At 35.2% G+C, this 115,343-nt stretch carries 93 protein-coding genes and 4 pseudogenes (1 of these 97 only partly in view); 87 read left to right on the plus strand and 10 right to left on the minus strand.

Features of this window, described 5'->3' with window-relative positions; translation table 11 throughout:
* Nucleotides 1–286: 286 nt before the first annotated feature.
* Both FA727_RS12935 and FA727_RS12940 read right to left on the minus strand, forming a co-directional pair.
* Nucleotides 287–3,091, minus strand: a complete 2,805-nt coding sequence (locus FA727_RS12935) for a DEAD/DEAH box helicase (protein WP_136831403.1) — start codon at nucleotides 3,089–3,091, stop codon at nucleotides 287–289.
* On the minus strand, nucleotides 3,084–4,700 hold the full coding sequence (locus FA727_RS12940; protein ID WP_136831405.1) for an SWIM zinc finger family protein: 1,617 nt from the start codon (nucleotides 4,698–4,700) through the stop codon (nucleotides 3,084–3,086). The genes FA727_RS12935 and FA727_RS12940 overlap by 8 nt, the downstream gene beginning before the upstream one ends.
* Before the next feature lie 623 nt (nucleotides 4,701–5,323).
* On the opposite strand from FA727_RS12940, the gene FA727_RS12945 reads away from it, so the two are divergent.
* From FA727_RS12945 to FA727_RS24955, 10 genes and pseudogenes are all read left to right on the plus strand, one after another.
* The gene (locus FA727_RS12945; RefSeq protein ID WP_136831407.1) at nucleotides 5,324–7,609 is read left to right on the plus strand and encodes a YhgE/Pip domain-containing protein; all 2,286 of its coding nucleotides are present in this window, start codon (nucleotides 5,324–5,326) and stop codon (nucleotides 7,607–7,609) included.
* A 447-nt stretch (nucleotides 7,610–8,056) separates the two neighbouring features.
* Nucleotides 8,057–8,503, plus strand: a complete 447-nt coding sequence (locus FA727_RS12950; protein WP_136831409.1) for an AbrB/MazE/SpoVT family DNA-binding domain-containing protein — start codon at nucleotides 8,057–8,059, stop codon at nucleotides 8,501–8,503.
* A gap of 614 nt (nucleotides 8,504–9,117) precedes the next feature.
* Nucleotides 9,118–9,780, plus strand: coding sequence for a hypothetical protein (locus tag FA727_RS12960; RefSeq protein WP_136831411.1), 663 nt, complete (start codon nucleotides 9,118–9,120; stop codon nucleotides 9,778–9,780).
* Between the two features lie 14 nt (nucleotides 9,781–9,794).
* Nucleotides 9,795–11,012, plus strand: coding sequence for an efflux RND transporter periplasmic adaptor subunit (locus FA727_RS12965; RefSeq protein WP_136831413.1), 1,218 nt, complete (start codon nucleotides 9,795–9,797; stop codon nucleotides 11,010–11,012).
* A gap of 112 nt (nucleotides 11,013–11,124) precedes the next feature.
* Nucleotides 11,125–11,682: a hypothetical protein gene (locus FA727_RS12970; RefSeq protein ID WP_136831415.1), complete on the plus strand. Its 558-nt coding sequence runs from the start codon at nucleotides 11,125–11,127 to the stop codon at nucleotides 11,680–11,682.
* A 479-nt stretch (nucleotides 11,683–12,161) separates the two neighbouring features.
* Nucleotides 12,162–12,227: pseudogene (locus tag FA727_RS25085) on the plus strand (zinc-ribbon domain-containing protein); the annotation flags it as partial.
* A 33-nt stretch (nucleotides 12,228–12,260) separates the two neighbouring features.
* Nucleotides 12,261–12,983, plus strand: a complete 723-nt coding sequence (locus tag FA727_RS12975) for a hypothetical protein (RefSeq protein WP_246041863.1) — start codon at nucleotides 12,261–12,263, stop codon at nucleotides 12,981–12,983.
* 64 nt (nucleotides 12,984–13,047) lie between these two features.
* Nucleotides 13,048–14,463 (plus strand): zinc ribbon domain-containing protein, encoded by a 1,416-nt coding sequence (locus tag FA727_RS12980; RefSeq protein WP_136831417.1) that lies wholly within the window; start codon nucleotides 13,048–13,050, stop codon nucleotides 14,461–14,463.
* A gap of 214 nt (nucleotides 14,464–14,677) precedes the next feature.
* A pseudogene (locus FA727_RS25090) lies at nucleotides 14,678–15,000 on the plus strand (N-acetylmuramoyl-L-alanine amidase family protein).
* On the plus strand, nucleotides 14,936–15,256 hold the full coding sequence (locus FA727_RS24955; RefSeq protein WP_158318854.1) for an N-acetylmuramoyl-L-alanine amidase: 321 nt from the start codon (nucleotides 14,936–14,938) through the stop codon (nucleotides 15,254–15,256). Before FA727_RS25090 ends, FA727_RS24955 begins: the two are co-directional and overlap by 65 nt.
* Nucleotides 15,257–15,470: 214 nt before the next feature.
* On the opposite strand, the gene FA727_RS13000 is transcribed toward FA727_RS24955, so the two are convergent.
* Nucleotides 15,471–18,485, minus strand: a complete 3,015-nt coding sequence (locus tag FA727_RS13000) for an Ig-like domain-containing protein (RefSeq protein WP_136831426.1) — start codon at nucleotides 18,483–18,485, stop codon at nucleotides 15,471–15,473.
* Nucleotides 18,486–18,742: 257 nt separating this feature from the next.
* Between FA727_RS13000 and FA727_RS13005 the strand changes: the two genes are divergently transcribed.
* The 4 genes from FA727_RS13005 (at nucleotide 18,743) to FA727_RS13020 (ending at nucleotide 25,273) form a co-directional block, all read left to right on the plus strand.
* The gene (locus tag FA727_RS13005) at nucleotides 18,743–20,734 is read left to right on the plus strand and encodes a penicillin-binding transpeptidase domain-containing protein (RefSeq protein WP_136831428.1); all 1,992 of its coding nucleotides are present in this window, start codon (nucleotides 18,743–18,745) and stop codon (nucleotides 20,732–20,734) included.
* Nucleotides 20,735–21,046: 312 nt separating this feature from the next.
* Nucleotides 21,047–21,442, plus strand: coding sequence for a GtrA family protein (locus FA727_RS13010; protein WP_246041866.1), 396 nt, complete (start codon nucleotides 21,047–21,049; stop codon nucleotides 21,440–21,442).
* Nucleotides 21,443–21,640: 198 nt separating this feature from the next.
* Nucleotides 21,641–22,588 carry a glycosyltransferase family 2 protein gene (locus FA727_RS13015; RefSeq protein ID WP_136831430.1) on the plus strand — a complete coding sequence of 316 codons (948 nt, stop codon included), beginning with the start codon at nucleotides 21,641–21,643 and terminating at the stop codon, nucleotides 22,586–22,588.
* A 42-nt stretch (nucleotides 22,589–22,630) separates the two neighbouring features.
* Nucleotides 22,631–25,273: a YfhO family protein gene (locus FA727_RS13020; protein WP_136831433.1), complete on the plus strand. Its 2,643-nt coding sequence runs from the start codon at nucleotides 22,631–22,633 to the stop codon at nucleotides 25,271–25,273.
* Nucleotides 25,274–25,421: 148 nt separating this feature from the next.
* On the opposite strand, the gene FA727_RS13025 is transcribed toward FA727_RS13020, so the two are convergent.
* Nucleotides 25,422–26,747 (minus strand): cell wall-binding repeat-containing protein, encoded by a 1,326-nt coding sequence (locus tag FA727_RS13025; protein ID WP_136831435.1) that lies wholly within the window; start codon nucleotides 26,745–26,747, stop codon nucleotides 25,422–25,424.
* Between the two features lie 216 nt (nucleotides 26,748–26,963).
* On the opposite strand from FA727_RS13025, the gene FA727_RS25095 reads away from it, so the two are divergent.
* From FA727_RS25095 to FA727_RS13120, 21 genes and pseudogenes are all read left to right on the plus strand, one after another.
* Nucleotides 26,964–27,086, plus strand: a complete 123-nt coding sequence (locus FA727_RS25095; protein ID WP_368732006.1) for an NAD-dependent epimerase/dehydratase family protein — start codon at nucleotides 26,964–26,966, stop codon at nucleotides 27,084–27,086.
* Between the two features lie 51 nt (nucleotides 27,087–27,137).
* Nucleotides 27,138–27,281 carry a hypothetical protein gene (locus FA727_RS25445; RefSeq protein ID WP_438646627.1) on the plus strand — a complete coding sequence of 48 codons (144 nt, stop codon included), beginning with the start codon at nucleotides 27,138–27,140 and terminating at the stop codon, nucleotides 27,279–27,281.
* Nucleotides 27,282–27,343: 62 nt separating this feature from the next.
* Nucleotides 27,344–27,910 (plus strand): annotated as a pseudogene (locus FA727_RS25100) (NAD-dependent epimerase/dehydratase family protein).
* 185 nt (nucleotides 27,911–28,095) lie between these two features.
* Nucleotides 28,096–28,965 carry a UTP--glucose-1-phosphate uridylyltransferase GalU gene (gene galU / locus FA727_RS13035; RefSeq protein WP_136831437.1) on the plus strand — a complete coding sequence of 290 codons (870 nt, stop codon included), beginning with the start codon at nucleotides 28,096–28,098 and terminating at the stop codon, nucleotides 28,963–28,965.
* A 536-nt stretch (nucleotides 28,966–29,501) separates the two neighbouring features.
* The gene (galE, locus tag FA727_RS13040) at nucleotides 29,502–30,512 is read left to right on the plus strand and encodes a UDP-glucose 4-epimerase GalE (protein ID WP_136831744.1); all 1,011 of its coding nucleotides are present in this window, start codon (nucleotides 29,502–29,504) and stop codon (nucleotides 30,510–30,512) included.
* Nucleotides 30,513–30,591: 79 nt separating this feature from the next.
* Nucleotides 30,592–31,407 (plus strand): glycosyltransferase family 2 protein, encoded by an 816-nt coding sequence (locus FA727_RS13045; RefSeq protein ID WP_281280891.1) that lies wholly within the window; start codon nucleotides 30,592–30,594, stop codon nucleotides 31,405–31,407.
* A 124-nt stretch (nucleotides 31,408–31,531) separates the two neighbouring features.
* Nucleotides 31,532–32,473 (plus strand): glycosyltransferase, encoded by a 942-nt coding sequence (locus FA727_RS13050; protein WP_136831441.1) that lies wholly within the window; start codon nucleotides 31,532–31,534, stop codon nucleotides 32,471–32,473.
* A gap of 179 nt (nucleotides 32,474–32,652) precedes the next feature.
* Entirely contained in the window at nucleotides 32,653–33,720 is a 1,068-nt protein-coding gene (locus FA727_RS13055) for a glycosyltransferase family 2 protein (protein WP_158318855.1), read from the plus strand.
* 43 nt (nucleotides 33,721–33,763) lie between these two features.
* Nucleotides 33,764–35,170 (plus strand): O-unit flippase-like protein, encoded by a 1,407-nt coding sequence (gene wzx, locus FA727_RS13060; protein ID WP_136831445.1) that lies wholly within the window; start codon nucleotides 33,764–33,766, stop codon nucleotides 35,168–35,170.
* A 176-nt stretch (nucleotides 35,171–35,346) separates the two neighbouring features.
* Nucleotides 35,347–36,150, plus strand: a complete 804-nt coding sequence (rfbF, locus tag FA727_RS13065; protein ID WP_136831447.1) for a glucose-1-phosphate cytidylyltransferase — start codon at nucleotides 35,347–35,349, stop codon at nucleotides 36,148–36,150.
* Nucleotides 36,147–37,226, plus strand: a complete 1,080-nt coding sequence (rfbG, locus tag FA727_RS13070) for a CDP-glucose 4,6-dehydratase (protein ID WP_136831449.1) — start codon at nucleotides 36,147–36,149, stop codon at nucleotides 37,224–37,226. Before rfbF (FA727_RS13065) ends, rfbG begins: the two co-directional genes overlap by 4 nt.
* Nucleotide 37,227: 1 nt before the next feature.
* Complete coding sequence (gene rfbC, locus FA727_RS13075) at nucleotides 37,228–37,773, plus strand: dTDP-4-dehydrorhamnose 3,5-epimerase (protein WP_194138530.1); 546 nt, start codon at nucleotides 37,228–37,230, stop codon at nucleotides 37,771–37,773.
* Nucleotides 37,736–38,686, plus strand: coding sequence for an NAD-dependent epimerase/dehydratase family protein (locus tag FA727_RS13080; protein WP_136831452.1), 951 nt, complete (start codon nucleotides 37,736–37,738; stop codon nucleotides 38,684–38,686). Before rfbC ends, FA727_RS13080 begins: the two co-directional genes overlap by 38 nt.
* Before the next feature lie 5 nt (nucleotides 38,687–38,691).
* The gene (rfbH, locus tag FA727_RS13085; protein ID WP_246041881.1) at nucleotides 38,692–40,203 is read left to right on the plus strand and encodes a lipopolysaccharide biosynthesis protein RfbH; all 1,512 of its coding nucleotides are present in this window, start codon (nucleotides 38,692–38,694) and stop codon (nucleotides 40,201–40,203) included.
* Between the two features lie 283 nt (nucleotides 40,204–40,486).
* Nucleotides 40,487–41,614 (plus strand): hypothetical protein, encoded by a 1,128-nt coding sequence (locus tag FA727_RS13090; protein WP_158318857.1) that lies wholly within the window; start codon nucleotides 40,487–40,489, stop codon nucleotides 41,612–41,614.
* Nucleotides 41,615–41,941: 327 nt separating this feature from the next.
* Nucleotides 41,942–42,826 (plus strand): UTP--glucose-1-phosphate uridylyltransferase GalU, encoded by an 885-nt coding sequence (gene galU / locus FA727_RS13095; protein ID WP_136831456.1) that lies wholly within the window; start codon nucleotides 41,942–41,944, stop codon nucleotides 42,824–42,826.
* Between the two features lie 44 nt (nucleotides 42,827–42,870).
* The gene (locus tag FA727_RS13100; RefSeq protein ID WP_438646628.1) at nucleotides 42,871–43,539 is read left to right on the plus strand and encodes a sugar transferase; all 669 of its coding nucleotides are present in this window, start codon (nucleotides 42,871–42,873) and stop codon (nucleotides 43,537–43,539) included.
* Between the two features lie 385 nt (nucleotides 43,540–43,924).
* Nucleotides 43,925–45,088 (plus strand): glycosyltransferase family 4 protein, encoded by a 1,164-nt coding sequence (locus tag FA727_RS13105; protein ID WP_136831458.1) that lies wholly within the window; start codon nucleotides 43,925–43,927, stop codon nucleotides 45,086–45,088.
* The gene (locus tag FA727_RS13110) at nucleotides 45,085–46,218 is read left to right on the plus strand and encodes a glycosyltransferase family 4 protein (protein WP_136831460.1); all 1,134 of its coding nucleotides are present in this window, start codon (nucleotides 45,085–45,087) and stop codon (nucleotides 46,216–46,218) included. The genes FA727_RS13105 and FA727_RS13110 overlap by 4 nt, the downstream gene beginning before the upstream one ends.
* Before the next feature lies 1 nt (nucleotide 46,219).
* Nucleotides 46,220–47,602, plus strand: a complete 1,383-nt coding sequence (locus FA727_RS13115) for a sugar phosphate nucleotidyltransferase (protein ID WP_136831462.1) — start codon at nucleotides 46,220–46,222, stop codon at nucleotides 47,600–47,602.
* Between the two features lie 49 nt (nucleotides 47,603–47,651).
* Nucleotides 47,652–49,397 carry a phospho-sugar mutase gene (locus FA727_RS13120; RefSeq protein WP_281280892.1) on the plus strand — a complete coding sequence of 582 codons (1,746 nt, stop codon included), beginning with the start codon at nucleotides 47,652–47,654 and terminating at the stop codon, nucleotides 49,395–49,397.
* A gap of 51 nt (nucleotides 49,398–49,448) precedes the next feature.
* Here the strand turns inward: FA727_RS13120 and tagU are convergent, their stop codons facing one another.
* Nucleotides 49,449–50,393, minus strand: a complete 945-nt coding sequence (tagU, locus tag FA727_RS13125) for a polyisoprenyl-teichoic acid--peptidoglycan teichoic acid transferase TagU (protein WP_136831466.1) — start codon at nucleotides 50,391–50,393, stop codon at nucleotides 49,449–49,451.
* A gap of 226 nt (nucleotides 50,394–50,619) precedes the next feature.
* Between tagU and FA727_RS13130 the strand changes: the two genes are divergently transcribed.
* The 12 genes from FA727_RS13130 to FA727_RS13185 all read left to right on the plus strand — a co-directional run bounded on the left by FA727_RS13130 (nucleotide 50,620) and on the right by FA727_RS13185 (nucleotide 68,193).
* Nucleotides 50,620–50,991, plus strand: coding sequence for a hypothetical protein (locus FA727_RS13130; protein WP_306461673.1), 372 nt, complete (start codon nucleotides 50,620–50,622; stop codon nucleotides 50,989–50,991).
* A 200-nt stretch (nucleotides 50,992–51,191) separates the two neighbouring features.
* Nucleotides 51,192–53,669, plus strand: a complete 2,478-nt coding sequence (locus FA727_RS13135) for a S8 family serine peptidase (RefSeq protein WP_158318859.1) — start codon at nucleotides 51,192–51,194, stop codon at nucleotides 53,667–53,669.
* A gap of 124 nt (nucleotides 53,670–53,793) precedes the next feature.
* Complete coding sequence (locus FA727_RS13140; RefSeq protein WP_136831471.1) at nucleotides 53,794–55,404, plus strand: cell wall-binding repeat-containing protein; 1,611 nt, start codon at nucleotides 53,794–53,796, stop codon at nucleotides 55,402–55,404.
* Between the two features lie 95 nt (nucleotides 55,405–55,499).
* Entirely contained in the window at nucleotides 55,500–57,596 is a 2,097-nt protein-coding gene (locus FA727_RS13145) for a cell wall-binding repeat-containing protein (protein WP_136831473.1), read from the plus strand.
* Between the two features lie 57 nt (nucleotides 57,597–57,653).
* Nucleotides 57,654–58,328: a hypothetical protein gene (locus tag FA727_RS13150; protein WP_158318861.1), complete on the plus strand. Its 675-nt coding sequence runs from the start codon at nucleotides 57,654–57,656 to the stop codon at nucleotides 58,326–58,328.
* Nucleotides 58,329–58,457: 129 nt separating this feature from the next.
* Nucleotides 58,458–60,719: a SpoIID/LytB domain-containing protein gene (locus FA727_RS13155; protein ID WP_136831477.1), complete on the plus strand. Its 2,262-nt coding sequence runs from the start codon at nucleotides 58,458–58,460 to the stop codon at nucleotides 60,717–60,719.
* 187 nt (nucleotides 60,720–60,906) lie between these two features.
* On the plus strand, nucleotides 60,907–62,181 hold the full coding sequence (locus FA727_RS13160; RefSeq protein WP_136831479.1) for a nucleotide sugar dehydrogenase: 1,275 nt from the start codon (nucleotides 60,907–60,909) through the stop codon (nucleotides 62,179–62,181).
* Between the two features lie 73 nt (nucleotides 62,182–62,254).
* Complete coding sequence (murJ, locus tag FA727_RS13165; RefSeq protein WP_136831482.1) at nucleotides 62,255–63,781, plus strand: murein biosynthesis integral membrane protein MurJ; 1,527 nt, start codon at nucleotides 62,255–62,257, stop codon at nucleotides 63,779–63,781.
* Between the two features lie 206 nt (nucleotides 63,782–63,987).
* Nucleotides 63,988–65,085 carry a glycosyltransferase family 4 protein gene (locus FA727_RS13170; RefSeq protein ID WP_136831484.1) on the plus strand — a complete coding sequence of 366 codons (1,098 nt, stop codon included), beginning with the start codon at nucleotides 63,988–63,990 and terminating at the stop codon, nucleotides 65,083–65,085.
* On the plus strand, nucleotides 65,048–65,797 hold the full coding sequence (locus FA727_RS13175; RefSeq protein WP_246041871.1) for a WecB/TagA/CpsF family glycosyltransferase: 750 nt from the start codon (nucleotides 65,048–65,050) through the stop codon (nucleotides 65,795–65,797). The genes FA727_RS13170 and FA727_RS13175 overlap by 38 nt, the downstream gene beginning before the upstream one ends.
* A gap of 40 nt (nucleotides 65,798–65,837) precedes the next feature.
* A complete protein-coding gene (locus FA727_RS13180) occupies nucleotides 65,838–66,935 on the plus strand; it encodes a glycosyltransferase family 4 protein (RefSeq protein WP_136831488.1) in 1,098 nt (365 codons plus the stop codon).
* 10 nt (nucleotides 66,936–66,945) lie between these two features.
* The gene (locus FA727_RS13185; protein WP_136831490.1) at nucleotides 66,946–68,193 is read left to right on the plus strand and encodes an oligosaccharide repeat unit polymerase; all 1,248 of its coding nucleotides are present in this window, start codon (nucleotides 66,946–66,948) and stop codon (nucleotides 68,191–68,193) included.
* Between the two features lie 73 nt (nucleotides 68,194–68,266).
* Here the strand turns inward: FA727_RS13185 and FA727_RS13190 are convergent, their stop codons facing one another.
* The gene (locus tag FA727_RS13190; RefSeq protein WP_136831493.1) at nucleotides 68,267–70,336 is read right to left on the minus strand and encodes a cell wall-binding repeat-containing protein; all 2,070 of its coding nucleotides are present in this window, start codon (nucleotides 70,334–70,336) and stop codon (nucleotides 68,267–68,269) included.
* 207 nt (nucleotides 70,337–70,543) lie between these two features.
* On the opposite strand from FA727_RS13190, the gene FA727_RS13195 reads away from it, so the two are divergent.
* The 6 genes from FA727_RS13195 (at nucleotide 70,544) to FA727_RS13220 (ending at nucleotide 78,468) form a co-directional block, all read left to right on the plus strand.
* Nucleotides 70,544–71,854: a hypothetical protein gene (locus tag FA727_RS13195; protein WP_136831495.1), complete on the plus strand. Its 1,311-nt coding sequence runs from the start codon at nucleotides 70,544–70,546 to the stop codon at nucleotides 71,852–71,854.
* Between the two features lie 15 nt (nucleotides 71,855–71,869).
* A complete protein-coding gene (locus FA727_RS13200) occupies nucleotides 71,870–72,196 on the plus strand; it encodes a hypothetical protein (RefSeq protein WP_136831497.1) in 327 nt (108 codons plus the stop codon).
* A 409-nt stretch (nucleotides 72,197–72,605) separates the two neighbouring features.
* Nucleotides 72,606–73,472, plus strand: coding sequence for an aldose epimerase family protein (locus FA727_RS13205; protein ID WP_136831499.1), 867 nt, complete (start codon nucleotides 72,606–72,608; stop codon nucleotides 73,470–73,472).
* A gap of 588 nt (nucleotides 73,473–74,060) precedes the next feature.
* Nucleotides 74,061–75,005: a mannose-6-phosphate isomerase, class I gene (manA, locus tag FA727_RS13210; RefSeq protein WP_136831501.1), complete on the plus strand. Its 945-nt coding sequence runs from the start codon at nucleotides 74,061–74,063 to the stop codon at nucleotides 75,003–75,005.
* A 931-nt stretch (nucleotides 75,006–75,936) separates the two neighbouring features.
* Nucleotides 75,937–77,415 (plus strand): MBOAT family O-acyltransferase, encoded by a 1,479-nt coding sequence (locus FA727_RS13215; protein WP_136831503.1) that lies wholly within the window; start codon nucleotides 75,937–75,939, stop codon nucleotides 77,413–77,415.
* Nucleotides 77,416–77,430: 15 nt separating this feature from the next.
* Nucleotides 77,431–78,468 (plus strand): hypothetical protein, encoded by a 1,038-nt coding sequence (locus tag FA727_RS13220; protein ID WP_136831505.1) that lies wholly within the window; start codon nucleotides 77,431–77,433, stop codon nucleotides 78,466–78,468.
* Between the two features lie 675 nt (nucleotides 78,469–79,143).
* On the opposite strand, the gene FA727_RS13225 is transcribed toward FA727_RS13220, so the two are convergent.
* The 3 genes from FA727_RS13225 to FA727_RS13235 form a co-directional block, all read right to left on the minus strand.
* Nucleotides 79,144–79,632, minus strand: a complete 489-nt coding sequence (locus FA727_RS13225) for a sigma-70 family RNA polymerase sigma factor (protein WP_136831507.1) — start codon at nucleotides 79,630–79,632, stop codon at nucleotides 79,144–79,146.
* A 274-nt stretch (nucleotides 79,633–79,906) separates the two neighbouring features.
* Nucleotides 79,907–80,947: an LCP family protein gene (locus FA727_RS13230; protein WP_136831509.1), complete on the minus strand. Its 1,041-nt coding sequence runs from the start codon at nucleotides 80,945–80,947 to the stop codon at nucleotides 79,907–79,909.
* A gap of 109 nt (nucleotides 80,948–81,056) precedes the next feature.
* Complete coding sequence (locus FA727_RS13235) at nucleotides 81,057–81,692, minus strand: YigZ family protein (protein ID WP_136831511.1); 636 nt, start codon at nucleotides 81,690–81,692, stop codon at nucleotides 81,057–81,059.
* 382 nt (nucleotides 81,693–82,074) lie between these two features.
* Here FA727_RS13235 and FA727_RS13240 point away from each other — a divergent pair, with 382 nt between their 5' ends.
* Both FA727_RS13240 and FA727_RS13245 read left to right on the plus strand, forming a co-directional pair.
* Entirely contained in the window at nucleotides 82,075–83,217 is a 1,143-nt protein-coding gene (locus tag FA727_RS13240) for a sensor histidine kinase (RefSeq protein ID WP_136831513.1), read from the plus strand.
* A 35-nt stretch (nucleotides 83,218–83,252) separates the two neighbouring features.
* Nucleotides 83,253–83,939, plus strand: coding sequence for a response regulator (locus tag FA727_RS13245; RefSeq protein WP_136831515.1), 687 nt, complete (start codon nucleotides 83,253–83,255; stop codon nucleotides 83,937–83,939).
* 63 nt (nucleotides 83,940–84,002) lie between these two features.
* Here FA727_RS13245 and FA727_RS13250 read toward each other — a convergent pair whose 3' ends face one another.
* Complete coding sequence (locus FA727_RS13250; protein WP_136831517.1) at nucleotides 84,003–85,142, minus strand: acyltransferase family protein; 1,140 nt, start codon at nucleotides 85,140–85,142, stop codon at nucleotides 84,003–84,005.
* A gap of 192 nt (nucleotides 85,143–85,334) precedes the next feature.
* On the opposite strand from FA727_RS13250, the gene sda reads away from it, so the two are divergent.
* From sda to FA727_RS13415, 32 genes and pseudogenes are all read left to right on the plus strand, one after another.
* A complete protein-coding gene (gene sda, locus FA727_RS13255) occupies nucleotides 85,335–85,469 on the plus strand; it encodes a sporulation histidine kinase inhibitor Sda (RefSeq protein ID WP_136831519.1) in 135 nt (44 codons plus the stop codon).
* 43 nt (nucleotides 85,470–85,512) lie between these two features.
* Entirely contained in the window at nucleotides 85,513–85,785 is a 273-nt protein-coding gene (locus FA727_RS13260) for a nuclease-related domain-containing protein (RefSeq protein WP_158318862.1), read from the plus strand.
* 486 nt (nucleotides 85,786–86,271) lie between these two features.
* Complete coding sequence (locus FA727_RS13270) at nucleotides 86,272–87,111, plus strand: DegV family protein (protein ID WP_136831523.1); 840 nt, start codon at nucleotides 86,272–86,274, stop codon at nucleotides 87,109–87,111.
* 173 nt (nucleotides 87,112–87,284) lie between these two features.
* Entirely contained in the window at nucleotides 87,285–88,781 is a 1,497-nt protein-coding gene (locus FA727_RS13275; protein WP_136831525.1) for an ATP-dependent helicase ComFA, read from the plus strand.
* Complete coding sequence (locus FA727_RS13280) at nucleotides 88,768–89,475, plus strand: ComFC family protein (RefSeq protein ID WP_246041875.1); 708 nt, start codon at nucleotides 88,768–88,770, stop codon at nucleotides 89,473–89,475. The genes FA727_RS13275 and FA727_RS13280 overlap by 14 nt, the downstream gene beginning before the upstream one ends.
* Nucleotides 89,476–89,883: 408 nt before the next feature.
* The gene (locus tag FA727_RS13285) at nucleotides 89,884–90,300 is read left to right on the plus strand and encodes a TIGR03826 family flagellar region protein (RefSeq protein ID WP_136831528.1); all 417 of its coding nucleotides are present in this window, start codon (nucleotides 89,884–89,886) and stop codon (nucleotides 90,298–90,300) included.
* A gap of 119 nt (nucleotides 90,301–90,419) precedes the next feature.
* Nucleotides 90,420–90,686 carry a flagellar biosynthesis anti-sigma factor FlgM gene (gene flgM / locus FA727_RS13290; RefSeq protein WP_136831530.1) on the plus strand — a complete coding sequence of 89 codons (267 nt, stop codon included), beginning with the start codon at nucleotides 90,420–90,422 and terminating at the stop codon, nucleotides 90,684–90,686.
* Between the two features lie 64 nt (nucleotides 90,687–90,750).
* Nucleotides 90,751–93,033, plus strand: a complete 2,283-nt coding sequence (locus tag FA727_RS13295) for a hypothetical protein (RefSeq protein WP_136831532.1) — start codon at nucleotides 90,751–90,753, stop codon at nucleotides 93,031–93,033.
* The gene (locus FA727_RS13300; protein WP_136831534.1) at nucleotides 93,030–93,326 is read left to right on the plus strand and encodes an EscU/YscU/HrcU family type III secretion system export apparatus switch protein; all 297 of its coding nucleotides are present in this window, start codon (nucleotides 93,030–93,032) and stop codon (nucleotides 93,324–93,326) included. Before FA727_RS13295 ends, FA727_RS13300 begins: the two co-directional genes overlap by 4 nt.
* A gap of 57 nt (nucleotides 93,327–93,383) precedes the next feature.
* On the plus strand, nucleotides 93,384–93,836 hold the full coding sequence (locus FA727_RS13305) for a flagellar export chaperone FliS (RefSeq protein ID WP_136831536.1): 453 nt from the start codon (nucleotides 93,384–93,386) through the stop codon (nucleotides 93,834–93,836).
* A 3-nt stretch (nucleotides 93,837–93,839) separates the two neighbouring features.
* Nucleotides 93,840–94,715 (plus strand): flagellin Hag, encoded by an 876-nt coding sequence (hag, locus tag FA727_RS13310; RefSeq protein ID WP_136831538.1) that lies wholly within the window; start codon nucleotides 93,840–93,842, stop codon nucleotides 94,713–94,715.
* 112 nt (nucleotides 94,716–94,827) lie between these two features.
* Nucleotides 94,828–95,265 (plus strand): YaaR family protein, encoded by a 438-nt coding sequence (locus tag FA727_RS13315; protein WP_136831540.1) that lies wholly within the window; start codon nucleotides 94,828–94,830, stop codon nucleotides 95,263–95,265.
* Nucleotides 95,266–95,359: 94 nt separating this feature from the next.
* Nucleotides 95,360–95,827, plus strand: coding sequence for a flagellar protein FlgN (locus FA727_RS13320; RefSeq protein ID WP_136831542.1), 468 nt, complete (start codon nucleotides 95,360–95,362; stop codon nucleotides 95,825–95,827).
* A gap of 20 nt (nucleotides 95,828–95,847) precedes the next feature.
* The gene (gene flgK, locus FA727_RS13325) at nucleotides 95,848–97,482 is read left to right on the plus strand and encodes a flagellar hook-associated protein FlgK (RefSeq protein WP_136831545.1); all 1,635 of its coding nucleotides are present in this window, start codon (nucleotides 95,848–95,850) and stop codon (nucleotides 97,480–97,482) included.
* 15 nt (nucleotides 97,483–97,497) lie between these two features.
* On the plus strand, nucleotides 97,498–98,382 hold the full coding sequence (gene flgL / locus FA727_RS13330) for a flagellar hook-associated protein FlgL (RefSeq protein ID WP_136831547.1): 885 nt from the start codon (nucleotides 97,498–97,500) through the stop codon (nucleotides 98,380–98,382).
* A 54-nt stretch (nucleotides 98,383–98,436) separates the two neighbouring features.
* On the plus strand, nucleotides 98,437–99,000 hold the full coding sequence (locus FA727_RS13335; protein WP_136831549.1) for a DUF6470 family protein: 564 nt from the start codon (nucleotides 98,437–98,439) through the stop codon (nucleotides 98,998–99,000).
* A gap of 38 nt (nucleotides 99,001–99,038) precedes the next feature.
* Nucleotides 99,039–99,479, plus strand: coding sequence for a flagellar assembly protein FliW (gene fliW / locus FA727_RS13340; protein ID WP_136831551.1), 441 nt, complete (start codon nucleotides 99,039–99,041; stop codon nucleotides 99,477–99,479).
* A gap of 4 nt (nucleotides 99,480–99,483) precedes the next feature.
* On the plus strand, nucleotides 99,484–99,708 hold the full coding sequence (gene csrA, locus FA727_RS13345) for a carbon storage regulator CsrA (protein WP_136831553.1): 225 nt from the start codon (nucleotides 99,484–99,486) through the stop codon (nucleotides 99,706–99,708).
* Between the two features lie 214 nt (nucleotides 99,709–99,922).
* Entirely contained in the window at nucleotides 99,923–100,738 is an 816-nt protein-coding gene (hag, locus tag FA727_RS13350; RefSeq protein WP_136831555.1) for a flagellin Hag, read from the plus strand.
* A gap of 88 nt (nucleotides 100,739–100,826) precedes the next feature.
* Complete coding sequence (locus FA727_RS13355; protein ID WP_136831557.1) at nucleotides 100,827–102,755, plus strand: glycosyltransferase; 1,929 nt, start codon at nucleotides 100,827–100,829, stop codon at nucleotides 102,753–102,755.
* Between the two features lie 82 nt (nucleotides 102,756–102,837).
* Complete coding sequence (locus tag FA727_RS13360; protein ID WP_281280897.1) at nucleotides 102,838–103,881, plus strand: glycosyltransferase; 1,044 nt, start codon at nucleotides 102,838–102,840, stop codon at nucleotides 103,879–103,881.
* A gap of 48 nt (nucleotides 103,882–103,929) precedes the next feature.
* On the plus strand, nucleotides 103,930–105,957 hold the full coding sequence (locus FA727_RS13365; RefSeq protein ID WP_136831560.1) for a tetratricopeptide repeat protein: 2,028 nt from the start codon (nucleotides 103,930–103,932) through the stop codon (nucleotides 105,955–105,957).
* 13 nt (nucleotides 105,958–105,970) lie between these two features.
* On the plus strand, nucleotides 105,971–107,533 hold the full coding sequence (locus FA727_RS13370; RefSeq protein WP_136831562.1) for a glycosyltransferase family 2 protein: 1,563 nt from the start codon (nucleotides 105,971–105,973) through the stop codon (nucleotides 107,531–107,533).
* A 57-nt stretch (nucleotides 107,534–107,590) separates the two neighbouring features.
* A pseudogene (gene rfbF / locus FA727_RS13375) lies at nucleotides 107,591–108,344 on the plus strand (glucose-1-phosphate cytidylyltransferase).
* 836 nt (nucleotides 108,345–109,180) lie between these two features.
* Nucleotides 109,181–109,528, plus strand: a complete 348-nt coding sequence (gene flaG / locus FA727_RS13380) for a flagellar protein FlaG (protein WP_136831565.1) — start codon at nucleotides 109,181–109,183, stop codon at nucleotides 109,526–109,528.
* A 12-nt stretch (nucleotides 109,529–109,540) separates the two neighbouring features.
* Complete coding sequence (locus FA727_RS13385) at nucleotides 109,541–111,022, plus strand: flagellar hook-associated protein 2 (RefSeq protein WP_136831567.1); 1,482 nt, start codon at nucleotides 109,541–109,543, stop codon at nucleotides 111,020–111,022.
* Nucleotides 111,023–111,045: 23 nt separating this feature from the next.
* On the plus strand, nucleotides 111,046–111,450 hold the full coding sequence (fliS, locus tag FA727_RS13390) for a flagellar export chaperone FliS (RefSeq protein WP_136831569.1): 405 nt from the start codon (nucleotides 111,046–111,048) through the stop codon (nucleotides 111,448–111,450).
* On the plus strand, nucleotides 111,450–111,797 hold the full coding sequence (gene fliT / locus FA727_RS13395) for a flagellar protein FliT (RefSeq protein ID WP_136831571.1): 348 nt from the start codon (nucleotides 111,450–111,452) through the stop codon (nucleotides 111,795–111,797). Before fliS ends, fliT begins: the two co-directional genes overlap by 1 nt.
* A 23-nt stretch (nucleotides 111,798–111,820) precedes the next feature.
* Nucleotides 111,821–112,021 (plus strand): putative motility protein, encoded by a 201-nt coding sequence (locus FA727_RS13400; protein WP_136831573.1) that lies wholly within the window; start codon nucleotides 111,821–111,823, stop codon nucleotides 112,019–112,021.
* Between the two features lie 278 nt (nucleotides 112,022–112,299).
* Nucleotides 112,300–112,851 carry a ribosome hibernation-promoting factor, HPF/YfiA family gene (gene hpf / locus FA727_RS13405; RefSeq protein ID WP_136831575.1) on the plus strand — a complete coding sequence of 184 codons (552 nt, stop codon included), beginning with the start codon at nucleotides 112,300–112,302 and terminating at the stop codon, nucleotides 112,849–112,851.
* A 284-nt stretch (nucleotides 112,852–113,135) separates the two neighbouring features.
* Nucleotides 113,136–114,746, plus strand: coding sequence for a gamma-glutamyltransferase family protein (locus tag FA727_RS13410; RefSeq protein ID WP_136831577.1), 1,611 nt, complete (start codon nucleotides 113,136–113,138; stop codon nucleotides 114,744–114,746).
* Between the two features lie 72 nt (nucleotides 114,747–114,818).
* Nucleotides 114,819–115,343 carry the 5' portion of a chromate transporter gene (locus FA727_RS13415; protein WP_136831579.1) on the plus strand. Its footprint extends 42 nt past the window's final position, so only the first 525 of its 567 coding nucleotides appear in the window; the start codon lies at nucleotides 114,819–114,821; the stop codon falls past the right edge of the window.

The following is a 115,343-nucleotide window of genomic DNA, read 5'->3' on the forward strand; positions in this document are numbered from 1 at the left end:
AGAGATCTTACTGGAGCGACTCATTATGATGGTTGGCAAGTCTAACGAGCGCGCGGAACACCTTCATGAACGCGTCCTTCAACTCGAACGAATTCTCTTAGAGGAAGCCACGAAAGACACCCCAGAGAAAAAGACCTTCATCATATGATTCCCAATTCGAACACTTTCCCCACATTTCTCCGTAAGGCCCACAATAGAAAAAATCAATCAAATCCACAAATCCCACACTTATACGGCGGTAGCTTCCGCCGTATTTTTCATCTGTTTTAAAAAAACTCCGCAAAACTCACCCTAGATGGATGAGTTCGCGGAGTTCGTCTGTAGAAAGCTCAGTAATCCAACTATCACTTTGAATGATTTGATCATTCAGTGACTGCTTCTTCTCGAGCATCGCATCTATTTTTTCCTCTAAAGTACCAGTACTAATAAACTTATGGACATGCACAAAACGTTTCTGACCAATTCGATATGCACGGTCGGTTGCTTGATTTTCAACAGCCGGATTCCACCAGCGATCGTAGTGAATCACGTGGTTGGCAGCCGTTAAGTTCAAGCCGGTTCCGCCAGCTTTCAACGACAGAATAAACACAGGGAATTCTCGTTCCTGGAATCGAGCAATCATTTCATCCCGTTTTCCTTTGGCCACACTTCCGTTTAAGAATGGAGCATCAACACCGAACTTCTTCTTCAACACCGCTCGAATCATTTCACCCATTTCAATATACTGGGTAAAAATGAGACAGCTTTCCTCTTGTGCAAGCACGGCTTCAACCAGTTCGCTCAGCTTCTCCATCTTCACAGAGCGGTCCAAAACATCGCGTGGCGCAGCTTCCTTCAAATAAAGGGCAGGGTGATTGCAAAGTTGCTTCAAACGACCTAGCAACTGCAAAATCAAACCTTTCCGCTCAAAGCCAGTTAACGTTTCTAGCTGTTCGAATGTATCACGAACCAATTGTTCGTATAAGGAAGCTTGCTCAGCCGTCAACGGACAGTATTCCTTCTGCTCTTGTTTATCAGGCAAGTTCAACGCGACCTCTTCATCCTTCTTCGTTCTACGCAGCAAGAACGGGCGAATCAATGCCTGCAACTCTTGAACCTTTTCCTTTTGATCCTCTTTTTCGATCGGAAGAACGTAATTTTTCTGGAATTGTCCCAAGCTTCCTAAGAATCCATGATTTGTAAAATCAAAAATGGACCATAACTCGGACAAGCGATTCTCCATCGGTGTTCCCGTCAAAGCAATATGATGCTTTCCTCGTAGCTTACGAACTGCTCGGGACTGCTTCGTATTGGCATTCTTGATATTCTGCGCTTCATCAATAGCTATAGTACTCCACTCAACACGCTCAAATTCAGGCAAATCTAAATGGGACAATCCGTAAGAAGTGAGCACGACGTCCGCATCACTAACCGCATTCACAAACGCATCTTCCTTTAATCGATTCCCGCCATAATGCAAATAGACATTCATCGAAGGCGCAAAACGCTCAATCTCTTTCTGCCAGTTCCCAAGAACAGACGTCGGGCAAATAATCAAAGCTGGACCACCCGATTCACTCGCCTTTACTGACAACAAATAAGAAATCAGCTGAATTGTTTTTCCGAGACCCATATCATCAGCCAAACATGCGCCAAACCCGTATTTTCGTAAAAATAACAGCCAGCTCATCCCGAGAACCTGATAGGGGCGTAATTCTCCCTGGAAGCTCTCCGGGACTGTCTCAAGTGGAATCGACTTAATATCCCGCAAATGCTTAATCATTTGCTTCCATTGGCGATTCAGCTCGATTTGCACGCGCGCAATCGCATGAGCATCTTCATCTGCATCCTCACTAGCATCGCCACCAAGCAGTTCCTGCTCAATTAAGTCACGAACATGAATACCTTCTTTTTCCGCTCGCTTCATTAAATCCTGGATTTGATGAATGAAGCCTGGGTCAAGTTTAATCCAACGTCCACGAATATAAACGAGACGTCTTTTTTCCTCAACCAATTGATTGAATTCATCTTCAGAAAGCTCAACACCATTCATAGAAAAACGCCAATTGTAGTCGAGCATCGCATCTAAGCCAACAAAAGAAGGACGATGGTTCGCCGTCGAGCCTTTTAGCTTCGCCTTCACCTTCAGATTGGCATTTTTCATTGCTTGCCACCAAGACGGTAACAGAATCTCAACGCCAAGTGCCAGCAACGTTTCACTCGCATCGGTTAAAAACATCCATGCCTCGTCCTCAGTCAACTGATTCGAAATGCCACGACGACCTTCTAACCATGGAAAAAGATTAACCCAACGAGTCTCTTCGCGGCTCACCCCTTCGAGATGGACCAACCAGTCAGAAGGCATATTCGTTTCATCCCCAACATCGACAATTAAATCTGGATTCGCCTTCCCTCGTAAAAAGACCTCTAAATCCCAGGCTCCATCGATTTCGGCGGGCTCTTCTAACCGAAGGCCAATCGTAAACGGCAGACTATTTTCCTTTAACCCAATCCATTCGCTCCACGTTTCTTCGTCAAAATAGGCAGCCAAAGCCTGCGGAGAAACCGATTGATTCTGCAATGCTTCAAGCTTCGTTCCAACCTTTTCCTTCCACTCTCTATTTTTTTCGAAAAAAGTGTGCAAGGACGCGCTGAACCAATTTTCAACAAACTCGCGAACAGGAATAGCGCTGGCCACAGTCTGCTCCCAAAAACCAGGACCAAACTCATCTCTAACCTTTTCCGGTAGCTTCCATCTAAATTCACTATGCTCAAGAGCTGAGAAATCTGGAATCCAATCCTTTTCCTGAATCGAATCGTAAATCGGTTGGGCAGCGGCTAAACAAATCTCACCTGTCTCATCCCAATCCCACTCAATCAAATGATTGAATTGCTCTTTCGCGAGTAGGGTGACCAATTGCCAGCTATCGGCGATGACGCCGTGAGCTTGCTCCTCGATCAGCATCCCATAATAGCTCTCCTCATGCCGATTAAAAAGGAGATTCTTCCACTCAGATGGTGGCACAAAGTAATCATCGCTTGTGACGGCGATAAAAAATTGCTCTTTTTCAATCGGCCTGATCAAAATCGTTAATGTGTTCAACTCAAGCATGGGTCAACTTACCCCTTTCGCACTCCTGGTGAAAGGCCCGGAGCCGTTTCGTACGATCCAATAGGATGTCTAAAAATTGTTGAAAATCATCAGAGCGCTTCAACTTTTTATATAAGGTTCGCAATTTCTTTAACTGCTTAACTGCCTCACGATAATTTCCGCGATTCTTCATCTCAATATGCTGCTGAATCGATTGATGATAAAGTGGCAGCAAAATATCCGGACGTTCTTTTTGTAATATTTGTAGCTTATCCTTCGGAATATAGCTAATATCATAGCCAATATAAGCTTGAAGATCGCTCCATTTTTCATACCAGCCTTGATCAAAAAGAAACTCATCATAGCTGCGATAGCTATAAGGAAGAGTTTGAATTAAGATTTTTTCATACAATTCAAGCTTCTTGTTTTCGAACGCATATTTGCTCACGGTACGAATGGCCGTGCGTGCAAAGTCAATTTTGGCATAATGATCAGAAAGCGTGCGGATATATTTTTTCGCCATCGAAGAGAAAGTATCCACATAAGGTCCCATCCGACGCCATTCTTTGCCTGCTGTCATTTTTTCGAGCCAAAACAGCATAAAAGGTGTGGCGTGTTCGTCTAATATATGTAAAATTCGTAGCGCTTTTTCATCCTCTTTTAACATGACATGCTGATGGATAGTCGCAATGATCATCGGGAGCGTCTGCTGCTCTGCTTGCAGGATCCTCGTTAATTCTTCTTCGTGCCACACGCGCTTCTTAAACAATTTAGTCCACAGAATGATATACAAATAAGTTGGTTCGAAATTAAGGACATATTCTTGCGAAATAAGTCGAGTCGAGTCATCTTTTAGCTTCTTGATAAATTCATCAAAAGCGAAAGGAAGGGCATGAACATTTAGCTTCTCGACAAGATTTTCAACATCGTCCGTCGCATCATAAAAAAGCTCCCGATAATATCGGCTAATTTCTTCTTCACGAAAGCCCTGATCGGTACTAAGCTTAAGCAAATTGTGAAAAGAATGAACGGTCGCAATCAAGAAATAGAGCTGACGCCATTCTTGCTCGACTGGAGCACTCGCCTTAATTTTTCGCGAATACACTTGAAAAAGCTCTGAAAGAAGATAAGGCTTCAAATTTTTGTGGCTGCGAATCATCGAATCGAAGCTCACTTGGAAGCTTTCTACCCAGGCATCGTAATCTGGCTTCATCACGCCAGAAGCCTTAAGCAAATCCTTCGCGCGCTGAAGTCCAAAGTCTTTGGCATTTTTTCGATCATGAATCGGCTGTCTCCAGTTCTCGACCCACTCCATCACACTGGCAATTTTTCCGTATGCATAGAAAAAGGCGGCTAATTGATGCCGACAGATCCCCTCAGCTGGACAGGTACAAGTACTTGTTTGGAAAAAGTTCAGGTTCAACTCTACCTGAACAGGTGTGACATCCTGAACTGTGGCCGTGACGTTGTCCTCTTCTAATCGGACTTTTGTTACAAGACCCTGCCGATAGAGCATGAGCCCTTTTTGGACGAGCTTGGCGTCCTCCTCCTGCTCAGACCATAGAAGTGTGCGTAATTCTTCTGCTGCCCCTTGCAGCAGTTCTCTATATTTATCTGGGATCGATGACATGTTCGACACCTCGAATCATAAAAATAACGTATTTCTCTATTATAACAAATTTTGTTAGGGATGAGGGAGAGTGGAAGTTTCCTTTTATAATTTTGCAATGTACATCTGGTGAAATAGACTTACATAACTTTGGTATAATATACAATTAATGGAATTTAATTTGACGAAAATATTCCTATATTTATATTCTGAAACAAGAATGCATGAAAAACGGAGAATTCTATGGATATTGTCGAAAAAACGGCTGAAATTGACGAAATCATGTATTTAAAATATGTGTTTTAATAGTACTAACGAAACGCATTCGAATATCTCTATATTTGGATTGCGCCCATTGTTCAATTTCTTCAAATGAACAAAACCAATCTCCATTTCTACACCCCGGGATCTTATCTCGGGGTGCTTTTTTTATTTTTATCAAGAAAAAAATCAAGACTAAAGAAGGATTTTGTATAAATATTTAGAATATTAAGATGATACGAATGGAGGTGGATAAGGAAAAAGACAAATGGCGTTGTGCCAACAATTGAATAAGACGCATGGGAATGCACAACAAAAGGCTTTTTACTTAGCCTAACTCCATCTTTATATAGATTGAAAGATGAACCTAAGGGGGAAATCAGATGGAGGCATTAAAATGGTTTAGGGCTGAGATGGCAAAGCTTACGAAAAACAAAGGGGTGCTAATTTCAATCATCGCTGTGTTACTAATTCCTATTGTGTACGCAGCTGTGCTGTTATCAGCAACATGGAGTCCGTATGACAACCTATCCAATCTTCCGGTAGCTGTTGTCAATAAGGATGTAGGAGCCATGTCGGGAGATGAAGAAATCAATGTGGGAAGGGACTTAATTGAGGACTTCAAGAAAGGTAGAGATTTAGGCTGGAAATTTGTAAGTGAGGCAGAAGCAGAAAAAGGACTCGAAGACCTAGACTATTATATGGTTATTGAGATTCCAGAAGACTTTTCAAAAAATGTCACGACTGTATTAGAACCTGAACCACAGCAACTGGAGCTTCGCTATATTCAAAATGAGGGGCTCAATTTCATGGCTGCGCAGGTAACAAATAGCGCGACAGAACGAATCCGTGAACAATTGGGAAACAAGATTACGGAGACGTATGTGAGGAATTTATTCTCTCAACTTGGTGTGCTGTCTGATGGTGTTCAATCAGCCGCGGATGGATCAGAACAAATTTATACGGGATCATCTGAACTTAAGGATGGAACAGGTCAATTATTGACAGCGCTTACATCTAAGCAAAGCGATATCTCAAAGCTAGCCAATGGGGCGAAAGATTTGAAGAACGGAACCGGGGAACTCTTATCTAGCCTAAAAGGAAAATCCAGGGACATCACCGCACTGGCCGCAGGTGCTAAGGAGTTGAATGGAGGAACAGGGTTACTTTTACAAACATTAAAGGAAAAGGCCCCAGGCGTGAAGGAATTAGATGATGGTGCTGCAGGCTTAGATGATGGTGTGGCACGATTCCAAACAGAGGCCATGGGACCACTGGTTGCGGGGCTTGAAAAGACACAATTTGAATTAGGGGAAAAACTGAAAGCATTTGGACCGGAAATAGCAAGATTGGCAGGGGCAAGTAACGAATTGTACGCACTTTCTCCTAAAATTTCAACAGCTGCATCGACATTGAATAGTCAATTAATAGAGTATTTCACTGCCAATGGCACAATTAATAATGTTGATGTTCAAAAACTTTTGGTTTTGAGTCAGACAGTATCAGCAGGAAATGCGGGAATCAAATCCTATGCAGATGGCATTAAAGGTGGAGTGGATACTGCGGTTGGAGCAATCAATGGACTCTCGACAGGAGACAATTCCCTTGTAGCAGGTATCGGTCAATTGGTCGATGGAGCAAAATTTGCTAATAGCAAAGTAACCGAATTAAAGGCAGGCTCAGCACGCCTAGCAGCGGGTTCTGATGAAATTAATACAGGATGGAACTCACTGATCACAAATGTATCGAAACTTAATCAAGGGGCGACTCGTATTTCAACAGGGAATGCAACTGTTGAGACTGGTTGGAAAACGATGACTGCAGGAGTCACACAACTTAACTCAGGAATGAAGCAAGTAAGTGACGGAACTTCTACCGTACAAACGGGTTGGGGCTCTTTAACAGATGGAGTTACACAAGTAGATGAAGGACTGGTTAAACTGAATGCAGGTAGCGAAGAGCTTGCAACAGGTCTGAAGAGCGGTGCTGAGGAAGCAAGTGCACTTGACGTGACCGATGATAATATTGCCATGTTCTCCTCACCAGTTGAACTTGCTCCAGAAAAAGTGAATAGATACCAATACTACCGTGATTCAACAGCACCATATATTTTATCATTAGGAATATTTGTCGGAATTTTACTTATGTCCTTCGTGGTTGATTTCCGAAAACCAGCAGAGGTGACTTCCGGAATTTCATGGTTTATTGGGAAATTCCTAAACCTAGCTGTATTAGCAATTATTCAGGCAGTAGTTGTATCACTTTTTGTATTATTGGTCTTAAATCTTGAAGTTGGAAATAGCTTAGCGTTTATATTGTTTGCTTGTTTCGTCAGCTTAACCTTCTTAACGATTATCTTCTTCTTAGTAGCTGCAGCAGGAAATATTGGTCGTTTCATTGCATTTATCTTCATTGTTCTTCAGCTATCAACAACAGGTTCCAACTTGCCAATTGAGATGCTACCAGAAGGGTTACGTTCATTAAGTAATTTCCTACCATTGACGTATACCAATGCTGGATTCAAAGCAATTATCTCACTGGATAACGCAGGTTCGGCATGGGGGAACACAGGTATTTTGTTCGGTGTACTTATCGCGTTCCTCATTTTGGCGTTTGTGGTTGTTTATTTCAAAAAAGGCCGCGAAACAACAGTTGATGTAGCAAAGTAAAATATAAGCAAAAATGAATGGGTGTTCATTCATTTTTGGACCGTCTAGAGAATGTCTAGGCGGTTTTTTAGTGTGCCGTGCATGTTCACTAGCTAAGCGGTGAAAGTCCGCTATGGGCGTTGGGATATGCAACCTTTAGCCGAAAGCTCGATTAGCATCTTTTTTGAAATTTCCTTACTAAGTAAGGTTGAAATTTTCAGAAAAAGGAGTATGATAATAAATATCCTTACTTAGTAAGGAAAAGTGTGTGAGCAAATATTCCCACCAGTTAGCAAAAAAAAATAAAAAATAGAAAATGTATAACAAACATAGTCCAGAATAGAGAATAAAAGTCGAACATAAAAACATTAAAATCAAAAAGAATAACATAAAAATTTTAGAGAGAAGTTGTTCGAAGACGATAAAAGAAAATAAAAGACGTTAAGAAACTAAAGGATGATAAATAGTATGAAATTACAAATTGAAAATGGAGCTAGCGAATTCGGGAATATTCGTGAGTATAGAGATATAAAAATTACATCGAAACGGCAACTTACGATACCAAAGGCCTTTTTTGATTATTTAGGGATAGAGGAAACGGTCCAGGCTTATCTACTAGACGATTGTATACTAATCAAACCAGAACAAAAAAAGTCCGTCCAAGAGCAGGATATTGAAGCTATTTTAAGAAAGGTAATGGATGAAGGGTATTCTGGTAATGAATTACTCGACGAATTTACACGTCGAGTGAAAGAATACAACAGCTTTTTGGATGACCGTATTGATGGATTTCTAAATGACATTACAAGTGATGCGGTGTCGGAGGATGATGAAGGAGAAGATTTTAATGGACTCGACATATTCTTCGACGAAGAAACTGGAAAGAATCTTGAAAAAGACGGAGAAGAGCAATAGTAAGCTCTTTGAAGAATTCAGTAAGCATCAACGTAGCATCCTGAAAGAACCCTTAATCGGTTCCCCGTTAAAGGGAGATTTAAAAGATTTTAGATTAAGTACCAACAAGTTTCATTGCGAATCTGTTATCAATATTACGAAACGGATAACCATATAAAATTTGTTTATTTTGGAACAAGAGAGAATTTCTATAAGGATGTAAAACGTTACTTATTTTAAAAATAACTAAAGCCTCCTATGAAAAAATCGGGAGGCTTTAGTTATGGCTGAGAAAAGTTTCTAGTAGCAATCTTATAAACAATTTCAAGTAGTTGATCATCCCATGCTCTTTGACTTTTGATTCGAGTATTTTCAAAGCGATCGCGCGCTTTTGTGAATGGTATGCGTAAGTTTTGCTACTTTATTGCACATAAACCGGAGCTGATCGCGCATTTATCTAATTTTTCGATTCACCATATGAACATATACCTGAAATTCCGATACCTACATTTACCCCCTCTTCTCCTAGTATAAATATACCACTTTCAACAATATTCTGACTAATACGTGCCTACTTTCAAAAATTGTTGTAAAATGGAAATAACAGATTATGACAAATCGTTGGAGGTTTCTACATGTTCTTTCAGATTCGACTATGGAAAGGCCTCACCACCCCTTATGTAACTGCACACCAACTACACAAAGCAGAAAGCTATACGGGCATTTGGAAACGAACCACCATCCTGCTCATCATTGCCCTCATTCTCTCGAGTATCTCGGCTTATTTTGGCATCGGCAATGAACAAATGTCCAAGCTAATCTATCAATCTAGCACATCAGAATTCGAATCACTCAAAGGATTATTCGCGATTGGGCAGGTGATCCAATATGTAATTGTCACCGGGATTCTCATTTTTTTACCAGCTCTTATATTTTGGATTTTTACAGATATCGAATATCGAAAATTAGTCGTAATTCAGTTATATGTCGTCACTATTTTTCTTTTTGAAAAAATGATCGCGATACCCATGCAGCTATACTTTGGATTGGACTATGCATCCTCTCCATTTTCACTAGGGGTAATCGGCCAATATGTATCCGAACACGAGTTAGTACATAATTTCTTTGGGGAAATCTCTCTGTTTGCAATTTGGGCGATCCTTATCCAATTCACCTATTTAAAAGTTGTCACAGAAAAAAGTAAGCGAATTTTACTAGTATTAATCCTATCTATCAATCTACTCATTTGGATTTTTACAGCACTATTTTCATTCATAAAATTTGAGGTTCTTTTCTAAAGGGGGCAGCAAGTGTGAACTGGAAAAAATGGACGGTTGTTACTGTAATTGTGCTCTTTGTTGCTGTGAATTTTTATCTCATTTTTAAAAAGGACAGTGAAATCGCGCGGGCAGCATACATAGATGAGTGGCGTAAGATCAAAGAGCAGAATCTCGTTTTATCAAAAGAGAAGCCGGGGGTTATCGCACCAGTTGAGGAAGAACACGTTTATTTTCAAAATGGAGCGGGAGATTTCGAGCAATTCCTCGTGAAGGAAGGGGAAGAAGTACAAACTGGTACAGCCCTTTTCGAGTATTCACCGAAAAACTTGGAAGAAACGATCGACCAATTAGAAGCGGAAATCACGAGGCTGGAAAGCGAGGAAGATGCCCTCGAAGATAACATTGATAATTTGGAAGACATTGTCCTTGACTTAGCGACAAGCGAGGATGAAGAAAGCCCTTCAAATGAAGCTATGATCGCTTCGATTGATGCGGAAATCTACGAAAAAGAGCTGCAATTAAGTCGAATAGAAGCCGAAATCGACAAATATGAGGATTTGGTTTCAATTTCAGATGATGGACTCAGTAGCCTGACAGTAGATAGCCCGATTTCAGGAATTGTAAAAAGTATTTCTCATAATCTCCAAAATCCAGTCGTCACGATAACGTCCAATGACCAGCAAGTAATTGGTTTACTGGATGAAGATGACATGCTGGAAATTAAAGAGGGCATGTCGGCAACCCTTTACGGTTCATTTGGAAAAAGAGAAGGAACGATCGAAAAAATCGGAGTCAATCCGGAGCATGATCCTCAGGTTGGGGTGAAAAGTGAGTATCAATTTGTGGTGGAGTTCGGGGAAGAGGGTACGAATGTGGAATCTGAGGATGATGCTGAAACTGCGGCAGTCTATACTGGTTCCCATGTGGATATCAAAATTACGACATCAGAAGTAGAGGACGCACTTACTCTGCCGAGCAAGGCGATACGTGCTGGCCATATCTATATTTTTAAAGATGACGGTACCATTGAAAAGCGCAAAGTCAAAACAGGCATCGAAATAAACAACATTCACGAAATTACAAGCAAAGCTGAAGCTGACGAGCTGGTTGTCTTAGAGCCAGGCAATCTCAAAAACAAGACAGTATTCTTTACGCCGATCGACATTTCGAAAATGAAGAAAAAGGACTTTAAAGATATGGGTAAAAAAGAAATCTTCCGTTATCTTGGAAGAGGGTTATTAACGAGATAAAAACCGTGTCGTTTAGATGACGCGGTCTACTTTTAAAGTGCAACTTCCATTTTTCTACAATTTTCTACTGATTTACTCTGTTACAATGTTGCTGGTCAAAGGGGGACGCAGGATGGGTTGGAAGAAGTGGTTATTGATTATACCAGGGATGTTCATTCTCTTTGGTGGAAGTGTGTTGCTGGGGTGGAGCATACTTCAAATCTCAAATCAATCAGATACTGTTGCAGCGGATGCGGGCTCTTCCGTGACGCAAGAAAAAGAAGAGTTTTCAAAAGAGGTTATCAATACGCCTGTTTCTGAAGAGATCATGGTCTTAGACAGTGGAGAAAAGGGACATGACTTTATTAGTGAAGTACACGCTTTTTATGATGAAACACTAACATGGGGAAGAATTGATACGGCTAACTACGAAGAACAAAAAGAGAAGGCTGAGTCAATTATCGAAACTCTTACACATATTAAAGAAGTGAAAAATGAAGAACTGAACACTGATTTTAAGAATATACAAACTTTGGCGGAAACGGTCGTTAAATCGGATGACCGTGAAGCGATGAGAAAGCTACATCGCTATTTTCATGATTTAGATATTATTTTACACGGTTATAACTACGACGATACCTTCCAGATTACGAAGTTTAGAGGGGAAAATAAAACGAATTCATCCGAATAACAAGAGTTGGAGTCAGTCCTAAATGGATTGGCTTCTTTTTTATTTTCGGAATCTTTCTGAGACATATCGAGCAAGTTACCTATGGCTGCAATGGAGGCTCGTCGGTTTAGGAATGCATAAAACCAAGAAGATTGCTTCTTTCTATTTTACTATTAATTAACACATAAGGAAAAAGTAATGTAAAATGGAAAAAACCTATCAAAAACGACAGTTATTTCAATTTTCTAGTACCATCTTTAGGTATTTAATATTATAATAAAAAAATACTATTTTCTATATATAGGAAAATAATTTTAATTCAATAGCTCGTTAAAGGCTGTGTTAAATAGTCGGATGGATATTTTCATCAAAGTGAGGCAATTATTTTTAACCAATCTATTATGTTATTTTAAAAAAATAACAGAGTTTTGGTAAAGGTATAAAAGCCCGCTATCGCTATTCATTAATAGAGCCATATTTTGAAAAAGGAGAGATATATATTGTTCTGTGTTAACTGTGGTAGAAAAAACGAAACAAGCGCGAAGTTTTGTGAGGGTTGTGGCACTAAATTACCTGAAACTACAGGGAGTTCACCTGAAGTGCAAACCTCACAGGGGGAATCATCTCAATCTTATCAACAAGTTCCACCATCTTACCAAAATTCTCAAACAGTACCAGGAAACGGCCAGCAATACTTAGAAAAGGGAAAAACAATTTCAAAATTATACTTTTCATACTTCCTTTCAGTATTAAAGAGTCCTGTACCAACTGCAGAGAGGATAGGGAAAAAGGAATTAACAAACGGGATAATTACTATCGTATTATTTGCGTTGATGATTCCATTAATGACTTTCTTTGGGTTAAAGGGTTTGCTTGAGGATAGTTTTTATTCTCCGGATGTTAGTTTTTCTGCAGTAGTCTTAAAGCCATTTTTCACATTAGTTGTTATTTTAGCATTAATTGCTGTTATCATTTTTGGAGTTATCAAATTAGGTAAGTCACCTGCAAGTCTACTAGATGTTATTTCTAGATTAGGTGCTTTCTTAGTAGTACCAACTGCATTGTTGTTTATTGCACTTATTATTTCATTAATTGGTTCTGTCTTCTTTGCAGTTTTCTTGATTCTAGGGCTAGTAGGGGCATCATTAATCATTCCTCTAATTGTTTATAGTTTTAAACGTGAAATTAACAAAGGCTTAGATACGTTTTATTGCACTTTCTTAGTATATATTGGTATTGCTATTTTGTTTGTTGTTTTAGGAGAGCAAGCTTTCTATGAAATAGAGAATATGATTAATAACTTTGATCCATTTGGGTTTTAGTAAGAAAGAGGTCTGGATTTATCAGACCTCTTATTCATAGACGAAAATAAAGGAGACAAAACGAATGAAGTTTTGTACAAATTGTGGGCAAGAGCGTAAAGGAAATCAAGACTTTTGTACATCTTGTGGGAAAAAGTTTGATGGGGGTACTACACAAATAAACGACCATCATAGTGCGCCAACGTCTAATTTTGATACGCAAGTTCCACAAGAACCTAAGAAGCCAATGACCATAAAGACCAAAATTATGATAGGAGCTTTAGTGGTAATTGTTGCTGCAGGATTTGGGGGCCACAAATTTTTAGAGTCTACATATTCTCCAGAGAAAACGGTAGCGAAACTCGAAGAGGCGATAAAGGAAGAAGATGTAAAGAAAGCTAAAAAGGTGATGGACTTCTCAGGTTTTAATAATGAATTTAGTGATAAGGAGATAAAAAATTACCTGTCATTTTTGAAAGAAGATAGAGCGCAATTAATCAAAAATTTGAATGAATCTATTTCATATTATGATGAGGATGGATTACCATCTGCTTCATACTATGATCAAAATAATAATGAATTGGTGAAATTGGTACTAGGCAAAAAGAAGTTTGGAATTTATCAGGAATATCAAATAGAAGCAGTTCCATATGTTGTTAATGTTGAAGTAAATCATGAAGATGTGGTAATAGAGTTTAATGGTAAAAAAGAAACTTCTGAAGAAGGTAGTTTAACATTTGAGGGGATCCTACCAGGTGTTAACCAGTTAACAGGGGAATATAAGGGTGAGTACACTGATTTAAAAAAATCAGTGAGGCTAGACTTTAATGAGGCTGAGGAGAATGCGTTGACTGTTTTTCTTGATTTAGAAGGTAAGTATGTGGATGTTTATTCTAATGAAGAGAATAGTACACTTTTTGTCAACGGCAAAAGCACAGGTTCGAAAATAATGGATTTTTATGAATTTGGTCCACTTCCAACGGACGGTTCGATTGTTTTACATGCAGAGTATGAAACGGAGAAGGGTGTTATTAAATCAAATGAAATTAAGGTTTTGGATGACACTGAGGAAGTATACTTAGAATTTGATGAAAATAAGTTATATCCAGAACTTATGTCATATGAGGATACATATGTTGAAGATTTTATGGAGGAATATATCTACACTAGTGTAGACGCGATGAATAATGGTGATTTCTCATTAGTTGAAAATTTCCACCATCCAGATGGAAAATCGTATAATGAATCAAAAGATTATATTGATTATATTGTGTCCAAAGGTATTAAAGAAGATCTAATTAACGTCGAAATAGTTGATTATGAAGAACTTGAAGAAAGCGAAGAAGGCAATTGGTATCTAGTGCATACTACTGAAGAGTATGATATTCACTATTCAGATGGTACAACGACTAGAAAGAAGTTTAACTCAACGTATCGCGTGAATAATTCCGATTTTAATGGGTACAAGGTTTGGGCTCTTGAAAGTACGGAAGAGATTTAATCATCAGTCCGTTGCTTCGCTTTATTGATATCCATATATTATCGTAGCAATCTCATAGATAATTAATTGTATTGGATTAATAGATGCTTAATTAAAAGTGTTATGGAGGAACGGTGTTTAATAATACAGTTCCTCTTTTCATTTCATAAAATTGGAAATATAATCTATTTAACGAAGAGATCAATATACATATAAGGAAAGAGGTGAAATGGAGATGGTTAAACTATTTATCGACCCTGGACATGGTGGAACGTATTCTGGAGCGGTTGGAAATGACTTACGAGAAAAGGATTCAACCCTTATGATTGCCTACGAATTCGGGAAATATTAGTAGGTTATGAAAATATAGACGTGATGTTAGCTAGAGATAATGATAGTACACTTTTGCTTTTACAAAGAACCGATATGGCCAATAACTGGGGAGCAAATTACTTTGTTTCCGTCCATATAAACGCGGGTGGAGGAATTGGTTTTGAGAGTTATATATCCGTCTGCAAGTCAAGATTCAGTAAACTATCAAAATACCCTATATCCTGAAATTGTAAATCAGACGGGTTTCATTGATAGAGGTAAAAAGAGAGCGGATTTTCATGTAGTAAGGGAAACCACTATGCCTGCGATCCTTACTGAAAATGGATTTGTTGATAATACAGTGGAAGCGGAAAAACTAAAACAATCATCCTTTCTGGATCAGATTGCTCAAGGACATGTGAATGGATTGGTGGAAATATTTGGGTTGAAGAAGATTCTAAAGAAGATCTATTTTTATACAGGTGGATATTCAGGAGAATAATTGGTGGTATGAACCTTCAAGGAAGGAAGATAACGGAAGTTTAACGTTTAAAATAGGCCAATTTATTGAGGGAACGGAAAGTGCTTATAAGATGGAGAATTTCTTAAAAGAAAATAATTACTGGTATCAGATTCAATAAGGTATGGAACTATTATGCTAGAAGGCATGTGGACTCGCATCAAATTTACAAAAAAAATAGAGGCAAAAAATGCCTCTATTTTACATAGAACTGTCGTCCTTTACTAGCATTACCTTTACTATCCTTCGCTGTAATTGTTAAGAGACTTTTGCGTTTTTGTTTCTTAATAGAAACAGAATAACTTCCTTTGGAATTAGTCTTGGCCGTACCGAGTGTCACACTTCCTCTTTTAACTGTCACAATCGAATAAGGTTCTGCTTTTCCGGTTACTTTAGTGTGATAATTCCGAATTGTGTTCACTGATGGAATAGCCGGTGCAATTTTATCTAGAACAGTCTTTTTCACAGCAGCACTAACATTCCCGGCTTTATCTGTTGCTGTTACATAGAGAATAGTTCCATCCTTCTGAAGAGGAATATTCAACGAGAACTTTCCGTCTACTTTTACAGTTGCACTTCCAATGACTGTAGTGCCTCTTTTTACTCTAATTGTAGCGTATTTTTCTGCTGTTCCAATTATTGTCTTAGTATTATTAGCAATGTCGATTACCTTAGGTGTAGCTGGTGCAAGCTTATCAATAACTGTGGTATTTCTGGCGGAACTAATATTTCCTGCCTTGTCTGTTACTTTTGAAACTAAAACTGTGCCTTCCGTCTGTTTAGGAATCTTTACAGAGAATTTTCCATTAGAAGGAATGGTTGCAGTTCCTAATAGACTTGAACCTTTATAGACACTAATTTTTGAACCAGCTTCTCCTGTTCCAGTTACAACAGTTGATGTATTGGCTACTGTATTTACGACAGGAATCGTAGGTGCTGTACGATCGTAAACAACGACACTTGTAGGTAGACTAGTATTTTCGAAAGCATCTTTGGCTGTGACTGTTAGGAGCGTTCCTGCCACTTGCTTTGGAATGGAAACAGTAAAATATCCATTCTTGTCGGATATGCCACTACCAATCAAAGCTCCATTCTTTTTTACAATTACCGTTGAACCAGCCTTAGCCATACCTTTTACAGTTGAATGGTCTGCCACTTCATAAACGTTTGGAGCGGAAGGAGGAATATTTACATAAACCTTTCTATCGATTGTCGTTCGGTTACCAGAGGTATCAAGTGCTTCAAGTCGGATGGTATATAGGCCAGATGGTAATCCCTTAGTATTCCAAACTCCAAGTATATCTTGCTGTGAAGTTCCAGTAGCAATTTTCGTCCAACTAGTTGGGGAATTTCCTTCCCCATAAAAAACGTTGTAACTATCTAGACTATAATCTTTTATGGTTCCCGTTATAGGCACGTTACCCGATACAGAATCGTATGATATAGGTGATGTTAACATAACTTCTGGTTCTGTCATGTCAACAAATCTTAATGTCCTCTCGACGTAATCACCAATGGGTCCTACATCCCTCTGATAGATCTGCCATTTTACTTCTTTATCGCCAACAGGCCACCCCCCGGGGAGATAGAATTCAAATGCTTTTTCTTCCCCAGATTTAATCACTTCGCCAATTTTAAAAGGTTCAACAAAGTCAATTCCTTCTGCTCTTAATTCGTAACCATTTTCATTTGACCATTCTTCCGCACCTTCATTTCGAAAAGTAAAACGAAGGAATGTTGTAGAATCATAGTTTAGTTGTCCACTAGGACTAGAATAATTAAGAATCCTAGAATCTCTTTTTAAACGTGCCTGCGTTTTAATCACAGAGGCAGCAGAATAATTTCCGTCTTGCGAGTAGTAATTATCTGTGGCTCTTACGGTAATGGTATATGGAGTATACAATGATAGTAGATCTTTAGGTATTTTTATCGAATTTGTATTGGTGAACATCGGATAGTATTGACCATTGCTAGTTGTGAGTGTCACATTATATCCTTTAACTCCTGAGCCAAGATCAATAGATTCATCCCACGCGATCGTGAAACTCTCAATGTCTTCATCTAGCATTCTTAAATTAGCCGGCATGCTCGGTGCTGTCTGGTCTGGAATTGACACAGCAATTTCCTCAGTAACTACTTCATCGTAATCGTTGTGGGCCAAAATCTTATAATAGTATGATTTTCGGTTCATACTATTCCCATCAGCATTTTCATAGACCTTAACTGCTTGATCGTCCAAATCCTCTCCCGAACCATCAAGACGGAGTTGGTAAACGCCACTTTTTATTTGCTCAGTAGTTGGCCATACATTTTTATTACGGCTAGACCATGAACGGGAATCACCAACATCAATTTCTTCATAGTCCTTCCCATTGAACATTAAGACCTTATACCCTTTTGCTCCTTGTACAGGAAACCAACTCAATTCAATAACGCCTTTTCCAGAATTGAGACCTAATCCATAAGATGATACCTGAACTGTTGGTGGGTATTCATAAGTAATTTGTAGTACTGGGATAAGATTTAAGTTGCTGTTAGTTTTATAAAAGCTATTTATGGATGACAGAATCGATGGTTCGGAGCTTTTTAAAACTACACCATGATTTCCAGTTGGTTCTTCGTACCATTCCTTTACTAATTCAGTTATAGACCAAGACTGTGTGGAACCCGCTGATACATTTGTTTCTGTTGGAAGAGGAGAAAATTCAGGCTGATTATTCCATGTAAGTTCTGTTGCTTTCCATTCGTTTAGAACCTTATGAAGGGAAAAAGAACCGTTTGAAAGGGCAATTCCATCTAAGCTATAAAGTTTTAAGGTGGCGTCTACTAATAGTTTACCCTCTAAGTTTGGAAGCTCCTGACCAAAGTTAATATACGTTCGGTATTCCCCTTGTTCATCGGTTCCTATTAAAACCTGATTATCACTAATAAAATTGCTGTCACCCTCAGATTGAGATACATAGCCAATATTTTTTACCTCAGAGCCTACATCTGTTGGTTGATATTTACCTAATTCATTTTTAGTGAAAATAGGAAAAGGGAATACATCGATTGTTTCTGTCAGATTTGAATTTCTAAAAGTTCTGGTGTTTTCAGTTCTGTAGTTTGTGACTTCTATTATTCTTTCTGCAGCATCTATATGAGGTACATATGGAATAGAAGCTATAAGTAAAACAAACAATAAAACTATGGATATCCACTTGGATTTCAAAAGAAGTTCACCTCAAGAAAATATATTATAAGAGGATCTTAATCTAAATCTATAATTGTGGTAAACACAAATATCTATTAGAAAATCAAATAATTTTCTTGATACCAACACAAAATATGGAAGATTTATTTTCCTATAATAAAAAGCTATTAACGATGGTATGTAGTTTGTTTACAACTAGGAATTCATCATAATCTTTATTCCTTTTTTTAGAAAAACTTCCATGTTAAACTAATGTATAGGGAGGTTGGAAAAAAATGAAAAAGGCTTTGATAGCAACTTTAGTTCTTTTTCTTTCGATTGTCATTGCTGGATGCAATAAGGAACCGAAGCCAGAGGAGCGATTCTCAGAGTATGTAAAGCTTTGGAATGAACAGCAATTTGACAAAATGTATGCGCTTCTATCAACAGATTCGAAAGAGAAGATCTCACAAGAGGATTTTAAAGAACGATATTCCAAAATATATGGAGACTTAGAGATTGAGAATTTGAAAGTTAAATATAACCCACCAAAAGAAGAAACAGACACCAAAGAAGAGCAAATAAGTTTTCCATTTTCGGTAGAAATGGATAGTTTGGCAGGAAAGATTTCGTTTGAACATGAGGCTACCCTCACAAAGGAAGAGCGGGACGAAGAGAAGAGCTGGTATGTGGAATGGGATACAACCTTTATTTTTCCACAGTTACAAGACGAAGATAAAATTGGAATAAAAACAAATCCTGCAAAACGTGGAAATATCCTTGATCGAAATGGTGATACACTTGCGACAACAGGAACCGTTTATGAAATAGGAATTGTACCGGAAAAAATGGCAGGTAAGGAGACCGAAGTCATTGGGCAAGTCTCTGAGTTATTAGGGATTAGTAAAGAACAAATAGAGAAGACTCTGAATGCTTCCTGGGTGAAGCCAGACTATTTTGTACCCATTAAAAAGGTTTCTCCAGATGAAACAGAGCTTATAGAAAAGCTCTTTGCCATTCCATCTGTGTTAAAGCAAGATGCTGAAGCAAGAGTGTATCCATTTGGGGAATCAACGGGCCACCTAATTGGCTATGTTGGTCCAATAACAGCTGAGGAGTTAGAGAAAAATCCGGGTTATGGCAGTACGGATGTGATTGGAAAAAGAGGATTAGAACAGGTGTTAGAAAAACGCTTGATTGGTGAAAATGGCGTTACGATTTACATAAAAAAAGAAGATGGGTCTGAGGAAGTTCTTGCCCAAAAAGAGGTTAAGGATGGAGAGAATGTTCAATTAACTATCGATGGAACGATGCAAGCTAAAGCCTATTCTGAATTTAAAGGGGAACCTGGGATGGCTACTGCAATCAATCCTCTTACAGGAGAAACGCTGGCACTAGTAAGCAGCCCTAGCTTCAATCCGAACATTTTAGTGCTAGGAGCAACAGCAGAACAATGGAAACAACTAGAAGAAGATGAAAAAAATCCGTTGCTTAATCGCTTTAAATCGACCTATGCGCCAGGGTCAGTCATGAAGCCAATCACGGCTTCAATAGGGTTAGAAAATGGTGCTATTGATTGGGAAGAAACAATGACAGTAGATGGATTGAAGTGGCAAAAGGATTCATCATGGGGGAGTTATCAGGTAACGCGAGTTAAGGATCCCAAAGGTCCGGTTAATCTAGAAAAAGCACTTTTATATTCAGATAACATTTATTTTGCTCATGCAGCTTTAAAAATAGGTAAAGAGAATTTCATTAAAGGGTTAAAGAAGTTTGGCTTCGATGAAGAATTTCCATATTCTTATCCGATTGAAACTTCGAAAGCGGGCGCAATGGATAAGGAGGTAACTTTGGCTGACTCAGGTTATGGCCAAGGGCAGGTGGAAATGAGTGTGATCCACTTAGCGAGTGCGTATACTCCTCTATTGAATCGAGGAAACTTGATCAAACCTGTGTTGTTTGCGGAGGAAGAGAAGGGGCAGATCTGGAAGGGAAGTGTTATAGCTGTAGAGCAGGTTGAAAAATTGAATGCTGCACTGACAAAGGTCATACAGGATCCAACAGGAACTGCGTATTCTGGAAGAGTCGAAGGATATCCAATGGCTGGAAAGACGGGTACGGCTGAATTAAAAGAGGCACAAGGGGAGAAAGGGAAAGAAAATGGTTGGTTTGTGGCTTACAATACCGAAAATCCCGAACTGTTAATTGCATTAATGGTTGAGGGTGTTGAAAACAGCGGGGGATCGAAAGCTGCCGTACAAAAGGTGAAGGCAATTTTAGAAAAATAAAGGTTGGATAACGAGTTCTCTGATGTAGAGAACTCGTTTCGTTTTTTTAACAAGAAAAATTGATGGGGGCCAATCAAACTTAATAAGTTTAAATATGATTATTTACACAATATTGAACGTGGAATTGCTAAGAAACAATCAATAAATGAATATTTATAATATTTTTGATGAAAAAATCTATTTATAGATACTTGACTCAGACGTTAGAATAATCCATTCTTATTTAGGGTGTAGAAGGGTATTTATAGAAGTTAGGAGAATTCTTGTAATAAATAGCCTTAAATTTATAAAAAGTTATGAAGGTGAAATAAATTGAAAGATAATAATTTTCTTGGACAGGGAGTAAGGTTTGTAATCATTGGTTTTATTAATACCGGTAATTATTATTTATTGTATTTACTCTTTTTTGTACTCCTTAATTTTCATTATATGATTGCTCATATTTTATCATTTTTAATAAGTATGGTAGGCTCTTTTTTCCTCAATTCATATTACACTTATAAAACTAAGCCTACATTAAAGAAGTTTTTGCAATTTCCATTAACATATATCGTGAACGTTATAGTAACAACAACCGCTATTTATATTTTGACTGAGATAGTGAAACTTGATGGAAAGATAACTCCTTTATTGGCCTCGGGAATTGCTATTCCGTTTACATTCCTAATATCCAAAAAAATATTAGCAGATAAGTCAATTTCGGAATAAATAAGCTTAGCATATTATGACAAACTTTTCCGAGATATGTATGTGCAAATTACCTTGTAAAAAAAGTGTATAGTCGTATTTAATCTGAACCTTCCTTTGTTGCAGAGATATGAAAATACAGAAGTAAGGCAATAATAACCATATATGAGAAAGAAAAATTAAATAAATCAATTTGTGTGGATATGAAAGGGATTTTCTATGAAATTGTCAATTGTTATTCCTTGTTACAATGAAGCTGAAAATATACGTGATTTTCATGAGGAAATTGAAAAAATAATAAAGGATCTAAAAATAGAGACAGAGTTGATATTTGTAAATGATGGAAGTAAGGACCAGACTCTTTTAATGCTAAAAGAATTATCTAACGAAAACTCAAGTGTTTCATATGTGTCTTTTAGTAGGAATTTTGGAAAAGAAGCAGCCATGTTAGCGGGACTAGAATATGCAACTGGAGATGCGATAGTAATTATGGATGCAGATTTACAACACCCGCCGCACCTAATTCCATCCCTTGTTGAGAAGTATGATGATGGATACGATCAAGTAGTTGCTAAAAGAACACGAAGGGGAGAGACCAAATCAAGAACATTGGTTTCTAAGCTTTACTACAAATTGATGAATCACTTTATAGAGGTTGATTTGGTTGATGGCGTGGGAGATTTCCGTTTACTAAGTAGGAAAGCATTAAATGCCCTACTCTCTCTGAAAGAATATAATCGTTTCTCAAAAGGTCTCTTCTCGTGGATTGGATTTAAAGAATATGTAATCGAATATGAAAATGTTGTTAGAGAAGCAGGGCAAAGTAAGTGGACTTTTTCTAAATTGTTGAACTATGGAATTGATGGAATTCTTTCTTTCAATAACAAACCCTTGCGAATATCAATTTACATAGGCATGGGTATAACTATATTATCAACTATTTATATATTGGTTATGCTATTTCAGACCATTTTCTATGGAATTAATGTTCCAGGATACTTTACTACCATATCAGCTGTACTTGTTCTAGGGGGTATACAGCTAGTGTTCCTTGGTGTCATTGGAGAATACATTGGTCGTATTTATTATGAAGCGAAAAATAGGCCTATATATATAGTAGATGAGGAAAATATCCATCAAAGAAACGAAATTAGTAAGAAATATTAGTTGAATAACAACTTCCATGTTATATTTGGGGAGGAATCCTAATTGTTAAAAAGGTACCTAAAAGGTGTCTATGTCCTATTAATACTCGCTATTGGTGCGCTAGTAATGCACTATTACATTTATGAATCTGGTAGTCAACTAACTACAAGAGGGACCGATACAACAAAACAACTTTTGTTTTTCAAATATTTCCTGTATGAATTGTTTCGAGATGGAAGCTTTTTTTGGTCATGGTCGTATGGACTTGGTGGAGATATTTTTGGCCAATTTAATTATTACTACTCGATGTCTCCGTTTTTTTGGCTAACATTGTTATTTGATATAGATAATTTAATTGATATTGCTGGTTGGAATTATAAACTTTCGCTAATAAAGCATTTTATAGCTATGCTTTCTATGTATGTTCTTCTAAGATATTTAAAGTGTTCTTCTACAAGTTCATTAGTAAGTGCTTTAATATATGGAGGTAATTTCTTATTTGCTTTCAACTCGCTTCAATTTGATTTTATGATGGAACCGTTTATTTGGTTACCTCTATTAGTGCTTTCATTTGAAATCTTTGTTGAAAAAGGTAAGTGGTGGCCATTTATATTGATGGTTGCATTAATAGTAGCAAGTAACTTTTACTATGGTTTTATTTCTAGTGTATATATTATCTCGTATGCTATTTATAAATACTTTGATAAAGAGGGAAGTCGTTCAGTAAAAGACTTCCTGAAATATGGGTTTAAATGTGCTTATGTATATTTACTAGGACTTGGAATCGCATCTTTTGCATTCTTGCCCGCTATTTATCAATTTTTAAAAACAGACCGACTTCAAAAAGAATATATTGTACCGCTTGTGTTTGAGTGGGAACATTATAGGGATTCTCTCTTTTATTTGTTTTTTCCTTATCGAAGTGTGGTAAAAGCAACCTATAGTGTAGGTCTTTCTTTGTTGGTCTTCATTTTGATATTAATCGGGATATCATTGAGAAAGAAAAATTTAATTCCAAAGAAGATTTTTCTCGGTACATATCTCGTCTTCTTTTTTGTGCCATTTATTTATTCTTTTTTTAATGGACTGTCTGCTATGCAGCCAAGATGGTTATATCTTTTAAGTTTTACAGTGTGTTTTGTATCTCCTTTCTTTTTCGATGAAGCTGTTAAAAGGGAAAACAAAAAGTTAGGATTAATTATTATAGGTTCCTCCTTTCTGGTTGTGTATACCTGGTGGTTGGGCCGAGAGAAGATTAAGGAATTGATGGTAAATGATTATGTCAATCTAGGATTAGGGATTCTATCCATCCTCCTTTTTATTTTCTATATTAGAACAAGAAAATGGATTTGGTCTGTTTTGTTAGTAATATCAATCATGATTACAGGTGCTGTTCAACACTATATTTATTATGATTTAGCACTTGGTGATGCCAAGATACAAAAGGATGCAAATCGCACATATTTGTCGAATATTAGTTTTGATAATGAAGAAGCGAAAAATATTATTCAAGAAATTCAAAAAAGGGATGCAGGGTTTTACAGAGTTATATGGGACCACCCTAATGTAGAATTTAACACTCCAATGTATTATCAATTTAATGGGAATAGTGCTTATCAAAGTCTTATCTCTTCAAATGTTCATCAGTTTTTCAAAGAAAAATACAATATTTTACAGTTTGACTCAATGAGTTTATTTAAAGAATATGACAATAGAATTTATTTAGAGACTGCAACTGCAAATAAATACTATATTACCAAGAAGGCGCCGGAACATATTCCCTATGGATATGAAAAACTTTGGGAAACTAAGAATTGGGAAGTCTATCTGAACAAAAACTATTTACCAATAGGATTTGTGTATGATAAATGGGTTACGATTGAAGATTTCCAAAAACTTAATACGGCTGAGAAAGATCAATTACTCCTTCAAGCAGCAGTCATTAAGGATCAAGATGTTGAAATAGGTGAAAGAGCTGAAACGACTCAATTGAACACACAATTATTATTTCAGGGACTTAAAGATGTTAAGCTTAAACACATAAACCGAAATGAGAATAACATCATTCGTGTCCTGGATAGTGAATTATCTGAAATTCAAATTCCGATTGACACACCAGAAGACTTTGGGGAACTATTAGTTGAAATAGCAATTGAAAATACCGAAGGAAACAATTTTAATTTAACCCTAAATGATAAGACTCTGAATAAAAGACCGAATAGTCTCCCTTGGTCTTATCCTAAATCGAACTTTATCATAAATACAGGATGGGAAAATAAGGAAAACCTACTTCGAATTGGGCTAACTGAGGGTGAGTATCGTTTAAAGGATATCAAGGTGTATTTTAATTCGTATCAAGCGCTCGAGGAAAAAGTGGACACACTAAAGAGTAAGAGTATTAAGGGTATTGAGTATGATAACCAATCTTTGAGTGGGCATATTGAAGTCGAAAAAGAGGGAATTTTCTTCTTGTCTGTTCCTTATAGCTCTGGATGGAAAATTAAATTGAACGGTGAAGAAGTCAAGTTTTATGAGGTGAACCATGCTTTTATCGGTTTTCCGCTTGAACAAGGTGAGTATATGTTAGAAATGGAATATAGATCCCCTTATTTTAAAGAAGGTCTAATCATAACCATCTTTACAATTACCCTTGCGTTCATTAGTAGCTACTATTTGAAAAGACGTAGATTAGGATTAGATGAATAGATAAAATATTCGAATATTAAAAAGGTTGTACCATTTGCTTAGGTTCAACCTTTTTGTATTATTATATATGGCATTCATAAGTTAACTGAAAAGATTAATAATAATAGAAATACAAATAAAAAGGAACTACAAATTGTAGCTCCTTAGTTTAGAACCCAGCATATGTACGTTGGTTTATAACACTTTTTGACCCTAAGTATCGAGTTTTATAATACGTGTCTGCTAAATTACTAATCGTTACACCTTTTGAAGTACTTGCATGGATAAATTGATTATTTCCAATATATATACCTGCATGTGAAGGGCCAGTTTTATAAGTTTCAAAAAAAACGACATCCCCAGCTTGTGGGGTAATAATACTTGTTCCTGTAAACCAAATATTTTCTGTAGTCCTTGGTAGTTGCACACCGTGTTTAGAATACACATAATTCAAGAATCCGCTACAATCAAAACCACTTGGTGTAGTACCGCCCCATGCGTATGGAGCACCAATTAGTGTTTTGGCGGTGCTAATCATTGAATAGACATCTGTTTCGAGATAGCTTTTCACTTTTTGACTAACAGCTGTGGTCCCCCCAAGGATATAGAAGGTTTTCATTTCTTGCTTTTGCATCAATAAATTTGATATTGCTGCAGGTATTTCATTGTTTTGGACTAATAGGATGGGTGAATTCATCTTAGCTGCCAGCACAGAACCTGTTAGTGCATCAGCAAAATTTGTTCCAGTAGCAATAACAGCTTGTCCATTAGTAGTTTGATATAAGGAAGAAACAATATTACTTGAAGTATGATATCTGTTATCTCCTGAAATTCTAGTTGGGTTTGGTAACTCTGCAAATACGTTATTAGAAATAGCAAGCTCACCACCAATTACGATAGTTCGCTTAACTTTCTTAATAGCTTCTTTTGTCACATCAGGTAAATAAGAAGTATCCGTTAGAAAAATTGGAATTCCATTTTCGGCAGCATAGGATGCAACAGAGAGACTATCAGGAAAATTCTTACCGTAAGTTATGATAGCAGTATCTGAATTCGGAGCATACTCTTTTGAAATTTCAACTGCAGTTTCATAACGATTATTCCCAGCTAATCTTTCTGTGGTTAATCCCAAATCTCCTAGTTGTTTTACTACTGATTCACTTATTACAAGTGGCCCGCCTAGTATATACACCTTAGTTGCTTTTAATCTCTTAATCTCATTAATTGTAGTTACTGGAATAGTAGAACTTTGAGTTAGTAATATGGGGGCATTCAAAGCATTTGCTAACGGTGCACCCGTCAATGCATCAGGAAAGTTGTCTCCAATAGCTAAAACAACATTGTTAGCTCCATTTGGCCAACCTTTTTGTGAGACAGCAACGGAGGTATCATATCTACTAGTTCCACTTATTCTTTCGACAGTGTTTGCTGCTAAGGAAGTAGAAGGTAATAATAAAGTAAATATTAAGAGGAATAAAAACAATGGATATTTCATTAAAATATAACCTCCTACTTTAAAGTTTTATTGAAATTATTATAACATCTATTATTTCGACATTATGTTACAATTAGTTTTCATATTTCCTGAATAATGACTTTATTTGCTTTGATAATCCAATTTAATGATGGGTAATTTGACGTAGGAATAATAGAAGGCTACCATAAATAAAAAATTTAGGGTTGTATTTAGAAAAAAAGGAGAAAAAGAAAAATGATTTTGGTTGTCGGTGGTGCCGGTTATATTGGGAGTCATTTGATTAAAGAACTAGTTAACAGTGAAAAAGTAATTGTTCTTGATAACCTTTCAATGGGTCATGATGAATCGGTTGATTAAAAAGCGGAGTTTGTAGAAGGAGACCTTGGAGATCACAAAACCTTAGAGATTATTTTTGGAAAATATCCAATAAAAGCGGTTAAGCATTTTACAGTAAACAGTTTAGTGGGAGAGTCTGTTACAGATCCGATCAAATTTTATGAAAATAAACGTCGGCTCCATATTAACTTTAATAAGGGTTATGCTAAAGCATAATGTGAAAAAACTTTATATTCTCTTCAACGGTAGCTACATATGGAATTCCAGAAGTCGATATCATTTCAGAAGACGCAAGAACGAATCCGATCAACCCTAAGGGAAGATCGAAGTGGATGATTGAACAAATCCTTGCAGTTTATGCAAATACATATGACCTAAACTAAGGTGGTTTTAAGATATGTTATCACTGCTGGCGTTTATCAGACAGCAGAAATAGGAGAAAGTCATGATCCAGAAACACATTTAGTTCCTATTATATTGCAGCATTTAGTAGGTCAAAGAGAAAATGTATTGTATTTGGAACTGATTATGAAACGCCAGACGGCACTTGTATACGTGATTATATCCATGTAACCGATCTGGCAAAGGCGCATATTGTTGCACTTAACTCATTATTAAATGGGAAAAACAAGACAGCGACATATAATTTAGGCAACGGACTTGGTTATTCTGTTAAAGAAGTAATCAAAACATGTGAAAAGGTTACTGGAAAAGAGGCTAATGTCATTCTTGGTGAGCGATGTGCAGGAGACCCAGCTCGTTTAGTCGCATCATCTGAGATGATTTTCAATGACTTAGGTTGGAAAGCGGAGAGAAATTTAGAACAAATCCTTGCAAGAGTATAAAAATGGTATAAAAATCTAAAAATCTAACAAAGAGAATATTTGAGCGAAAGGTGTCTTAAGAGTAACTGCTCTGAGGCATCTTTTTTTGCAAAAAATAAATAAATACAAGAGGCTGGGGAAATTTAAGGTTACAACTAAATTATGTACTTCATTATTACAAGAACAAGCAGAGGAGCGATAATTCAATGAAAAAAGTGAGAAAAGCGATAATCCCTGCTGCGGGGCTTGGAACAAGATTTTTACCAGCGACGAAGGTTATGCCTAAAGAAATGCTCCCAATTATTGATAAGCCCACCATTCAATACATAATTGAAGAAGCGGTCGATTCAGGCATTGAGGACATAATTATTGTAACTGGAAAAGGAAAAAGAGCGATAGAAGACCATTTCGATCACGCGTATGAATTGGAAAATAATTTATATCAGAAGAAGAAATTTGAGTTGTTAGAAAGCATTATCAGTCCATCTAATTTAGAAATTCATTATATAAGACAGAAGACTCCCAAAGGGTTAGGTCATGCAGTTTGGTGTGCAAGAAACTTTATTGGAGACGCGCCGTTTGCGGTATTACTAGGGGATGACATTGTGGAAGCTGGTGTCCCATGTATAAGACAGTTAATAGAACAATATGAAAAGGTTGGTTCATCTGTGATTGGAGTTAAAGAAGTACCCACTGAAGAAACTAGGAGATATGGGATTATTAATCCCAATGCTATAGATGGTGATTTGATCGAGGTGAAGAGTTTTGTAGAAAAACCAGAAACGTCTCCGCCATCCAATTTAGCAATAATGGGTAGGTATGTCTTAACACCGGATATATTTGCATATTTAGATGAGCAAGAAATAGGAGCTGGAGGAGAGATTCAATTAACAGATGCCATCAATAAATTAAATATAGAAAGAAGAATATATGCATATATATTCCAAGGAGAGCGTTATGATGTTGGAGATAAGATTGGGTTTATAAAGACTACGATTGATTTTGCTTTAAAGAGAGAGGATTTAAAAGATGAGGTACTTGAATATATTAAACACAAAATAGGAACAACTCCGTAAATTCGTTAATTTTATTTTGTAAATTATATTCATTTTTGTATTATAATTGTGTTTATTAGCCAGGTATCCCACTTGGTGAATCTGCTTAGAGATAAGTTAGTAATCATATCCTGTATCATAATTTTAAAACATAGGGTTGAAAGTGTAGTATTCATGAATCCTATATGTGCTACCTTTCCATCATTCAGATTACCCGAAAAAAAGAGCGAATGAAGCATGTATTAATCGTTGATCCAGCAACTTAGATAACCTTTACCTAGGAGAGGTGTATTTCTAAAATATTCCCCTTTATAAACTTCTTTTCCCTCTGATTGGGGATTTTGAGGAAACTCTGTACAAAAATCAAATTTAGAAACGTTCAACTTTTCAGAAGAACTTTTTGAAATTGATTCATAGAGTTAGAAATAATCTGTTATAAGTAAAGGGATTTAGAAATTCTACATTTACTATAGAAAATAAACTGTGTATAATATAAAATTTACATTTGTAGGATAAAACTCTTTTTGAATAAAATTATTTATTTCGGAGGTTATTTGATGGCGATATTGGTAACGGGTGGTGCAGGGTATATAGGAAGTCACACGTGTGTCGAATTACTTAATAATGGGTTGGAAATTGTAGTTGTTGATAACCTCATTAATAGTAAAGAGGAATCCCTCGAACGTGTGAAGAAAATAACAGGGAAAGATTTTAAATTTTATAAAATTGATTTAATTGATAAGAAAGCTCTTACAAAAGTCTTTTTAGAAAATAAAATTGATGCAGTAATTCACTTTGCTGGTCTAAAGGCGGTGGGAGAATCTGTCTTACAACCACTTCGATATTATCATAATAATATCACTGGAACATTGGTTCTATGTGAATTAATGTCTGAATATGGCATAAAGAAAATAGTTTTTAGTTCATCCGCAACCGTATATGGGAATCCAATGTCAGTCCCCATCTTTGAGGATTATCCATTGGGCGCAACTAATCCATACGGCCGTACCAAACTTATGCAAGAAGAAATTTTTAGCGATATTTTTAGTTCTGACCAAAGTTGGAGTATCGCACTTCTTCGTTATTTCAATCCGGTTGGAGCACATGAAAGTGGATTAATTGGAGAAGATCCAAATGGTATACCTAATAATTTGATGCCTTACATTACACAGGTTGCAATTGGAAAACTTGAAAAATTAAGAGTATTTGGAGGAGATTACCCTACTCCTGATGGAACTGGTGTTAGAGATTATATACATGTAGTTGACTTGGCAAAAGGTCATATCAAAGCAGTTGAGAAAATAATGCGAACTGATGGTGTATTTTCGTATAACCTTGGAACAGGAAAAGGGTATTCAGTACTAGATATGGTTAATTCGTTTAGTGAGGCATCAGGAAAAGAGATTCCCTATGAAATCGTTGAAAGAAGACCAGGAGATATAGCTCAATGTTACGCAAGTCCAAATAAAGCTAAAGAAGAGTTAGGTTGGGTAGCTGAAAGGGATGTTTATGATATGTGTAAAGATTCATGGAACTGGCAAATACATAATATAAACGGGTATGAATGAATAACTAACTAGCTATGGGTCCAAAACTATTAGTTGAGTCTCTGAAAAGGAATTGAAGATAATGAAGTTTTCTTTAATAATGGCTACGATAAATCGGATGGATGTTATAGAAAAATTTATGAATTCCTTATTAGCGCAGGAATATAAAGTTTTCGAATTAATTATTGTTGATCAAAACGATGATAATCGTTTAGAGAATCTTATTGAAAAATATTCAAATCAAATGCAAATTATTTATATAAAGTCTGTTAGAGGTCTATCTAGGGCAAGGAATGTTGGACTATCTCATGCAACTGGGGACATAATCGCTTTTCCGGATGATGACTGTTGGTATCCCAAAGAATTATTAAAACGTGTTAAGAATATTTTAGTCTCTAACAATAGTATTGCTGGTCTAACGGGAAAATCTGTAGATGAAGACTTTAATATTTCTGCAGGAGTTTTTGATGAAGAAGAAGGGGAAGTTAATAAAAAAAATGTATGGAGAAGAGGTATTTCAATAACAATTTTTCTGAGAAAAGAAGTCATAAATAAGGTAGGAACTTTTGATGAAATGCTCGGCGTTGGATCAGGTACGAAATTTGGTTCGGGTGAGGAAACAGACTTTCTTTTAAGGGTAATTGATAATGGGTATAAAGTCGTCTATTTCCCTTCTATAATAGTACATCATCCCAATCTTACTCATTTATCTTTAACATATAAAAGAGGTTATCTGTATGGTTGCGGTTTAGGGATTCTTCTAAATAGGCATAATTATCCGATGACATATAAGATCAGAACATTAGTAAGGCCTCTTGGAGGCATTTTATTAAGTTTGTTAACTTTGAAGTGGAGACATGCACCGTTTTATTTTGGAACATTGAAAGGAAGAGTTTTCGGAATGCTTTATAAGTAAATAGCAATCATATGTAACTAATAAATGTCCTTATTCAGTGATATCCCTTTTTTCAGGGGGATCTGAACGGATATATGTTTATAGTAAAGTATATGTCTATACCTTTAATTATGGGAGTTAGTTTATGAGCGAATTAATATCAGTAATTATGAGTACATATAATGAAGAATTAGAATGGGTAAGAAAAAGTATAAATTCTATTTTGAACCAAACATATGATAAATTAGAATTTATTATCATATTAGATAATCCAGACAATAAAAGTATGAAAGAATTACTGCTTTCTCTTCAAGATAAAGATCCGAGGATAAAAATTGTTATTAATGAAAAAAATCTAGGATTGGTTAAAAGTCTTAATAAAGCGTTAAAGTATTGTGAAGGCAAATATATAGCGCGTATGGATGCAGATGATATTTCAGAAAAAAAAAGATTATATATTCAAAAAAAAGTATTAGAAAAGGAAAAATTAGACTTTGTTTTTACAAGTATGATTATCATCGATGAAGAAGGAAAAGAGATTAATGAAACCGATAAAACGGAACTTACTTATAAAGAAGTAATGGAACTTTTGGAAAAGAGGAATATATCCAATCATCCTACATGGCTCGTAAGAAAAGAGGTGTATGAAAACCTAAATGGATACAGAGAGATACCTTATTGTGAAGATTATGATTTTTCTCTAAGAGCTTTGCTAAATGGATATAAGATAGGAAAAGTGAATCAAAGTCTATTAAGGTATAGGATAAGAAATAATGGAATTTCTAAGACGTACAGTTTAGAACAATTTCTCAATTCTAGAGGGATCTCCAAGCTATATAAGACACAACAACTATTGGATGAAATCTTAGTCTCTGATCTTATGAATAGAACGCTAATATTGGCTACATTAAAAGAAAAAGAGAGATTCTTGGTAGCAGACAAAGTATATATGGAGGGAATAAAAGCTTTAAGAAAAAGAAAAGCTTTTGAAGGCACTATGAAGATAATTTGTTCTTTTTTAACTGGTAAATACTATCGTATTAAGAATTACGATTTTATTTTATATTGGCTAAAACGAAAGTTCTAGACTTCTTAAATTAAGTGTCGCTAAGTATATCTAAATGTGAATTTCAACACAAAATGGAGTTTAGTCTAATCTAAAATAAGATAGCTATTGCATTCAAAGAGTATTTAGATAATATTAATAAATGATTAGGATTAATAAGAATCTGGATTTTTGATAAAGTACTAAAAAGGATGGATACAATGAGAGTTATTCAAAAGTCCGATGATAATTTCATAAAATTTAATGACGTTGAATCTGTGTTAATACACGGGGATAAGAGTAAAATTAAACAACCATTTATTACAATAGCAATTCCTACATATCGCAGACATATTTTATTGAAAGAGGCTATAGATAGTGCTTTGAATCAATTAAACCCTAATTGTGAATATGAAGTCATTATTGTTGATAATGAAGTAAGTTATGGTGTTGTGACTGAAACAGAGAAACTAATAAAGGGGTATTCTAATAATAAATTACTATATTATAGAAATAGTGATAATATTGGAATGGCTGGTAATTGGAATAGATGTTTTGAATTAGCAAGGGGTAAATGGGTTGCCTTCCTACATGATGATGACCTTCTTGTGAATGATTATTTATTTAAGGTTTCAAAACTGCTAGACAAAAAAAAAAAAATTGGAGCATTGGTATCAAGTTTTGAAATTATTGGGGAAAATAATAGAACAAAAAAAGATAGTAAGTTGGAGAGGGTAACTAAAAAGTTATTTGTGAGATTTGGGAAGAATAAATTAATGAGAATTCGACCACTAGATACAAAAATATGGAATAGTAATATATATGGTCCTCCTACTTGCGGAGCATTATTCTATAAAGACTATGCTTTAAAACAGGGGGGATTTGATGAGGATAATTTTCCTTCATTGGATTGGTTTTTCTTGTTCAATTTTAATAAGAAATATAAGGTGTATAAACCACTTGATAAACTAGGTTTTTACAGAGTTATTGATAATGAGTCCTTAAACCCTAAAACATTAAGGGCGTTTGTTAAAGATGCTGCAGACTTTAGAGAAATAAATAGAAAAAGTTATCTAATTGGAAAGCTGATGTTCAAGTTTTTTAAGTATGAACAACATGCGGTGATAATTGATTGGGTGATGGATTTAGGGAAGTCTTCAGAATTAAAAGCTGAAGAATTTAACAATCTCTGCAAATATAAAATAAGACCAATCTTGCTATCTCTTTATAAAAGGGCCTTTAGGATATATTGGATTATCAAGAGAATAATGGCAATGATTTTTGGATAAGAACTGGTCTCTTATTTGTAAAATAGTAAAAGGAAGAATTTTAATGGCTATAAATATTACAAAGAAAGATATCATATGGAATTACGCAGGGAACATTCTCAATATTGGGATGAATATTTTTTTATTACCTGTAATTCTACTAATGCTTAATTCTCAAGAAATTGGACTTTGGTATGTGTTCTCTAGTATATCAGCATTAGCTATGCTGATTGATTTTGGGTTTTCACCAACCATTATGAGAAACGTTTCATATTCATGGAGTGGAGCAAAAGAATTATTAACTGAGGGAACTATGCTGTCAGAGCTTAATGAAAAACCAAATTATTATTTATTGAGAGCAATCATAGTATCAAGTAAAAAAATATACGCCGTTTTATCGACAGTTTCAGGATTACTACTTTTTAGTTTAGGAACAATATATATATACAGTTTATTACCAGATGATAAAACAAATTCTCTCATAGCGTGGTTTATATATATTTTAGCAACAATAATCAATCTGTATTATAGTTACTGGAACCCTCTTCTTAAAGGAATAGGAGCAATAAAAGAAGATAATCAGGCTTTGGTTATTTCCAGGCTGACCTACGTCGTTTTTTCTATTATAGGGTTACTTCTAGGAGGAGGCCTCATATGGCTATCGCTAATGTATTTAATATCGGGTGTGATATTGAGGGTACTTGCAAAAAAATATTTTTCGAAAAAAGTTAGACATGAAGATATTAATGCTGATCCTGGGAACGGGTATAGTTTTAAAACAGTATTTTCAATAATATGGCCGAATGCTAAAAAGCTAGGTGTTGTAACAATTGGAGCGTGGCTAATTACTAGATCTACTACCTTGATATGTGCAACTTACCTTGGATTAGATGTTACTGCACAATATGGTTTGAGTATGCAAGTCCTTGGGATTATAGGGAGTTTTTCATCTATACTGTTTAATAGTTATATCCCTGAGTTAGCATCCTTGAAAATGAGTATAAATAGTAACACTAGATACCTTCTAATATTTTCTAGAGCAATTACTACACAATGGATTTTGGGGATAGTTGGAATATTAGGGGTAGTATTAGTTGGACCATTTGCTTTAAATATAATTGGTTCGAATTCAACATTACTACCAAACAATATTTTAATTGTATTAGGATTAGTATTATTTTTAGAATGGAATCATTCAACATTTGCTACACTAATAACTATGTCAAACACGGTACCATTCGTACAAGCTTCTGTTTTTTCAGGTGTTGGAATTGTCGTAATTTCTTTAATCCTGCTTGAATACACAAATATGGGGATATTAGGTGTAATTCTTTCACAAGGGATAATACAGGCGAGTTACAATAACTGGAAATGGCCACTATGGGTATTAAGAGAGAATAATATTACTGTTCTTAGAATATTGAAATTATCATTTAGGAAAATAAAGGAAGTTGTTTTAAAACAAAGGTAGGTCGTACAATTGAAACTATAGAGAATTTTTGAAACGTGGTTTATTCTTTTATTATATGGAGTCGTTACTAAAAGTTTATATGAATGATCTGATTCATAACAATAACATCTACACGTATATATGATAAAATATTGATCTTGTGAAATAATTAACCAAAAAATTCTAGAGGTGATTTTATGAAGGTTGTTTTACTAGCTGGGGGATTTGGAACACGTATAAGTGAGGAGTCCCATCTTAAACCAAAACCAATGATAGAAATAGGTGGAAAGCCTATATTGTGGCATATTATGAAAATCTATTCTGAGTATGGTTTTAATGATTTTGTAATATGTCTTGGTTATAAATCTTTCTATATCAAAGAATATTTTGCACACTATTTTTTGCACGAGTCAGATGTTACCTTCGATTTTAGAAACGGAAACAAGCAAATTATACATAATGTTAATGCTGAGCCTTGGAAAGTAACACTTGTTGATACTGGTTTAGAAACAATGACAGGTGGTCGTTTAAAAAGAGTGAAACAATATCTTGATAATGAAACCTTTATGCTTACATATGGTGATGGTGTTTCAGATGTTAATATAAAAGAATTGGTTGAATTCCACAAAACTCATGGAAAGTTAGCTACAGTAACTACGACTCAACCGAGTGGAAGGTTTGGTGCGTTAGCATTAGGTGACAACAATGAAGTTACCGCTTTTCAAGAAAAGCCTCAAGGAGACGGCGGATGGGTAAATGCAGGTTACTTTGTTATGGAACCTGAAGTAATTGATTATATAGATGGGGACGATACGATTCTCGAAAAAGCACCCTTAGAGAATTTAGCTTTAGATGGACAACTTAGTGCTTTTAAGCATACTGGTTATTGGCAACCCATGGATACTCTTAGGGATAAAAATCACTTGGAATCACTTTGGGTGAAAAATGAAGCTCCATGGAAACTGTGGAGAAATAATAATGGCGTGGTGAATAACTATTGATTACAAGTTCATTTTGGAAAGATAAAAGAGTGTTTTTAACAGGTCATACAGGATTTAAAGGTTCGTGGCTATCTATTTGGTTACATCAAATGGGAGCTTTAGTAACAGGTTATTCTTTAAATCCCCCTACCGATCCTTCTTTATTTAAAGCGGCAGAGGTAGAAGGGATAGTAAATTCAATAATCGGTGATGTGAGAGATGCAAATTCACTTGAAAAAGCGATGATAAATGCTAATCCGGAAATTGTAATTCACATGGCAGCTCAACCACTTGTTAGGGAGTCATATAAGAATCCTGTAGAAACTTATTCTACCAATGTTATGGGTACTGTAAACCTCTTCGAGAGCATTAGAAAATGTTCATCAGTAAGAGTCGTCATTAATGTTACAACGGATAAGTGTTATGAGAATAAAGAATGGGTATGGGGTTACCGTGAAAATGAACCAATGGGGGGATATGACCCATATTCAAATAGTAAGGCATGCTCAGAACTTGTGACATCATCCTATCGAAGTTCATTTTTTAATCAGGAGAATTATAGTATTCATGGTGTTGCGGTGGCCACAGCACGAGCAGGTAATGTAATTGGTGGTGGAGATTGGGCAGTAGATCGGCTTATCCCAGATTGTGTGAATTCTTTAATTAATAGTGCTCCGATTATTATCCGAAATCCAGATTCAATTCGACCTTGGCAACATGTTCTTGAACCTTTGAGTGGCTACTTACTCCTAGCTGAAAAATTATATAAAAATGGTCCTGAATATGCAGAGGCATGGAATTTTGGACCAAATGACGATGATGCAAGACCGGTCGAATGGATAGTTAGTAAAATGATAGAAAATTGGAATGGTCAAGCTACATATCAATTGGATACAGATAACCAACCTCATGAAGCAGGTTATTTGAAATTAGATTGCTCAAAAGCGAAGTTAAAATTAGGATGGAAACCACGTTGGACTTTAGAAACTACTATAGAAAAAATAGTTGAATGGGTAATGGCTTATCAAAATGGTGATAATGTAAGAAATATCTGCCAAAAACAATTAAAAGAATATCTTGTATGTAAGGTGAAATAAATTGATAAAAACATTGAGAAAGACAAAAATACCTGGAGTATATGAATTGATTAACAATCAATTTAATGATCAAAGAGGTAGTTTCGTTAAAAAGTTTCACGAGAATGATTTTGAAGAAAATGGGCTACAATCTGATTTTAAAGAGCAGTATTTTTCAGTATCCAAAAAAGGAGTTTTTCGGGGATTTCACTTTCAAACTCCACCAGAGGATCATGTTAAACTCGTTTACTGTGTTCAAGGTGAGGTATTGGATATCGTTGTAGATTTACGTAAGAGTTCTCCTACTTTTGGACTATATGTAACTTTTGATTTAAGTGCTGAAGAAGGAAATAGTATATATATTCCTAAGGGATGTGCACATGGTTTTTTCGTTAAAAGCGAGCAGGCTATATTAGTTTATAACGTTACTACAGTATATTCTCCTATACATGATACTGGAATACATTGGAGTTCCGTTAAGGTACCAGAATTAAATTCTGAAATGATTATTTCTGAAAGAGATAATCATTTTGATTCTTTGGAAAATTATAAAAGCCCATTTAATTAAAGGAAAGAATGTGAAGTATATGTCGTTTACAGTTTTAATTACTGGGGGTACTGGATTTATAGGTTCTAATCTAGTACGGGAATATTTAAAGCGAAATGCCGAAGTACATCTGATTATTAGAGAAGAATCAAACTTAACACAGATCGCAGATGTAAAATCAAAACTACATCTTCATATATACGATGGACGATTTGACTCCTTGGATATCGCAATTCAAAAAATTAAGCCAAATGTTGTATTTCATTTAGCTTCCTTATATATTACTGAACATCAGCCTGGAGATATAACGACTTTGATACAAAGTAATATAACATTTGGAACACATCTAGTGGAGGCGATGGTTAAAAATGGCGTTAAACATCTGATTAATACCGGGACATCTTGGCAACATTATCATAATGAATCTTATAATCCTGTTAATTTATACGCAGCTACAAAAGAAGCATTTGAAAAAATTATTAAATATTATGTAGAATCTTATGAATTAAAATATACCACATTAAAATTATTTGATACATATGGGCCCAATGATCCTAGAAAAAAATTATTTTATTTATTAAAGCAGCGTAGCAATACTAGTCAACCATTAGACATGTCTCCAGGTGAACAGCAAATTGATATTGTATATGTGGATGATGTAGTAAAAGCTTTCATTATTGCGGCTGATAGCTTGAATAAAGGGTTAATAAATCAAAAGTATTTTGCAATATCATCTGGTAACCCAATTAGGCTAAGAGATTTGATTGATCTATATAAAGAGATCATGGATGTTGAGCTTCCTATAAATTGGGGAGGTAGAGCATATAGAAAACGTGAAGTTATGGAGACATGGAATCAGGGAGAAAGGTTGCCTGGGTGGGAACCGAAGGTTTCATTAACAGAAGGAATTTTAGCTCTTAATAACAAAAATTGAGTGGAGTGTTGAAGTTGATTGGTGAAGTAATAAAGTATGAAGGACGAATGATAGCGATCGTTGATAAGGGTACAAAAATTATTACTGGATTTGAATGTGAGTTTCTTGGAGACTCTTACAATTTGAATTTTGATAATAAAGAGGAATTTACAGTTTCAGAATTAATGAATGCTGAACAGGTCGGCAATCTAAACCAAAAATTGCTTGAGCAAGCAAAAAGAAAAATTATTTTCAACCAAGTAGAAGAATTTCATAAATTATTTCACCAACGTGAAGATTTTGTACCGGGTGAATCCAATTTAAGTTATGCAGGGAAGATATATGATAAGGATGAAATGATAGCTCTAACAGACGCATCTCTGGATTTTTGGTTAACTGCAGGTCGCTTTTACAAGGAGTTTGAAAAAAGCTTTGCGAAGTATTTAGGTGTACGATATGCGCTGTTAACTACGTCTGGATCCTCAGCGAATTTATTGGCTGTATCTAGTTTGACTTCCCCGAAGCTTGGTGATAAAAGGTTGAAGCGTGGGGATGAGGTCATTACCGTAGCAGCTGGTTTTCCAACAACAGTAACACCAATTGTTCAAAATGGATTGATTCCTGTATTTGTAGATGTTGACTTGGCTACGTATAATATATCTGCTGATCAAATAGAACAAGCAGTTTCTGATAAGACAAAGGCTATTGTAATAGCACATACGATGGGGAATCCCTTTAACCTAGATGAAGTAATGCGAGTAGCTGGAAAATATAATCTCTGGGTAATTGAAGATAATTGTGATGCGTTAGGTGCCAAATATAATGGGAAATTGACAGGTACAATTGGTCACATTGGAACATCAAGTTTTTATCCACCGCATCACATGACAATGGGAGAAGGTGGTGCTGTTTACACAAATGATCCAAAACTAAAAATGATTATTGAATCATTTAGAGATTGGGGTCGTGACTGTTGGTGTCCATCTGGTTGTGATAACACTTGTAAAAAACGCTTTGATTGGCAACTTGGTCAATTACCACGAGGTTATGACCATAAATACACTTATTCGCATATAGGTTATAATTTAAAAGTAACAGATATGCAAGCAGCTATTGGTTTAGAACAGTTAAAAAAATTGCCAATGTTTATAGAGAAACGAAATCGTAATTTTGACCGTTTAAAAAATAATCTTAAATCAATTGAGAATGATATCATTTTACCAGAAGCAACACCTAATAGTGAACCTAGTTGGTTTGGGTTTGTTATGACAGTAAAAGATGGTGACAAGATATCAAGGAATAGAATTACACAATATCTTGAAGAAAATAAGGTCCAAACAAGAATGCTTTTTGCAGGAAATTTGACTAAGCAACCGGCCTTTGAGGGTGTTGAATACCGGTTAGCAAGTGATCTTAAGAATACCGATAAGATTATGAATAATACCTTTTTAGTTGGAGTATATCCTGGCTTAACAGAAGAAATGATCGATTATATGAGTGAGAAAATCATAGAGGCCGTGGGTTATGCAAAACTATAGAATGTCATAATTATGGCGCTTTCTTGTTGCGTATATTTAGGACTTGTATAATAATGCTTACTTTAAAATTTAATTAGGGAAGAAAAAAAGACTATTTTTTCTTCTCTTACTTAATTTTTATGGCTCCGACATAATTGGAAGTTAACTTCTGATTAGGGTAAAATTGGTGGTGAGAAAAATGCTAAACAAGTTAAAATTTGACATAAATATAAACAAATTGTGGGATTTCTTTATTCTATCAAGTTTAATCGTTGCGCTCTATTATTATTCATTTCGATATCCTTTGAAAATTAATGATTCTGATACTAGTCCGGTATACGTAGATACTCCCCCTATTTTACAATATGGTAAGTATGTAATCATTTTAATATTTATTGTTTTGTTCTTAACGATGGTCATAAAGTTTAAAATAAGAGCCAATGTACGAAAATTCAGAACATGGGAAATTTTTCTTGCGGTTTTCCTATTAATAATTCCTATGATTTCGTTTTTATTCGTGAAAAATCCTTACTTACTACAAGTTGGAATATTTTTCTCTATACTTGTAATTTTTTATCTATTCCCCTTTTCAAAAATAAATGTAAATAAGATTAATAAATATATATTGTTATTTATTTTGGCATCCATTGCAGTGGAAATTATACAATTATTTAATTTTTTTGCTTTCGAAAGATTGCCAGCATTAGGATATCATAATTCAATTTCTGTAAGATTTGGTTCGCTTTGGGACGATCCAAACTCATTTGCTTTGATTATACCGATGTTAATCGTATTTGTTTATGTGGGGAAATTTAATAATTTGATGAAATATTTACTTATTATAGCTTTATTATTTATGTTGTTATTAACTCAGTCATTAACAGGAATAGCCACTTTTATAGTAAGTTTACCTGTTGTCATGTTTATACTATTTGTTTTTACAAAACATGAAAAGTTTCTAAAAGCTCTTAAATTGAATATAACAATTTATGTTGTATGTTTATTTCTATTCTTTATTTTTGTGTATCCAACAGAATTCATTCAAAAGTTCCTTTCGTTAAAACAAGGGAGTATATCGGGTCACTTAGAAGGTCTAGATGCTTTTATCAACACAGGGTTACTTGATTATATCGGCCTGAATCCACGAGGTATTCTGGCTGAAACAGGATATATCAACTTATTGCTAAATTTTGGGATTTTTTATCTTTTTGCATATGTTTTTATTGGATTGTCTTCGATTTATAGGATAATCTATATCATTAAGAATAATGTAGATAAGCAAGGCTTAGAGCTATACTATGGCTTGTTATTTTTCTTAGTTGCATATCTTATTTCACTAGTAAATCTACCTGTTGAAGAAATTTTTCCCATATCATTAATTTATGTTTTAAGCATTGTCTTATCCTATTCCAAGAATAGTATAGAGCATTAAAAGACTGAGGATTATAAACCGATCTTTTTGTATATTTAAGTCCTCTGTATAACCTTAGATAGATCTAAGTAAAGGCTTCCTTAAAGATATCGTTTTTAACGATAAAGAGGAAGCCTCCTTTTTTTGTTACCAAATTGTAAAATATACAGATATATCTATAATTTAAAGTAAAGGATATGTTATGATAAGATAGACAAAATGTTACAATTTTTTCACTAAGGTAAGATTAGTGAAAAAATTGTAACAAATTTCCTATTTAAATAGACTGCTTATTCATGTTAAGATGAATAGGTCTTAAGTCCTTTTGTTTTTTAAAGGAGGTAAATTATGAAGAAAATTAGAAAAGCGATTATTCCTGCTGCAGGATTAGGAACAAGGTTTTTACCTGCAACAAAGGCTATGCCTAAAGAAATGTTACCTATTGTAGATAAGCCTACAATTCAATATATAATAGAAGAGGCTGTCAATTCTGGTATCGAGGATATTATTATTGTTACTGGAAAAGGCAAACGTGCAATAGAAGACCATTTTGATAATGCATTTGAATTAGAGCAAAATTTAATTGAAAAAGGGAAGTTTGAACTTTTAGAAAGAGTTAAAGAGCCATCCAATTTGGCAAATATTCATTATATTAGACAACAAGAACCAAAAGGTTTGGGGCATGCGGTCTGGTGTGCTCGAAGCTTTATTGGAGATGAACCTTTTGCTGTATTACTTGGGGATGATATAGTAGAAAGTAAAACCCCTTGTTTAAAACAATTAATTAATCAATATGAATTAACCTCTTCCTCCATAATTGGGATACAAAGAGTTGATCCTCGTGATACACATCGTTATGGAATTGTTAATCCAATTGATCAAAAAGAACGGATATATAGAGTAGGGAGCTTTGTGGAAAAACCTAGTCCTGGTACGGCTCCATCTGATTTAGCAATAATGGGTAGATATGTATTAACTCCTGAAATCTTTACATTCTTAGAAGAACAACAGATTGGTACGGGTGGAGAAATTCAATTAACAGATGCAATTGAGAGTTTAAACAAAGTCCAAGATGTTTATGCTTACGATTTTGAGGGAACTCGCTTTGATGTAGGGGAAAAAATTGGTTTTATTAAAACAACTATTGAATTTGCACTTAAACATGAAGATCTAAAAGAGGAAGTTTATAGGTACCTTAAAGAGATATTTGAAGAATCTAGTGTGAGAGGGTGAATTTAATGCAAGAAACACAAATGAATATAAGAGAAGTTGTCATCATTCCAAAAAAACAACAAGTATATAATTCTACCCCGAAAGAAATAGTTCTTTTTAATCTATATTTATTTATAAAGAGATTAATAGATATAGTGGGTGCATTATTTGGTCTTTTATTAACAAGTCCTATTTTTCTTATTATTTCGTTATTATACTTGTTTGGGGAAAATAAAGGACCAATAGTTTTCAAACAATCAAGAATAGGCGAAAATGGAAAAGAGTTTAAAATTTATAAATTCAGATCTATGGTAGTTAATGCAGAGGAAAAGTTAAAGACCAATAAATTGTTATATGCAAAATATATCAAAAATAGTTATAAGCTTGAACCAGAGGAGGACCCAAGGATTACTAAGACAGGAAGATTCCTTAGGAAGACTAGCTTGGATGAACTCCCACAACTTATTAATGTTTTAAAAGGAAATATGAGTTTAGTAGGACCAAGGCCAGTTGTAACTGACGAATTAAAAGAATATAAAGAAAAAGTATCAGATTTTTTATCAGTTAAGCCAGGTATTACAGGTTATTGGCAAGTTAGTGGTAGAAGCAATGTGCACTATCCAGAGAGAGTTAATGTTGAATTACATTATGTATATCATCAGTCTCTTTTGTTAGATATTAAAATATTACTTAAAACAATAACAGCTGTTTTTTTAAGAAGAGGCGCTTTCTAAAAGTAAATTTTCTTCTTAAATTTCTATTTTAGATTCCTAAGAATAACTCAATTATTATTATAGTAAGAAATTTCCACGTTTTATTGAGGACGTGGAAATCTTTTTGAATGGAGATTTATTATTCTTAGAAAAAATAAATGTATTCGAATAAGTAATGTGAGAGAATATATATGGTTCTTATGGTTTATTATAAAAACTAGCTTATATTTAAACCCTATATTAAAATTCCAAAAATATAGGGTTTATTTTTGCTCTACTTTTTGATTATCAACTTTATATAAATATTTTAAGGTATAGACTCTCTATAAAAGAATGATTTGGATTAGTTTAGTCATAATAAGCTGTATAATTATTCTTTCTTATAAAAGGTAATGGTGAGAATTAAATGGATTTATTTAAAGTAAATTTTATACATAATTCACTTATAGCAACAGTAAATTTTTCAGACTTACCGAAAGAAAGTAAGCAGAAAAAGAAATTCGTTATTGATATTAGGATGTGGAGACATTCGGGAATCGGTACATATATAAAAAGCACAGTACTAAGAGTAATAAATGCGTTTCCAAATGTTGAGTTCACTTTAATAATTGGGATAGATTTTGATGAAAAGGAATTAAACTGGCCAAATAACGTTTCTTTCCTATTGTTTTCTTCTTCAATTTATACAATAAGAGAGCAAATTGAGTTTATTAAAAAAGTAAATGGACGATATGACTATTTTTGGTCGCCTCATTACAATATACCTATATTCTTTATGGGTAAACTATTTGCTACTGTACATGATGTATTTCATTTAGCTATTCCACAGTACAATAAAGGGCTTAAGAAAATATATGCGAGAATTTTATTTACTGTATTAAGATTCAGAGCAAAAAAGATCTTTACAGTATCAGAATTTACTAAACAAGAGTTAATCAAATATATTGGCGTAAAACCGAAAAAAATAATTGCAATTTCGAATGGAATTGAGGAAGAATGGTTTGCTCTTCCGCAATCAGAAAGAGTTCTTGAAAAGCCATATGTTTTATATGTAGGAAATGTTAAACCACATAAAAATTTGATTTCACTAATTCAAGCATTTAAATTGATAAAAGATGAAATTAAACAAGATCTTGTAATAGTTGGGAAAAAGGAAGGATTTATTACAGGTGACAAATTTATTGGTAAAGCTGCCGAAGAACTGTCAGATAGAATAGTTTTTACTGGTTACGTCTCCGACGAATTATTAAAAAGGTACTATAAACATGCGGATGTTTTAGTCTTCCCTTCCATCTACGAAGGTTTTGGATTGCCGCCTTTAGAAGCAATGGCGGTAAATTGTCCGACAATAGTTTCTAATAAAGCATCTATTCCGGAAGTGTGTGAAGATGCATCTTTATATATTGATCCCCATAATCCGATGGATATAGCGGAAAAAATATTATTGGTGCTTAAGAACGAAGAAATTAAGAAGGATTTGATCGGTAGAGGAAAAGCTCACGTGAAAAAATTTAAATGGAGAAATACTTCAGAGCAAATTATTCAAGAGTTTAAAGAGGTGCTTAAATGAAAATTGCTGTGGTACACGATTGGTTTGTCACATACGCGGGAGCTGAAAAAGTAGTAGAACGGATATTCGATATTTTTCCAGAAGCCGATCTTTTTTCACTAGTAGATTTCATACCTGATGGCCAAAGGGATTTTATTAAAAATAAAAAAGTTCAGACAAGTTTTATTCAAAAACTTCCGTTTTCCAATAAAAAATATCGGGCTTACCTGCCATTCATGCCCGTGGCGATTGAGCAACTTGATGTTTCGAAGTACGATTTAGTTATTTCAAGCTCACATGCGGTCGCTAAAGGAATAATTACAGGTCCAGATCAAATTCATATTTCGTATGTGCATTCTCCAATTCGCTATGCCTGGGATCTTCAACATCAATATCTTAAAGAATCTGGTTTAGAGAAAGGTTTAAAAGGATGGATTGCAAAAGGAATTCTTCATTACATAAGAAATTGGGATTATCGAACGGCCAATAATGTGGACTATTTCTTGGCCAATTCAAAATTTATTGGTAGAAGAATTTGGAGAGTATACCGAAGAGAAGCAAATGTTATTTATCCACCGGTCGACGTTACAGCATTTTTGTTAAATGAGAAAAAAGAAGATTTTTATATGACAGCGTCGAGAATGGTGCCTTATAAAAAAATAGATTTGATTGTTAAAGCCTTTACAAAAATGGCAGATAAAAAGCTAGTTGTCATTGGTGATGGTCCTGACTTTCAGAAAATAAAACAAGTAGCCGGACCGAATGTAGAATTACTAGGTTATCAAGAATTTAGTGTTCTTAAAGATTATATGCAAAGAGCGAAGGCATTTGTTTTTGCCGCAGAAGAGGATTTTGGAATAACACCAGTTGAAGCTCAGGCATGTGGTACACCAGTTATTGCTTATGGTAAAGGTGGAGCATTAGAAACGGTTAACGGTTTAAATTCTGACATACCAACTGGTTTATTTTTTGCTGAACAAACCGAAGAAAGTATTATAGAAGCAGTACAAAAATTTGAACAAAATCAACATAACTTTGTCCCGATAGAGATAAGGAAGCACGCTTTAAAATTTTCGCCTGAAAGATTTAAAGAAGAATTAAAGAGTTTTGTCGACGAAGCGGTAATGACAAAAAAGGAAAGGGGATTATAGAGTGAAGCTTGTCTTATTATCAGGAGGCTCAGGTAAACGTTTGTGGCCCTTATCCAACGACTCTCGCTCCAAGCAATTTTTAAAAATATTAGAAGGTCAAGATGGAGAATATGTCTCCATGGTTCAAAGGGTATATAAACAATTAGAGGCAGTGAATTTAAATCATTCATCTGTGATTGCGACCAGTAAATCACAAGTTGAGATGATACAAAGTCAGCTAGGAACAGAAGTTTCAATCGTGATTGAGCCTGAAAGAAGAGACACCTATCCAGCTATAGCTTTGTCCGCAGCATATTTATACTCAGAGAAAAATACTGATTTAGAAGAAGTTATTGCTGTACTACCGGTAGACCCTTATGTTGATGATGATTTTTTTGAGAAAGTAGCTCAATTAGAACAAGTAGTTGTGGAATCAAACGCTGATTTAGCATTAATGGGGGTTACACCAACCTACCCATCCTCAAAGTACGGATATATCATTCCGAGACAAGATGAAGATCAAAAGTCTTATTTTTCCGTCAGTCATTTTAAGGAAAAGCCAAGCGAAAAAGAAGCTGAGGCTTTAATTGCAGAGAATGCATTGTGGAATTGTGGAGTGTTTGCATTTAAACTCAAGTATATTATTAATATGGTGGAGAAAGCAGGCCTTCCAACTTCATATCCAGAATTACTAAAAACGTATAATAAATTACCGAAAAATAGTTTCGATTATGAAGTAGTTGAAAAAGCTAACAGTATAGTCGCATTACCATATGATGGGTATTGGAAGGATCTTGGTACTTGGAATACGCTAACCGAAGAGATGGGAATTAATCTCATTGGGAAAGGAAAAATAAGCGATGACAGCCAAAATACTCATTTAGTTAATGAGTTAGATATACCGGTTGCTATTCTAGGTGTGTCGGATTTATTAGTAGCAGCTTCACCAGACGGTATTTTAGTAACAGAAAAATCGGCTAGCCCACGCTTAAAAGAAATAATCAATGATTTTAATCAAAGACCTATGTATGAAGAAAGACGTTGGGGAACCTATAAGGTCTTAGACCATACAAAGTTTGAGAATGGGCCAGAAGTCATCACGAAAAAAATAATAATCAAAGCGAATAGAAATTTAAGTTATCAGTTGCATGATAAACGAACTGAAGTATGGACTGTCCTTAATGGTCAAGGTGAAGTTATACTAAACGATAAAATAAAAAATGTGAGTGCTGGAGATATTATTGAAGTTCCTATTGGAACAAAACATGCAATTCGGGCAATCACAGATTTAGAAATTATAGAAGTTCAAAGTGGGACGGAATTAGTAAAAGAAGATACGATCAGGCTGGAGTTAGACTGGGATAAAATCATAGAACTTTGTGAATCAACCAGTTCAGAAAAATAAGTGAAAAGCCTTCTTAACATGGGGGCTTTTCTCATAATTAGAAAGGAAAATGCAAATGAGTTGGCAAGAATTATATGAAAAATGGTTAAACTCTCCTGTGGTAGTTCAGGAACTTAAGGATGAGTTACAAAATATAAAGGATAACACCAAAGAGCAAGAGGACCGTTTTTATAAAAGTCTAGAATTTGGTACAGGAGGAATGAGAGGAGAAATTGGAGCTGGTACGAATCGTATTAATAAATACATGGTACGTAAAGCTTCTGAAGGATTGGCCCAATATATTTTAATGCAAGGTAAAGAAGCGGTAGAGCAAGGTGTAGTTATAGCCTATGATACAAGACATAAATCTCGTGAATTTGCATTAGAAGTTGCAAAAACAGTAGGAACACATGGGATTAAAGCGTATCTTTTTGATGAAGTTACTCCGACTCCTATACTCTCCTTTGCCGTCCGTCATCTTCATGCATACGCTGGCGTCGTGATTACGGCTAGTCATAATCCTTCAGAATATAATGGCTACAAGGTTTATGGCAATGATGGTGGGCAGGTTTCACCAACTATGGTCGATATCATTGTTAAATACATAAATGAAATCGAAGATGAGCTTTCAATCCAGGTTGTAGATGAAGTTGAGCTGAGGGAAAAAGGAATAATTAACACGGCTGGAGAAGAGTTATTAACGGAATATATAAATCATTTAAAAACAATTCAACAAAATAAACAGTTAGTTGAAAAAGTTGCACACGATCTGTCAATAGTTTACACTCCACTACACGGAACAGGAAATATACCAGTAAAAAAAGGATTAGAAGCTTTTGGTTTTAAAAATGTTAATGTAGTGAGGGAACAGGAACAACCAGATTCAAATTTTTCCACAGTATTATCTCCTAATCCAGAGGAACACGAAGCTTTTGAAATTGCTATTTCGTATGGGGATAGATTAAATGCAGATATACTTATGGGTACAGACCCTGATGCTGACCGACTAGGAGTTGCAGTTAGAAATAATTCAGGTAAGTTTGATGTGTTGACTGGTAATCAAATGGGTGCACTTATGTTACACTACTTATTGTTCCAAATGAAGGAACAAAATAGATTACCAGAAAATGGGATTATAATTAAAACAATTGTGACTTCCGAAATTGGCAGAACAATTGCCCAAAGTTTTGGATTACCAACTATTGATACTTTAACTGGCTTTAAATTTATTGGTGAAAAAATAAATGAATTTGAAGAAAATAATAGCTATAAATTCTTATTTGGCTATGAAGAAAGCTATGGATATTTAATTGGGGATTTTGTTAGAGACAAAGATGCGGTTCAATCGGCTGTATTTGCTGCTGAGGTAGCGGCATTCTATAAATCAAAAGGTCAAACCCTATTTGATGGATTAATGGGGATATTTGAACAATACGGTTATTATAAAGAATCTCTGAGATCTTTAACGCTTAAAGGCAAGGAAGGAGCAGAAAAGATTCAACAGATTCTTAGTGTTTTTCGTGAAAGCCCATTTAAGGAAATTAATAATGTGAAAGTGGTAAAAATAGAGGACTACTTAACTTCTACTAGAACAAGTTTTGACACAGATGAAACTACTTCTACCATTGATTTACCAAAATCTAATGTTTTAAAATACTTCTTGGAGGATGGTTCCTGGTTCTGCTTACGTCCATCCGGAACTGAACCGAAGGCAAAGTTTTATTTCAGTGTGAAAGGTAATTCATTAGAACATAGCGAAGCTCTACTTAAAGAATTAGAAGAATCCATCATGAGTAAAGTAGAAAGTTTATTATAAAAGCATAAGTTTTTAAAGAAAAAAGCTGATCCAATCGGATCAGCTTTTGCTTTATTCATCAAGTTCAAGATGCTCTTCTAGAATCGATGTTAACCTTGACTTCTCTTCATTCGATACTTGAAGGTAGTAGATACCATCAATTTTAGTACCTTGACCATTCACAGTAACCTGTTCAATCTCTTTTGCAGCAGTACGGTATTTACTTTGAATTGTGACCATTTGGTCGAAGCTTAAGTCAGTCTTAACATTCTGTCCAAGTGCAGTAAAGATATCTCCAAAATTAGTTAAGGTATTTAAACTAGCACCTTCATCGATAATGGCTTTGATAATTTGTCTCTGTCTTTGCTGTCTACCAAAGTCACCTCTAGGATCCTCATAGCGCATTCTTGAGTATTTGAGAGCTTTTGTCCCATCTAAAGATAGTTCTCCTTCTGGGAAATGTGTACCTTCGTATGTGAAATCTAAATCATTTTGAACAGTGACTCCGCCAACAGCATTAACAATATCCTGGAAACCTTCCATGTTGATTTGAACGTAATGATCTATTGGGAGGTCAAGGAAATTCTCAACTGTAGCGATAGACATTTCAACACCTCCAAATGCGTAGGCGTGATTAATTTTATCTGTGGTACCTTTACCAATAATCTCTGTTCGACTGTCTCTTGGGATACTTAGCATCTTTACTGAGTTTTTGGATGGGTTTACTGCTAATACAATCATTGTGTCAGATCTACCTCTGTCACCTTCACGTTCATCTACACCTAAAAGGAGTACAGAGAAAGGCTGAGCTTTTTCAAGATCAACTTGTTCAGTACGTTTTTCTGATTTTTCTCGATCGATTGGAGCGTGCATTGTATCTACAGCATTTGTTAAGGATCTATATACTGTAAAAGCATAAGTGCCAACTGCTATAAATAACAAAAGGATTACGATTAATAATACTTTTACCCATTTTTTCTTTTTCCTTTTTTGCTTTTTGTCTAAGCGGGAAATCATGTATCTTTCCTCCTAAAAATTCACATATAAAATAGAATAGCACATCTTACGACAAAAACAGACTAAAATTTTTTCTAGCCACTATAAAGTGTATAATGGATGATGACTATTCTGGGGGAACGCTCGAATGTTTTTGTATTAACGTGAATTAGACGCAATTTATGTAAAATAGGTTACACATAATTTTAAAAGAGTGGTGAAATAAATGAAAGAGTTTATTCTTACAGTGGCCGACATCGTTAATAGAATTCATGATTTGATTATGAGAGTATCGCAGGAGTTAGGATTGAACCTAACCGACAAAGACCTCCATATCTGGGTATTTGGTACCATAGGGATCGTTTTGTTCTTTATAGTACATATGATGTTCAAAAAACTGGCGAAATATAGCGTAATATCGATTTCTTTTATCTATACCTTTACAGTGCTGTTAGTCGTAGTATTTGCAATAGAAATACAACAGAAAATTACGGGTAGGGGAGAAATGGAATTTGATGATGCCGTAATTAGTATCTGGGGTTATCTTTTATTTTTTGCATCTTATCTAGTCATAAAAGTGATAGCATATTATTTTAAGAAATTTCGAAGAGGAAAATAATGTGTTAGTCTGAATTTTTATTGCTTTTTCTGCCTAATTTACTAGATAAAAAACGAGAAAATAACACTTAGTGTAAAAGTAAAGTTTCTTAATGTGTATTTTTTAATTCATTTTGATTACTTATGGAAAAAATAATCAGGTCAAGGTGCTTGTTTTTAAGATACAATATTAAGAAAAACAGATCTTTAGGAGGATACGATTTGAAGCAGATAAGAGTTTTACCTCTATTAATTTCAGCCATTTTTATTTTTATCTTGAATCTTTTCTGGAATGACACTTCAATTGCTCAATCTGCTAATATAGAAAAATACTATTATATTAAAGAAACAAAAAAAGCTAATAAAGAGTTTTTTTCAACTAATGATATCCAGATTTATAATCGAGAACTTATTATAAAATTTAAAGGGGATAAGAAGCCTACACTTGAAAAATATGAGGTTGATCTAAAAAACATATCTCCTTCATTAGTAAATAGAGGGTATAGGCTAGTTCAAGTTCAAGAAGATGAGAATTTAGATGATGTTTTAGAAAAACTCAGAAACGATCCAAATGTTGATTATGTTGAACCTAATATCTTAAAAGAACAGCAAGAATTTAGTGATGATCCTTTACTAAGCCAACAGTGGTATCTACAATCAGTTAATGTTTTAGATACATGGGAAATGATGAATAATAATAAAGAAGTTAGAGTAGCTGTCATAGATTCTGGTGTTAGTAGTAGTCATCAAGATTTCAGCGGGAAATTAAATAATGGATTCAATAGTATATCTAAAAACGAAAACATAGACGATTATTTTGGGCATGGTACCAGGGTTGCGGGGATCATCGCTGCAAACACTAATAATAGCATAGGTATAGCAGGGATAAATCCCAATGTAAGCATTATCCCTATTAAAGTAAGCGAGGGTGGTCAGCTAGAATTGATCAATATTATCAATGGTATTTATAAGGCGATTGATAATGGGGCCCAGATTATTAATATGAGTTATGGAGCCCCAGTGTATAGCGAGGCAGAATATAGAGCATTACTTGAAGCTTACTTACGAGGAATTGTTTTAGTTGCAGCATCTGGTAATGATGGAGCTGAAGTTAACTATCCAGCTGCTTATCCATTTGTTATAAGTGTAGGAAGTGTTAACAAAAGAGGTTATAAATCCACATTTTCGAATTATGGAAATGAATTAGATGTTATGGCTCCAGGGGAAGGTATTGTAACAACTGACCTAAATAATTCTTATGTATCGGTCAATGGGACCTCATTTGCCTCACCAGTAGTGAGTGGTGTTGCTTCGTTACTATTAAGTGAACAATCGGGTTTGGGACCTGCCCAAGTGCAGTGGTTACTAGAAAATTCCACAGGAACTTCTTGGAATCCATCCACAGGATTTGGAAAAATTGATGCCTATAAAATGATGACAACAAACTTACCCAATTTAATTAATGATATTAGTAACGATAGCGGTACAGCTAAAACAATTACCTTAAATGCTATGAACCATGAATATTTGCAAATAAACGATGATATTGATTGGTACTCTCTTAGTATATCGAAAACTACTAAACTACATATTGAGTTGGGCCATCCAAACAACGATCTAGTTTTGTGGTTACAAAAAAAGAATGGGGAAATAGTAGAATGGGAAGAATTTGTTGATGTTGGTAATATAGGAGAAGGAGAAAATTATATTATTGATGCTACACCTGGTGAATATAATATAGGGGTTTTTGATTATAACCTAAGATGGTCAAATGAGTCCTATAGCTTGATGGTGAAAAATCTAGAATTAAAAAGGATCTACGGAACGAGTAGGATTGATACAGCTATTGAAATCTCTAAGAGGGGATGGCCGAATGGTTTAACCCATTCTGAAAAAGCAGTTATAATGGCAAGAGCTGATAACCCAGCAGACGCATTAGCAGCGGCAGGGCTAGCGGGGATAAAGGATGCGCCGATACTTTTAACGTACCCAAACTCGTTGAGTGATAATATTAAAAATGAAATAAGAAGATTAAATGCGAATAAAATATATTTGCTTGGTGGACCGTTAGCTATTTCAATAGGAGTAGAAAATGATTTGAAAAAATTAGGTATACCTCTCGAAAGAGTTTTTGGACAAAGTCGTTTTGAAACAGCGTATGCTGTAAATTCCGTCGCGGGATTAGGGAATAGCTCAGAGGTTTTACTAGTAAATGGGATTACGGTAGCTGATGCCTTATCTGCTTCAAGTATTTCTTCTGTGTATAAGAAACCGATATACCTTGCATCGACTAATTATTTACCTATCTCACTTCCATCATCTGTTAAGAAGGTAACAATATTGGGTGGACATTTAGCGATTAGTGATGGACTCGAAAAGTCTCTGAATAGTAAGGGGATAGAAGTTGTTAGAGTACAAGGGCTATCAAGATATGAAACTAATATTAATGCTGTAAAAACTTTTGCTTCACAGGACTCTTTTATCTTAGTAAGGGGAGCATCAACGTCTACGAACTTCGAGGACTATCCTGATGCGGTAACGGCTTCGGGCTTAGCTAATAGAATGAATGCACCTATTGTTTTGATTAATCCATATCGAAATGAGGAAGTAACGTACAATTATCTGAAGAGTCATTTGAATACGACTTATGTCTTAGGTGGAGAGCTTGCAATACCAAATGAAAGAATAAATTATAGGTGAAATACATTATACAAAAAGAAAGTATCAAATCTTGATGCTTTCTTTTTTAAATTTACAGGGGAAATAGGAACTAATATATGTTAAAATATGTAACTGTGTAAAGAAAGTGGGAGGTTCAAGATTAATGCAAACAAGAATTAGATTCAGTACATCTCTTTCCGTTCTAGTAATATTTCTTTTTTTTATCACTTCTCCTGCAAATGCAGAAGCACATCGTATTGCGGGAACTAATCGTTATGACACTGCTGTAAAAATTTCTCAACAGGGTTGGAGTCAATCCAATACTGTGATTCTTGCTCAAGGAATGGATTTTCCAGATGCTTTGGCAAGTGTTCCGCTGGCTTATAAATTAAATGCGCCAATCTTGTTGACTAGACCTAATGAATTACCTGATGAAACAATCAACGAAATCAAAAGATTGCGCTCTTCGAATGTGATTATTCTCGGGGGCCAATTAGCCGTTTCTCTTAATGTAGAAAAGAAATTAATAGAGGACCTTGGGGTTTCGGTAAAGCGGATTGCAGGTGAGAACAGGTTCAAAACAGCGGAAGCTATTGCGGCTCAATTAGGAGATTATGATAAAGCTTTCATCGTTAATGGGTTTAATTACCCAGATGCTCTCTCAATTGGTTCAATTGCTGCTAATAGCGGTGCGCCAATACTCATTACGAATACAACTTCAATCACTGAAGAGACCAAGCAATTAGCTTTGAAAGCTAGCGAAAGATATATAATTGGAGGCGAACTAGCTGTAGATAGCTCAATTCAACAGCAATTAAGCGCTGATCGGATTAGTGGCACAAGTAGATATGATACTTCCGCAGAAATTGTCGATACATTTTATAATGGTTTCACAAATTTATATGTAGCCACAGGAGCTAATTTTGCGGATGCTTTATCAGGGGCTGTATTAGGAGCTAAAAGTAATAGTCCAGTAATACTAGTAAAGTCTGATAGTATACCAGAAAATGTTTCTGCTGTTCTGAAAAAATATCTGTTATCAGATACATATATTTTGGGGGGAGAATTAGCAATCAACCAAAATGTATTGAATAAAATGAATTCGGAACTACCATATGAGGTCCAGGATTCGTCAAAACCAATAATATTTTACATTCCTCATCCAGATGATGAAGTATTAGCTACTGGTGTTGGGATAGAATATTATATCGATAGAGGGTTTGATGTTCATGTTGTTCTCTTAACAAAAGGTGAGTCATCTAATGTGTATCAAGTGCTTGGACAGGATTTTCCTGAAATGACAAAAGATGAATTCGGAGATGCGAGAGTAAGAGAGTTTCAGGATTCTGTTACAAGATTGGGTGTTAATCCTGCTAATTTACATTTCTATCAATACCCTGATATGGGATTAATGGTAGATGATGTTAGGGGTGTAATTGAACAATTCGAAACACTTTATCCTGGTGCAGAGCATCGTACTTTATCCTTCTATGAAACACACCCAGATCATAAAAATTCAGGAATAGCTCTAAATCAACTTTATCATGAGGGGAAAGTACAACATGCTAGATTCTATATATCGCCTTATCTACATGAACAAGTAGAAGGTTTCTATATGCCTGTAAAAAATCCAGAAAAAGTTATAGATGCAGTATACGCATATAAGGTTAATAGTCCGGAAATAGGGCGTTATTCTATAGGCTATCGATCAGTACCTGAACTTTTAACATTATTAGAGAAAAATCCAGTAAGTAAGGTCCATTTACCTAATTAAGAGATTTTACAAAGTAGTTTGCAAAATTTGTAGAATTAGGTGGTATAATTAGGAATGTGAGTTAGAAATAGACAACTAAGGGAAGGGGTACTGGAATGAATTTTAAGATTGCTAAACTGCTAGGGTTTGTCGTCATCTGCTTATTCTTATTTCCTGCAGGAGCACTAGCGGAGAAGGTTCTCGTAATTGATCCTGGACATGGAGGGAGGCATACGGGAACTTGTGGAGTTACTAAGGAATCTCCAAAAGACTTATGTGAACGGGACGTAAATTTATCGGTTGGGTTAAAATTACGTGACTACTTAAAAAACTCAGGAATTAAAGTATACATCACTAGGGAAACGGATACTGAATTTTCCTCTTATTTAGCCGGAGATGGTGGAGACCATCAATTAAGGATGAAAAAGGCGAATGGATTTGCTGCTGGAAACAATGACAATAGTATATTTGTTTCCATCCATCATAATGGCTCTCCTTCAAGCCCGTATGTAAAAGGTTACGAAACTTACTACTATGATGGGGTAAATCATTATAAGTCCGCCTATCCCCCAGATCCAAAACAGCTTACTTATTTAAATGATAGTAAGCGGCTTGCGGAAACTATTCATCCTACTTTCGTAAGTAATTTAAACATGATTGACAGAAAAATACACAATGATCAGAGTTTATATGTAATTAGAAATGCACAAATGCCAGCAGTCTTATTAGAACTTGGCTACATGACGAATAGAGAAGAAGAAAGTCGTGTTAAAACTGCGGATTTTCAAAATAAAGCAGCGCAAGCAATAGGGAATGCAGTTGTTGAGTATTTCAAGGCTTATGACGTCTATAAAAATGGAGTTAAAGTTCAAACATTTAAGAATAGAAATGACGCCATAAACTTTGCTCAAAATACGTCTGGTGTTGTACAAGTATTTGATAAGAACGCTCAAACTTATATTTGGGACAATAATAACTTTGAGGTATATCATAAGACAAACGGGCTCGTTAAAGGTTTTGCTACACAACAAGAGGCGATAAACTTTGCAAATGGGCAATCTGATTCTAGAGTTGTAGAAAAAGCAACAGGTTACACGGTATGGTCTAATTTCGTTACGGCAAATTATGTGGTTCAGGAACAGACTAGTGGGGCAACTACAGAATTTTATGATTATAATCAGGCAGTTAATTATGCAAAGGATAAAGCTAATACAAGAATAGTTAAAAAGGGAACTAATGATGTCTTGTGGACAAATATAGCCAATGAAGGTACTACAAAAAATGTACAAGTAAAGGCTGTAAATGGGCAAACAAGATATTTAACTTCAATTGCAATATCTAGAGACCTTTATCCAAATGGCTTCCCTGATGACAAACAGGAGAGAACAGTTATCTTATCTACGGGGTTAGATTCTGCTGATGCACTTTCAGCTGGACCGCTAACAGCGAAGCTGGAGAATGCGCCTATATTATTAAATAATGCTCAGGCATTATTACCTGAAGTAAGAGACGAATTGATTCGTTTAAGAGCTAATAAAGTCGTGATATTGGGTGGTCCACTTGCTATATCTACTAATATAGAAAATGCGATTAGAGGGTTAGGAATCCAAGTGGAGCGCATTCAGGGACAAAATAGAACAGAGACAAATAATCAAATTAATCAAAGGCTTGGCAATGTAAATGGAGTATTTGTTGCCTCTGCTAGAAGTTTTCCAGATGCACTAGCAGCTGCTCCGATTGCAGCGGCAAACAATTGGGCTATTGTCTTAACCGAGAAGAATGGGTTATCTGATGCGGCTTTAAATTATATTAGAGGAAAACAGATTGCTATACTTGGTGGGGAATTAGTAGTACCAGCAGGTGTAGAAAATCAAATTTTGTCTCAAAATAGTGCTGCAAATGTTAAGAGGCTATCAGGGACAAGTCGATATGATACGTTAGCTAGTATTCTATGGAATTTTAAAGATGTTATGAAGTCAAACACAGTTAACGTATCAACTGGTTTGAACTTCCCTGATGCTTTGTCTGCTGCACCTCTTTCTATACTTAATAAGGCCCCATTAGTTCTTGTTGGCTCTGATGTCAACAAAAACGTGGAATCCTTCTTGTTGAAATATACAGAGGAAAATAGAGTTGAGAACCTTACTGTTGTGGGCGGACCTTTAGCTATACCAGAACATCTGAAAGCAACACTTTCAAATAAGGTCCAATAAAATAATTGATGGCAAACCTCTACAGGTTTGCTATCTTTTTGAAGGGAGAAATCTATGATGAAACAAATAATGATTGCATTGGTTTTAATTCTTAGTATCATCGTCGTCGGTTGTACAAATAAAGAAGAAGAAAAAGTAAACAAAGAAGAGAAAGAAGTGTCCACAGTAAACGAAGTAACAGAAGAAGAGACAAAAGAAGATGCCCCCAAAAAAGAGACTACATTAGATGAAGATTCAATGAAAAGGTATCGTCCTGAGGTGGGAGTTAAAAAAACCTTTATTGAGGCAGGGGACTTTGCTGGATTACAAGAGGAATTTCCTTATGGAAATGAAGACTATATTCAAAGAGTCGTTAGAATTGGTGAATCTGTAGCAGTTCAAGTTTACAAATGGACTGAGAATGAAATTTCATTAGTCCTTGAGGAAAAGGACCTCGAAGATCCAAATAAAAATTATTTGTCAGATTTGAGTGAGGAAGTACAAGATACTCTATACGCGGAAAATGGTGGAGCGAATTGGGAAATAGTAAGCGAGAATGAAACGGTCGAGGTACCATACGGTAAATTTACAAACGTGTATGTATTGAGAAAAGTAACGGATGAGGTAGAAGGTGCTGATACTATTTATACGTATTACATTGCACCAGAGGTAGGACTCATTAAAGAGACATTTGAATTAACTGGTGAACAAGGTTACTCAGCAGAATCAGTATTACAAACTGTAGAAAAATAATAATAAAAGGAGAAAATGGGTGTTTTCTCCTTTTTTTCTTTCTTTCTACAAATCTATTGTAGATAATTGACTACTTTTGTATTATTAATAAGAGAAACGTAGAAAAAATGAAATTTAGGAGGAGATTAAGTGAAAAAACCTCTGTTGTTTTTTGTCTTAATGGCGGTGTTTGTCCAACTATGCTTTGTTCAGTTAAACGCTAAAGCAAGTGGAGGAGAGAATCCAATTGTTTCAGTGAAACTAGTAAACTATTTAGGGAATCAAGGGGATTTATCCATCAAAGTTACGGGTAAATATATTGTTAACGGAGATTCTAATTTTGCTCTATTATCCAATCAAAATTTTTACGTTCGCTATCAAAATGGTAGTTTAAATCTATATCAAGATAATGTATTAATTCAAACATTGGGTTCTTCTTTTACTATATCACCTGAGCAATATGGAACTGCCAATTATGTGTCAATTAATAATCGACCATATTTAGGAGATATCAAGTTTACCATTGAAAGTGGATATATAAGACCAATTAATAGTCTTCCTTTAGAAGATTATCTGAAAGGTGTAGTTCCGTATGAAATGCCCGCTGAATGGAACGTAGATGCGTTAAAAGCACAGGCGGTTGCAGCAAGAACTTATGCTCTTGGAAAAATAAATAGTACTATAAATGATACAATTAGTTACCAAGTGTATGGTGGTTATGTTTGGAATAGTAGTACCTATAATAATTCCAATCAGGCTGTTAATGAAACTTCAGGACAAGTTCTTAGATATAATAATGCTCTTATTTCTGCAGTTTATTCATCAAGTAATGGTGGTCATACAGAATCCAATTCAAATTATTGGGGGTCTGCACAAGTGGCGTACCTGCCGTCGAAACCAGATCCATATGATCCACAAAATTCTTGGAGTCTATCACTAAATAAACAACAAATTAACATCAGTGGGCTAGATTTACTGAATCCTGACGGTTGGTGGTCTCAGGTTTCTGAAAACTCTTCAGATCGTACTATTTTAAATAATATTAAAACCTATATAAAGAATAATTACCATTCAAACGCCGATATTAAGATTGTAGGAATTCCAAAATTGGAAATCGGAAACGAACAAACAGTCTCAAGTACTGGTAGTTCTACAGGTAAGAAGAAATATGGCTCAATCAACGTTCAATATTTGGTGAAAAATCCTGATGGAACATATATTAGAAATGAAGGTAACCAGTTGCCTAATAACTATGCTACTTCTTTGTATGGGACATCAAGATATGATACAAGTGTAGCAATTGCAAACCATGGTTGGAGTTCATCTGATGCAGTAGTACTCGGTCGTGGTGATGTACCAGTTGATGCTTTAACAGGAACAGTGCTAGCTAAAAAGTATGATTCCCCACTTTTACTTACGAATAATAGTAATGTACCAGAGGCTGTGTTAAATAAAATTACCTCACTGAATCCGAGTACAAGAAAAGTTTATGTTTTAGGTGGTCCACTAGCAATTTCAGATAATGTGATTTACCAGCTACAAAATCGTGGCTTTCAAGTTGAAAGAGTAGCAGGAGGATCACGTTATCAAACAGCTGTAAAGATAGCGGAACAAATACCAGCTTCATCTACATTGTTTTTAACTAGTGGAAGTAATACTTCTCCAGATGCTTTATCTGTAGCATCCTATGCAGCGAAGAATCAAATCCCGATATTATTGACTGGCGTAAATTCACTATCGGAAGATGTTAAACAATTTATCAGAAACCGTTCAATATCGAAGGTCTATGTAATTGGAGGATATTTGGCGATTTCAGATCAAGTTATAAATGAATTAAGGTCGTTGGGCGTAACTTCCGTTGAACGTGTAGCGGGTACTACAAGATATGATACAAGTGTAGCGATTGCTAAGAAGTTCAATTACGATTTAAGTACCGTATTTTTTGCTCGAGGAGATATATTCATAGATGCCCTCCCAGGTGCTGCATTGGCTGCAAGATTTGATGCACCCGTTATCTTAACAAAACAGAATGAATTCCCTACTGAACCAAAAAATTGGCTAAAAAACTTAGAGGTTCGACCTAATATTTACTATTTGGGTGGAGATTTAGCAATTAGCCCGACAACACGTAATCAAATTAAGAATGCACTTCTTGGTGACATCAAGTTGCACACTTTGGCAAAAGATAATGTTAATATTAGTGTGCTTAGAAGCATGTTAGGTGGGACTTTATTTAAGAGTTACCATGTAACTGGTGTTTCTGATAATGGTACAAAGGTTACAGTAAGTGGTAAAGGTTATGGTCATGGAGTGGGAATGAGTCAGTATGGTGCAAAAGCTATGGGAGACCAAGGTAAGAGCTATACAGAAATACTCAATTTCTATTATCCAGGAGTGGTCTTAGGTAATTAATTATTGTGGGGTGCAGAGGATAACAACTCTGTCCCCTTTTTTAATAGAAATTATATATTTGAAATAAAACATTCATAACTCCGTCATACTATTATAGTTGTATTTTATGGAATAATTGCGGTATACTTTTTCTTTAGAAGAAGCATAGTTTGTAAATACGTCTTTATTAGAAAAGGTGATTAAGAAGATGTCAAAAAAAGTTTGTATTGTTGGTTTAGGATATATAGGACTTCCAACAGCAGTTATGTTTGCTAACCATGGCTATCAAGTACATGGTGTTGATATTAATGAAAAAGCAGTTGAAATGTTAAAAAATAAGGAACTTCATATTGAAGAACCTGGATTAAAGGAACGACTTGTGAGGGCTATAGATGGTGGTCATTTTACGGTCTCTACTGTACCAACAGAAGCAGATGTTTTTATTATTGCGGTACCTTCACCGATAAATGATAATAAATGCGCAAACATGGATTATGTAAGTGATGCAACAAAGTCTATTGTTCCTTTTGTTAAGAAAGAGAATCTTGTTATTCTTGAGTCAACGGTTCCACCAAGAACTGTTGTTGATGTCATGGTACCAATTTTAAAAGAAACACAGTTGGAAATTGGTGAGGAATTATACGTCTCTCATTCTCCTGAGCGTGTCATTCCGGGGAGAGTTTTTGAAGAATTAGTTAAGAATGATCGTATTGTTGGTGGAATTAATGATAAATCATCTCAATTAACAGTGGACTTATATAAGGCTTTTGTTAAGGGAACTATCCATGTGACAGATGTTACCACAGCGGAAATGGTTAAGGTCATTGAAAATACGTATAGAGATGTAAATATTGCGTTTGCTAACGAGTTAGCAAAAATTAGTCAGAACATTGGAGTCAATGTGTGGGAGGCGATTCAATTGGCGAATTTCCATCCACGTGTAAATATCCATTTACCTGGACCTGGAGTAGGTGGCCATTGTATTGCTGTTGATCCATGGTTTATGGTTGAATTGCAACCGGAATTAGCACAGATTATCAACCTTTCACGTCAAACCAATGATAGTATGCCTGCTTATACTGCACAAAGAGTTAAAGAGATCTTAAATAATGAAGGCATTGTGCATCCTAAAGTTGCGGTATTAGGACTCGCATTTAAGGCTGATATAGATGATATGAGAGAGAGTCCTTCTCTCGAAGTAATTCATCATCTTAAAGTGCTTGGCATGGATGTTTCTGCTTTTGATCCACATATCAAGGAAAACAAGATAAAAGAACAGACTCAAGATATTAATGAAGCAATGGATCATGCGGATTTAATTCTTGTTTTAACTAGTCATAAAGAGTTCGTGAATTTAGAACCAACGGATTTCATTAATAAGATGAGAACACCGTATATTTTTGATACCAAGAATTGTATCGACAGAACAATTTGGAGAAAAGCTGGGTTTACAACCAAGTTATTAGGGGACTCTAAAAACTAACATCTTAATTTACAGTCCGTGGTAGCATTCTTGCTACTTAGGACTTTTTTTATGTGAAGGTAGGTAAAAGGATATGTCGAAATTAAGAATCGCCAGTATTCTCTTTTTATTCTCAACGGTCATTTTGAAATTTTCAAGTATGTTCAGAGACCTCATTATCGCTAACTACTTTGGGGATTCCTATGCAGTAGATGCTTATATTGCTGCCATGACAATCCCTAATGCGATCATATTATTTATGTTAACGGGAATGAAGGATGCATTTGTTCCAAGTTATTATAAATATAAGGAACTTGGATTAGGAGAGCAGCATAAGAGCCATATCGTAAAAGGAACATTTTGGGTTTGTTTCATTTTATCAGTAATTGGAATAATAATATCTAGTCCACTTGTCCACTTTTTATACCCTAATTTCCCTACTAAAGGATTAGAAGTAGCGACTTGGACTGCAATTATTTATTTTTCTTCGATTGTAATGGTTGGGGTTAATGCCGTCTATGAAGGATATTTTGATGCCGAGAAAATGTTTTCATTTTCAGTCTTTTCGCAAACACTTGTTGTTCTCGTTACTATTGTTAGCGCCATTTTATTTCATCAAAATCTAGGGATATATTCTGTGCCAATAGGGTATTTTATGGGAACTGTACTATCTTTAATATTAAAATTTTTAGTTTTACAACCTAGAAAGAAATTTATCCTTTGGAAGCAAAAGTTAGATATTAATGAAGTGAAAATGTTCTATTTGATTTTTATTCCAGTTGGACTTACGATTGCGGTAGGGCAGATAAATCTATTTGTGAATACTCTCTTTGCAGCACAGTTAGGTGAAGGAGTTGTCGCAAATCTAAACTATGCCTTTAGACTTGTAAGTATTCCACAGGCTATTTTTGGTGTTACAATTGCTACAATTATTTATCCGATGCTAGCAGAGGCGAAATCTAAAAATAATATTCCTCTTTTTAAAAAGGGAATAGAAAAAGGTCTAGTATATATGTTTCTATTCGTAGCACCAACTGTTGCAGGGATGATGGTGTTAATTAAGCCCATTGTGAGAGTTGTGTACGAAAGAGGGGCATTTGATACAGATGCAACCTTAATGACTAGTGAATTATCCATATTTTACATCGGGTCAGTGCTGTTTTACAGTATCCAAGCGGTTGTAGCAAAAGGGTTTTATACACTAGAGAAAGGTCATTATATGTTTAGAATCGGTATGACATCGATTGTACTAAATGTGATCTTTAATGCTATTTTTGCCCATTTATTAGGTGCCAAAGGGTTAGCTTTGAGCGCATCTTTGGTAGGGCTTTGTTATTCTGTAATTACATTTAGTACTTTATACAAATTAGTTAAAGGCTTTAATAAAAGATATTTGGTATTTGAATATGGAAAAATATTAATTTCTACACTTTTAATGGCAAGTATAGTGTTTTATATAAGCAAACTTGTATTTATCCAATCTCTTAATATTTATGTGATGTTGTTACTGGTTATTTGCATGGGAGCTTTGGTATACTTCGCTTCATTATATTTATTTAAAACAAGTTCCTTTAAAGAATTGTTGAATTCCAATAAAATAAAAATAAGGAAAATGAATTAAATTTTGTAACCTTTTTTTAATATAGCACGTCAAAATTAGGACTTGATTTCTTTATTTCATCACTTATCATTAAACTAGTACGAATTAACAGCATAGTGAGCATTAAAAGAGTAAATGGTAAAAAAAAAGAATGAAGTTTTAATCGAACTATGCTAATATGAAGTGGTGAATTTTTAAGCTAAATCCTAAAAGAGGTGTTTAACTAAATGTGGCTTTCTTATCTAATTACTATAGGATTAGCATTAATAATAAGTTTCTCTATGAGTCCTGTTGTAATGAAATTTGCAAAGAAAATTGGTGCGATAGATAGACCTAATGAAAGAAAAGTACACTCAAAGGAAATAACCAGAATCGGTGGAATAGCCATATATCTTGGCTTTGTCGTTGCCTTTCTATATATATATAGTGTATATGAGATATCAATAAGTATTTTAATCGGTGCTACGATTATTGTGATAACTGGTCTGATAGATGACCTTTATGGATTAAAACCTATCCAAAAACTAATTGGACAGTGTGCGGCAGCCATTATTGTAGTTCTTAGTGGACTACACATGCAGTACTTTACCCTACCGTTCATTAGTGAAAGTATAGTGATTCCTTCCGGTCTTTCAATTGTAATTTCTTTTATATGGATAATTGGAATTACAAATGCAATTAATTTAATCGATGGTTTAGATGGACTTGCTGCAGGAACTTCCATTATTTCTTCGATTTCAATTTGTATAATTGCTCTAATCATGGGAAATACTCCCGTTGCATTACTTAACTTAGCAATAATTGGAGCAGCTAGTGGCTTTTTATACTTTAATTTCAATCCTGCGAAAATGTTTATGGGTGACACTGGCGCATTATTGCTTGGTTATCTTTTAGCTGTCACGTCAGTTATAGGCTTTAAGCAAGTAACTTTAGTTTCTTTAGTAATTCCGATCATAGTTCTAGCTGTTCCTATTTTAGACACTTTAATTGCAATTATACGGAGAAAAATCAATAAAAAGGGAATTATGGAGGCAGATAAGAATCATCTGCATCATAAGCTTTTAGATGCAGGTATGTCTCATCGTCAAACGGTTCTTTTTATATATGCAATTTCAGCTGTATTCGGTTTAGCAGCGATTGCGTTTTATAAGTTTAATTTATTTACCTCTTCTATTATCTTTGTCGCCCTTTTGATTTTGACTGAATTACTTATTGAAAAACTTTCATTAATTAGTAAGAAATATAAACCTCTAATTAATTTGTACAGTAAAATCAGATTTTTTTATAATGACGAAAACAATCGAAAGCGGTATAAAAATGAATAAAGAAAATATTCTAGGCATCGATGTCTCAACATTAGATTACGATTCACTCGTAAATGCAATAAATGAAAAAATTAAGTCTAATGAAAAGATGAAGATTATTGCTGTCAACCCAGAAAAAATAATCATGGCTCAAAAGGATAGTAGTCTCAAGGAATTAATAAATTCTTCCACGTATCAAATCCCAGATGGAATAGGGGTTGTTCTTGCCTCAAAATTATCTAAGGGCAATATCCAAACAAGAGTCACCGGTATAGGTATGATGGAAAAATTGCTAGAATTGGCAAATAAAGAGGAATATAATATCTTCTTATATGGAGCCAAGGAAGAGGTAGTAAAAGAAGCAAAAGAAAAAATTAGTGAAACTTATCCTGATTTGAAAATAACTGGATATATAAATGGCTACTGTAAAGATAACAATAAGATTATAGATGAAATAAATAAATCGAATGCACAAATCCTATTTGTTGCATTAGGAAGCCCTAGGCAAGAACTTTGGATTAGAGAAAACGCTGAACGTTTAAATGTCAATGTCTTTCAAGGTGTTGGAGGAAGCTTTGATGTCTTTAGTGGAAGAGTAAAAAGAGCTCCAGTGATTTTTCAAAAGACAGGGCTTGAATGGTTCTATAGATTACTTAGTCAGCCATCTAGAGCGAAAAGACAGCTTGCACTTCCACGGTTTTTATATGAAGTAATAAAAAATAAGACCACGTAAGCTGGTCTTATTTTAACATCCAAACAATTTAGGTGATTTAATGAAAATTTTGCACATTATAAGTGGTGGAGAAGTCGGTGGTTCTAGGGAACATGTGATAAGTCTATTGAATATGTATCCTAAAGAACAAGTCACACTGCTTGTATTCCAAGAAGGAATGTTATCAACTGAAGCAAAAGCTTTAGGGATAAACGTTATCATTTTAAAACAGAAAAATCGATATCAGATATCTGTTCTGTCTCAATTAACAAAGTATATTAATCATAACCATTTTGATATAGTGCACTCTCATGGACCTAGAGCTAATCTGTTTTGTTCATTAATAAGGCATAATATCGACAGTAAATGGGTTATTACATTACACAGTGACCCAAGCCTCGACTTTATGAAAAAAGGCATTATAGGAAAATTTTTTGCTTGGTTAAACATATATTCTTTGAAAAAGGCTGACCTAATTTTAGCTGTATCTGATCGATTTGCAGATATGGTTATTGAGTATGGGGTATCAGAGGACAAGGTCTATACAATATTTAATGGAATTAATTTTGATGCTCCTGATGTGGGTTTTGATCGGCAGAATTTCAATCTAAATGAAACGGACTTCGTAATCTCAATGATTGCTCGATTACATCCTGTTAAGGGGCACCAGATTGTTTTAAATGCTCTTGATAAATTGAAACAAAAGCATAATTTAAAACTTTTATTGGTAGGGAATGGTCCAATCGAAGATGAGATAAAGCATCAGGTAGAAAAAATGGGTTTGTCTAATCATGTTTTCTTTTTAGGATTTAGAAAAGACGTGGATAGTATCCTTGGAATTTCCGATGTGTCAGTCCTAGCATCATACAGTGAAAGCTTTCCCTTAGTATTACTTGAATCTGCAAGAGTCAAGGTACCAATTATTTCAACCGATGTAGGTGGAGTAAAAAAACTAATTGACTCAGAAGATAAGGGGTGGCTCATCCCTATTGGAGATGAAGAGGCTTTAAGGATTGCTTTTGAAGATGCAATAATTCTTAAAGCTGAAGGGAAGCTTAAAAATATAGGGATTAAGCTATATGAACATGCTTCAAGTAATTACTCCGTACAACATTTATTTAATGCAATAAATCAAGCATATGAGAGTCTTTTGAAATGAGAGGTCAAAAATGAATACATCTAAGCAGACGAAATTTCTGAACAGTGATTTTTTTGCTCCATATATCTTTTTTCCATTCGTGTTTTTAATTTATTTTTTAGCGGGATACTTATTCAATTTTGGAAGGACACATATCTTTTACTTAAATCAAAATAATATCCCGGTTTTAATTGTTGGTTTTGTAGCTTATTTTATTGGAGTTTTAGTATTTACTAAATTGAATTGGTCTGTTCCAAGACTTAATTTAAAGTTTATAAACAATAGAATGGTCGTATTTATCTATTTATTAGGGATAATTGGCTTGATTAGCTTTTTGATTATGATTTTTACTGGACAAATTGGTATTGCTGATGAATCGGTTCGACGACACTTAGATCCAAGGTTAAATTTTCTTAGCTCGTTTTTATGGTTCTCAGTTTTAGTTCTATTCTTTTATAATATTGTGAATGGAAAACTTACTAAGAGGTCCTTCATAATTAATTTGGCAATTTTGGGTGTCGTGTTTGTCTTGTTTATTTTATCAGGATACAGAACTCCTCTTATTATTATGGTTCTTACATCACTTTTGTGTTTTCATTATATATATAAAAGAATTCCGTTAAAATGGATTATGGTTTTATTTATATTAATGAGTGTGACATTATCAGTTTTTGGCTATTTAAGAACTGTTACAGAAGATAAAACCGAAGAGTTTAATCAAGAAGCTGAAGTAAATCTTGATGAGGAAGATAAAGAGCATGTAAAGGAAGTAAAGAAAACACCTGAATTTGTTCTAGCTATTACTGCTGAATTTGTAAATGGAAGAATTGTTTTATCTAGAATATTGGAGTATACAGAAGAACATGGTTATATGAACGGAGAAGTTCATAAATCAATTTTTTCAACAATCTTACCAGGCGAACAAATATCACCTAGAATGCATATAACAAATATGGTGAATTCCTTAACAAAAGATAATGGTGTTCCGGTTACTAGAGAAGGAAGAACGACAGTTCCAACAATTGTAGGCCAGTTTTATGCTGATGGAGGCTATATTCTCCTTGCGATAGGATTATTCATTGTAGGGGCCATATTAGCTATATTGTATAACGACGTCAAGAAATACGGATTCAAGAGTTATTCTTCTATTGTGTATTCGTTTTTCACGACCATTTTTGTTTTAGGAATACACACAGGTATTTTAGACTTGTTATTCCTTTTAATGTTAGCTTTTCTTCTTTTCACACTTATTATTTATAAGCCGAAAACTAGAAATTAACGTAAAATTTTTGAAGTATTGAGTTTTATTTATAGTACAAACCCCCTCCACTTATGAAGTGAGGGGGTTTTTGCTAGTTTCGTATTTTGTTATAGAACTCGGATGCGGATAATCCGGGTGGTATGCCTACTCTTTTTAACTGAAATTTATCATCTCCTAGTTTCACTTTTCCAGATTTGGTAGTGAATGCGATTCTATAACCTGTCTGCTTTAATTGCTGAATAGTTGTAGAATTGTAGTGACCAAAAGGATAAGCAAAGTATGGTGAATTATTCAAGGTTCTACTGCTTAGTGCAAGGTCGTTGATAACTGTATTGTAATCTTTGGTAATTAGATATCCTTTTTGATCTAACGTTAACTGATGCAGGGCGTGTGTATGGCTGTGATAATTGAAAACATCAGACATTTCGTTTAATTCTTGCCATGATAGAAATTGTAAATCGTCAGGATTAAAAGGGTAAGGTTGATTAGGTATCCTGCCAGTTATGATAAATTCAGTTGCTTTAAAGTTGTACTTTCGTAACTCGGGTAATGCATACTTATAAACAGATTTTAAACCATCATCAAACGTTATAACAATAGCGTTTGCAGGTAGGTTTCTTTTTTTGTCCAAGTAATCTTCAAGTTCAGAAACAGTGATTGTTTTATAAGCATAGTTATTTAATAAATTCATTTGTGAATTAAATTCTATATTAGAAATAGTTGTAGAGACATTACGATAATATCTATTTTCTTCATTTCTCAAAATATGGTGATACATTAAAACTGGAATTCCATTATCAATAGATACATCTTGTTTTGAAATATACCCCTCTACACCAGCAACATTAACAATATAGTGGGTTTTCGTTTCGGAAATAATCGGTAATCTTTGACTGTCATATAGGACTCCAATTTGATTATTTAAACTCTGATCATAAAGAGTTACATTATGCTTGTTTATAAGAATGGTCTTATTTGAATTTGCAGTTGAAAGTTCATCATGCATTTTATGAATTTCATCTACTGAAAAATTGGTCTTTACCGAATTAATATCAATAAGTCCATTGGAGTTTCCGTATTTAAACCGATAATATTGTCCATCTACAAGTCCATCAGAGTAGTATATGGAATTCGGATTAAGTGCGCCTTCCATACTCTTATTGCTACCCTCATCTAGAAAATAAGTTGGTTGATTAGGAGTAAAAAAGATTTTTTGATCTAATCCTTTTAATGCATTTTCTACCTGATCCGTTACAGCTAAATTCCCTCCAAGTAAGTCAAAAGAAGTAGTGTTTCTAATTTTTAAGAATAGAAGTGTTGAACCAGTAGCTTTCTCAGGTTTTGTTAACATCACTGGTTCATTTTCTTTAGCAGCCAGGATTGATCCCGTTAAAGCATCTGCGAAATTTGTCCCTGTTGTAATGAATGCTTTGTTAACCTGATCGTCAAAAAACTCTACTATTTTTACATTTGTTTCATATCTACTTTGCCCGCTGATTCTAGTAACATTTTTTAGTTGAGCCTCTACATTTTTGTCAATAGCTAATTCTCCACCTAATACGATAGAGGCAGCCCTTGTCTGATGTTTAATTGTGTCTGGTAAATTATTTGCATTCGTGAGTAGAATGGGGAAGCGATTTCTTGCAGCATAAGGTGCGGACGCAAGTGCATCAGGGAAAGTTCTTCCGTTTGCATAGATGGCTGTAGACGAATTAATTTTTGACGCAATTAATGCGGAAGTGTCGTAACGGCTTGTGCCAGCTATCCGTTCAATGGTTAAAGTCATATTCTTTAATTGCTGCTCAACACTATCATTTATGGCTAAATTGCCACCAAGTATTATCGCTCTGTTTGCCCCTAATCTAGTAATTTCCTGCCTAACTGAATCTGGTAAACTATTACTCTTGGTTAGTAGGATGGGAGCATTGAGTTGATATGCTAACGGAGTTGCGCATAATGCATCCGGAAAGTCTTGTCCAGTTACAATGATTACTGTGTCGGTACCATTAGGAAAGGTTCGTTTAGAGATTTCTATAGCTGTATCATATCTACTAGTACCATTGATTCTATTTGTATTTAAAGAAGCGTGTGCACTGACTTCGTTAAATAGAAAAAAAGTGAATAAGAACGTTAAAATAATAGTAATTTTGCGTCTTAACATTATAAATTGTATCCCCCTTAAGTAGTCTGTTTTCTCTATGAGGTAAAGTTGACCTGTTATGATTATACCAATTCATTCCCAATTATTCACTACTTGAAAATAAAAATATAAGGGAGATTTACCCAATAAATATTTTCCTTGTATACTTTATTGAGCTAGACAAATGGAATATAATTAAAAATAGTTGTTAGAGGGGAAGGTAATTAAATGTTCAGTAACCGCAAAAAAACACTATTAATATTTTTTATAGCTTTTATAATTTTAAGTTCAGTGTGCTATTTTTTTATACACTCAACATTAGTATCTAAAAAAGGTATAGACCTTTTTTATAAAAACGATGAAATAGTTCATATAGCATTAGAAGGATATATTTTAGAGCAGGTAGATGTTAATGAGAAAAATAATCTGCGTTCGATTGATACTACATATGAGATTGAAATAAAAAAATTCTTAAATGAGATTGGAAGAATAAGAATGACGGTACGAGAAATAGATAACGGAGATTATTTTATTTTTTCCTCTTTAGAAAATTTTTCGAAGAAACCTTTAAAAGTTGATATTGAAATGCCATTTGATGAATTAAACAGGTTTTCCATAAACGATTTCGAACAATTTCCCGTGAATCATCAACATGACAAGGTATTTGGGGTGGATCCCACTACATACCCAATCGGATTAATTTCTTTGTACGATACAGATCAATTAAAAAAGAGTATGGTAATTAGTAGAAATTATGTTTCAAAAAAAATGATTCAAAATTATAATGATGGAACAGAAAGTGTAATTAGAAAGTTGGAAAGTGAAAATAAGGGCTTTGATTTAAGTACGGACAATAAAGGAGTATATCTAAATATGCCCCTTTACTCTACAGGAAAAGATATTTCAGAGAATTGGGTAATGTTATCTGAACAACCTCTATTTAAAAATGAAGATGCCCTTAATGACTGGATTGAAAGAAGTAATACACAATATCGTTATGTGAATAAGTGGTATACAAGCGAAGGTTCTTATAGTAAATTACCTTGGTCAATCGAGCCTGGTGAAAAACTTGGTTATGGAAGAAATCTTTCTATGATGCAGGATGATCCTGCGCTGGAGCATTATAATTCGACAAAAGAACGCTATTTTTACAATTTAATTATCAATTCGGTGAATAACTTAATGAATTTTCAGGATAAAGAAGAGCGATTATGGAGAACAGAGTATACCAGTACTTGGCTGAAAAGTGAATATGGTATACAGGCTCCTTATACGGATACGAGACATAACGAAAAAGTCTCGGTCTTTTTAAAAGACATTTCTAATACTTTAGGAATTAAAGAACTTAAAGATGTAAATTTAGTTTATGCAGATTTTCTAGTTTCTCAGGTTGGAATAGGAAATATTATTGATATCGATGAAGGGTACTTGATAACAGATTACTATTCTCCAACTCAAAAAAAACCAACACATGTTTCGCTTAATCACGCTTTAGGAGAAATGTATTTCTTGATCGATGCTTATAAACAGACGAATTAGAAAAAATATATTGATGTGGCTGAAAAAATAAGAAGTGGGATTGAGAACATAGGAGATAAATGGATTAAAGAAAATGGAGATGTATGGTACCAAGTAGATGGCGATATGCACTTCTCTGGTGAAGACTATCCATATTTAACATTAGAAGATTTACTAATTAGTCAAGAAAAGTGGCTAGGGGCGAATAGAGAACGCAGCGAAATATTTGATGAGTTGATTCGCTCCAAGACGAAGTATCTAATAAATGAAGATAAAGGAATCCCTGAATATATTGCGAAGTTACTGCAAGAACAGGGGATGGGTGATCTAATCGATGGCTATACCAATATAACGAAGTTCTAAATACTGTAATAGTAAAAGACTGAAGTCATCGGTTTGATTACCGAAGGTTTCAGTCTTTTTAGTGGCCAATAGGAGTTTATTCTTCTTTTCATATAAATCAGTTAGTATGACCTGCTTAAAACTTTTCTCTAATTCCCCCATCTGCTTTCTAAAGTTCGTTGGAGAATCTCTTCTCTATCCAAATAGCAAATAGAATGCATAAAATGAAGTTCATTCTCTTTATTAATACGATCTTTTGAAAGTGACATGAACATATGATTAAGGTACTTAGTTGTTCTAGGTGAACAAAAGATACTATGATTTTGATGGGTCTATTTTTAATATAGCTGGGATAATGATATAAGAACTAGTACTTTTGATATAATATCTTTATGTAAAATAGTGATGTTTCTTAAAAAGGAGAATATATATGTATGAAGTAAAGGAGATCATAGATCAACCATTTAAGATTTACGAACTAAGGGATATTAATACGAATTCATGGGTTAAGGTTGCCCCTGAACGCGGAGGTATTGTATTCTCTTATGGAGTAGCGGGGGAAGAAATTCTCTATCTTAATGAAGAAACGTTTTATGATACAGATAAGAATGTTAGAGGTGGAATTCCGATTCTATTTCCGATCTCTGGACAGTTGCTGAATGGGATGTATGATTGGGAAGGAAGAAAATATTCCATGAGTAACCATGGATTTGCACGAAATGCTTCATGGGAAGTAATAGACGTTAGTATTCATAATAGAGCTTCTATTACAATTAGCCTTTCTAGTAATGAAAAGACAAGAAACTCCTACCCATTCGACTTTAATGTGACTTTCAACTATATACTCGAGAACGGCAAGCTTACCGTACATCAGGAATATAAGAACATGGGTAATGAGCCTTTGCCTATGTATGCAGGGTTTCATCCTTATTTTAAAATTAAAGATAAGAATATTTCATATGAGACTGATGCAACGAAATACTTTGATTATAATGATGGGAAGGAGAAGTATTTCAATGGTAGCATAGACATATCTAATCTGAAAGAAGCCGTTGTGTTATTGGATGCAGCTCGAAAGCAGACTTCATTTTATCTTCCACAACTAAAGAAAAAAATAAAATTGAAATATGATGAACCTTTTAAATATGTGATGATATGGTCTGAAAGTGATGAGGAATTTATCTGTGTTGAACCTTGGATGGCGAAAACGGATGAATTCAATAGAAAAGAAGAGCTTGTAATGATTGGTGTTAATAAAAATCTCAGCACGGTGTTTAGCATCCTTTTAGAGGACTAATAAAATGACTCATTATGATTCCCGAAAAAGGAGTGGGGATAAATTCCAAAGTAGGATAGGTCTTTGTACATGTAAAGAAAAGCTGTCTCAAATTAATTCTGATCGAATATTTATTGAATTTATTACCATTCATTGTGCTTAACAATTATTTTTGATACACAAGAATTAAGGTTGTATTTGTCATGAAAAACTAATGTACATAATTATTGGGTCTAGGACTTTTCTTTGTGCTTCGAAAACAATTTCGAATCAAACGACTTACGCTTACAGTGGTTCTCTATGATTTTTTAGACGATAATTCTAATCAATCGAGGATTTGTTAACAAGGAAAAAGTACTTATGTCGACTTTGTGCCAAATTCCATTTGAACAAATTGCCAGTTGAGAACTTTTTTCTTTGTTAAAAAAACCGGAAGTGAACCAAAGGGAAACCCGTTTTATCAATAAATATCTTGCTCAAATTATTTTATTGAAACTGGATACTATAATGATTAACGATTCGATATTTTTTGAGCAAAGATAATACTAACAATATATGATATAATTATTTCTTCAATAAAAGGAAATTCCTAAAAGGAGAGCTCTTAAGATGACAGAACCTCTATTTTTTATTCCAATTTTTCAAGAGAGAATTTGGGGTGGAGAAAAATTAACTACTTTCGGATATGAGATACCTTCAAATCGTACTGGAGAATGTTGGGCTTTTGCAGCGCATGAGCATGGCCAAAGCATAGTGAAAAATGGTAAATATAAAGGGGAATCCCTTAGTGATTTATGGGATAATCACCGGGAACTCTTTGGAAATATGGAAGGAGACCGTTTCCCCCTATTAACAAAGATCTTAGATGCCAACGATGATTTATCTGTACAGGTACATCCCGACGATAAGTTTGCGAACAGATATGAAAATGGTGAATTGGGAAAAACAGAATGCTGGTATATCGTCGATTGTGATAAAGAAGCTGAAATTATTTTTGGTCACCATGCCAAAAGTAGAGAACAATTCATACAACTAATTAATGATGGGAAATGGGATGAATTATTACATAAGGTCTCAGTTAAGCCAGGAGATTTCTTTTTTGTTCCTAGTGGTACGATTCATGCAATTGGAAAAGGTATCCTTATCTTAGAAACACAACAAAATTCGGACACGACTTATCGAGTATATGATTACGGTCGTGTAGATAGTAATGGGAATAAGAGAGAGCTACATATTGAAAAATCAATTCAGGTAGCAAATATTCCTTCTCACCAACCAAAAATTAATCCCCAAAAAACGACAATTGATGATCTTGAGATTACTACTTTTATTGAAACCGAATTTTTTACCGTGCATAAATGGAAGCTAATAGGGCATGTGACTTTAAAACAAACAAAGCCTTTTCAATTGCTAAGTGTGATTTCTGGTGAAGGATACATAATCGTTAATAACCAAACATTTTCATTTCAAAAAGGTGACCATATTTTGTTACCTTCGGAATTTGGAGATTTTGTCTTAAAAGGTGAATCAGAGATTATTGTTTCGCATTTATGATAAGAAAAAACTAGTTAGTAGTACAGGCAATTGCTTGTACTATTATTTATTTTTCCAAAAAAGGACAATTGCTAGGTATTTATTTGAGTATATCAATATGCTAATTTGATTCAAAAATTCAGAGGATATTGAAACTGTTACTAGGAACAAATTAGTAGAGTACAAAAATAAATGGAAAGAGTATAAAATGATTCGGTGTTACTGACAAAGTCTTGTGGCCAAAAATTGATGGGCTAAGTTGTCCATACTTTGCTTGAAATTTTGCCAATAAAGTTTGTATTAAGAACAAGCTTTCCTTCATTTTGATTACGGCCCCAGAAATGTACCACATCTAACTTAGTATTTACGACTGGAATGATAAAGGATGACTCAAGCATTGAAAAGTTTGATAGAACTGACTTAATACACTCCGACTCATATCTCTGAAATGAGACCAAGAAATCTGGTAAAGCATGAGGAATTGTCTACATTGATCATGGGGTAGCCGGCGAATATTTCATTTTATGTACTACTAGAATTTCCCTTTTTTTTATTTTCTAATACCAATAAAACTCATGCTTATACAGAAACACGGAGAAGGAATCCTCACTACGCATCTAATGTAAAACTCCACTATTTTGAATTATAAGATGATGCTATACTCTGTAATCCTTGACAGGCAATATAAACAACTATAGAAAATTTAGCGATGGCACTAACAATAAGGATTCTGTCATTTGGAATAGGAGTATTTTGATGATCATTATTTGTGATATAAATTCATGGACAGTTTGGATATTAAACCTCTAATAAAGATTGTAAAAGAAAAAATTTGATTATTGCTTATTATGGCTAGAATGGAATATTATTAAGAAGTTAATCGTTAATCCTAATTTGAGTTCTATCAGACTAAGTACCAATTTGAAAAATGAAATAAGAAGTGAGTGATAGGATGTTATTTAATTCCTTTATATTTATATTTGTGTTTCTTCCGATTGTTTTTTGTGGTTATTATATTCTCAACTATTTTAAAAAATATAAGTGGTCAGTATATTGGTTGATCTTGGGATCGCTGTTTTTTTATGGTTTTTTTGAACCTAAATATTTAATACTCATTTCAATATCTATTTTAACAAACTTTGGAATTGGTACATTCATTAATAGAACAGTAAACCAATCCACTAAGAAGTCCTTATTAACACTAGGTTTAGTCTTTAATATCTCACTATTGGGATACTACAAATATACAGATTTTTTTATTACCAATATAAATAATGCCTTCGGGACACAATTTGATTTATTATACTTGATTTTACCGTTAGGACTTAGCTTTATAACATTTCAGAAGATTGCCTATTTGGTAGACGTTTATAAAGGTGAAGCAAAGGAATATTCTTTGTCCACTTTTGCTCTTTTTGCGACTTTCTTTCCACAACTTATTGCAGGACCTATTGTCCATCATAAAGAGGTTATACCTCAATTTGAGGATAGTAAGAATAAGAAGATTAATATAGATAATATTTCTAAAGGGATTTTTATATTTTTAATTGGATTAACGAAAAAAGTAGCTATTGCTGATACTGTTGCTATTTGGGCTAACGATGGTTTTGCTAATTATCAAAATTTAACATTTGTTGAATCTTGGGTGACCTCGCTCTCATATACGACTCAATTATATTTTGATTTTAGTGGTTATTGCGATATGGCCATTGGTCTAGCACTATTATTTAATGTTAAATTGCCTGTTAACTTCTTTTCACCTTATAAAGCAAGAAATATTCAAGAGTTTTGGAAAAGGTGGCATATGACTCTAAACCGTTTCCTAACTCAATATGTTTATTTTCCTTTAGGCGGTAGTAGAAATGGGCCAGTTAGAACTTATTTTAATATCTTTGTTGTCTTTTTTATTAGTGGTTTTTGGCATGGAGCAGGTTGGACATTCATTATTTGGGGGATTCTCCATGGACTTGCCTCTATCTGTGTTAGGTTATGGGGGAAATTAAACATTAGGTTACCGTATCTGGTTTCGTGGTTTATTACATTTCAATTTGTTAACATAGCGTGGGTTTATTTCCGGGCGACAAGCGTTGAACAGGCAAACTCGATTATAGTTAAGATGTTTCATCTGAACCAGAGTGAGTTAGTAGATTTATTTTCATTTCCCTTAAGAAATTTGGTTCAATCAGCTGCAGTAAAGATTCATTTTGTTCCATTTGATTTCTATGCAACTTTGAATAATCCTAAAATAATTGTTCCTTCTTTAGTGGTCTTATTGATCTTAACCTTTTTCTTTAGGAATTCCATTCAATTGTTGGAGAGTTTTAAATATAATTGGTTTGCAATCGTTTATTGCCAGGCGATGCTTTTGATGGTCCTAATTAGTATTTATATTATGCAAAAAAATAGCGTATTCCTTTATTTTAATTTTTAATAAGGTGTGTTGAATTTGGGATCCGAAATATGGATGAAGCGATTGTTACTTACAACAATCATAATAATCATTTTGCCAGTGATAGGCGTTATGGGATTCAATTATTATATTGACCCACTTTGGAATTATTCACATAAGAATCGGTTTAACGATTTTCAGATTGGATTCGATGAGAGGCAATTAAAAACAAATTACATAAATAGCAGAAGTAAGTTTGATTATGATAGTTTATTAATTGGTACCAGTCGCGTGACTTACATGAACTATAATGAATTTGAGAATGAAAAAGTGTTTAATTACTCTCTTAGTTCAATGCATATTGACGAGTATTTACCCTACATAGAATATGCTACTAAGAAAAATCATAAGGAATTTGATACTATTTATATGGAACTTTATGTGGATTCTTATGATGGAAATGTAAAAAATACTAATAAAGATTCAAAGGTATATATTGAGAAGGCAGAGGATCCTTTTTACAAGATAACATCCTTGTTTTCGCAAAGTACACTGGAGTCTTCAATCGAAAATTTTAATATTTCAAAAATGAATTTGTATGATGGTCCTAGGAGTTATAACAGAGATAATGTTGCACAAACTACATTGTCAAATGAAGCAATCCCACGCTTATGGATGAAATTCAAAGATTTCTTTGAAACAAAACCATCAGATAGTTATGTATATGATAGTGAATATAAGCAAAAATTGATGGACATAAGAAATAAATATCCCAATACAAAAATTGTAGTGTTTACTGACTTAATGCCTGCTGAAAAACTTAAACTTATTTTAAGTAATGAAGCCTATAGAAATGCATATGAGAGATGGTATAGAGATATGGTAGATGTATTTGGGGAAGTATACAGTTTTCATGGATACAATCGAATTACCGAAAACCTTGATAACTTTTTTGATTGGTTTCACTATTATCCAAAAATTGGTGATGAGATGATACATGCAATACAGGAACCAAGTGAAAATAAGGATATTCTATATATTGTAAATGAAAATAATATTGAAGAATTTTTTGATGTGGTAGAAAAAGGTGATTAATCAATAAGAAGGGTTAGATTTATAACGGAATCACCATTAGGTAAAGAAAATGCAAGGGAACAATTTTTGGGTCACTAAGCTATGGATCTGATCTGTAGCTTTTTTTACCGTTTGGAAAACGAGCACTGTATAGGAAGAGGAATTTTATAAATAATTAAACTTGTTCGGAACATCTCCGGAATCTAAATACACTAATAAAGCAAAAAAGATGCTGTCAATCAAACGATTGGTCAAAAACGTCACGCCGGATATGGGGATTGCGAGTACGAGTTGAGAGTTAATTTTTCTAGTTGTTTTTGTGGAATGGATATTATGGTGAATTTGAGGAAAAATGTATTAAAGTCAGTCTCATTATAGTAAGAAAGATAAAAGTGACCCTTCAATCAAACGATTGATCAAAAACGCTACGCCGGATATGGGCTGGTGCGATCAAGTCCAAAGTTAATTTTTTTGATTGTTTTTGTAGTATAGATTAAATGCCCTTAAAGAGTGGAAATTGGGACAGGAATAATAAAAATCTTCCAAGTATGATTGAAGAATTTATAAATATTGCATATAAGGCCCCGAAAAAACGTAGGTGCACGTTGTAATACATAGTTTTTTTCTCCAATTAAAAAAATGCAATATTAAACCAACGGTCTTTGGTTTAATATTGCAAAGTTCATGAATTCTTCTCTACTCAAGAACTCTAATATTTTCGATTATTTTTTTTCGTGCACCTCTTTTCCATGCTTTCACGGCAGATATCGATACTTGTTCGATCTCCGCAATTTCCTTGATTGAAAGGTCGGCTAAACCTGTGTACAGTACCCATTTCTTTTGATGCTCTGTTAATTTTGCACAATAAGAAAGGATAGTCTCTCCTTCTAGTAATGGATTTACTGATTCATCCTCAATATGATTCCAAAACTCTTCTTCAGGAAAGACGGAACGGTCTTCATGTTTTTTTCGCTTAGTTAATTCTGTCATGAGTTTGCCACGGATAAAGGAAAATGCGTAACTGGTGAAGTTCCCTTTATTTTCATCAAAACCTTTATGTGCTTCCCATAATGCAATCAGCCCTGTTTGGTAGAATTCCTGCTGATTTTTGTAAATATGTAACGAGTGTATGATTTTCCATATCATCGCCTCATACTTCTTTTCCAACTCATCAAATTGTTCCACGATTTTTCCCTTTCAGGAAAGCGCGCTTGCCAAATTTATTCCCGGGTAGCTAAAACATATCGAGATTTTTCAATTTGGTCTAACTTCGAAAAATGTACTTAATGAAGGAAAATGAGGGTGGTTTTTCATTTTGCCATCGCGAATTTTGCACTTTTGGTATTAAAAAAGGAGGGATATTTGCATAAGATGCTGAAATAATAAATTATATTATTTAAAACTAAGAATTTAATCTGAGGGATTTGAAAACGAAAAAACCTGGCATAAGCCAGGTTTACTAATCATTTGAGTTATTTTCGTCTACGTCATCTTCATCGCTGGAAGTTAAATTATCCAATTCTGATTGCTCTGCCAGAGCTAAATGTACCTTTAACTCAAGAATTGTCTCTTCAAGTGCTTCTTCATCTAATGAATAGATATACATAGGACCTGCGTAGTCATCTGACCCAGCTAATGTTAAGGTTTCGATATCAAGATTGGTTCCAGCAGAAGCGTAATTTAAGAATGCTTTCATGTCATCGAAAGATATATCGGTTGCCATATTGTCTCCGACAGCTTCCATGACATCATCAATTTTTGTAATTGCTTTAACGCTAATCGCTTTTTTCATGATTGCTTTTATGATTTGTTGTTGTCTTTTTCCACGCTCAATATCATTATCATGATATCTTGTACGGGCTAGTGCAAGAGCTTCTTCACCATCAAGTTCTTGAAGTCCCTCTTCTAAATGAACGGCATCATGTTTATCTTTAGAATCTTTTTCACTAAAGGAATAAGGAACCTCAACTTCGATTCCACCTAAAGTATCAATCACATCGATAAATGCATTGAAATTCATTTTTACATAATAATCTATAGGAATATCTAGTAAACCTTCAACTGTTTCGATGGTTGATTTAACCCCACCATTTGCATGTGCGTGAGTAATTTTATCTTCTTTTTCTAATGTGGGAACGTATACGTATGAATCCCGTGGGATGCTTAGTAGCTTGACTGATTTTGCTTTCTTATTGAATGTTGCAACCATTAAAGCGTCCGATCTAGATGTACTATTAAAATCACGCACTTCACTATCGTCGACACCGACAAATAAAATAGAAAAGTTCTCTTCTAAAGGATCTACTTTGGTTTCTCTTGCACTTTCTCTTTCAATTGGCGTATAAGAATCATTCATTACTGATTCGGCTTTATTTAGTAAAGAAGCCCCGTATGCAATTCCGCTAATCAAAATAATTAAGATGGGAAATACAACCCAACGGACTCTTCTTCTTCTTTTTCTTATTTTTTCACTTTTATTTCTAATCCTGCTATTAGACATAAATTTGCCCCTTTTTGATTTATCTTATATAGTTAAAGTTTACTAACATTTATTTTTTATAGGCCAAATTACATTCTACAATTTTTTTCCTTATTCGTAAAATGAAATTTTATCCTACATCCTTCTCTAAATAAAGTATCTTACCTTCACTCACCTCACACTGCCCATTCGTCAGCTCAACCATCCACTCTGTGAACGCGTTCGTTTGGCTTTCTTCAACAAATGTTTCAATTTCGACTGTATCGAGGTAATGAATTTCTTTTACATTATATATAGAAGATCGTAGTTCGTTTTCGAGTTTTCCGAGCCAGGTATAATCGACTTTTGTGTGCATGACTTTCATGAGTCTTCTTTCAACCATACCAGTTGCGTTGATGCCTTCTGAAGTGGCTTTTCCATATGCGCGGATTAGTCCACCTGCACCTAATTTTATGCCACCAAAGTACCGTGTGATGACAACAACAGTGTCTTTTAGATGTCTTTTTTTCAACACTTCTAAAATAGGGACTCCAGCTGTACCGCTTGGTTCTCCATCATCGTTGGCTTTTTGGATTTGGTCATTCTCACCAATCAGGTAGGCAGAACAATTATGGGTGGCATTCCAATGTTTCTTTTTAATCGTTTGAATAAATTCCTGGGCCTCTTCTTCCGTGGTTGCTCGCGTCACATGAGCAATAAAACGGGATTTTTCGATAACTATTTCATTTTCCCCGTATCCTTTAACGGTATAATAGCTAGGGAGCATGGAATCACTCCTTATCTTTTAATGTCGAGAACTCGACTTATTCTATTATAAGTCGACAAATGGTCCTGTATCAAATTAACATCACCTTGTAATGAAACTTTAACATGATTGACTTTTTGTCATGCTATAATGAAACACGTCACTGGTATTGTAAAATAATATTGTAATTGGCATTCCGAACATCTATCCTAAATGAGAAATAGGTCACAAACTAGTTTAGGCTATATGGCTTATTTTGAAAAATATTTCTCCATCTTTTTATCGATTTTCAGTCATTTTCCTATTATTTTCAAGGTAGAAATATAGTATCTTGGGGAAAATAAAGGTAAAATATTTATCAAGTAAGAAAGGGTTTTTTATTTCCTTGGAGGAATATTTATTTATGATTAGAAAATTTGACACAAAAACTCTTGATTTGATACTGGACAAGATGGTAGAAACCGTAGGAGATAGTAAGGATGAAATTTTCCGCATAGGGGAACAGTGCCGGCGTGATTACGATTCCTTGGTTGATGAATTACGAGATGTGCGAATAATGGTTGGCCGAATCATTGAAGAGGGAGATGAGCTAGAGGCTAAATCGCGATTAGCGAGGAAACGTCTCTCAGAGGTAAGTATGCATTTTAAGGACTACACGGAAGTGGAGGTTCGAGAGGCATACGAGAAAGCTCATCAAATACAGATGGATCTCACTATGAATCGGCAGACGGAAAAACAACTTCGAGGACGAAGAGACGATATCGAGCGCAGGCTTGTGGGTCTTACGGAAACGATTGATAAGGCAGAACGCCTCGTTTTACAAATCACCGTTGTCATGAACTATTTGACGAGTGATTTGAAGCAGATGAGCGAGGTATTAGAAGACGCCAAAATGAAGCAAGACTTCGGCTTAAAGATCATTGAAGCGCAGGAGGAGGAGAGAAAGCGTCTTTCTCGTGAAATTCATGACGGGCCAGCGCAAATGATGGCAAACGTGATGATGCGCTCGGATTTGATTGAAAAAGTCTATAATGAATATGGGGCAAAGGATGCTTTATCTGAAGTTAAGAACCTGAAAAAGATGGTTCGTAGTGCGTTGTATGAGGTCAGACGTATTATCTATGACTTGCGACCAATGGCACTTGATGATCTCGGATTAGTACCTACCCTCAAAAAGTACCTGCAAACCATCGAAGAGTATCATAGTACGACTCGCATTACGTATAAAAATATGGGGGAAGAAAAAAGACTTCCTTCTAAGTTCGAGGTTGCCCTATTCCGACTTGTTCAGGAATCGGTACAAAATGCCTTGAAGCATGCGAATGCAAGTGAAATCATTGTGAAGCTCGAAATAAAACCAGATAAAATCACCATTTTAATAAAAGATGATGGACAAGGCTTTGATCCGAAAGAGAGAAAAGCAGAATCCTTTGGTATCATTGGAATGAGAGAAAGAGTTGAACTGCTAAGCGGGGAGATTACCATCGATTCAAAAATCGGAAAAGGTACCGTAGTGCTGATTCAAGTTCCGCTAGAAGTGAAATAGAACAGAAAAAAAATGGGCGTAGGGAGGCGAATCAAATGACAACGAAAATTGTTATTATAGATGACCACCAATTATTTAGAGAAGGCGTTAAAAGAATACTAGATTTTGAATCCTCGTTTGAGGTTGTAGCTGAAGGTGACGACGGCTCAGAGGCAGTTAATTTAGTGGAGCAGTACAATCCGGATGTTGTGATTATGGATATTAACATGCCAACAGTGAACGGTGTGGAAGCAACTCGTCAATTAATCGAAAAGTTTCCTGAATCAAAGGTGATTATTTTATCGATTCATGATGATGAGAATTATGTGCAGCATGCTCTTAAAACTGGAGCTACTGGCTATTTATTAAAAGAAATGGATGCTGATGCTTTAATCGAAGCGGTTAAAGTTGTAGCGGATGGCGGTTCTTACCTACATCCGAAGGTTACCCATAATCTTGTAAGAGAATATCGTCGCTTGGCGGTAGAGGAAGTTGGAGGTAGCGACGGTTATGTTCAGCAAGTTGAAATTAGACGTCCTCTTCACCTATTAACTCGTCGTGAGTGTGAAGTTCTTCAATTATTGGCAGACGGAAAAAGTAATCGTGGTATTGGTGAAGCACTATTTATTAGTGAAAAAACCGTTAAAAACCACGTAAGTAACATTCTTCAAAAAATGAATGTAAACGACCGTACTCAGGCTGTTGTAGTAGCAATTAAAAATGGCTGGGTAGAAGTGAAATAAGAGAGATTATAAAGCGAGATTATAAAGCACCCCATTCAGTGATGAATGGGGTGCTTTTATGCATTATGCTGATTTTGATACGCTCAGTTTTTCTTTTAATCGATTCGCAATTATTTTTCCTGCTCTCATAGATGGAATTTCAACAAATTGATAGGAAACAGTAGCGACGAAGATGGACACGATAAAGGTGAGCGGCAAAGTCAATGCAATAGGAAGTCCTGTGTCAAATTTAATAAAGAACATCAAAATAGTTAAATGGTATAGATACAGACTATAGGATATTTTTCCGAAAAAAGAAGGGATCTTTGATTTTAAAAGCTTGGAAAGTGCAGATGAGGATAAACTTAACATCATGAAAATGCTTGCCCCTATTGTGGCAGTCCAGTCTACAATTAAAATATTGTGGACGAATGAATCTGGATCTATGAGCCAATTACATGTGTAAACCAGCACGCCGATGATGAGCAGTACATATTTTTGCCATCTCTTAATTGATCTCATTTTTTCGATAATGGTTAAATGATGCTTTGCTAGTATGGAACCTACTATGAAAATTGACGTATAATGACCAGTTAGTAAGAGATTGTTGAGTGTGTTGTTGGAGAACATGGCTGATAGTATACAGCAGAAGGCGGACAAGAGTAGTGCAAACAATAAGAGCTTTTTCCAATCGTATTTAAGAACAAAATAGACGACGACCGGAAAAATTATCGAGATTCTCATCTCATAGACGAGCGACCAAATTACCGGACTAATTTCACCAGAGTGAGCCCCAACTAACAAAAAGTGATTGATGATAGTACTTATCGAAAAATCTTCATCCCACATTGTATTCATCCAAGCGCTATCAACGGTTCGCATGTTTTGAACGACGCTCCATTTTAGAATCAATGCAGCGAATATGGACACTATGCAAGCGATGTAGATCCGGAAAAAACGTTTTACGAGATACCCACGGTAAGAAAAGGAATGATTTTTCATAAAGGGTAAAGTCAGAACAAATCCACTTAGAATGAAGAAAAACAGCACGGCTTCATGGCCGGCCCAGACAATATGGAGTGGTGAATACTTGTACCAGTTCGTGGCGAATCCCATGGCATAGGTGTTATGAGTATTGAAGTCAAATACCACCATAAAGTGACTAAGCAGGACTGTTAGAGCTGCCAAACCTCGTAGAGTATCTATTTCTTCGTATCTTGTCAATCTGTTACCTCCTAATTAAGACTATTGATTATAAGATACTATAAATAGATTATAATAAACATATTTTTAGAATATTCAAAATAAAAAAGTTTAAAAATGAACAAATGATGAAAATAAATGGCAAGTATTTACATGTCTGTTTGAAAATGATTTAATAGGATAAAAGAACCGATACTAAAGGATGATTTGTAAATGACTTCTTTAATTACCTTAGCGGATCACCACATAGTAGATTTATTGAACTTAGCAGTTGAGAAAAAAGTAGACGAAGGATTCATTCGGTTGCTAAAAAATGAGTTAGAAAGAAGGGGAGTCAAGGTAGGTTAAGGATTATGGAAGAGCATGAATTGGCAAAGGGGGTAATATTTCTTTGGTCTATTTATTTTTATTGCTAATCATTACTGCGTTTATATTTCAAAATCCACGCTTTAAGGGCTTTATCGGTGAAGGAAGGGTTCGCTTTCCACTGAAAAAATTTGACACCAGTACAAACCACATTGTACTCCACGATATTCTATTGCCTTCCCGTGATGGAAAAACTACTCAAATCGATCATCTCATTCTTTCAATCTATGGATTTTTAATCGAAAAGAAAAGCTTTATAAACCGATTTTTTAAAACTATGGGCATATCAAAGCGTTAGAACAGATTGTTGGTACACAGCAGTTTATTTCAATTATTGCTTTTAATCCAAAGGCGACTTTGAAAAAAATTCAGATTAACTCGGAACGTGTGCACGTGACATATGATTCTCGATTACTGAAGGTTATTTACCAGTATCAGGAACAAGTTATTCTGCAGGAAGATCTGGGGAAGTTGAAAGACCTGATTCTTAAAAATATCGTAACTGAAAAAGGAGCGAAAACTGAACATATCAGAACAATCCGCCATGATCAAAAACAAAAAAAGCTGCAGATCAAAGCTAATATTTGTCCCAAATGTGGAGGATCATTAGTTACTAGAAAAGGAATTTCTAGGGTGTAGCAATTTTCCTAGCTGCCGATTTATAGAGAATAAGAAGCACGTCTAAACTAATGCATTTTCGAAAATTTTCATATAAAATGGATACTAAACATATAGTATAAGCAACTCTTGCAAAAATTTAGTAGATATAAAGGATGGTACATATATGAAAACGGCAGTTGTCACGGATAGTACGGCGTACATCCCGAAGGAATTGCGAGATAAATTAAAAATCCATATGATTCCCTTAAGTGTTATTTTCGGGAACGAAACTTATAGAGAAGAAATTGATTTACATGCGGATGAATTCTATGAAGAGATTAAAACGAAAGGGCTACCAACAACTTCTCAACCAACCACGGGAGAGTTTGTTACTCTATTTGAAAAACTAGCCAAGGATTTTGATGCGGTCATTAGCATTCATCTATCAAGCGGAATTAGCGGTACTTATCAAGGCGCGATTACAGCAGGGAATCTTGTGGACGGTATCGAAGTATATGCGTATGATTCTGAAATCAGCTGTATGATGCAGGGACTTTATGCGATTGAAGCAGCTGAGTTGGCTAGTGCTGGCAAGGGGCCTGAGGAAATCATTGCACGTTTAGATGAAATGAAAAAATCGATGCGAGCTTATTTTATGGTTGATGATTTATCCCATTTGCAGCGCGGCGGTCGTCTATCTAGCGCGCAAGCGATCATTGGAAGTATGCTACAAGTCAAACCTTTGCTACACTTTGTAGATAAAGTTATCGTCCCGTTTGAAAAAATTCGTACGCGCAAAAAAGCAATGAAGCGTATTGCGGATATGCTTGAAGAAGATGCTTCGAGCGGAGTGGCCTACAAAGCGGTTATTTTCCAAGGGAAGCGTGAAGAAGAAGCACAGGAATGGGAAAAAGAGTTGGAAGCAAAGCTACCAAACGTTGAATTCACGATTAGTTACTTCGGACCAGTCATTGCGAGTCATCTTGGTGAAGGTGCAATGGGCCTCGGCTGGGTGAAAAAATAATAACATCTTAGAACGTCATTCAGCTTTGGGTTGGGTGACGTTTTTTGATAAATTTAGCCCCCTGTCTCTGAAACTTCGCGATACACTCGAAAATTGTCCGATTACTACATTAATAAATGTTAGAATTGTCTCATCCCCGCGACTAAAAAAACATTAAAAGAGGTGTCCCCAAAATGAATTTTGCCGTACTCCGTGAAAAATTAGTAACTGAAGCACTGCTTACAACACCTGAGATTACTCAAGCCATTACCTCTTTAGCCGAAATTCCCCAACCTCCAACGAATCCGAACTTCTCATTCAATCGTGAGCTCCAAAAGTTGCTCCTCGGAAAACAGCTACTTATCGATGAAATCCCCTACTCCCTTGAAGATATCCAATCACACTATGAAAATGGCTATATTACTATGCGGAAAGGAATCACGCTTAATAAGAATAGACCTCAATGCGAGCGCTGTGGAAATGAGGACCAAAGTTTGTTTGCGACTTTTCCTTGTTCTAGATGCAGGGAAATCTGTACCTATTGTCGAAAATGCATCATGATGGGAAGAGTAAGTACGTGTACGCCGTTATATGGCTGGGGTGATGAGAACGACTTGCAACATACCGATGCGACATTAGATTGGACAGGCACTTTATCTTCGGGACAACAACACGCATCCAATCAAGTTATCGAATTTATCAAGGCGAACAAAGAGCTATTAGTTTGGGCTGTTTGCGGAGCTGGAAAAACCGAAGTCTTGTTTGAAGGAATACACCATGCACTTTCCGAACAAAAACGAGTCTGCGTTGCAACTCCCCGCACCGATGTTGTCCTCGAACTAACTCCACGCTTGCAAGCAGTATTTCCAACCATTGAAGTTGCTTCCTTTTACGGTGGTTCAGAAGACCGACAAAAATATTCCCCACTCACGATTGCTACGACCCATCAGCTCCTCCGTTTTTACAAAGCCTTTGATACGATCATTCTCGATGAGGTCGATGCTTTTCCATACTCTGTTGATGAAGCTTTACAGTTTGCGGTTAAGCAGGCTCGAAAAGATAATTCTTCACTCATTTATTTAACGGCTACTCCGAACGAACAATGGCAAAAGGAATGTCGCCAAGGTAAAAGAGAGTTTGTTACGATTCCTGCTCGTTACCATCGTCATCCACTTCCAGCCCCGGAGTTTGTTTGGTGTGGAAACTGGAATAAAGCATTAACGAAAGGTACACTCCCAGCCAATGTGATGAAATGGTTGAAACATCGAATTGACACAGGTAAACATGCTCTCTTTTTCATCCCAAAAATCGAGTTAATCCCGAAAATTCTTCCGATCCTTCAAAAACTCCATCCAGATATTGAAGCGGTCCATGCAGAAGATCCGAATCGCAAAGAAAAGGTAAAAGCTTTGCGAAATAAAGAAATTCCACTACTTATAACCACGACCATTTTAGAAAGAGGAGTGACGTTTCCTAATTTAGATGTGGCTGTCCTTGGCTCAGATGATCGCATTTTTACAGAAAGCGCTCTTGTCCAAATCTCTGGAAGGGTTGGACGGAGTGCGCAATTTCCAAACGGAGATATTACCTTTTTTCACTATGGATTAACGGAGTCGATGCTGAAAGCGAGAAAGGAAATTCAAAACATGAATAAAGAGGCTTTACAGAAAGGATTGATTGACGTTGAGTGAATATTGTTTGTTTTGTCATGAGGAAATTACCTCAAATACAAATTGGTCGAGCTTTTTCAAAGTTAAAACGGCAACATATCTTTGCCCAACTTGTGAAGCACAACTAATCAAAATTGAAGGCGATACTTGTAATATCTGCAACCGACCCCTCGAAAAATTAGAACCACAATTTGTAATTAATAGTCGCTGTCTCGATTGTGTCCGTTGGGAGGAGGACGAAGAATGGAAGGGATATTTACTTAAAAATGAGTCACTCTATGAGTACAATACCTTTTTAAAAGAAATTATTAGCCAATACAAATTTCGCGGTGATTATATCTTGGCAAAGATTTTTTCAACCAACATCCAGCAGAAGCTTATATCTGACACTCTTTTTGTCCCTATCCCTTTAAGCGCTGAACGTCAATTCGAACGAGGCTTTAATCAATCAGAGGCGCTCATTGTTGAAGCTGGTCATTCTCCTACTCATCTCCTCGAACGAACCCATAGTGAAAAACAATCGAAAAAATCCCGTTATGATCGTATACACATTCCGCAGGTCTTCCGGCTTAAAGAGGGGAGGGACGTTGCTGACAAAGCTATCCTTCTTATCGACGATATTTACACAACGGGTTCAACTTTAAGACATGCGGCAAAAATATTGATGCATGCCGGGGCAAAATCGGTATCCTCTTTAACGATTGCAAGAAGCTAGCACTTGATAGCAAGTCGCTATCAAATTGCTATCACTACGCTAGCACATTGCTAGCACTTGCTAGCAGTTGTTTTAAAAGAGGTTATCAGTCAATAGAGTTCTGTGGAGTTAGTATTTTGGCACCGGCTTGTTCAAAAAATCCGTTCATGACAGATTAGAATAAAAGAGGGGAAAGACGCCTGAATCTTAATGCTAGCACGTGCTATCTGAGTGATAGCAAAGTGCTATCAGAATGCTATCAACTTGCTAGCAATTTGCTAGAATAATGCTAACAAGTTGATAGCAAATGGGAAAAGCATCCGACTATTTGACTATTACCAACAATTGTCTTAATTTTTTCATATTCTTCTCCACATCCAAACGTTATAATCAAAATAGTAATGTCTCGTGGAGAGGGGATTTTGAATCATGGAAGAGCTATCAAACTGTCCGAATTGCGGAGAGCTATTCGTTAGAAATAACCACCGTGATTTGTGCCAAAAGTGCTGGAAGGAAGAAGAAGCATCTTTTGAAACAGTATACAAATTTATTCGCCAACGTGAAAATCGGACTGCTACCATCGAACAAGTAGTAGAGGGAACAGGTGTAGAGGAAGAATTAATTCTTAAATTCATCAAATCTGGACGCCTAAAAGTGGCTTCATTTCCGAATTTAGGATATCCGTGTGAAAAATGTGGGACAACCATTCAAAAAGGTAAGTTATGTGAGCCTTGTGCAGATACATTGAAAAAAGAACTCGATCGCTTCTCAATTGAAGAAGAACGTAGACGCGAAATTGATAAAAAGGCAACCTATTTTGCAGCAAATAATAAATATCGCAGTTAATGAAAAATCCGTATGCTAAATTGCATGCGGATTTTTTTAAAAAATACATTAAAGAATTCCTTACTTTTGACGATAATAAGGGTAAGAGTGATATGTTCGGTAGAAAGTGAGGGATAATCATGAAGATTAACAACAATATAGGTCCATCGGGCATTAATCCTTATAAGCGCCAGATGAACAAGCTTGAACAAGTCGGGGCCACTGCTAGCACAAAATTGGATAAGGTCGAAATCTCTTCCATTGCAAAAGGGCTTCAAAACATCAATTCTGTTGAAGTTGAACGTCAGCAAAAAGTAGATGAACTGAAAATTCAAGTTGAAAATGGAACGTACAAACCAAATTCTGTCGATATTGCAAATGGAATTCTCCAATTTTACAAGAAATAAATCAATACGTCTGGGTATTGATTTTTTCTTTTCTAAGAACATTAATGCTGGAGCGTGAAAAGGTATGCAGGTCAACAATCAAACAACCATCGCAACATCCATTCCTAATGAAAGTCTGCCTCTAACATTAAAACAAGGCGACGTTATGCAAGCTACCGTTAAGGAAAAGCTCCCGAATAACGAAGCCATACTGCAAATGAAGGGTCAAGAGGTGAAGGTTAAGTTCCAAGGAGCTGTCCCTTCCAATGGCAGAATCTCCATCGAAGTGACCAATACAAACGAATCCATTCCAACTGTAAAACAAATTCAAACACCATCAAAACCTACTTCTGTATTAGACGGATTAACCATTAATCAAGATACGAAGGCAGGCCTAAAGCAAGCCATTGATATTTTGGCGAAAAATAATATTCCTGTATCAAAAGGTACAGTCACTCAAATCGCGTCTTTTCTTGAAAATGGAGAAGGCACGATGGACCAGAAACTCGAAACAATTTCAGCCATGGCGAAAAAAGGATTAGAGTTTACTCCAGTACAAATCAAATCTGTCCATGAAGCGCTCCATGGTAAGGGGAAAATCAGCGATTTATTAAATGAGATTGTTCCAGAACGCAATCGAAAAGTACCAGCAAAAATATTAAAGGATTCTTCTTCTGTGGAGGCAAGAATTAGAACAGCCCTGCAAGCAGGAGATATCCAAAAAGCGATTCAACTGTCTAAATCAGCTTCACTACCTGAAAATGTCCAAAGGTTAGTGGCACAGGCAGAACAGTTGAACGTTGCAGCAAGACAGAAATTAGTGGCGGCGGTTGGAAATGAAGCCACACTAACGGAGCTTTTACAAAAAGGAGAAAGCATCCAGGAGATGGTTAACCTTTTATCAAAAGAAGGCATTGCTGGCTTAGAGGATGCTCTTAAGCTTGAAACGGTTGCGAAAACAACTCTTTTAAAAGCGTTGGAACCTGAAGTGAATACAGATTCCAACGTAGATAATCTTATCAAGATGTTGAAAAAAGAGCCTGATATGCAAAAAGTTTTTGCTATGCTTGAAGAAAACGTACCGGAAGCTACTCTATCCAACGCTCGAAGACTTGCTGAGGCAGGGCGAGAATTGGCAGCAAGGCAAGAAGTGATGGGAGCACTGGAGCAATTGAAGTCTGACAGCTCATCAGAGGTACGTATGCAGCAGGATATGTATCAACTCAATGATGATTTTGTGGCATCATTACCGGTTCAGTCAAAGGATTTCATCGTTACAAAAATAACTGAAAAACTTTCGCAAATGGCGATTGATTTTAAGCAGGTTAAAAGGGACATCACGCGCAATCTCCAGACAGTGGAGAGTTTGCTTCAACAACAGAAACCCCTTGCAGCTTCCCAAGCGAAGCCATTATTAGAAGCAACGATTAAGCAGCTTGACCAATCTATTTTAAAAGGCGATATGATGCTCTACACCGATATGGCAACGGAGAAAAAGGTGCTGAAGGCGAGCTCGCAATTGGCTGAAGCGAAGAGTCTTTTAGAAAAAGGCGATCAGGTGCAAGCTTCGAAAATTGTGCAGGATGTTAAAAATAGCATCGAAAAGCTTATTTTCAAGCCTTCCGATACACGTATGCAGCATTTTGTCTCAAAACAATTCCTACAGATGGAGCAGCCGGCTCCTACACAACAGCTTGCGCAATTTGAATCTTCAATGCAGGCAGTTCGCGATGTGGCAACTGGTAGACAAATGTTTGAGCACTTACGGAATATCGGTGTAACTTATGAAGCGGATCAAGCTCATTTCTTGGTCTCAAAGGGGCAAGAGGAAGCGAACAGTTCCATGAAAAATGCTTTGCTCAAGCTTGTTCAGTCAAACCAAGACCAGGCTATGGCGCAAAAAGCAGAGCAAGCTTTAACGCAAATAACTGGCCAGCAGCTTTTGAGTAAAACTGATTCATCATCTCTACAAAGCATGATGTTTACGATTCCGTTTTTACTACAAAACCAAGCGGAGCAAGTGAAAGTTTTCGTGAATGCGAAAAATGAGCAAGAAAAAGTGGATTGGGAAAACTGTAGTCTTTATTTTCTCCTTGAAACGAAAAAGCTTGGCGATGTTGGAATCACTCTGTCAGCAGTGGAGCGGACATTGTCTGTGACACTTAAAAACGATAAAGCGGATTTCAAAGAGAAGATTGAACCAATTGCTCTTAAGGCGAAGGAAAGTTTGGAGGAGATTGGTTACAATATCGGCTCGATTCAATTTACGCGTTTTTCAGAGGAAAAAGGAGCAGAGCAAGTGAAGAAGCAAGCTCCAAATCCTGCGATTGTTCAGAATAACGGGAGAGGATACGATTTTTCGGTATGAATACACAGTACTTTAATCAAAAAAACCGTAAACAAATTAATGGTCCTTCTGCAGCCGTGATCCGTTTTAATGAGCAGGCTGATAAGGCTCCGCAAGTTGTGGCTCAAGGTCGTGGACAATTGGCTGCGAAAATTATTGAAATGGCGAAACAACATAATGTACAAATGGAAGAGGATTCAAGTCTTGTACAGAATTTATTAGATATAGATTTAGGGGATAATATCCCGCCACAACTGTATTCAGTGATGGCTGAGATTCTTCTCATGATCGAAGAAATGGAAAAAAGCTATTAAGCTTTCGAAAATTTTGTCGATAAATGAATTGAGAACGAAATCCAGGGGGCCGTATTTGTGGAATTCTTAACGGAAGAATTTATCTATCAAAAAAATTCACAAGAAATCACCTCGTTATTATATGAGGTTCTGATTGACCAACTGAATGGCTCAATTGAAGATATAAAAGACAATCAATATATAGATGCAAATATAAAGCTACAAAAGGTCAATGACATTTTATACCGACTGGGGGCTGGCTTGAATTATGAAGCAGGCATTATCGCCGACCAGCTCGATGCGCTCTATAACTATATGGCTGAACAAATTATTGACGGGAATAAGAAGAAGGATATCGCTGTTCTTCAAGGTGTTGTAACGATTGCGGAAAGATTAGCAAGTGCCTGGAATGAAGCGATGAAAAATAAACCGGATCAAAAGCAAATGCAGATTCGCAGAAAAGCAACAGCTTATGAACAAAATGTCATGGTACTTGAACGCGAACAAACTTTAGTGGAAGAGGGGAAATAAGGAATGAGAATCAATCATAATATTCAAGCATTGAATGCATACCGTAATCTATCACAAACGATGAACAGCACTTCGAAAAGCTTAGAGAAGCTTTCATCTGGTCTAAGAATCAACAAGGCTTCTGATGATGCTGCTGGTCTAGCGATTTCGGAAAAAATGCGTTCACAAATTCGTGGTTTAGATATGGCAGAAAGAAATACACTTGATGCGATTTCACTTATTCAAACTGGTGAAGGTGCCCTGAACGAAGTCCACAGCATTCTACAAAGAATGAGAGAATTATCTGTTCAAGCAAGTAATGGAACTTTGGAAGATACAGATAGACAATCGATTCAAGATGAAATCGATCAGTTAACAAAGGAAATTGACCGTATTGCTGATACAACTCAATTTAACCAGAAGAAGTTGTTTAGTGGTACTGCTGCAGGAACAGAAGATTTAGCGTTGAACTTCCAAATTGGGGCGAATAGTTCGGAGACTTTAGCAGTTAGTATTGGGGTTATGGATGCAGCTACTTTAGGGATTGGTCGTAAAACAGATGGAACAGCAAATGTTCCAGGTACTGATGCTGATAAAGGTGTTAGCGTTATGTCGGAAGCAGACGCGAGTGCAGCTATTGATGTTTTTGATAATGCAATTAAACTTGTTTCTTCAGAGCGAAGCAAGCTAGGTGCTCTTCAAAACCGTCTAGAGCACACAACAAACAATCTCCAAACGGCCAATGAAAACCTAACATCAGCTGAATCTCGTATTCGCGACTTAGATATGGCAGAAGCGATGACAGACTTTACTCGAAACAATATTCTAAACCAAGCGGGACAAGCAATGCTTGCACAAGCAAACCAGTTACCGCAAGGAATTCTACAACTATTGAAATAATTTATTCAAGAGGAGTGAGTCATGTCGGCTTCTCCTCTTTTTTGGTGTAGTTATTTTGTGAAAAAACCTATTTAATATAAAATAAATTTATGACCTCTAGGTGGTGAATGAGATGGAAATAAATAGAGTTTCCAAGACGCGAATGAATCGTGTTGAAAAGAAGGAAGAAATCGCGAGTGCCTCCGTTTCTTTTACAGAAGTGATGGGGAAAAAGCGTGAAGATCTTCTTCATGAGAAAATGACAAAAATGATGCAAGATATCGAAGACCAAGGAAAAGTACTGGCTGAATCTAGAACGGTTGAAGATTTGAAAAAGTACAAGAAAATGGTCAAAGAATTTATGGAAGATGCTGTTAATAATGGATTGAAGCTCGAGGAGCAAAGAGGCTTTAATCGTCGTGGTCGCACGAAGGTCTACAAAATCGTTAAAGAAGTCGACAGCAAACTCATTGATTTAACGAATGCAGTTTTACAAAAAGAAAAGAGTGGTCTCGACATTCTCAACATGGTTGGAGAAATTAAGGGACTTTTAATTAATATTTATACTTAAAGAATTTTGTCGACTGGCCGATATAATGAATAGGACAAATAAAATCAGTAGAATATACTGATTTTATTTTTTGACAAGAAAGGGTGGGGGCTATATGGCTCAACCGTTATTTAAAATACTAGATAAACTGTTAAAGCTTCATAAAAGCCTCTATCAAATTGCGGTAGAAAAAACAGAGGTTTTAAAAAAGGGAGACCTAGAAGCCTTAAATAACTTAATGAAAAATGAACAATCACATATAAGTGCCATTCAAATGGTTGAAAAAGAGCGCGTGAAGCTCATGCAGGAACTTCTTCCTGGTAAAAAAGAAGCCACGCTTCAGGAGTGCCTAGCACTTTTTACAGGAAACGAGAAAGAAGACCTCGAAGCTCTTCAAGAAGGATTAACACAACAATTGTTGGAATTGAAGACGGTGAATGACCTTAACCAACAATTACTTGAACAATCACTACAAGTAGTTTCATTAAATTTAGATTTACTAGTTCCGAACAATCCTGCGAACTATTCGAAGGATGAGGAAGAAGATATGCCGAACTTATCAATTTTTGATTCGAAGGCTTAAGGGGAAATGGAGGTATACACATGGTTTCAACGTTTCATGGATTGGAAACTGCCAAGCGTGGCATGTTCACACAACAAAATGCCCTATATGTAACGAGTCATAATATCGCGAATGCCAATACTCCTGGGTATACACGTCAAAGGGTAAATTTCGTTCAAACAGAAGCTTATCCGGCTGCTGGTATGAATGCTCCAATGATCCCTGGACAATTAGGAACAGGAGTAAAGGCAGGTTCAATCGAACGAATTCGCGAATCTTTCTTAGATGTCCAATATCGCAATGAGCAAAATAAGCTTGGCTATTGGGAATCAAAGGCAAGCTCTTTAAGCAAGATGGAAGACATTATGAATGAACCGACGGAAAACGGATTATCTTCGGTTATGGGTGAATTTTGGCAGTCGCTACAGGATCTCGCTACTTATCCTGAAAATGAAGGAACTCGTCAAGTAACACTAGAGCGTGGTCAAGCTGTTGCGGATACCTTCCATTTCTTAAGTGAATCTTTAACAACGATTAAAAATGATATCGGCAATGAAGTTAGTGTGAATTTAAAAGAAATTAACTCGATTTTAAAACAAATTGCTGAATTGAATAAACAAATTGGCGATGTAGAGCCACATGGTTATTTACCAAATGATTTATATGATCAACGTGATGCGTTAGTCGACCAATTATCGCATCATTTAGATATAAAAGTAGAGAAGGTTCAGTCAGGTGGAAAGCCACAAGAAATGGCTGAAGGGCAATACATCATTAAGTTAAATGGAACGGATGTTAACTTAGTAGATACAACTGGTTTTGTTCAGCTAGGATTTGAAGGGGAAAATGGGCTCTCTTATGACATACCTGGCGCGATTAGTAATTTGACTGTTTTTAGTTCTGATGGAAAACAAGTTAAAGGCTCCATTGCTTTTGTAAATGGGTCTGATGAAGTGGTTTTTCCTTCAGGGAAGATAAAAGGTCTAATCGAGTCTTATGGCTATGAAACTTCGAATGGGGTTAAAGGGAAGTACCCTGAGATGCTAGATAATCTCGATAAATATGCTTTCTCTTTTGCGAGTCTATTTAATGAGATTCATTCGAAGGGCTATAGTTTAAGTGGAGAGCAAGGTTCCGATCAATTTTTCACCGTGACAGCTGGTTCAACGGTAAATTTTGCTGATAAGAACTCGTATAAAGGTGCGGCTCAAGCGATTACGATGGGAGATTTAAACCCAAGCGATATCGCTGTGTCGACGAAACTAAATGCTAGCGGTGGAGTCGAAGCTGGTGATGGTAAGAATGCTCTTAATCTAGCAAACATTGCAAACATGCTACTTACAAATGAAAATCAAAAGCTTGAAGGTCTAACAGAAACCATTAATCTAAAAGATTTCAGTATCATTAATACAGGTACATTGAATTTCTTCTATGAAGGTGTTATCGGTCAGCTTGGAGTTGATGCGATGCAAGCAAATCGATTAACAAACAATAGTACGATTTTAAGAGATTCTGTGGAAAACAATCGTCAATCGGTGAGCTCTGTGTCTCTTGACGAAGAAATGACAAATTTAATTCAATACCAGCATGCATACAGTGCAGCTGCTAGACAAATTACCGTGATAGATGAAATGCTTGATAAAGTAATCAACGGCATGGGTACCGTTGGTAGATAGGATGGTGAATAACTGATGCGTGTGACACAATCAATGCTTTCTGGTAATATGCTTTCAAACTTAACGAATAGTTATGAGACGATGGCGAAGTACCAAGATCGGATTTCTAGCCAAAAGAAAATTACACGTCCTTCCGATGATCCTGTCATTGCGATGAAAGGGATCACCTACCGTCGTAATTTACAAGAGGTCGAGCAGTATAAAAGAAACTTTTCTGAAGCCTACAACTGGATGGATAACTCCGATGCTTCACTCGATAAAGCAGGACAGGCTTTACAAAGAATTCGTGAGCTAGTCGTTCAGGCGAGTAACGACACTTACGATGAGGGACAACGTGTCTCTATCAGTGAAGAGATTGCTCAGTTGAAAGAACATTTAGGAGAAATTGCGAATACAAAAATGGGAGATAAGTATATTTTTAATGGTACGGATACACTTAGTAAGCCTGTCGATGTAGATGTTTCACCAATTACGGTTTCGGGCAATAGCAATCCGGTTCAATTCGAATTATCAAAGGGTGTCTTTATTTCTGTCAATGTGAATCCTCAGGACGCTTTTTCGGATGAAATGTTTAGTGACATAGAAGGTTTAATCAATTCATTAGGCGATCCAATATCGAATGGGGATACCTTAAGTCCATTCCTTGATAAAATTGAAGGTCATCTGACAAACATAACAGATGCCCGAGCAAATCTAGGTGCACGTGCAAACCGTGTAGAATTAATGGAATCACGCATCGATGAGCAAGAGGTTATCTCCAAAAAAATGATGTCTGAAAATGAGGACATCGACTTTGAAAAGGTTGTAACAGAGATGTTAGCGCAAGAAAGTGTGCATAGAGCAGCCCTTTCTGTCGGTTCTCGTGTAATTCAACCTACTTTAATGGACTTTTTAAGATAAGATAAAAAAGCTATCTAAATTAGATAGCTTTTTCTATAGGAAGAGGTGAGTAGAATGCAAATTCCACAAATTCGAATCGAATCCACCCATGCGAGAATCGAAATGTCTACAACTACTGCCCAGCAATCGGTTGAGCAACCACAAGCGATTGTCAGTTTGGAACAACCGAAAGCAGAAATGTTGATGGAAACTACTCCGGGGTATTTAACAATTGATCAAACAGTGGCATGGGAATCGATGGATATTAAGCATATTTTTCGTCGAGTTGAGGAAAATGCTGCTAAGGGCAACGATGCTGTTTTAAGTGGAATGGCAAGGAGGGCGTCCGAAGGCGATGAATTAATGCAAATCGAATATGGAGGAAATCCGATTGCTAGTCAAGGTGAACGAAATAGTCAGATTCTTGATTATGGATATAATATTGGATTCATACCGCCTCCTTTTAGCGTGAAAATGAACTATCAGCCTGGAAAGCTAAATATATATGCTGAGGCGAAGAAAGTTATTAATAACACGGTTGCTCAGAAACCAATCATTGATTACAAAGCCGGGGAAGTACATACATCGATGAGGCAACATCCTGATTTGGAAATTGATTTTGTTAATATAGAAGTGTAATGTCAGAAGTATAGAATTCTTGAAAAGGAATGTGACTGATGAATATTGAAACAAAATACCAAGGTAATGTAGAAATAACGGAACAAGATATTTGGACTTTTGAAGCAGGGATTCCAGGATTTCCCGAAGAGAATCAATATGCGATACTTCCACTTCCAGATAATAATGTTTATGCGATCCTCCAGTCTGTGCAAACAGCAGCCCTAGGCTTTGTAGTTGCGAATCCATTCGTATTCTTTAAAGACTATAGCTTTGAAATTGATGATGCGACGATTGAACAATTGGGACTAGAGCAAGAAACAGATGCTACGGTCTATACGATTTTAACAATTCAAGATCCTTTTGAAAAAACAACGGCAAATCTGCAGGCGCCTTTAATTATGAATACGAAGAATCAAAAAGCAAAACAGTTGATCCTAAACGAGGGTAACTATAAGACAAAGCACTTCATCCTTCCAGAAAAAGTGGAAAAGGGGTGATTCAATGCTAGTTTTAACAAGAAAAACAGGTGAATCGATTCAAATTGGGAACGATATCGAGCTCACGGTGATTTCTGTGAAAGGCGACCAAATTAAACTAGGGATTAATGCCCCTAAAAATGTCGAAATTCACCGCAAAGAAATCTTTTTAGAAATTCAAAAAGAAAATGAAGATGCATCTAAAGGGACTTTAAATGTGATGTCGATATTGAATAATGCACAACAATAGGACTCCGATTGAGGAGTTCTTTTTTTCGCAACTTTACTCATGGGAAAATTTTCTTACAATAACCGAAAAATTTCTTCAAAAAAATATTAAACAATTAAAAACTTTGTCGATATTAATAATGTGAGAGGGGACAGGGCGGCCGACCTGAGTTCTTTCTCAATAAAACTAATTGTTCACAAGGACGTGAACACAAAATTCAAGGAGGAAATTTAAAATGAGAATTAACCACAATATCGCAGCTCTTAATACACATCGTCAGTTTGGTGCTGCAAACAACGCAATGAGTAAATCAATGGAAAAATTATCTTCAGGTTTACGTATTAACCGTGCTGGAGATGATGCTGCAGGTTTAGCAATCTCTGAAAAAATGCGTGGCCAAATTCGTGGATTAGAAATGGCTGGGAAAAATGCGCAAGATGGAATTTCTTTAATTCAAACTGCTGAAGGTGCGTTAAATGAAACTCACGCAATTCTTCAACGTATGCGCGAATTAGCAGTACAAGGTGGTAACGATACAAACGTAACAGCTGACCGTACTGCAATACAAGATGAGTTGAACCAATTAATGTCTGAGATTGATAGAATTGCTGACAACACAGAATTCAACACTCAAAATCTTTTAGGTGGAAGTTTCTCTGGAACGTTCCAAATTGGAGCAAACGAAGGTCAAATTATTAATGTTGGCATCTCTGATATGGGTACAACTGGATTATCTTTAAGTTCAACTGCAGTTTCTGTTGGAACAAACCTTGCAGCAAGTTCATCAATTAGCACTATTGATGCTGCGATTGAATTGGTATCTAAGCAACGTTCTAAACTTTGTGCTGTCCAAAACCGTCTAGAACATACAATTAATAACTTAGGTGCTTCACAAGAGAATTTAACAGCGGCTGAATCTCGCGTACGTGATGTTGATATGGCGAAAGAAATGATGGCACAAACTAAAAACTCTATTCTTTCCCAAGCTGCTCAAGCAATGCTTGCTCAAGCTAACCAACAGCCTCAAGGTGTACTACAACTACTTCGTTAATAATAGTAGTAGGTTTAAAGAAATATCGTGCTTTTATTTTAAAGCACGATATTTTTATTAGGTTTACTACTAAAAGGAGGAGCAAATCATGAAACCTTTCTTATCATTATGCATGATTGTCAAAAATGAAGAAAAAGTAATAGAGCGTTGTCTATCTTCAGTTGCGCATTTAATAGATGAAATTATTATTGTGGATACAGGTTCAACAGATCATACAAAAGAAATTGTGGCAAAATATACATCTAATATATATGACTTTGAGTGGAATAATGATTTTTCAGCAGCTCGTAATTACGCAGCATCAAAAGCTACAGGAGAATGGATCATAGCATTAGATGCTGATGAGTACATCGATGAAGAGAATTTTAAAGACTTTATTCAAGAATTAATAGAAGATGATGCACATTTTGATGCTTATTCAGCCAAAATTTTAAATTTTGCTGGGAAGTTTGGAGAGAATTTAGTTCAGAACTTTCATGATCGGATTTATAAAAATAATGGGGATATAAGTTACTATCGGAATATTCATGAACAGTTTAAGAATAATAAAGGAAAACCGTTGAAAAATAAAAACTCAAGCCTATTAATTTTTCATTCAGGTTACTTAAATCAAACTGTCTATGAGAAAGGCAAAAGTGAACGTAATAAGGAACTCCTAGATCGTGAAATGAGTAATGGAGGTAATAAGGCATTTGACTATTTTAATTATGGGAATGAATATTGTTCTATAGGTGATTATGAAAATGCTTTAGAATCGTATTTAAAAGCTTATAAGATGAAAGCAGATTTCCGACTTTCTTGGGTTTCAACTACATTAGTTCAGATCATTATTTGTTTAATGAATTTAAAGAGATACAATGATGCGCTAAACGTCATTAAAGATGCTGAAAATATGTACAGTACTTCACCTGAGTTCTCATATTTAAAAGGAGAAATATTTTTCCTAAGAGGTCAATTGGAAGATGCGAAACGGATGTTCCTCCAAATCATTAATAATGAAGATAAATATAGTCATATTATCCTTAGACCAGATTTAAAAAATCAAAGACCTCATATAAGACTAGGGGAAATTTTTCTTCATCAAGAAGATTATAATGGGGCAATTTACCACTTTACGAGTGTGCTAAATATTAATAAGTATCATGAAGTGGGTATAAAGAAAGTTGTATTTATCTTAAATAAATTTCATACGGTTGAAGAGATTTCCGGATTCTTAATTTCAAAAGAGTTGGTTAACAATAAAAATGTAAAAAGCTATGTAAGAGCCTGTTTTGAGGTAGGAAATCCTTCTTTAGCAAGTTGCTTGCTAGATAGATTCCATGAAGAGAATAAGCTCTTATCTAAAGTTGCTTTACTGAAGAAACAATTAATCAAACATGAGGGATATACTGAAGATTTTAGTGAGATTTTACAAAACGAAGTAATAAAAAGTTTAAATGAAGCAAACTGGATTAATATTATAGATTTTTACTTGTTAAGAGAACTTAAGAGTGAAGATGAGAAATTGCCAAGCTTTTTAGCGCCATTTGAGAAAAATAAGAGTTTTCAGTCATTAATGAATTTATTGAGTGGAGAAGCTCCTGATGGAAATATTGATGAAGAGTTACTACTATTTTCTTTGCAAACCTTATTGAGTTATAAGAAATCCTCCTTATGTGATGTAATATTATCAAATATTCAAAATGCGGAGAAAAATGTGATTTCTAAAATAGCCGCCTTACTATTTTCACATGGTTATAAGGTCGAAGCATTACAACTTTATGATAAAGGAGATTGGAATCACTTTACGGAGCAAGATTTTATCAACATTATTAACAGTTTAATGGAAACGAATAATAAACCCAATGCAATTGAATTTGCAAAGTATGCAATGATGATTTTTGAAAATGATTTTAGATTTTATATATATATATTGGAAAATGCAGAAAATTATAATTTGTTGGTTACCACGTTAGAAAAAGCAAAGAATATATTTAGAGATAGCTTTTATTTAGAGAATTTTAAGTTATTAGGATAAGACTATTTTCTGAATGGCCCTATTGTCGCACTAGTTGAAAAGTTTTACGAAAGTAGGTTTTTTTTTGAAAATTTCTTTAGCAATGATCGTGAAAAATGCAGAAACAACGATCAACAAATGTCTAGAAAGTGTACAAGGAATAGTGGATGAAATGGTAATAGTAGATACCGGTTCAACTGATCAAACTATTTCTGTCATTAAAAAATACTCAAACGTTTTATTATATGATTTCAACTGGTGTGATGATTTTTCTAAAGCACGAAATTATGCGATTGAACAGACGACTGGCGACTATATATTAGTATTAGATAGTGATGAATACATTACCTCTGGAACTAGAGTTGAGTTAGAATCAGTCATGTCTCAGAATAAGATTGGCCGAATATTAATCTGTAGTGATTTTAAAAAAGAAAATCAAATATATCAGGCTAAAGAGTATGTCTCAAGATTCTTTCCAAGAGAAACTAGATTTATTGGAGCAATTCATGAACAATTGGATAGTAATAAACCTAGAGTTAAGTTAGATTTAATGGTTAATCATAGTGGTTATTTTGAAACTAATAAAAGCAAAAGAAATATCCCAATATTACTAAATGAAGTTATGCAAAACCCTACAGATCCATATTATCTTTTTCAACTTGGGAAAGTACTAAGAATTGAGAAGCAATATGAAAGAGCTTTTCAACTTCTAAGAAAATCATATGATTTAGTTCCTAAGAACGCTCCCTATTATGAAGAATTAGTTGTAGAGGTAATCAATTGTGGTAAAGAATGTGGAAAAGAAGAGGTATTAGAAGTAATTATGCAAAATGACGAGATTTTAATTAATGTTTCTGATTTCCATTTTGCAAAAGGGCTCTATTACTTAGATTATTGTTTAGTATTTTCTGATAAAGCTGTAAATTACATTCAAAAAATTGAGGATAGCTTTTTAACATGTTTACGTTTAAATAACCAAACCCATATAGAATATTTACAAGGTTCTAGTACATTCCTACCAGCATATAATCTCGGTGTGTATTATGAGGTGACTAGTAATGTAGAGAAAGCACTTTATTATTATCAATTATCTTCTAAGTACGGATATTGTTTAGCAGAAAAGCGTTTAGAAAAATTGTTTATTTGATACCTCATTATTAATCACAACTATCAATTTTTATTTGGAGGATAATAAATGACAGCACTCAAGAAAATTGCAGATTATATAGTAAATAATGATATAGAGCATGCGTATAACACAATTATTAATATTGAATCTGATTACTGGAATAATGCCGATTATTGGAACTTAAGAGGGGTATTGTGCTTAAAAATAGGTGAGTATAAAGCTGCAATAGGGTGTCTTGAAAAGGCATTAAGTATTGATCCGAAAAATGGAGATATTTACTTTAATTACGCATACGCACTGGAAAATATAGGAAATAACAGCGACGCATCACTATATTTTGGCTTTTCCTATCGTTATTCCAAAGATAGTGATTTAAAAGATGACATATTGTCTAAGTATGAGCATCAGGAGGCGCTTAAGAACATTTTTATTACTGCTGCGTCAGAAATACGTAAAAGCTTTATAATTTTGTCTTCCTGTGGATGGGGAGATATCTATCAAAGAATGCATCATATTGCCCATTCTCTTGCTAAACTTGGACATGATGTTTATTATGTTTCGCCTAGCACTATTATAAATGTTGATAATAGCGAAAACATTTCAAGTTTGGTCCTGACAAATCATTCCTTTAAGAATATGAAAATGGTAGATGGTGTCAAAATTTATACACCAATATCAGCAATTTGCGGACAAAGAATGGTCTGTAACAACTATATTGATGTTGTGCAAAGATTAGTAGATACCGTAACACAAACGGAAAAAATAGTTTTAACCTATATGCCATATCAAGTTAATGTGATAAATTCTCTTAAAGGTGATTTTTTCCACATTTATGAATGTGTAGATGATCATTCTGATTTGGAATATGCATTTTGGGGAAATAAGCACGATATTATCTGGGAACAAGAATTAATGGACCGAGCAGATGCTATTACCACTACGGCTACTTCCTTGTTTTTACAACGAGTATCTATTGAAGAAAGAAAAAATGTTTATTTGTCTCGAAATGCTGTTAATGAAAGAGATTTTATTTTCACCAACAATGAACATATTCCAGATGATCTCAAACATATACCTGAACCGAGAATTGTATACTCTGGTGCAATATACGAATGGTTTGATATGGAACTTTTTTATGAGATAGTAAATTCTAATCCGGATAAATCCTTTGTGATTATAGGGTTCGGTAAAAATGAATTATTTAAAGAAAATTGCCCAAATCTTTATTTTCTCGGTACTAAAAAGCATAGTGATTTAAAAAACTATTTAAGACATATGCAAATCGGGATTATTCCTTTTAAGGAAAATACAGACATTATTATTAACTGTGATCCAATTAAACAATATGAATATATCGCATGTAACATCCCAGTTATTACTACATTCATGCCCGAATCAGCACTCGGAAAGATAAATACAATTCTTGCAAATCATAAAGATAGTTTTAATAAAGCTATTCAAAAATGTCTTTCTCTAAAATTAGATGATCATCTTATTAGTGATTATTTATCAGAGAATTCATGGAATGAAAGAGCGGCACTACTTTGCAGAATTTCGGACAATCTTATTAGTATTCAAGAAAAAGACGCTACTTTAAGTGGTATTGGAGAATCACTTGAATATTTAGTGAATCATTATGATTCACCAATTTTTATCACTTTGAAAGCAGTATTTGATAACTTGAAAAACAATATGGATTTTGAAAGTTTTGCAAGAAAAGCATACGATATAGAAAAGTTAAAATATATTGAAAAACAGTATCTTTTTTCCTTAATAAGAAATAATAATATTTCAACCTTTGTTGAAGTTGTTAGAAAATCAGTGTATATAAAAAATGAAATAAAGCAGGAATTGTTATACCGAATAAAAACCAATGAATTAGATAATATCAAGGCCATTTCATACTTGTGTGTTGGTGATGTAAAAACTTTTTTAGAGTTAATTGCTAGATTACCGGATAAACACAATATCTTATTATATGATGCATATATCAATTATATGCTAAATGGGAGTGTAAATGTTGAGGTAATGCATCATCATGCTGGCTTGATTGATTCACCTTTATATATTTTTTTAATGAAGTTTAATAATTAAGGGGTAAAAATATATGGAAATGGATGCTTATAAACAAAAGGTTAAGAAATCATTACAGGATCTGATAAATATTGGGGACCTTCGTCAAGCTCTAAATATTATCAGCCAGTATGAACAAATTATTAGAGATGATGTAGATATAATAAGTATGAAATCAATAATATATATTGAAACTGGAGAAATAGAATTAGCAGAAGAGTTACTTTTTGATGCAATAAGAAGAAATATTATTAGTTCTGATATTTTTTATAATCTCGCCTATATTTTTCATACTAAAGGTGAAAATGAGCAGGCTGTTATCTTTTATAAAAAATCATTTGAGACAACCTCAGATTTATCGTTAAAAAAAGATATTAATAAAATTTTGCAATCGCTAAACTTGAATCCTCTTAAGATATATAAATACAGATTCAGTGTGGTTATTCCTACTAGAAATAGTGCTGATACGTTGAAGTATACAATAAAGACTTGTCTTAATCAAAAACATGACAATTTTGAAATTGTTATCAGTGATAACAGTAGTGACGATTATAACTTTACTAAGGAGTTAATAAAAAATTTTAATGATCCAAGGATAAAGTATTATCGTCCTGATGAAGAATTAGCAATGACCGAGAATTATAATTATGCTATATCAAAAGCATTAGGGGAATATGTTATTATGCTAGGCTCTGATGATGGTCTCCTTTTTCATGCATTGTCTACTTTGGATAGCATTTTACCTCGTACAGGTATAAAGCTTCTTCATTGGAGAATGGCCGCATATGGATGGCCGAATATTAAGTTAAAAGGATACGAAAACTTTTTTGGATTTCCTCTAAACCCAAAAGGAACCATAAATTATAATGAAATAGATTCCAATACTATCATTAAAAAGGTAATAAATTTTGAGACAAACTACAGTATATTACCAATGCTTTACTGTAATTCAGTTGTTCACCAGGATTTACTTGAGATTTTAATCAAGAATACAGGTAGTGTATTTAAAGGTTATCCACCAGATGTATATTCAGGTTTTGCATTGGCATATATACAAAACAAATATATAACTGTAGATCTTCCGATGACTATAGGTGGTTCATCTGGCAACAGTATAGGGATTGCATATCATCATGGGAAAGGTAATTCAAATGAGTTGAAAAAAGACTATATAAGGTTAAATAATAAGGCTGGTCTTAGTTTACACAACATTATTCCAGATGTTAAATCTTTGGAAGCAGCTGTAGCTGAGTCATTCTTAAATGCCAAAGATGTTTTATTTCCCAATGATCATGAATTGTGTTTAGATAGGAAATTATTGATACAGAAATGTGTAGAGGGACTTGATAAAAATGACACAACTTATAGCCAAGAATTAAAAAAAATTGAAAGTTCTTTAGAAGATGAGCCACAATTAAGAAAATGGTTTAAAGAAAACTACCTGATGAAACCTACAACAAATAATTATAGTAATAAAGCCAAATTCAGCTACAAAGTAGGGTTCGAAAATGGTAATTTAAGTTTAAATTCTGAAGATTTTAATGTGAAAAATGTTTATGATGCCGCATCTCTTTTCTCTAAAATTACTGGTTGGTAAAGTAAAATAATATTTGTTAATATGCATCTTTTCGTTTGTCCATCTCGAAGGTATTAGCTGGGAGGTTTTGGAACTCGAATTAATGAAGAATCACATTTAATTCCGAAACCTATGATTGAAATTGGCGAAAAACCTATTTCATGGCATATAATGAAAATTTATTCTTATTATGGATTTAATGATTTTATTATTTTATTATTTTATTATTTGCCTAGGTTATAAAGGTTACTATATAAAAGAGTAATTTGTACATTATTTTTTGCACGAATCTGGTGTTACATTTGATTTTAGAAATAATAATCAACAAATTATCCATAAGTTGTCCGTTGAACGATGGAAAGTCACCCTAGTAAACACCGGGTTAGACACAATGACTGGTGGGCGTCTAAAAAGGATAAGAGAATACATCAAAAATGAGGCATTCATGCTTACTTATGGTGATGGTGTATTAAACATTAATATAAGAAATTTAGTGGAATTTCATAAAGCAAATCGAAAGATTGCAACAGTGACAACTACTCAACCAAGTAGAAGATTTGGAGCGCTTGATTTTGATAATGAAGGTCATGTTCTGGGTTTTCAAGAAAAGCCTCAAGGAGAAGGCGGTTGCATAAACTTAGGATTTTTTGTAATGGAACCAGAAGTTATTGATTATATAGATAAAGATTTTACAATACTAGAAAGACAGCCGTTGGAAAATTTGGCATTGAATAAACAGCTAGCGGCTTTTAAGCATTTAGACTTTTGGCAACCTATGGTTACTCTAAGTGATAAGAGTTATTTGGAGGGGGAACATTTTAAAACCTCCTAGTTTACAATTATGAGAAGATTATGTAAAAGGAAAGAATAGAAAGTCCTTTTAATGATAAGTTAAACTCATAGGCAAATTACTATTTAGGCCGCTTGTCTATGAAAAATTCAGATAAGTTTAGTTTTAGTAGTAATATCAAAATACATATAGTTAGCTCTTGGGTAATCACCGAGCTAGCTATATGAATGGTTTTGTTGGATAAAATAAATAAACATATTTAGTCAGCTCAGTAAACAACTGAATGGGCAGATCAATAGAGAAATTCTCTTCGGGTTTATAAATGAATGTGCTAAGTTGGACGGCAGGTCTAGCAATTTCCGAGGAAAAAGGGTAGATAAATTTAAGAATGAGAGATTGCGACTTAAAACACTCAAGAGGGTAGTTCATTGATTCAGATTGTTAAGGTTTATTAAGCTAAACTTTTTGAATTTTTAAATTATTAACATTATTGTGGGGATAGGGACAGCCATATAAAATGGATCTTAATTCTTATTACAATCTTTTCTATCTTCCCTATCTATTAAAGTAGATTCCCGATATAGATTGACGGATAAGAGTTATTTCACCAACAATTTTGGTGGTCAACAACCTTACTGGTTACTGTATTACCTATCCAAGTTACCTGAATATTAACTCAAACACTATGTGATAAATTAAGTTTGGTCCTTTGCTACTTACAATGCAGCAAAAATTTTAATTAATCTCTTCTTTTACTTTACCATGCAAATAAAGGCAAAATATAATTTACCTCTCACTCATTCTTAATTTACAGACTAAACATTCCCTTATTACAACCGATAAAATATATAGTATATAGTCACAGGAGGACTGAAATTATGTTGGATCGAATATCTTCTACTTATATTCAGTTGGCTGATAAAGAAGTAAGGCAAGTAGAATTTTCTGATAGAAAAACCGAAAAGCGATCTGAACAACAAGAAAAATTACCGCAAGTACAATCGAAGGATGATATAAGAAAAGTTGTATCGAGTATAAATGAGTTTCTCAAACCATTAAATACTCATTTGAAATTTGAGTTTCATGAAGAATTAGAAGAGTATTATGCCACTATTGTTGATGATAGAACAAAAGAAGTTATTAAAGAAATACCCTCAAAAAAAGTAATGGATATGCATGCATCCATGGCTGAGTATCTGGGATTACTGATCGATAAGAAAATATAAGGATGTGAATGTATGGCGTCTAGTATGAGAATTGGTGGTTTAGCTAGTGGAATGGACATCGATACGATTGTCAGTGATTTAATGAAGGCAGAACGAGTGCCACTTGATAAGCTAACGCAAAAAAAGCAATACTTAGAATGGCAACGGGATGATTTTAGGGAAATCAATAAGATGATGCTAAGTTTGGATACGATGATTTTTGAAGATTTGATTTTGTCCGATACCTATAATCAGAAGACAGTTTCAATTTCAGATTCAAATGAGGTCGCAATCAAAAACGTAAGCTCAGCTTCAGATTTTTCAGGAACGATTAATGTAAAAAAGCTAGCCACAGCTGCAATGATAGTAAAGAGTAATACTGGGGTTACAGATTCTTCTAAGAAAATTAGTGATATTTTCTCAAATCTTGCAATCCCTCATGAGATTACAGTCCAGGCAATCAAGAAAGATGGGACGCTTGATGATGGTTTCAAGATAAGTTTTAATCCTGTTGAAGAAACGCTGGAAAGTCTGATTGCCAAAATCAATGAACAAACAGGGGTCACGATGTTTTTTGATACAAAAACAGGAGGACTATCGGTTTCTGCTAAAAATACAGGGGACGTTGCTGGGACAGATGAGATTGTTTTGAGTGGAGATTTGTTCACTAAATTAGGCTTAGATACAGCTACGAAAACCGCTGGGGTAAATGCAGAATTTACCTATAACGGAATCACCACTACTCGTTCTTCCAATACTTTTACGATTAATGGGTTTGAAATATCATTAAAAAATGCGAATAACAAAGACGTTACTTTCAGTTCAACAGCAGATGTGGATAAAATTACTGAAAAAATCGTAAAATTTGTTGATGAATACAATAAATTAATTGAAAAGTTGAATACAGAGCTTAATGAGAAAAAATATCGTGATTATCAACCGTTAACGTCTGAACAAAAAGAAGCGATGGAAGAAAAAGAAATTGAACTGTGGGAAGAAAAGGCCCGTAGTGGAACACTACGTAATGATTCGGCTCTCTCATCTGCTTTGAATAAAATGCGTACAGATTTTTATTCTCCAATTTCTGGAATTTCAGGACTTAGCCAGTTAGCTGAAATTGGAATAACGACCACGGCTAATTATATGGACGGTGGAAAGCTAACAATTGATGAAAAGAAATTAAAAGAAGCAATTGCAAACGATCCAAATGCTGTCCGCCAGCTTTTTGCAAAGGAAGGAACAGAAACAGGAGATAAAGGAATTGCAAGAAGACTTCGTGATACCTTAAAAAGTACAATGGATACAATTGAGCAGAAAGCAGGAAAGGCAACGAGTGTTAATACAACTTTCTCTCTTGGGCGTAACTTGGACAGTATAGAAGATCAAATTGATCGTTTTCAAGAGAGATTGATTCAGATTGAAGATCGCTATTGGAGACAATTTACGGCGATGGAAAAAGCGATTCAGCAAGCTAATACACAATCTGCCTATATCACGCAGCAATTTAGTATGTAATTTTATTGAAGGAAGTGTAATTAATGGAAGTGACCAATCCATATCAGCAATACCAGAACAACTCTGTTAACACAGCTTCTCCTGGTGAGCTAACCTTAATGCTTTATAACGGTTGCTTGAAATTTATTAATTTGGCAAAAAAAGCAATGGTAGAAAAAAATGTTGCAGAAAAAAATATTAATGTTCAAAAAGCCCAAAACATTATTACCGAGCTAATGATAACCTTGAATAAGGATGTAGAGATTTCACAAAATTTACTCTCTTTGTACGACTATCTTAATCGTCGATTAATTGAAGCAAATGTGAAAAATGACGTTGCTATTTTGAGCGAAGTAGAAGAGTTTGTTGTTGAATTTCGTGACACTTGGAAGCAGGTGATTCAGATGATTCGTCAGCGACAGCATGCAGGAAATGGTGGAAAAGCCTAATGACTGTGGTCAAGGCGTGCTATGAAGTAACACAGCAATTGTTTCAGGCTGTTCAGGCGGTCAAAACTGAAAATCGTGATGAAGCGATTAAGGAAATTGAGCTACTTCTAGAAAAAAGAGAAACATTCCTTCCTTCGATACAGCCTCCTTTTTCTTCTGAAGATAAAAAGCTCGGTCAAGAAATGATTTTAATGAATCGTGAAATTGATGCAAAGCTAAAGCTTATCCGGAGTTATGTGCAACGGGATATCAATGGTTTGAACAAGAAAAAGACATCAATGAAGAAGTATACGAATCCATACGAATCCGTTAATTTCGATGGCATGTTTTATGATAAAAGAAATTAATTTTTATGAGCGCGGAGGTTCGCATGGATATCGCTTTAATGTCAATGGCCTTAAGCCAGAGTCAGGTGCAACAGCAGGCTTCATTTTCGGTAATGAATAAAGTGATGGATCAAGCACAAGTAAATGCTGATTTCATCCACAAAATGATGACAGGTACTGATGTGAAAGTTTTGCAACACGCAGCCCAGCCAAATCTTGGTGGGAATATAGATATAAACACTTAAGCGACCTTTTGGGTCGCTTAATTTTTTTTCAGATATCATGTTTTAGGAGTCCCATACATAACATAGCCCACTCTACCCAAAAACTCTGTCACCAATTCGACAAGATTTTTAAACTTTTTCATCGTTTTAGCAGGAGTTTGAAGGGTTAAAATAGAAATAGAATACATAGTCTTTTTTAATAAGACTACTGTATGAAATCTTTTGTGACTGGAGCCGTGATGGTGACCGGAAAGCAGGGGATGAAAGGTAAAGGAAATTCTAAAAGGAGGAGTTCACTAATGAATTTTAACGTACGAGGAGAAAACATTGAGGTAACTCCAGCAATTCGAGAGTATGTAGAAAAGAAAATTGCCAAACTTGAAAGATATTTTACCGAAACTCCTGAGGCAAATGTGCATGTGAATTTAAAAACCTACAATGACAAGAAATCCAAAGTAGAAGTGACGATTCCGATTCCCAATCTAGTTTTGCGTGCAGAAGAGATTCACGAAGATATGTATGCAGCGATTGATTTAATTACTGATAAATTGGAGCGTCAAATTCGCAAGCATAAAACAAAGGTTAACCGCAAGTTCCGAGAAAAAGGGAATGTCCAAGCATTATTTTCAACGTTTGAGGAACAAGGTGCACCTGTCATCGAAGAAGAGCAAGATCTTGAAGTCGTTCGTCAAAAGAGCTTTGATTTAAAGCCAATGGATAGCGAGGAAGCCATCCTTCAAATGAATATGTTAGGGCATAACTTCTACGTCTTTATGAATGCTGAGACGAACCTAACAAACGTCGTGTACAAACGTAGAGACGGGCGTTATGGATTAATTGAGGCACAATGAAATAGTTGAATAAAACCGCATCTCCATTATTGGGGGTGCGGTTTTTGTATGTTCGTGTTTAGAGCGAAATCCGCAATTCCCTTAAAATCACACGCAATTATGGTCAAAATCCACGCAAAATACTTTTCTCAACCCGCGAGATTAGAAGGGGAATTTACGCGAATCCATGAGATTTCCACGCATTGCCTTCAAAATCGCGCTCTTCTCCACGTAATTAAAAACAAAAATTGTGAATATTGCTACAATCTATTACAATATGAATATAAGAAGGGGGAGCATACATAATGAACTTTGATTTTCAACAATATCCATATCCGTCGCAGCGTACAGCGGTCATCGCAAACAGAGGAATGGTGGCCACCTCACAGCCGCTAGCGGCACAAGCAGGACTTGATATTCTCAAAAAGGGTGGAAACGCGATTGATGCAGCGATTGCGACAGCGGCAACTCTAACTGTTGTAGAGCCAACTTCGAATGGAATCGGAAGTGATGCATTTGCACTTGTTTGGACAAAAGGTGAGCTTCACGGTTTAAATGGAAGTGGACCAGCACCGAAATCTATCTCAATCGAAGCACTAAAAGAACGTGGACACGAGCAAATGCCAACTCATGGTTGGATTCCAGTTACTGTACCAGGTACTCCATCTGCATGGGCAGAGCTGTCCAAACGTTTTGGGAAGCTACCGTTAAAAGAAGTGCTTCAACCTGCCATCGATTATGCGGAAAATGGCTATCCGTTAACGCCAATTCTCGGAAAATATTGGGATTATGCTTATAAAAGATATAAAGAAATATTAACCGAGGATGAATTCCAACATTGGTTTGAAACGTTCGCACCAGATGGGAGGGCGCCAAAGGTCGGGGAGATCTGGAAATCTCCAGGACATGCCGCAACCCTACGCTCGATCGCTGAAACGAACGGGGAAAGCTTTTACCGTGGCGAACTAGCTGAAAAAATTGATGCTTTTTCTAAAAAATACAATGGTTTCCTCACAAAAGAAGATTTAGCTGCCTACAAAGCGGAATGGGTGCAACCAATTAAGGTGAACTACCGTGGTTATGATGTCTGGGAGATTCCGCCGAATGGTCAAGGATTAGTAGCTCTTTTAGCATTAAACATCGCGAGCGGCTTCGAATTCCAAGCAAAAGATACGCTCGATACCTACCATAAGCAAATTGAAGCGATGAAACTGGCTTATACAGATGGAAAAGCCTATATCACAGACCCGAAGGATATGCCGATTACCGTCGAGGAATTGCTATCTGAGGAATACGGCCAATCCCGCCGAAACGAAATTGGAGACGAGGCAATTGACCCGAGTCCATACCAGCCGCCACGTGGAGGAACAGTATACCTTGCGACCGCCGACGGTGAGGGTAACATGGTTTCTTTTATCCAAAGTAATTACATGGGCTTTGGTTCAGGACTCGTTGTACCAGGTACAGGAATTTCTTTGCAAAATCGCGGACATGATTTCTCGTTAAATCCTGAGCATCCGAATGCATTAAAGCCAGGGAAGAAAACGTATCACACAATCATTCCTGGATTCCTGACAAAAGGAACTGAGGCAGTTGGTCCATTTGGGGTAATGGGAGGCTATATGCAGCCGCAGGGACATATGCAGGTTGTTATGAATACGATTGATTTCCATTTGAATCCGCAGGCTGCTTTAGATGCGCCGAGATGGCAATGGGTCGGAGATAAAAAGGTTCAGGTTGAGCACAGCTTCCCGAATCATATCGCGCAAGCACTCGTTCAAAAAGGGCATCAAATTGAGGTGACAGTCGACACAGGTGGATTTGGCCGTGGTCAAATTATTTGGCGTGACCCAGAAACAGGTGTCTTAATGGGTGGAACGGAATCTCGCACAGATGGCTCAATTGCAGCTTGGTAAACATGAATAGCCAGTGGAGTGGTATATTATTAGGTATACCACTCCTTATTATTGTGGCGAAAGGGTGAAAAAATGACACATTTACACATTTTTCTAGCATTTTTCCGCGTAGGCATATTAGGGTATGGGGGCGGTCCGTCCTCCATTCCGCTCGTACATAAGGAAGTCGTCGATAAATATAAATGGATGGATACGGATGAATTTGGCGACGTTTTAGCCCTTGGAAATGCTTTGCCTGGACCGATTGCAACAAAGATGGCTGGTTATATCGGCTATCGCGTTGGTGGATTTCTTGGTATGCTCAATGCATTAATTGCGACTATGCTGCCGACCATTATTTTAATGATTCTACTTTTAACCGTGCTGAATTCCTATAAGGATCAACCTTGGGTGAAGGGGATGGCAACGGCGGTTGTGCCTGTCGTGATGGTCATGCTTGCAACCCTTACCTGGGATTTTGTAAAAAAGTCTGGAACATCACAGCTAGGTTGGATATGGGCAAGTGTTCTAATTGTTGTTGGTGTTGTTCTCCTTTATTTCTTTAATATTCATCCTGCCATTATTATTTTGATTCTACTCGTAGCAGCGTTGGTGAAA

Origin of the sequence: Robertmurraya kyonggiensis (assembly GCF_005116465.1) — a bacterium.
Taxonomy (GTDB): Bacteria; Bacillota; Bacilli; order Bacillales; family Cytobacillaceae; genus Robertmurraya; species Robertmurraya kyonggiensis.

Bases quoted from the DNA above. Each gene is read 5' to 3' on its own strand.
- FA727_RS12935 (WP_136831403.1), bottom strand. From the start codon at position 3,091: ATGCTTGAGTTGAACACATTAACGATTTTGATCAGGCCGATTGAAAAA.
- FA727_RS12940 (WP_136831405.1), bottom strand. From the start codon at position 4,700: ATGTCATCGATCCCAGATAAATATAGAGAACTGCTGCAAGGGGCAGCA.
- FA727_RS12945 (WP_136831407.1), top strand. From the start codon at position 5,324: ATGGAGGCATTAAAATGGTTTAGGGCTGAGATGGCAAAGCTTACGAAA.
- FA727_RS12950 (WP_136831409.1), top strand. From the start codon at position 8,057: ATGAAATTACAAATTGAAAATGGAGCTAGCGAATTCGGGAATATTCGT.
- FA727_RS12960 (WP_136831411.1), top strand. From the start codon at position 9,118: ATGTTCTTTCAGATTCGACTATGGAAAGGCCTCACCACCCCTTATGTA.
- FA727_RS12970 (WP_136831415.1), top strand. From the start codon at position 11,125: ATGGGTTGGAAGAAGTGGTTATTGATTATACCAGGGATGTTCATTCTC.
- FA727_RS12980 (WP_136831417.1), top strand. From the start codon at position 13,048: ATGAAGTTTTGTACAAATTGTGGGCAAGAGCGTAAAGGAAATCAAGAC.
- FA727_RS13005 (WP_136831428.1), top strand. From the start codon at position 18,743: ATGAAAAAGGCTTTGATAGCAACTTTAGTTCTTTTTCTTTCGATTGTC.
- FA727_RS13015 (WP_136831430.1), top strand. From the start codon at position 21,641: ATGAAATTGTCAATTGTTATTCCTTGTTACAATGAAGCTGAAAATATA.
- FA727_RS13025 (WP_136831435.1), bottom strand. From the start codon at position 26,747: ATGAAATATCCATTGTTTTTATTCCTCTTAATATTTACTTTATTATTA.
- FA727_RS25095 (WP_368732006.1), top strand. From the start codon at position 26,964: ATGATTTTGGTTGTCGGTGGTGCCGGTTATATTGGGAGTCATTTGATT.
- galU (WP_136831437.1), top strand. From the start codon at position 28,096: ATGAAAAAAGTGAGAAAAGCGATAATCCCTGCTGCGGGGCTTGGAACA.
- galE (WP_136831744.1), top strand. From the start codon at position 29,502: ATGGCGATATTGGTAACGGGTGGTGCAGGGTATATAGGAAGTCACACG.
- FA727_RS13045 (WP_281280891.1), top strand. From the start codon at position 30,592: ATGGCTACGATAAATCGGATGGATGTTATAGAAAAATTTATGAATTCC.
- FA727_RS13050 (WP_136831441.1), top strand. From the start codon at position 31,532: ATGAGCGAATTAATATCAGTAATTATGAGTACATATAATGAAGAATTA.
- FA727_RS13055 (WP_158318855.1), top strand. From the start codon at position 32,653: ATGAGAGTTATTCAAAAGTCCGATGATAATTTCATAAAATTTAATGAC.
- wzx (WP_136831445.1), top strand. From the start codon at position 33,764: ATGGCTATAAATATTACAAAGAAAGATATCATATGGAATTACGCAGGG.
- rfbF (WP_136831447.1), top strand. From the start codon at position 35,347: ATGAAGGTTGTTTTACTAGCTGGGGGATTTGGAACACGTATAAGTGAG.
- galU (WP_136831456.1), top strand. From the start codon at position 41,942: ATGAAGAAAATTAGAAAAGCGATTATTCCTGCTGCAGGATTAGGAACA.
- FA727_RS13105 (WP_136831458.1), top strand. From the start codon at position 43,925: ATGGATTTATTTAAAGTAAATTTTATACATAATTCACTTATAGCAACA.
- FA727_RS13110 (WP_136831460.1), top strand. From the start codon at position 45,085: ATGAAAATTGCTGTGGTACACGATTGGTTTGTCACATACGCGGGAGCT.
- FA727_RS13120 (WP_281280892.1), top strand. From the start codon at position 47,652: ATGCAAATGAGTTGGCAAGAATTATATGAAAAATGGTTAAACTCTCCT.
- tagU (WP_136831466.1), bottom strand. From the start codon at position 50,393: ATGATTTCCCGCTTAGACAAAAAGCAAAAAAGGAAAAAGAAAAAATGG.
- FA727_RS13140 (WP_136831471.1), top strand. From the start codon at position 53,794: ATGCAAACAAGAATTAGATTCAGTACATCTCTTTCCGTTCTAGTAATA.
- FA727_RS13145 (WP_136831473.1), top strand. From the start codon at position 55,500: ATGAATTTTAAGATTGCTAAACTGCTAGGGTTTGTCGTCATCTGCTTA.
- FA727_RS13150 (WP_158318861.1), top strand. From the start codon at position 57,654: ATGAAACAAATAATGATTGCATTGGTTTTAATTCTTAGTATCATCGTC.
- FA727_RS13160 (WP_136831479.1), top strand. From the start codon at position 60,907: ATGTCAAAAAAAGTTTGTATTGTTGGTTTAGGATATATAGGACTTCCA.
- murJ (WP_136831482.1), top strand. From the start codon at position 62,255: ATGTCGAAATTAAGAATCGCCAGTATTCTCTTTTTATTCTCAACGGTC.
- FA727_RS13170 (WP_136831484.1), top strand. From the start codon at position 63,988: ATGTGGCTTTCTTATCTAATTACTATAGGATTAGCATTAATAATAAGT.
- FA727_RS13175 (WP_246041871.1), top strand. From the start codon at position 65,048: ATGACGAAAACAATCGAAAGCGGTATAAAAATGAATAAAGAAAATATT.
- FA727_RS13180 (WP_136831488.1), top strand. From the start codon at position 65,838: ATGAAAATTTTGCACATTATAAGTGGTGGAGAAGTCGGTGGTTCTAGG.
- FA727_RS13185 (WP_136831490.1), top strand. From the start codon at position 66,946: ATGAATACATCTAAGCAGACGAAATTTCTGAACAGTGATTTTTTTGCT.
- FA727_RS13190 (WP_136831493.1), bottom strand. From the start codon at position 70,336: ATGTTAAGACGCAAAATTACTATTATTTTAACGTTCTTATTCACTTTT.
- FA727_RS13195 (WP_136831495.1), top strand. From the start codon at position 70,544: ATGTTCAGTAACCGCAAAAAAACACTATTAATATTTTTTATAGCTTTT.
- FA727_RS13205 (WP_136831499.1), top strand. From the start codon at position 72,606: ATGTATGAAGTAAAGGAGATCATAGATCAACCATTTAAGATTTACGAA.
- manA (WP_136831501.1), top strand. From the start codon at position 74,061: ATGACAGAACCTCTATTTTTTATTCCAATTTTTCAAGAGAGAATTTGG.
- FA727_RS13215 (WP_136831503.1), top strand. From the start codon at position 75,937: ATGTTATTTAATTCCTTTATATTTATATTTGTGTTTCTTCCGATTGTT.
- FA727_RS13230 (WP_136831509.1), bottom strand. From the start codon at position 80,947: ATGTCTAATAGCAGGATTAGAAATAAAAGTGAAAAAATAAGAAAAAGA.
- FA727_RS13235 (WP_136831511.1), bottom strand. From the start codon at position 81,692: ATGCTCCCTAGCTATTATACCGTTAAAGGATACGGGGAAAATGAAATA.
- FA727_RS13240 (WP_136831513.1), top strand. From the start codon at position 82,075: ATGATTAGAAAATTTGACACAAAAACTCTTGATTTGATACTGGACAAG.
- FA727_RS13245 (WP_136831515.1), top strand. From the start codon at position 83,253: ATGACAACGAAAATTGTTATTATAGATGACCACCAATTATTTAGAGAA.
- sda (WP_136831519.1), top strand. From the start codon at position 85,335: ATGACTTCTTTAATTACCTTAGCGGATCACCACATAGTAGATTTATTG.
- FA727_RS13270 (WP_136831523.1), top strand. From the start codon at position 86,272: ATGAAAACGGCAGTTGTCACGGATAGTACGGCGTACATCCCGAAGGAA.
- FA727_RS13275 (WP_136831525.1), top strand. From the start codon at position 87,285: ATGAATTTTGCCGTACTCCGTGAAAAATTAGTAACTGAAGCACTGCTT.
- FA727_RS13285 (WP_136831528.1), top strand. From the start codon at position 89,884: ATGGAAGAGCTATCAAACTGTCCGAATTGCGGAGAGCTATTCGTTAGA.
- flgM (WP_136831530.1), top strand. From the start codon at position 90,420: ATGAAGATTAACAACAATATAGGTCCATCGGGCATTAATCCTTATAAG.
- FA727_RS13295 (WP_136831532.1), top strand. From the start codon at position 90,751: ATGCAGGTCAACAATCAAACAACCATCGCAACATCCATTCCTAATGAA.
- FA727_RS13300 (WP_136831534.1), top strand. From the start codon at position 93,030: ATGAATACACAGTACTTTAATCAAAAAAACCGTAAACAAATTAATGGT.
- hag (WP_136831538.1), top strand. From the start codon at position 93,840: ATGAGAATCAATCATAATATTCAAGCATTGAATGCATACCGTAATCTA.
- FA727_RS13315 (WP_136831540.1), top strand. From the start codon at position 94,828: ATGGAAATAAATAGAGTTTCCAAGACGCGAATGAATCGTGTTGAAAAG.
- FA727_RS13320 (WP_136831542.1), top strand. From the start codon at position 95,360: ATGGCTCAACCGTTATTTAAAATACTAGATAAACTGTTAAAGCTTCAT.
- flgK (WP_136831545.1), top strand. From the start codon at position 95,848: ATGGTTTCAACGTTTCATGGATTGGAAACTGCCAAGCGTGGCATGTTC.
- flgL (WP_136831547.1), top strand. From the start codon at position 97,498: ATGCGTGTGACACAATCAATGCTTTCTGGTAATATGCTTTCAAACTTA.
- FA727_RS13335 (WP_136831549.1), top strand. From the start codon at position 98,437: ATGCAAATTCCACAAATTCGAATCGAATCCACCCATGCGAGAATCGAA.
- fliW (WP_136831551.1), top strand. From the start codon at position 99,039: ATGAATATTGAAACAAAATACCAAGGTAATGTAGAAATAACGGAACAA.
- csrA (WP_136831553.1), top strand. From the start codon at position 99,484: ATGCTAGTTTTAACAAGAAAAACAGGTGAATCGATTCAAATTGGGAAC.
- hag (WP_136831555.1), top strand. From the start codon at position 99,923: ATGAGAATTAACCACAATATCGCAGCTCTTAATACACATCGTCAGTTT.
- FA727_RS13355 (WP_136831557.1), top strand. From the start codon at position 100,827: ATGAAACCTTTCTTATCATTATGCATGATTGTCAAAAATGAAGAAAAA.
- FA727_RS13360 (WP_281280897.1), top strand. From the start codon at position 102,838: ATGATCGTGAAAAATGCAGAAACAACGATCAACAAATGTCTAGAAAGT.
- FA727_RS13365 (WP_136831560.1), top strand. From the start codon at position 103,930: ATGACAGCACTCAAGAAAATTGCAGATTATATAGTAAATAATGATATA.
- FA727_RS13370 (WP_136831562.1), top strand. From the start codon at position 105,971: ATGGAAATGGATGCTTATAAACAAAAGGTTAAGAAATCATTACAGGAT.
- flaG (WP_136831565.1), top strand. From the start codon at position 109,181: ATGTTGGATCGAATATCTTCTACTTATATTCAGTTGGCTGATAAAGAA.
- FA727_RS13385 (WP_136831567.1), top strand. From the start codon at position 109,541: ATGGCGTCTAGTATGAGAATTGGTGGTTTAGCTAGTGGAATGGACATC.
- fliS (WP_136831569.1), top strand. From the start codon at position 111,046: ATGGAAGTGACCAATCCATATCAGCAATACCAGAACAACTCTGTTAAC.
- fliT (WP_136831571.1), top strand. From the start codon at position 111,450: ATGACTGTGGTCAAGGCGTGCTATGAAGTAACACAGCAATTGTTTCAG.
- FA727_RS13400 (WP_136831573.1), top strand. From the start codon at position 111,821: ATGGATATCGCTTTAATGTCAATGGCCTTAAGCCAGAGTCAGGTGCAA.
- hpf (WP_136831575.1), top strand. From the start codon at position 112,300: ATGAATTTTAACGTACGAGGAGAAAACATTGAGGTAACTCCAGCAATT.
- FA727_RS13410 (WP_136831577.1), top strand. From the start codon at position 113,136: ATGAACTTTGATTTTCAACAATATCCATATCCGTCGCAGCGTACAGCG.